This is a genomic window from Microbulbifer sp. THAF38 (assembly GCF_009363535.1).
Lineage (GTDB): Bacteria > Pseudomonadota > Gammaproteobacteria > Pseudomonadales > Cellvibrionaceae > Microbulbifer.
Map to the genome: position 1 here is coordinate 115,343 of NZ_CP045369.1, position 115,049 is coordinate 230,391.

Here is a 115,049-nt window from a genome sequence, read left to right on the forward strand (position 1 = left end):
ACAAAGACTCTCCTGATTTTCCGCTGGCCTCGAGGGGCAGGGAAAAGCTAGTGTCTGACAGTATAAATCTCAAGTGTGCTTAGCTGTGCAAACTATTCGCAGATCAGAAAATACAATGAGACGAGGGGCTCAGTCTGTTGCGGTTAGGGTAAGCCGACAATGTAAAGCTAATAGCATTTATGACGGTGCAAGATCTATTGATCTTTGAGCGTTGGATAGAGAATGTGAATTGCTTTTAGGTTAGTGATGCATTCTGAGAGCGGGCAAAATCTTCTAAGCAAAGACCAACCGGTTAAAAACGCCTAGAAATTCTCTAGTCGCCCATCCCCCATTTTTTACTCACATTTTTTGACCAATTAAAAAACTGGATGGTTTTGTATATAGTCTTAGCGGAAATGGTAATTCCGCTGTGTTCACTGAGTGACTAAAATCTTGCGTATTGTCATGAAAATTATTTTTTCTCAATTGCTCAGCAGTTTGCTTAAAAAAGCATCGCATTAGCCGATAAAAATTGGTTAATAATTCTCATTCTCTCCCTTCTAAATAAGTCTTTATGCGGCCTGGAAAAATAGTGCCAGAGTCGATTTAAAAAGCTTTCGTATTTCCTGTTGGCGCTGAAACTTTTCTGCTTCAATGCCGGCCCAATTCGATAAGTGGCGTAGAAAAATTCCACGAAAAATTAAAAGGGATTTTAAAAGCGCTTTTCTTGCCAAGCAGAAGTGAGAGAATAAAAATGCCTATTTGGGTCGACAAAACAATTCTGAACGTGACCGGCACACGTGTACGGCCAGTGCAGCAAGCGGTGCCCAACTACAATGGACACGTTGTTAAGGATTTCAGTCAGTGCTTCGATCCGGTAAAGGGGTTGATTACGGTTCACGAGGATACCTCTGGCGGCGTTTGCGAATCGCTCTCGGCTTTCTGGATGAAGTATCACTCCGAAGGCGGTAGCCTGTGGAACTGGTTATATCCCAATAACACCTTTGATGAGCGCCATCTTTTTCACGTGATGACCCTACAGCAGGCGGGTATGCACGATGACCAGGATAGAGTTACCGAGGCCTGGCTTGGGGTGCATAACCTGTATCCAGTCAGTCAAAATGTGTTTGGTGGTGCTTTCCCCAATGGGCGTGGAGGCAATACGATTCGCGGTATCAATAATCCACGTAGAGCCAATGGGCAAAGTGGTGTGTTTTCCCCCAATGCCTTGGCTCGGGAAATCATTCTGGACCAGACTGGCGGTGCGGGTTGCTATAAGAAAATCAGCCTGGATGGTACCTTCTCTGGCCATACTATGTCTGCTTGGGTAGCGCAGGACATCGCATTCTTCGATCCAAACTTCGGTGAGTTTTGGTTTGAATCCCGCGCCTCATTCTTTAATTGGTTTACTCAGTCTTTCTGGTATCAGTCCATGTATTCTGCGGGTCTGAGTGGCAGCTATGCTATTCGGTCTTATGCACGCAGGGGCTAACTAGCCACAAATATTGAGGGAGCCGCAGGTATGGTGGCTCCCGCAATGTATTTCACTTCCCGCTTCTGCTCTCACCCAATTTCTCATTCGCTCTCCCTCAAGTTGTGAAACCTTCCTGGTTCCAGGGTCACAGATAGCAATCTCGTCGAGTGTCACTCATGTTAAGGTTGACCGATCATTACGAATACACTTTTGAGTGCAACAAACTGAGCACTCGCGAACAGAATTAATGGAGAGTAGCGTGAAATCCGGCAAGGCCTTGGCAAAACACCTCAAGCGGGCATCTGGCTTTATCTTGGTCACTTGGGTACTGGCTCCCATATCCTGGGCCGCAACGGCAACCGAGCAACTGCAGGATGTGATCGAAGATCACTGGCAGTATCGTCTGCGCGAGGATCCAATTACTGCGGGACGTATGGGGGTGCCGGACTATAACCGCCAGTTGCCGGGGGTGACTGCTGAGGATAGAGCACGTCGGTTGAAGTCTGAACAGGAATTGCTACAGCGCTTGCAAACGATAGACGCTAGCGAGTTAGCGGATTCGGACAAGGTTAATCGGGAGTTGCTCACCTGGGTACTGGAAAATTCTATCGAGGCCAATCAGTTATTCTTGAAGCGTATACCGCTGAATACCTTCTCCAGTTTTTTCGGCACAGCCCTGGATGCGCACAGTGGCCTGGCGATGACCAGTGTCGCGGATTACGAGGATTATATCGCCCGTATCCGCGAGTTTGGCCGCTTCTTTGATGAGAATATTGCCAATATGCGCGAGGGTATTCGCACAGGTTTTGTTTTGCCCCAAATAGTGGTGCAAGGCATAGCCCCTACGGTGCGAGCCCAGGTTTATAAAGACCCAACCAAAAGCAGCTTGTATAAGCCCTTTACCGAGATGCCTGATGCAATTACTACTGAAGAGCAGCAGCGCCTGCGCAATGCCGGCAAAAAAGCCATTGGACAGGTAGCCATTCCGGCTTTTGACCGTGTAGCGGATTTTCTGGAGGGGGATTACCTAAAAGCCGCCAGCGAAACCCTTGGGGCCGAGCAAATACCTGGTGGTGAGGATTACTACCGCCACAACATCGGCTATTACGTCACCCTGGATATGGATCCAACGGAAATCCACCGCACAGGCCTTGCCGAAGTGAAGCGTATTCGTGCGGAAATGGAAGCGCTTATCAAAGAGTCTGGTTTTAAAGGCAGCTTTGAAGAATTTACCCATTTTCTTCGTACAGACCCCCAGTTTTATGCAAAAACCCCGGAAGAATTGCTAAAAGAGACTGCCTATATCTCTAAGCGAATCGACTATGTATTACCGGAGTTTTTTAATCTGCTGCCACGCACGCCCTATGGAGTGGTTCCGGTACCCAGCGAAATCGCACCCAACTACACCACCGCTTCCTATAATCCTGCCGCCATCGGTGGCACTCGTGGCGGAGCCTATTGGCTGAATACACACGGCCTGGATCAGCGCCCACTGTATGAGCTTCCTGCTTTAACCCTGCATGAGGCGGTGCCCGGTCACCACCTGCAAGGCGCCTTGTCCCAGGAGCTGGAGAATGTGCCGGACTTCCGCCGTGATCTTTATTTGAGTGCATTTGGTGAAGGATGGGCGCTTTACTCCGAGCGCCTGGGCAAGGAGATGGGCATATACACGACACCCTATGAGCACTTTGGTCGCCTAAGCTATGAAATGTGGCGCGCTGCGCGGTTGGTGATTGATACTGGTATTCACTCCCAGGGCTGGACTCGCCAGCAGGCGCTTGATTTCCTCTCCAGCAATACCTCCCTATCTCCCGCGAATGTACGCGCAGAAGTGGATCGTTATATTTCCTGGCCGGGCCAAGCCCTCTCCTACAAAATGGGGGAAATTAAGATTCGCCAACTGCGCGCACAGGCGGAAAAGGAGCTGGGAGATAAATTTGATCTGCGCGCCTTCCACGATGCACTGTTAAAAAATGGAGCCTTACCGCTTTCCATGTTGGAAGAGCAGATGCAGCGGTTTATTACAGAGCAGAAGGGCTCTTAAAGTATTGTTTTTACAATTCCGCTCTAAATTGTTAGAGCGGAATTGTAAGTAGAAGCTGACGCATCCCTAGCAAACTATTTATTCACGCGAAAAATCAGCTTGTTTTCAAGTAAAACCTATCCACCCCATAGCGTGGGCGTACTTTATTAGCATCCCGCTACACATAAAAACGACTACCCCTCTTAAATAGGCAGGGTTAATTTTAAAAAGGCAGTGTGACCCTATCCATGCACCTATGACTTGTCCAATCATCATTAGGGCGCCTATGACCCACACCACTTGTCCCGCAAGTAAAAATACCAATAATGAGGCTAAATTAGTGGCGAAGTTAAGAGGTTTTGCCATGGCGGTGGAGGTCAATAAATCTTGTCCACGGCAAGCAATACCAGATAAAGTAAAAAATGACCCAGTCCCAGGCCCGAACATACCATCATAGTATCCAATGAATGGAATTACCCCATATTGATATTTTCTGTTAGATAACTTGGGCTCATCATTATTCTGATTCATAGACGGAGAAATCAGAAAATAAATAGCAATAAATAACAGCACTACTGGAATAACAAAAGACAAAATTTCAGTGTTGATAAACTGAACAATTATTGTTCCAAACGCTGCTCCAATAAAGGCAGATAGCATTAATTTTTTAATCCCGTCCCAGCTTATTTTATTACTCCTAATCATCATATAGGTGGCTGTTGCTGTACCGATACTGCCTTGTAATTTATTAGTACCTAAGGCAGACAGTGGCGGTACACCACTTAGAATCAGGGCGGGAACTGTTATCAAACCGCCACCGCCCGCTAATGTATCGAGTAGACCGGCAATAACGGCAACCAAAAATAAAACAGATAACAGTTCCAGGGAATAGCTTGCGAACTCCAAATGAGTAACTCCTTTCGTCTGTAGCTAAGATTTCTCTTTCAATAACCTTCTTGTCATTTTAGCCGTCATTGTTTTTCTTCCACCATGTCAGGAAATTTTCCCCAATGGAGTGCTGGGGTAGGGAGTGAGAATTTTCTTCAATCCCCTGTTCTTTTTCCATTTCAGTGACTTTTTGGTTAGCTGTATTGAACCAAGCTTTGGGGTCTTTTGTTCCATGCTGTAGAGCATTGCCGTAGAGCGCGGCACTAAACCAGGTACGCTGGGAATCGTCGCTGCAACCAAAAGAGGTTCTATTATCGGCGGCGGAGGTGAATACGATACGATTTGGAGTGCTTAAAGGCTCAATCCATTGGCCGGAATAGCAGGCAGAAATCACTATCCACTGGTATTGTGCATTGAGGTTATCCAGCCATTTTTTTCCGTCGGCCACTGACAAGTCCATTAGAGGCATTTTACCCTCAGCGATTTTTAAATCGCCGTTGCGGGCACCGTGGCTAACAAGGTGTACAAACAATAGATCTTCTTGTGGGTCCAGTAATTGATCCAGGGCATTGAGACTTTCCTGAATACTGGTGCGCGTGGCGAGAGGAAAGCTGTAGCCGCCACCGTTGCTGAGACGTAACACGCGTTTCTCAATACCAAATGCCTCATCAAGGCGCTCTACTACCCAGTCCAATTCCCTGGCAAAAACCGGAGAGGTGCCATCACCACCAACTAGCAGTGTATATACATCTCGCACGCCAGGCCTCTGTGGTGCCAGTGAGTCAATAGCGTTTTGTAAGCGATTACTCTCACTATATAAGCGGGTTTCCGCCTGGGCGCTGGGCATATTCGCCTGTGCGCGCCAAGCTTCCTCACTGGGGTAATAAATATTTTCGGAGAAATAGCCAGATTGTTCGATAGTGGTTCCTTCGGCATCCGTACTAATTTGTACGCCTTCACCCTCAGCTTTCCCATAGCGGAATGTGGCATGGATAATAGTGCCGTCGGGCTGGGTTAGTTCACCTTCACCGGAGTAGGAGCCGTATTCGAAGCCGCCGTTATAACGATAGCCATCATTATCCGAGTAACTTCCTTTTATTAAATAACCGTTCTCAAATGTGCCCTGATAATGGCTGCCATCTTCAGTGGTTAACTTACCTTCGCCGTGAGGGTCATAAGCCAGAAACTCACCGCTATACACTTCACCGTCATTCCATTTTACTGTGCCTTTTTGCAGTTCTCCTTCACTGAAATGCCCCGACCATTCATTTTCGCTACAGGTATAGCGACCTTTTCCGTGTGGTTCACCATTGAGGAATTCACCTTTATAAGTACAGCCATCTGCTTCGGTAAGTAGTCCTTGACCACTAATGAGGCCATTGTGAAATTCCCCGCGATAATGATTGCCATTGGGCCATTGCAACTGGCCTCGGCCATGGAAAAAACCGTTTTGTAAGTCGCCTTTGTATATGGAACCATCTGGCAGGGCGGTGCCGCCTGCAAACTGTGTTGGCTCGCAGGCACTAAGAAGGAAAAAAAGCGGGGTTAGGTAAGCGTATCTCATTCCGTGATCCATCATTGGTGCTCTGGAGTGAGATTAACAAAATGGCACCAACAGGGCTCTAGGCTTTATGTAGTTGTTAGATGTAGTTGCTCGAACTTGAGCCCATATTTATCCAACAGCTGGCGTACCCGATGAGAATCGTTATTGGATTTTTTGGTGGCGCGACTCACCTGGAATAGTTTGCGACCGGCTTCTGCCATGGAATTGGATTCCTCACATACCCGGATTAGCCCAGCTAGTTTGATCTGCTCGTAGTAATCCATTTGTTCAATACTGCCGGGGCCCAGTAACGCTTCGATACGCGCAAAGGGTAGCGATGCTCCACTATTACTTGGGGTTTGCCATTTGAAGCGCAGTCGCTGGATTTCCTCCTCCACCACTTCAGTGGTGATGCGCCCACCATCGGCAAGAGTGCCCATACGTAGGATACTGGCATTAAGATCGCGGAAGTTAGCGGACCAGCTGGCCTCTGCTGAAAGGCCAAAGTTGAGGTACCTCTCCCGTGCCTCTTTATTGAAGCTCACCAAATGGCCGGACTTTCTGGAAAAAGCCTCCAGCTCAAAGTCGATATTGGGTTCCAGGTCTTCCATGCGCTCACGCAGGGAGGGTAGGCGGTAGGTCCATAAGTCGATACGAGCCAGCAGGTCTGCGCGAAACTTACCCTCGCGGCTGAGCTGCACAAGATCCCGGTTGGTACCGGCGATCAACTGGAAGTGACTGCTCACTTCTTTGTCTGAGCCGAAGGGCATAAAGCGCTTGTGCTCTATGGCTCGCAGCAGCATCGCTTGCTCGTCCAGTCCCAATTCACCGATTTCGTCCAGAAATAGCAGGCCCTTATCTGCCTCCATTAAAAGCCCAGGGCGGTGAGTGGTGGCGCCGGTAAAGGCACCTTTACGGTGGCCGAATAGGGCGGACATGGCATTCTCGCCGCGTAGGGTGGCGCAGTTTACCGCGACCAGGCCCCCTTCCAATTTTCCACGTTGCTTACGTAACTCATAGACACGCTGGGCCAGCTGCGATTTACCTGCTCCCGTCGGTCCTGTAATCAGAATGGGCGCGTCGGAGCGGATAGAGACCTGCTCCAACTGCTCGATCATCTGATTAAAGGCGAGATTATTCGTCTCAATGCCGCCTTTCAGGTAGGTGGTGCCCTCCTGGTGTTCTCGCTGGAAGCGTGAGGCAATCTGGTCGTACTTGGATAGATCCAAATCGATAATCTGGTACTGACCCGGCAGGTTACTGTTTTTGTGTGCAGGAGAAGTTTGCAGCAGGCGCCCAGGGAAATAACCGGCCTCTGTGAGCAGGTATAGGCAGATCTGGGCCACGTGGGTGCCAGTCGTGATATGTACCAGGTACTGCTCCCGGTCTGGCTTAAAAGCGTAATCGCGAGCGAAATCCAGCAGGTTGCTGTACACGCTCTCGAAATCCCAGGGGTCATTGAAGTTGATCCGGTGATGGACCACCTCTGTTTCAGGGGAAACACGTGCAATGTCCTCGGTGACCTGGTCTGCCAGGTTCTTCGAATGGTTGTCGAAAAGGAGTTCCAGCCGATCGATTAGCAGGTCATCGTGCTGGCACATGGAGATATTGGGCCGCCACTTATCCCAACGCTTGTCGCCTTTGCCGCGCCGATCCTTGGTGGTACCGAGAATACTGATAGCTACTGTTTTCATGCTATCTAAAATAATAAATAGCTATCAAAAAAGATAGATATTTATTGTTTTCAACTTAGTTAAGGTTTCCTTAGAAATCTACTTATGAAATTATTTTTCTTTTAAAAACAATGGCTTACATTATTTTCAGAAGTTTTTCCAAAAGTTGGCACCCAATTCGCTATATCAATGGCAAGAGAAACCCATGAAGTGATAACGCGGTTTCACGAGATTTCAGCGGTTTCATGAGATTTAAAAGGAGCGAGAGATGAAACCATTGCCGTATGAAGTGATGCAGGCAGGTGGGGTACCGATTAAGTCCTGGACCTTAGGTGTGCCCTTTGAAGAGGAAGCCAGGGCTCAGCTTAAAAATATTTCGCAGTTGCCTTTCATCCACAAGTGGGTGGCGGCAATGCCCGATGTACACCTGGGCAAAGGCGCCACCATTGGCAGTGTGGTACCCACCCTGGGCGCGGTAATCCCCGCAGCCGTGGGTGTGGATATTGGCTGCGGCATGATGGCGGTGCGCACTAGCCTCACGGCGGCACAGCTGCCAGATAACCTGGCGGGTGTACGCAGTGCCATTGAGCGCGCCGTACCCCACGGCCGCACTGGTCGGCACCGGGGCAGGGGTCGGGATAAGGGTGCCTGGGAGAATCCGCCAGATGATGCACTAGCCGGTTGGACGCCTTTGGCAGCACCGTTTGAGTTGCTGAAGGAGAAGCACCCAGTATTGAAAAATACCAATAATATCAATCACTTGGGGACTCTTGGCACCGGTAACCATTTTATTGAGATGTGCCTCGATGAGCACGGCAGTGTGTGGCTGATGTTGCATAGCGGTTCTCGTGGTGTGGGTAACCGTATTGGCACTTACTTTATTGAGAAGGCCAAGCGGGATATGGAGCGTTGGCATATGCATTTGCCGGATAGCGACTTGGCCTATTTCCCCGAGGGCACAGAGCATTTCGATGACTATGTGCAGGCGGTGGAATGGGCGCAGGAATTTGCTCGTATCAATCGGGAAGTCATGATGGCGCGTACTATCGGCGCGGTGAAGCAGGCACTGGGCATGGATTTTGAGGCGCGTATGGAGGCGGTTAACTGCCACCACAATTACATTTCCCGCGAGCACCACTACGGCAGGGATGTACTGGTAACCCGCAAGGGCGCTGTAAGGGCGCGTGTTGATGAAATGGGCATTATTCCCGGAAGTATGGGGGCCAAGTCTTTTATTGTGCGGGGGTTAGGAAACGAAGAAAGCTTCTGCAGTTGTAGCCATGGTGCCGGGCGGGTGATGTCCCGTACCAAGGCGAAAAAACTGGTATCCCTGGAAGAGCATCGCGCGGCTACTGTCGACGTGGAATGCCGTAAAGACGAAGGTGTGATCGACGAAACCCCATCGGCCTACAAACCTATTGAGAAGGTTATGGCAGCACAACAAGACCTGGTGGAAATCGTTTACACCCTCAAGCAGGTAGTCTGCGTCAAAGGATAGTCAGCGCTTGCCACGGATAAGGCCTTTAGTAGTGAGGAATGTCGGAAGTTATGCCCAAAGGGCAGGCTCTCCGCAAACAAGTTTGAATGTTTTGTTCCAGTCAGCGGAGCCGGTTCTGTATGCCGGCCTGGCACCACCGTCGTTGGCGGTAGGTGTACCCACTGGGGCAATCTTCAAACGCTAACTTTGTCGCTCAATTGGTAGAGCAACCGTTGAACCGGTTTGTTACAGGTTCAATTCCTGTCAAAGTCACGTCGCCTGGAAAGCGACTTTAAGGGAAGGCGAGAGCCTGGGGTTCGAGTCCCCACAAAGAAGCCCTCTTTGTTGAAATCTATTCGGGGCCCACTGTGTCTATGGCTTGGACTGTTGGATTTTGCATCAATGGTCAAACACAAAGGCACACCGGTGACAGTGTCGCCTTGCGTGGGTTTGCGTTGTGCGAGTGGATTACAGGATTTGCATTGATTCTATTTTAGCCAGGGATTTTGGTTGCGTTACCCGGGATGGGTGAATGAAGAATTTTGCAAAACCGCTGTAATTTGCTCCCACTGTGTACAAGCGTTGGGCCACCCTGTGATCGAGTGGGCCCCACCCAAAGGAATAAAAAAGATAAGAGATCGGAGAAATGAAGTCTCTCTTTAAAATATGGAAGATTGTCAATGTGGCTGATAACGAGCGAGCACTGCTGTTTCGCCGCAGTCGATTTGAAAGGGTGCTGCCACCAGGGCGCCACCGTATCTGGCTGCTTTCTGGTGATGTACGGGTGGAAACCTATGATATTACCGATGTGGTTTTTGATGCGATCAAGGCAAAGTTTCTACTGAATACTTATGGCGATTTGTTAGGTGAATATTTACAGTCCTACGAGCTGTCTGATCAACAAGTTGGACTTTTCTATCGGGATGGTCACCTGGTGGATATCCTTCCCCCTGGTAGTTACCGTGCCGTATGGAAAGGGGGGGAAGCGGTTCGTGTAGGTATTGTGGATATTTCCAGGGAATACACGATCGATGACAATGTACTGGGGCTCCTCGGTCGTGGTGCTTGCGCAAGCCAAATACGCATCGCTGCTCAAGCGGTAAGCTATAACGAAATTCCCGATGAGCATGTGGGCCTTTTAATTGTCAATGGAAAATTGGAGAAAGCGCTGCAGCCGGGTCGCTATGGATTTTGGAAATACAATCGCTCTATCGCAGTGAAATTGATGGATATGCGCCTGCAAACTATAGAAGTAAGTGGCCAGGAAATTCTAACCAAGGATAGAGTTAGCCTGCGCATTAACCTGAGTGGCAGTTTCAAGATTACAGATCCACAACGGGTGGCATTAAAACTCAGTGATTATAAACACCATATTTATCGTGAATTACAATTAAGTTTGCGCGAAGCGGTGGGTACCCAGACTCTGGATAGTTTATTGGCAGATAAAGATCGGCTGAATATTGTTATTGCAACGGGCATCCATAAAAAACTAGCGCATTACGGTATCGAGATTGTCAGTGTCGGAGTGAAAAATATTATCTTGCCTGGCGATATGAAGATGATTCTCAATCAGGTAGTGGAGGCACAGAAGGAGTCTGAAGCGAATTCAATAAAGCGCCATGAAGAGACTCAGGCTATGCGCTCCCTGCATAGCACTGCCAAGATGATGGATAATGATCCTACATTGCTGCGTCTAAAAGAATTGGAATCTTTAGAAAAGGTCAGTGCACGTATCGATAAAATATCGGTGTATGGTGGCCTGGATGGCGTGCTTAATGATCTGGTGAAACTGCGCTCAACTGCTTGATGAAAAAAATAACAGAATTATTTAATGGTAATGAAGGAGTCGATTAGTGATTGAAATAGACGGCGCCCAGGGGGAGGGCGGCGGACAGATATTACGGACCTCCCTCACTTTGTCCTTGTGCCAGGGAATACCGACTCGTATTAAAAACATCTGCGCAGGCCGAAAAAAATCTGGGTTTTTACGCTAGCATTTAACTTGTTTGCGAGCAGCAAAAACGATTAGCAATGCCGAAGTCACAGGCGAGAAGCTGGGTGCTGCAGAAGTGATGTTCATTCCGGGAAAGGTGTAATCTGGTGAATATCATTTACCGATTGGCTCAACCGGCGGCACCAGTTTGGTATTGCAAGCAGTTCTTTTGCCACTGTTAACTCGAATGGGTGCGGGAGTGGAATTGGGGCTACAGTATTCTGTCTTTCATCTTGCTGGTGGTGGTTCTTGGCGCGCACGTATCCAGCCTCTTATCTCGCTGTTGAAACTGGACCTGACTGAGAGGTGCGAATCACTGCGCTGTAAAGCCTTAGCGAGTTCCGTAAATATTCCGGCACATGTTGGTCAGCGTGAATTGGCTCAGATTAGTAAGCTTTGTGGTTGGCTGGATGAGCATTTATAGCGAATACAAGTGTCCTCCCAAGGGCCAGGTAATATCCTGTCGTTACGTTTGCATTTTGAACAGATAGCTAAAATTTTGACTCCATGGGGAAGCAAGGCGCAAATACTGAACGCGTTGCCCAGGAGCGATTGGGAAGATACATCGGTACTTAAAATCCGGTGTGCCGGTAGGTGAGCACTTGGCCGAACAATTAATACTACCCATGGCACTTGGTAGCGGTGGCTGTTTTAGTGCATTAAAACCTAGTTTGTACTTGCCAACCAATATTCAAGTGATTCAAAAACTAACTGGGACGAATGTTCGGCTGGAAAAGCTTGGTGAAGATCATTGGAAAGTTCTTGTTATAAATAATTAGGAAGTAAAAGCAATTGATACAGCAAGAATGAAGGAAAAATTCAGGTAAAGGACGAGCTGTTCGTTAGCTATGGTTGATTTATGTGTCTTTTCATAAATAAAAAATAGTTTAGTATATTGCCGCCTGATGGAAGAGGTGAAACTAATCATCTAGCGCATGGGATGTAATAACTTAAAGCTTTCTATACGAGAGTAGGCCTTACTCTTGGTTGAAAATGTAAGTAAAAGGAACTTATCTGAATGATGTCTAAGCTTTTAAAATTAACCGTTTCCGTAGCTGCCCTTATGGCTGCGGCATGTAGCGGCGGCGGCGGCGGCGGTGATGGTGAGGCCGGAGGTAGTGGTACGGCTGTTTCTGTAGCTAACCAAGCTCCTGTAGCAAGCTTTACCTTATCCTCACAGTCTGGGCTTTCGCCTGCAGTTGTTAAGTTTGATGCATCTACTTCAAGTGATACGGATGGCAGTATCACTAAGTACGAGTGGAATTTTGATGATGGTGAAGGTAGTGATGCTAGTGGAAAGGACGTTGAATATACTTTTTATGCATACGATGAGGTTGATAAAGAGTATACGATTCAGCTGACAGTTACGGATGATGATGGCGCTACTGCCACTTCTGAAATGACGTTTATTGCACTTAAAAATTTGCCGCCTGTTGCAAAGTTTACATACAACCAGCCAGATCCTAAATCAAGATTGGTATTGTTCGATGCATCGGAAAGCACTGATTCGGAAAGTACCGACCTGTTGTATAAGTGGGATTTTGGTGATGGTACAACAGGTGAAGGTATCCAGCCAGAACATGAATACCAAGAGTACGGTAATTACTCCGTCAGCTTAATTGTGGATGATCAGACCGGAAACACTAGTAAGCATGTCAGCAATCTATTAGTTAGTGATGGGCTGTTTAGTGCCTTTGGGCAGTTATCCTTAGCTCAAGGTGTTTTTGCGGATAGTGATACTAGTGATCCAAATACTGAGGATGTGCCCAATAATTCTATGAAGGAGGCGCAAGTAATTTCTGAAATCAGTGAGATTTCAGGTCTTGTATCTTCCCCGAAAAGGAATTCTTCGGGTGTTGAGTTGGATAGATATGACTTCTATGTTGCTACGTTGAAGAAAGACCAAGAAATTCTTCTTCATATGCAAGAGTGGGAAAATGGCAGTGCGGATATTGATCTTTATCTGATCAATGAATCAGGTTATTTAATAGCAGATTCAAGTGGTACTTCAGATACCGAGACCCTGAGGGTACCTGAAGATGGCATGTACTACTTGGCGGCCTATGCATATGCGGGAACATCGGCTTATCGATTGAGAGTGTTTTCTTCCCCTACTATAGATAGATCCAGTAATTCAATCAGGACCAGCGACAATTTTGTTGCAGGCCAACTTCTGGCTCGTTTAAAGCCCGAAGCTAAAACCTCTGATATGCAGATGTTGGCTTCTCTAGGGGCAATCAAGCGTAGCACTGGGACTGACCGGCCATTGTTACTAGATGCAAATCAGGCTGCAATCGGATTTGGTGGGGCAAAACCGGATGCAGCAGTTTTACATCTGAATAGCGCCGGGGTCCAGGTTTCTGCTGATAAGCAACGAAAATTGGAGACTATTCATGCCTTAAAGCGACTGCATGCAAGTGGCAAGTTTGAGTATGTAGAGTTAAATCGCATTCGTCAGCGTCAATCTGTCAATGATCCTCTCTACCCGAATATGTGGCACTATCCGCAAATTTCCTTATCGGGTGCATGGCGTACATCCACTGGTGCGGGCTCAATAGTCGCGGTATTAGATACAGGGATTTTATCGGCACATCCCGATATGCAGGATCAGTTAGTAGCTGGTTACGATATGATCAGTGACACTGGGATGGCGTTGGATGGTGACGGTATTGATCCCAATCCTGAAGACCCTGGGGATGCACCAGATGGCACTCATGACTCTTGGCATGGAACACATGTGGCCGGCACTATCGCTGCTGCTACGAACAATGCTATTGGTATTGCTGGCGTAGCCTATGATGCCAAGATTATGCCAGTGCGAGTGCTTGGTTATGGGGGAGGTAGTGATTACGACATTGCGCAAGGAATCTATTTCGCAGCTGGTCTTGCCAATGACTCGGGTACAGTTCCTGAGCGAAAAGCAGATGTAATCAATATGAGCCTGGGAGGATCGGGTCATTCCCAGGCCATGCAGGATGCGGTGAGCGCGGCTCGTGCAGCGGGTGTCATTGTGGTTGTAGCAGCTGGTAACTCCAGTGATGACGCTAGCAATTATTCACCGGCTAGCCTTGATGGTGTTATTACGGTGGCTGCCACACGGCAGGGCGGTGACCCGGCAGGCTACACTAATTATGGTCTCAATGTTGACTTGACCGCGCCTGGCGGTGACACCTTTGCTGATGGTGGTGTAATCAGCACTATTGGGAATGAGATTGGGAGTGGAGAAATTGAATTTATCTACGGGGGGATGCAAGGAACATCCATGGCCACTCCCCATGTAGCCGGTGTTGTTGCCCTGATGAAGGAGGCATGGAAATCCATGACTCCTGATGATTTCGATGAGTTAGTCTCAGATTTTAGGGTTTCCTACGGTGTTACGCCAAGCAATTTGTATGGCTATGGTCAGATTGATGCGGAGCTCGCTGTGGCCTCGGCAAAAGCACGTGCGACTGGTACTTTGCAAGCTGGACGCCTGTTTGTCGAGAATGGTCATCAACGTGAGTTGTGGACCAAAAAAGAATTGGAGGTAGAACTGCTGGCAGACCAGCCTGGTGTTTCAGTGGCTGAGATTATTTCATCTGAGCCTTGGATGAGTGTTACTTATTTGGGCGAGGAATCGAATGGGCTCGGAAGCTATCGAATCGCGGTGGACTCAAGTAACCTATCAGTTGGTCGTTATTCAGGTATCCTCAGCTTCACTGCCTCCACAGAAACTAGGTTTGATTTACGAGTATCCGTACAAATCATCGATAAAGAAGTGGATTCCAGTGACTATGCTGGTGCTATTTATGTCGAATTTATAAATCTTGAGACTGGTGAAGCTGTTGATCGTGTAACAGCAACTTTTGATTCGGAGCTGGGTGTTTACCATTACAAATCATCACCGCTGGATGCAACTTCGGAATATGGATTTGGTGTTATGGCTGGTACAGATGTTGATAATGATGGGATTATCTGCGAAGTCGATGAGCTATGCCACCGCTTAGAATCTGGTGATGGTTGGATACCGATAGTTAGCGGTTATTTCCATGAGGATGTGGAGGTTATGAATTTGGAGTTGAGGGCGTTAGATAGTCCCTTGGATAATCTGTAATATAAGCCTCTAAATTGAGCTTTGACTACTCCCAAACTTTTGGGTGGGGGTAGTCATACAGTCTGAATTAAAGTTCATAGTTGCTATTAGTTCAGTTTTATTTTGTCACTAATCCTTTGAGATAATTTTTCTTAACAAAAATTCACCCGCCTGATAGCCTAGCGTAGACTCTGAAAGCATATTGTCTTAACCAGCTATGACTACTAAGATGTACAGTATTTTCTATAGAGAAATTTTTAGTATAACCAGCAGTTCACCATAGGCGGCTGGTGATAGTATAAAGTTATTTTCTTGCCCATAGTAATACTTCAACCAAATTTAAAATTTTTGCTATTTTGAAAGGTAGAGTGCTGGATAATCAATAAGCTGTTTTAACGGTAGTGTAATTATAAGAATATGCCTAAGCCGACTTCAATATAATGCTGAAGAGTTTGTTTTATTGTAAAATTATAGTTGAAAAGAATAAGTTTTTAGATTTCATGTGATAACAGAAGACTTCCTGCACTTTAGCAGTTTTTTGTAAGGTTAAAAGCAAGCAAAATGGTTCAATAGCAGAAATTATTTTGACGGCTGTAATTAATTATCTGTAATTTTTTGCAGTAAAAATTATATAGATTGTTTATCTCTAATAAGTATTTGGGTGACCTCCGTTCCCACTTAAAAAGTCCTTAAGGCTACCAAAAAGGTAATAATCCCAGCCACTTTTACACATATCCCAACATTTCATTTCTGGGGATAGGCCAATATGGGTAAATGTAATTAGAGTTCCCTTATTCTCTTCAGAAAATTCGAATCGCAGAGTACTGCCCTTCCACTCCTCTGGGTTATCTACATTATCGGAAACCATATTGGATTCAGTGCATTCAAGCTCAATCAATTTCTCGGGCTTCAATATTTTGGCTTGAAAGACCCAGTAAGACTGCCCCTTAAAACCGGTTTTGGCGATGTCGCCCACCTTTAGGAAGGGTGCGCTTACCGGTGTCCACCACTGGGACATTTTTTCGGTTACCGCCTTGTAAGCATCTTCCCGGGAACTTGGGCTAAAAAATGATGTAGTGTAGTTGGACATCACCGCTTCCCCTAGGGTTGTCAGAACTGGGTCCGGAGGATAGGCAAAGAATACTATTTACCTTTCATCAGTAATCCAGAGATTTCACCTTTGGGGTCTAGTTTACTGTGCAGGTTGATGAAGACCTTCCCATCCATTAGTCCTTTTCGATAGGGCTCTTCCACCATCCATTTACCCATAATAAATCCACTGGTGCCCTCGGAGCATTTCTTTTCCAGTCCGTGTTTATCCTTATCGGTTTTAGTCTTGGGCCAGTCGGCAACCATGCCGGGGTTTGTTGGCATACCACAGATAGTTTGGATAATCGGACCGCTCGCTTTGCCTGGCTCACAAATAGGGGGCTCTTTGCCAGCACCGGCACACTGCATATGGAAATGCGACATGGCTACTCCACCGGGTGATAGATGGCTGTAACCAACCATAAAACTCAGCATGTGTGTCTGGTTATTGTAGGCGCCAATAAAGTAGCCACCCGCATCTTTAGGGGTTTGCGGGTTCACCTTTTTGCCGAGCATATTTTCGTTAGCGGTAGTCAGGTCGGCCTTGAAAATAGTAAATCGCTTGTCATCTCCCGCATCTGACCAGGCTTTCTCGCCAGAGCCATGTTTGGCAGTGGGTGAGTCTTTTTCTTTTTTATGGTGGTTATCTGCAGTGGTGAAAGTGGAATAGGCCAGCAAAAACATCGCCATTATTAAGTAAGCGATTTTGGGTAATGAACTGAGTCTCATAAATATCTCCTCTATATTGAATCGATCTTGTTATTACCAGCACGAGAAATTGGATGCCAGACGCTCAATAGTGAACTTATTTACTATGAAGATCCGTGTAGATCATGGGTGGCTGGCGATAAGTACTTGTAGCATATGTACTAGGTGTTAACCCTTTGGGGCCAATTTAGAAGACAGAATTTTTGTACTGGGTATGTTGGGGGACAAAGGAAATCCGCAGAGGATGGATGTTCAGACTGACAGGAAGCGAAGGGTAAGGGAGGAGGCAGACAGGAGGCAGCCGAGAAAATAGGAGTTATCGTAAAAAATTATTAACATGCATTTTCACTAAAATTAAAACACTGGATACAGGGATTGCTTATTCGTACCCAGTGACCTTGCTGTTGAGGTGGGGCGCTATCACCCCGCATCCCTCCAAACCAATTCCCGCTCTCGGGCATAAAGGGGGATAAAGTTAAACTGTACCTCTGTGCCCCCCTCCTCACGCCGCTGAATATTCAATTTGCCGTTCAGGTTACTGGCACGCTCCTGCATGATTGACATACCGAAGTGGTTGCGTTTTTCCGGTGCATTGCTGATACCGACGCCATTGTCGCGGATACGCACATTAAGCGATTGGTTTTTAGCCTGAATCAAGCTGATTTGCACCATATCTCCCTGGGAGTGGTATACGGCATTCTGGGTAGCTTCGCGCACCAGCTGCAGCAGATGGATTTCCTCGTGGGGAGTGAGTGGTACCTCATTGAGGTGATAGTCGAGCAGAATAGTGATCTGCGGGTGTTGCTCGCGATAGGCGAGGATGGATTGCTCGAGGATATTGCGTAGGCCGCCAGGGCCTATCTGCAGCCTGAAGGTGGTGAGAAGCTCGCGCAGCTGGCGATAGGAGGAGTCCAAGCCCTCTTTTAACTCGTGAATAATCTCCTTCACCTTGGATTTATTCACCTGCTCACTGCGATTGGCGTGACTGAGCCTAGTGACTTGGATTTTTAGGTAGGACAGGGATTGGGCCAGGGAGTCGTGCAGTTCCCGCGCGATGATTGCGCGCTCATCCAGAAGGGCAACGCGGCGTTCCTGGGCCTCCCGCTCGTTGATGGCGATGGCGGCGGTAACGCTGTCGGCGAATGTGGCCAGACGCTGCAACTGTTCCTCATCCAGATCCTTGCCTTGAGGCAAGGTGCAAGTCAGCACACCATAGTTGCGTTTATCCACTTCCAGGGGGAAGCGGTGGATGTGAAAGCTGCCCTCATCGGAGGGCCCACAGCTACTCACACAAATTCTGCATTCGTAGCTCTCACAGTGGTTATATCCTTTTCCCTCTACCAGGTGCTCGTAGGGTGCCTCGCCGTCCGGGGTCATAAGGCATAAGTCGAGGTTATCCAGATCTGCCATATTGGCAAACTCCTCTAACCACTTCCCCAGTTCAGTGCCGGCTAGAGGCCCCTCGCTGATACGTCGTGCCAGGCGGTACTGAAAGTCTAAGGCCTCATGGCTCTTTTGTAGCTGCTCAGTTTTCAGCTCTACGCGCTTGGCCAGCTGTTGATGGGTCGCATGGATTTCGTCGCTCATGTAGTTGATGGTGCGCGCAAGCACTCCAAGCTCATCCTCGCTATCGATTTCCAGGCGATGTTGATGGAAGTTGCCCTGGGCGATGCTCAGTGAACGGCTGGTAAGTTGTTTGAGAGGCAGTTCCACCGAGCGATGCAGAATATAAAGAGACAGATAGACAAGTACTACGATAGCGAACAGTGAGCCCAGCTGCACCAAGCGCAATAGGCTGATTTTTTCCTCGGCGATGGTTTGGTAGTCAAATACCAGGGTATCGACATCGCCGATAAAGGGCTCTAGGTAGGTGGCTAGCTGCAGGGAATCCATGGATAAGCGACCAGAGGCAATGGATTCCAGCAGTGGGCGAATCTCCCGCTCCCAGCTCACAATCACTTTGCGATAGTTACGTGCGGCACGTAAGTTGTCACTGGCGCTGAAGTCAGAAATGCTGAGGACCCGTGCTAGGCGCTTAGCGACCTCGTCGGCAAGATCAGCTGTTGCCTGTACATTACCGGAGGGGGCTGTGGCCGAGAGCCGATAACTCATAGCGCGCAGTGAGCCTGCAAGGTTTACCGCGGCAGCGTCGTTCTCGGCCGCATCGGAGATCACATAGGACGCTACCATGGAGCTTAGAGCCACCAGAACGGTGAGTAACATCAGTGTGCCGATGCGGTAAACAATAGACTGTCGGATTCGGTTCAGCATGTTGACTTCGCTTCTTCCCTGATTGGCTATTAATCTTAGCCACTGAATATCTTTCCTTGCTGTGCAACTTTGTGAGTCGCAGCGGGTAATAGTAAAGCCCTGTCAGTTTTCTACAATATCTAAATGCTGAGTACCTTGCTGTGCATGCTTTCAAGCTGCTTCATTGTTCATTTCTCATCCTTAGTGAAGAACGAGAAGCGAAAAAGATCACTATTACTATGTACATCAGGGTTTTGTGAAATAGTGCGAGCAGCAAGGCTGCCCATTAGAATATGAATATATCGAGGTGAGAATAATGCAATACCTCACCGAAAAATGCCGCAGCCAGATAACTAGCGACTACCTGCAAAACATGACCATGACCAAAATAATACAGCAGGGCTGAGACTGCAGTAAGCGTCTCAGCTTGCATGGCTGGATCTACGATATTCACAATAGCCTAATTCGATACCTGGGTATGAGGATGAATGATCGCTGCCTAGTACCGGGGATTTATCATGTATATGGTGAGGGGTAGAGGAGGAGTTGAGAATTTACCGTGTTTCTTAATTAGATAATTCTCAGTTCATTGAAGATTTATCAAGAGCTATTGGCAGCTTTCCACTGGCAATAAATAGTAATCATGGATATGGCCCATTCAGAATGGTTTGATTCTACCTTTAGTTATTCAATATTTTTATTGTCTGAAAATTTGTAGATAAATTGAAGTGGTATTTTTGATCCGGCACAGATACAAAGTCACTTGTTAATCTTTTCTATATAAGAGGCCGTAACCTAAACCACTGGTAGCTCCAAATAGGAGACCTACTGTAAGTACATGCTTTAGATAAATTAACCAACCCCAAAGCGTTGGATAGCCATTAACTGCTTTTATTACATCTATGCCGATTAAAGTACCTTCAACCTTACCAATGTGACTGCCATCAGGGTACGGCCAGTCATTAATTCCAGGATATAGAGAGCCAACAATTAAACCTAGACACATGCACTTGAATAGATTTAGCCCGAAGTATCTTTCTATGATTAATGCAAGTGGTACATAAATCATCAAGTGTACTAGTGATATAGGAATTGAAAAAATAAAAATAAATGCTGGGCCGGCTGAGTTTATTTTAGAAAATCCTAACGTACCGGCCATTAACGAAAGTACTATCGAAGGAATAAGGCTTGCAGCAATTATTGATGGTATATGTCGCACAGAGATTTGGTTTGAACTTACTAAAAAGGGGGAAGGAAAGAATACATTGCGCTCGGGACCGTATGAGGCATGGATGCTGATTACGAGCTTACAGGGATGTATTCACAGCGCGTCTTGAGCGCAATGTATTCTTTCCTTCTGACCCAGTAGTACGTCCAGAAATTATAGGCTATCATAGGGTGCCTAAGCTATGTAATTGATTGATGTGTCATATCCAGCTAGTACTTTCGCACCAAAGCGTCGCATGATGTTTAAATGCGTTAGTGTGGCTGTCTTCGCAAAGACCACAGCGCAGCGATTATTACCATTCCACAAAATCCTAAATATATTATTTTGCCGTTCAAATTTTCAATATCAACACACTGCCAGTTTTCACACTGACGGACTATAAAAACATTTCTCGGATCAATCCAGAAAATTATACTTGCCGTTATTGCGGAAAATAAAACTGGGTAGGATCTTACTTTGGGGACAACTTCGGCCAAGAATGCCGCAAGCCAGAAAGCGAACAGTGATGCCAAATATAACTTTAATTGGCTCTCACCAGAGAAAATCAAGCTAGTAATTGTGCTGAAAAAAGCACACAGCCCGATAAAGAATCTAAGTCCGCTTAATCTGGAAAGACCACCATCATCCTTGGTAAATTTATAGCCATATCTTTTCATAATCTATACTAGCGTACTCATCAGTAGCTTGACCACAATTGCCTTTAAATGGAGGTTTATATTTTATCTGTCTATCTCTGCAAATCTACTTTGGAGTTCAGCTAAACATTTGATTGCCTTGTTTCTAGTATTTTTTTGAATGGCATTGATAGAAACATATGCTATTCCAGCTACAGCTGTTTCATTTATCTTATCTAAAGGTAATGCGCCACATTGAGAAGGAAGGTGTTTCGCCACTGCATCGGGATATGCGTGGGTAACAATATCCGCATATTTTTGGAGATCTTGTGCTGACAAAGCAGATAATTTCAGAGAGGAAACTTCTTCAGATGTGTATACTAAACCAAATCGATTGAATGGTTTACCTTCGATATTGTTCGTATTTATTTTTCTCGCATGTTCAACAACTTCGGGGAAAGACCAAGATTCTGGTTCTAAAATTATCTTTTTGGCGTGTACGCCTTCTGTCATTGAGAATAACAAGCTCATAACCACAATTTTTGCATGTCTGTTCATTTTTCAAGCTCCGTATTAATCTCTAAGGTCAGGATATTGATGGTTAAACATTAACTTAATTACAATCCTATTAAAAAACTAGTCAATGCCTGATGTTGTTTTATTTAATTCTATGCAGAAGTCTTAGATCTATTCATAGGATTTGGGATTAATTTTTCTTTTGAACCTAAGAAATAGCTTAGCACTAATAAAAAAAATACAGGAACATTATCAACTTGAGGCATTAAAGAAGGTAGGCCATATAAAAACAGCATACATGCAATTATTCCCGCAAATATTGAAAATGTTAGACGAATAAATCCACAGGTGGCATATATCCAATTTCCAAAAGTATATTTTGTGGAAATTTGATAAATGTTTTCGATAATAGAAGTTATTCCTCCAAAACATGCGAATGCAATGGCGTATATAATTGTTGAAAGTTTTGGGTTAACATTCAATATTAATTTTGGTTGAAATAGGTAGACTGACAGAGCTAAGATAAATAAAGCAAAAGCCGGAATGAATGCGCCAAGCATATAATATAATCTTCTAGGTCCTCTATATTCTTTCTGTGCATCAGATTTTGTTTTTTCAAAAAGAGTTTTTGCCTCAGTTATATTTCCCCTAATTGCTATCAAAATAGCATTTGATGCACGGACCTTATATGAGGCATCCGCATTGACTTTATCTAAATATAATATTAACTCTCTGAACTTATCTTCAACGCACTGAAAATTCTTAGTTAACACTTCATCATATTCGTTAATAGTATCAAAAGTGATTTTAAAATGATGAAAGCCAGAATCTCCTTTCGACCCGAAAATAATAAATTCTTTTTCTCGAGCATAGATTTCAGTTATCGTGTAGTCTATTGTATCTTTTCTACCAACAAGATATTCAGACAGACTATTTTTATTTTCTTTCTTATCCATCTCTTCACGTAAATTACTGTTGCTTTTCTTTGGGGTACTTATTACACCACCCATACGATATCCTTTTATTAGAGCTTAAGCATTATTCAATAGTCTGTAGTTCACTGTTCTAGAACTGAATTCTAAGGAATCTATATCATACCATCTGTGAATACATCTCAATAATGTGAACTGTTTTTAGCCCGTGATATTTTTAGTTCAGAGAATAGGCCAGGAAATTTATCCACACTATCTTTCTACCGACAAGTAATACTGGAAACTGGTCGAACTCATTTTAACTACTCCAGCTTCCCAATAATATTGAATCTTTTCTTTCAATCGCCATGACCTATAGAGTATTCTTGCTTGATCTCCGGAAGGGTTATTTCTTCGTTTCGATTGCGTCAACTCTCCCAACTCCAAAAAGATTGTGCTTCCATGTACTTTCCAGACATAGAGAACTTTTCTTCTTGGAACTCTGCCAATTTTGCTATTGCCTGCTGCTCAGATACCGAGGCGATTACTTTTATTTACTTACTTAAAAAGTTGACACAGGAGTTTAAGCTTTGCCTATAAAGTATTGTTGATGTAGATAGAGGAAGTGAACTGTCTAGCTTTCAAGTCTTATTTAGTAGCTACTGGCTAAAATAACAACCCTACTAACTGAGCAACGGCTGTATAGAGAAAATACAGACCTAGTGTTCCATAAAAATTTGCTAATTCTGGAGCAATAAGGGCTGGAAAGGTCGCTACCAGCAAATATGAGATGAACCCACATAGCATCGCGATACTAAGTCTACATACTAAATAATTTGTTCTTCCCATATTAGATTTTAATTGTACTTCTCTCATAATGAAGCGGGTCAGACATTAAAAAGCTCTATGACAGACTGGGTAGATTTATTTTCTAATAATACATATGTAGTATAAGGTCAAAGCCTTTTATTGAAAATCTTACTCTTTCCATGTCTTCTGTATATTTGCCGAGGTTATTTCCATCAAGATCCCAGACATTTTCTTTGGCGAACCACGTATTTAATTCGTGATCATGACATTTGAACTGGCTTTGTGGGACTACCTTACCGTTTTTCATGGTTGGCCCAAAATTCCTACATTCTGTGCCCCACCTCCACCACTTTATATCTGGCATATTTACCATGCCTTCTCTGAGGGGAACGCCAAAAACTGTGATTTCGGACTCATAGTTTTTATAAATTATGTATCTAAAGCCCCACTTCCCTCCCGCCTCATAATTTACATCCCGAGTAAGTATTTCACCCGGCTCCAGGTCAGCTATATCAATACTAGGAGATAGTTCACCAGCATTTGCTGGAGGCTTTAGGGCACTGCCAAACATGCCAAGTATGAATCCGATTCCAATTAGAGAGACAGTAAGAAGGCTGAACCACAGTAATTTCTTGCGCTTTTCCATTTGATGTTCACAGCGTATAAAAAATTAACTTCACTAAAAATGATATCACTATCTTCTTCATTTAGTTAGCGCATATATCGTCAAGGTTTTGATTGTTCTGAAGATCATTAATACCCATAGACGCTGTCGTCTTGATGGGCTGATGGCGTTCATCATCTGGATAGATCGTGGCTGCGCGCGCTCTATCCTTCCTAGCTATGCCTATTGCTTATCGACTTCGTTTTCCCACTCTTCTTCATAGCCTAAGGCTTCAAGGTGTGCCGAAATGGAGTTCATTATTTTTTCGTTCCAAAATTCAGCTCCTTCATTCCATTGAAGCTTTACTCCGTTATTTTCGTCCTCAATTGATGCATCTACCATAGCCCAAAAGAAACGACAGATATGCTCGGCTTGAGACTTATTTAAAATAATGCCATTTTGAAGGAATTGCAGGCTAAGTTCATCATCTAACTTTTTCGCGTAGAATTCCGCGTATTCTTTTTCTTCAGGAAATTTATAAGTAATCATGGATAAGAAACAGATTCTAACCTTTGCGATAGCTAGCTATAAAATCAATCCTTAGATCTTACCGGATTTAAAGGTGGTCCAGAAGATTCAGCCTCTTCTATTTCTCGATTAACTAGAGCTACTATGTATAAGATTCATAATTTCTGCTGGTTCTTTAATCTATTTGACTTTATGGCTGTTTCAACCTCTTTAGCTTCTTTCAATATTTTAGATTTGTTTTTCTCAACAAACTTTCTAATATCTTCCTTGCTAATCTGGTTGTCTTTAATCGTCATTTTTTCGATCTCTCATACGGTCAATCTCAGTTGGATTTGTTTGTTTTCCCGATGGTTCTTCTATTGTTGTATCCTTTGATTTCTTTTTCACTTCTTCAGCATGTTTCTTCATCTTTGATCGAATCTTATTGATTCGGTCTTTCTCTTCTTGTGAGAATTTATAGCCACTCATAATTTTTTCATTCCGACTCTTTTTCCGTGGTAAATCTCAGGCGCTGAAAATCCTTGGCTTTCGTAGTAATCAATTGCACCTTTTACTGGGTCTAACACCCAAACCTCGTCAGCACTAATTAAGTTGGCATAAACCGTAGCTCCAAAAGATAATATTGGAAAGACACCTTCGCCCAAAGGATTTGGTCTTACCGGTGTGGATTCTATAAGATTCATTCTTACCTTTGTGCCATGCTTGGATGCAAAGCCATAACAAAGCCCACAAAGTTGATTCTCATACCAAACTGACATTTCATATCTTTTTGGCTTCTTCTGATATGCATTAAATTCTGGCTCCCAGTCCCAACTGGCTCTCGAAGATCTTAGATTTGCTCCTCTCATCTCTTTCCAAGAGTCAGCCAGTCTTGCTGTCTTCAAACTAATACCCTTTATTGATGACTGAGGCCATGATTCCTGTGTAATAGACCAAACCTCTTCTCTGAGCGCTTGGTAGTATCCAATAACAGAAGGGTAATTGTGAAAAGTTAAATCTTCCATAGTATTTCCTATACTTAATTCAAAATATTTCCACTATATTCAAAGAGCTATTTTCTCTTAGTTGGTAAGATGCCGCAAAGTTTGATCCAGTTTTTAGATTTACTCGGACAGTTCATGGTGCCCAAGGTGGCTGTTGTCGAAATTTGAACCATGGTTGTATACAGCACCAAGCTCTGCTGAAAACATAAGTAGAGTCAAAGCTGGGGCTTATGATTTTCAGCAGGAGCGTCCTGTTAAAGTGGATAACTATCCCTTCCACTGGTTCCTTCGAAAAAGCTTCCAATTACGATTAGAGATATTGCTTGGAAAATAGTCGTCCCAAGCGTTTGGTAAACATTTTGGTTGACGACGGTTTCTAATCTTTATTGGGATCTCTAGTTCATTTTCCAACGAAGCATAGTATTGCTTCATCTCGTTCATGGTTTTAGGGTGTCGAAAATACCCCATATGGATCTCCATTAGCTATGAGTTGCTAATGGAAACCAAACCCTCTTTTTAACAGTAGATTTCTATAGTTCATGCTTTCCTGCCAAAGAGCTTTAATAGTGTGCTCAACTGAAGCTGGATCATATCATTTGTCGACCAATGTCAAAATGGCAAACAACTATACTTAGAACCGATATATCAATCGGTAAGTTATCCAGTACAGGCGAAAAAACACCTGTGCAGAGATAGGAACAAGTGTACCGATTAAATGGAATTTTAAAGACTTTATGAAAACGGCATCGCGACTAAAGAGAGACAATCCTTCGTGTCTCACTGCAATACCCAGGCTATTGGGATATTTTCTATCGACACAAGAATGACACACGGAGTGGTGGTTTTATGATTAATTGCTTTTATTTCTCATGTGAAAGCGAATAAAGAATAACCACCTAAACCATCACTCTTATGGATAACGCAAATTATCTAAGCTAAGGAGCATAAAAATATAGGCACAAAAATGATCTTATTGGATTTTATTCAGTTTGTTTTAGTGTCAAAGCTGCGTAAAATCGATAGATATTTATTGGTATTTTGCCGGAATTGGGTGGCCTTTTGTAGGTCGATGACCAAAGACCAAAGGGATTCGAGAGAATCAAGACCTCTAAGAGTTTTCTAAAGAACCATCTTCTCAAAGGAGAACGGTAGCGTGACGTAAGAGACAGTAAAAGGCGCTGACCCAAGGTGCAGCAACACCAGGGGCCAGCTGACCAAATTGATAAACCACCTATCAAAATGGCTATATGGATCATACGCTAGAAACCCGCTCGTCTTCAATAAAGTGGAGTACATCCAGCGGCTTGGAGCGATTCCCCAAGCTCTGGGAGCGTTGTGTCTGCCTTTTCTTCTTCTATGCCTACCGTTCCCGCGCACCACCCCGTATTTCCTCACAACGTTACTTTCTCAGCCTTCCACCACGGAGGGTTTACCCATGGTTTGAGTATCAGTAGGAAATAAATATGTTGATCTTAAAGCGCCGGACTGGTGAAAACTTAAGGATTGGAACCAATGTTTCAGTCACAGTATTGGAAGTTAAGGGGAATCAGGTGAAGATTGGGATACGCGCTCCTAAATCTCTATCGGTTCACCGTGAGGAAATATATATACGTCTTCAGAAGGGGCTGGCTTCGGGTAAAAAAAATCGCTGAGGACTTTATTGCAGTCGTGGTCTTGTATACGGATCATAGTAAAAGAATTCCTTGATCTGAGTTTGGGGTAGCTAAAATTCCATGGAATTTAATCTATTAGAGCTAATAGATTAAATAAATTTCAGAATTTAATGAAGTTCATACTAAAGGACTTGTAATTACTTTAAGAAAATTATTTATACGATGTTAGTTAATTTGGTACTTATTATTTACTGGTTCGCAATAGGTTATACCTGATAAGCCATGGTATTTTTTAATACAATTTAAGTTTGTAAGAATTGTAGAATGTAAATTTTTTTATATGTTACTTTCTTGGCCCATTGTTGTTTAATTTACCATGCTTGTATTTTGATAAATTAAAGTTTGCGCACAACATAATACTGGTAAATTCTTGGAGTAAATTATTTGTGGTTATAAACCAGGAAGTATCAGAATTGGTAATTTAACAGGTTTTCCTATAGTGTTACTTGATGATGGGAGTATTATATTTTGTGAAAATATGACACCATTGTTTTTCTACTTTTAGTGCAATACTTTCTTTTGATTTAAAATTTATGGAATCTGTTAGGTTTCGTATTTAATGATTTTTTTACAGCTATAAATATACATGATTTTTTGATTTTCCATGCCTCTGACTAAATAATGGTAAATGTCAAGCAAATTATTGTTCCTTTAGTTTATAGAGTAGTTCTTTGTCTTTGGTGCAATTAATTTTTTGAGATACCTATTTCCAATATGAAGATAGGTGGTTAATTTCCATCACTATTAATCTGTAGGGGTTTAGCAGTAGTTATGTGTAAGGTCAAATAAATTGATTGTCATGACTTGTTTACACTAGACTGCAACTATAAGATATTGCATAGTTTCGTCAGATGCAGCGCCGCCGAGTAATAATATGAAGATCGATTCACTTACAATACAAAATTTTAAGTGCTTTGAGCATTTAGAGCTAAATTTTGACTCCAATTTTAATATATTAATTGGTGACAATGCGAGCGGAAAGACATCGATTCTTGATGCTGCTTCGTTTGTAGTTGGAACTTATTTTATCGGAGCTCGAAAAGCAACTAATGATAGCAAAATAGAGTTAAGACCACTTAAGTCTTCAGAGAAACGTCGCGTGCTTTCACCAACTGAAATTAACTATAAATTGCCATTCAATATTCAGACATCGATTACCCTTAATAATAAAGATTTTTTCTGGTCCAGAGGTACCGACAAAGTTTCCGGTGGTTCAACTACATACAAGGAGGCAGCAAGCTTCATTAATGAAGCTAAGTCATTGTGCAGCAATATGTTCAATGAATATGATGAAACTAATCTGCCTTTGATTGCATATTACGGTACTGAGCGACTTTTTAATGAGCGTTCTCAACGGAGTATAGAAAAGAAAGTAACTGCAAAGACTGATGGTTATGATAGTGCTCTTGATCCAAGAGCACTTGAGGAAAGGTTTATTTCTTGGTTTGCAAATGAAGAAGATGAGGTTCTGAAGTTTAATAAAGATAAGGGTCTATACAATGCTTTTGTGGAGGCTATAAGTATAATGGTCCCAGCTTGGCAAAAGATTCGCTTCAGTTGGGCTCATGATACTGTATTGGGTTTGATGGATGATGGAAACTGGACCTCTTTCGATATGCTGAGTAGTGGATATAAGAGTATTGTTCGATTGGCTGGAGATATTGCATATCGAGCAATAAAACTGAATCCTCACTTGGCAATTAGAGCCGTAAAAGATACTAAAGGGGTTGTGTTAATTGATGAAATTGATATGCATCTTCATCCATCTTGGCAGAAACAAGTTGTTAGTTTGCTAAAGCAGACATTTCCAAAAATTCAGTTTATAGTCACTTCCCATTCTCCATTTATTATTCAATCTGCGAAGAATCATGAATTGATAAAGTTTGGAGAAAATAGAGTCTACTCTATTTCTGAAAATGTGGCCTTAAAAGGACTTGAAGAAATTGTTGAAGATGAAATGGATGTTAAGAATCCTAGAAGAAGTGCAAAATATCAGAAATACTTAAATTTATCAGAAAAATATTTCTCACTTGTTAAAGGAGATAGACCAGTAAATGAAGAATCCATTGAAGATGTCAAGAACAAACTGGATGAAATTGAAATGGAATTTAGGGATGACCCTGTTTTAGTTGCTCTCTTGAAAGTAGAGCGTAAACTAGGGAAATTGTAATGAGACCTATAACCAAATCAAAATACAAACCATCTTCGTATATATTTGACCCTTACTCTAGCGCAAAAGATGAATTGATTTCAGCGCTCGGAAGTTATTGCAGCTATTGTGAACGACCAGGTTACTTTTCTGCGATAGATGTTGAGCATATCAGAGATAAAAATACGTATCCCAACCGTAAATTACTATGGCGTAATTTTTTACTTGGCTGCAAGAACTGTAATCCAATTAAGAGCACTAATAGTATTCTGAATATGTTTTTCCCAACTGTACACAACACTTTCAAGATTTTTATCTATGATAGACATGGAGGTGTGAGTGTTAACCAGGCAGTATTAGGGTCAGAAGTAGATGAAATAAAAGCTAAAAATCTTATCGAGTTAGTAGGTCTAGATCGAACTCCTGGGCACCCAAAATATAGCAACAAAGATAAAAGATGGAGTGAAAGAAAGGATGTCTACATGTTAGCGGAAAAGTACTTAGATAAATATCATCATGAGTTGATTGATCCAGACACAATCATTGACTTGGCCCTTGCTAAGGGCTTTTGGTCTATTTGGATGAGCGTTTTCGCAGATAAAGTGGAAATTGTTGATTTATTAGTAGAGCGCTTTACTGGAACCAAAATTTAGATTTGCATTATAATGAAACTGGGCATAACACCTCAAGAGGTGCGCTTTAACGGATGCCTATTAGTTGATTTGTTACACATTTCTAGAAGACTAATTATATATTCATTTTCCATTATGGAATTTAGTGAATTTACCTTTTCCGTTGCCCCTAAAAATGCAAATATCAACGCGATCGAAGCTACTATAGCTGGAAATAGATCATTGTTTGTATTAGTAAATGACAAAGCACTACCTAACCCAACAAAGGACATGAGCCATAATAATGTTGTGATGAAGTCACTTCGTTCCTTTAGATGCGAATTCGCTTGCTTTCTAGCAAGAATTTCAATTTCAACTTCCCGAGACATCGCAGGATCACTATTGATAGATTCTACCCAAGCGATTCCACTTGTGGCGATATTTCTGCGTATATCTTCTTGATTTGATTTGTAGACAATTGATCCAATTAATCTTGAAACAAATGCTCTTACAGTAAGTTGAAACTCCTTATTTAAGTTTCTTTGCTCTTGTAAATGTAAATCGATTATTTTCTTCAGTTTGCTCATGAGCTTTCCTGCGTGTAGGGTCACAAAGTATTGGTACTTTGAGCGTATTGTTGTTTATCATGTACAGTTTCGAGCCGAAAGAAAATTATTATATGAATTATATTTTCTATTGCATTAATTCAGATACGCCTCTAATAAAATGAAAAAAATAAATCATCAGGTTACCTAGGGATGGCACAAAATTTCTCTAGTAGATTTATCTGAGAAGTAATATAGCCTGTTATTTTTTGATTGGGGTTTGAATTGTAAGGAATCTTCAAGTCTGTGAATGGATCTCTCTGGCGCTATTAGATGCTTTTTGATCTTTGATGTTAATAATATAATAATTCATCAGGAAATGTTCAGTGTATATACTCAGCAAAATGAAAGTATAACAGATGATATCGCCTAAATTTCATTGCTGAGGCAGAGTACTCAATAAGACGTACTGGACCAGGATGTTCGTAACTAGGAACCACTATACCGAAAGATCTAACCTCAACCACTAGAAGAAAACAACGCCGCCACCGCCAACAAAGTAGCCACCCAAATCCCACAAAGAATCTTCCAAAACAAAGAGGCATCCCCTTTTTCAGTAGGATCTTCCCTTAAGTAATCCGGGTTGGGATTAGCGAGGTCGCGCATAAACTCTGTAAGCGTGGAATAGCGCTGTTCCAGGTCGATACTGCATCCGCGTTCCAGGGCGCGGTCGAACCAGATGGGGACTACGGGATTAAACTGGCTGGCGGTGCGGTAGCGCAGGCGTTCGAAGTCGGCATGGGCGCGGCAGTTCTCGATTTCCTCTCCGTAGGGCAGTTCGCCGGTAAACATTTCGTAGGCAATAGTGGCGAGGGCATAGATATCGCCGCGAATACCGCTGTTGTGCCCGAGGATATAGTGGGGGTCGGAATAGCTGGCGGTGCCCAGTGCTTCCGGGTGCTTCTGGGTGTTCTAGGGGCGGAAAATCTCGGCACTGCCGGCCACATAGACTGAGTCGAAGTCGATAATTTTTACCCGCCCGTCGCCGTCGATCATGATATTGGCCGGGCGCAAATTCTGGTGAATGGTTTCCTGATCGTGGAAGGCCTGTAGCCCGGTGGCAATCTCCTTAAGGAGTCGAAATGCCTCCGCCGGTTTGGGAAAGCGGTTATTGGTGATCCACTGCTCCAGGATGCTGCCCTGTACATACTCCATCAGGTAATAGAGCACGGTGCGCGGGCGGGTCTGGCGGTGCAGGCACACCACTTGGGGACTGCGAATAGGCCTATCCACTCCTCCTGAATAAAGCGGTCGATATAGTGGATATCGTCCTCGTAATTTACCGAGGGGGTTTTCATTACCAGGATTTCGCCGGTAGCACTGTCGCGCACCAGGTACAGTTGGCTGCGCTGGGAGGAGAACAGCTCCCGTTCCACCTGGTAGCCATCCAATACCATGCCCGGTTCCAACTCTGGCGGAAAGGGTAGGCGGGTAAGCTGGCGGCTGTAGTCGTCCAGGGTGGTTTGTGGCAATGCTTTTACCTTAACCACTAATGCGGAGAGGTTATAGTCACTGCCGTTTTCCTCGGCGAGGCGCACCAGGGTTTCCGCAGTTTCCTGTTCGCTTGTTTGTGTATCTGCCAGCAGCTCGCGCAGCAAGTCCTGCTTGATAAAGTCGTGCACGCCGTCGCTGGTAATTAGCAGCACATCGTCCTTAGCCAGGCTGAGCTGGCCGTAATCCACTTGCAAGCCGGTCTTCACTAGACGCAAAGCTTCAAGGGTTTCCAGTAAGAAAAGGGGCGCATCTTCCTGGTGTTACAGATAAAAGACTGGCTGGGGCGAGAGTGGATACGACCAATTTACGTAGGGCATAGCGTTCATAGTGGTGTTATTCGAATTCTTTGTGCCTAAAGACACACGTTATAGACGAAGTCGCTAGCTGGTGAAAACTCGTCACTATCTAAGTGCACTGATGCAGATCAAGATGCGGCGTGATGAGCTCTATTACCATTGTGTCTTCGGCAGTTTTATCGAGTTTTTACTGGCCGGCCTAATGACTACCTGACGGTGTACGAAGTATTTGCTCAGGGGGCGATGGCGCTGACACCACGGTTTGTGACCTTGTCCAGTTCACCGCGTGCTTTAGAGTGCTGCTGGCCCTGACCGCTATGCCTTTTATTGGTGCCAGTATGACGATTCAAGGGGTGGAACGGGATGTGCATCTAAGGACGGTGTCAGTATCGAGCCAGTAACGAATAAAACTGAGGTAGGCATTGAGTTGTTTACCCTGAGGTTACTGGTGTTGGTGATTGGTGTCGCACAGGATTCAGTGAATATTCAGAATTCGGCGTTTATGTTGCTCTGCGGTGTGCAGTAAGTTTGTCTGTAGGTAATGAACCTGGCAATTCTGATGGAGCACTCTCAACAGTGTTTGACTTCGCCGGCAAAATAATTTTTTGCATGAGGATGCGAGTCACTTTGCGGCTTTGCCTGCTAGGTAGTGCCAACTACCAATCTAGAATTCTGTGTGTGTAGGCGGGCAGGAAGTATTATTTTTTCTACTGAAAAAAACTGTGGTTTCAACCACGCCTGAAAAATTGTAATTTGTCTCTGTTCACTCCGTTGTTACTAAGGAAAAACGTAATGACCATTTCCAGATTTCCAAAAATTTTCGGTACTCTACTGTTGGGGGCCTGTAGCACTGTCGCATTGCAGGCTGCTGCACAGGAGGGTGAAAATGCCACTCTTGCCGATGCCCTGAAATCCGGTGAGGCGCACTTAAATCTCCGCTATCGCGTAGAGATTGTCGACCAGGAAGATTTTGATCAGGATGGCATTAATGGGGATGCTACAGCATCTACTCTGAGAACTCGCCTTAACTGGCTAAGTGGTAGTTACCATGGCTTTAGTGGTTTTCTAGAGTTGGATGATGTTACTGCTGTTGGCAATGACAATTACAACTCCACCGTCAACGATAAAACCAATTATCCGGTGGTTGCTGATCCGGATGGTACCGAGGTTAACCAGGCCTACGTTCGCTATAACGGTGTGAACTCTGTAATTACTGCTGGTCGCCAGCGCATCAATCTGGATAACCAGCGCTTCGTCGGTGGGGTTGGCTGGAGACAGAATGAGCAGACCTACGATGGTGTGCGCTACCAGTATGGCAGTGCTGACAGCCTGCAGCTGGACTACAGCTACATTTACAATGTGAACCGTATTTTCGGTGAGGACAGCGCGAACGCCGAATTTGAAGGCAATATTCAATTACTGCACGCCAGTTATCCGCTGGTCGAGGGGCATAAGATTAGCGGCTTTGCCTATAACCTCGACCTGGAAAATGCCAAGAGTAATTCAAGCCATACTTACGGTGTGGATTACGAAGGAGATTTTGGCCTGTTGAATGCCAACCTGAGCTATGCACGTCAGAGCGATACGGGTGATAACCAACAAGACTACAGCGCAAACTATTACCTGGCAGAACTGGGTGCGGAAAAGGGACTGCTAAGTGCTAAAGTCGGTTATGAAGTACTGGGTTCTGATAACGGCGTTGGTTTCAAAACTCCACTGGCCACACTGCATAAGTTTCAGGGTTATACCGATCAATTCCTGGCGACTCCTGCTGATGGTATTGAGGACCTGTATGCCTCAGCTGCCGTAAAAGTCGCTGGAGGCAAGCTGAATATGGTCTACCATAACTTCGATGCAAACGAAAACTCAACGGATTATGGTCATGAATGGAATGTGAGCTATGGCCGTAATCTCACTGAAGATATTTCTTTGTTAGTTAAGTACGCTTCCTACCAAGCGCATCAGTACAAACTGGATACCGACAAGTTTTGGTTGATGGTGAGCGCTAACTTCTAAGGTTGGCCTGAAACAAGCTGCCTTATAAATATTGATAAACCCCGGCATTGGCCGGGGTTTTGCTTTTTATATGGCTAATTTTTTGTAAGCACTTTCATCGCGTTTTCGAATTTTCTTTAATTTATAGTTTCGACCTTTCTTTTGCATTATTTAGGTGCAAATAAAAAAAGAATGAGCTTTTTTGCTTCATCACAGGGCGTGCATATTTTATTCGAGCATAAATTTAATACCCTGTTACACTGGCATCCGTTTAAACACCGAGTACCGCAATCTAAACAGCAATACCTAATGGTACTTCTGCATGGTTTCGGCACCGTGGCTGTAATAGCCACCAGGGTTGGGTAGGAAACTGCACAGCCTCCCGACATTGGAAAGGCGTTTAATGTTACAAGACAATTTTGGTCGTAGGTTTTACTACCTGCGTCTGTCCGTGACGGATATTTGCAATTACCGTTGCAACTACTGCCTGCCCGAAGGTATTGGTTGCGACCGTTCCCTGATGGGTGAAAATCCTCTCTCAGTCGCTGAAGTGGGCACTCTTGTGCGCGCTTTCGCCTCTTTGGGTACGGAGAAAGTGCGCCTCACCGGCGGCGAGCCGTCCCTGCGTAAAGACCTGGTGTCGCTGCTCGAAGCGGTGCGGGCCAGTGACAAGATTCGCCGCATTGCTATCACCACCAACGGTTACCGCCTGCCGAGCCAGATTGACGACTGGCACCGTGCCGGGCTGAACCAGGTGAATGTCAGTATCGACAGCCTCGATCCGGCTCAATTCCACCATATCACCGGCCACAACCGTCTCGATAAAGCCCTCGTGGGGCTGGATCGTGCCCTGGCCCTGGGAATCGATACCAAAGTCAATGCAGTGCTGCTGCGCCAATACAACCTGGCCGAGCTGGATAATTTTCTCGCCTGGATTCGGGAAACCCCGGTGACCCTGCGCTTTATCGAGTTAATGCGCACCGGCGATAACCGCGAGTTTTTCGCCAGTAATCATGTCTCCGGCAATGATATTGAATCCCTGTTATTGCGCGATGGTTGGCAGCAGGTCGCTCGCGCTCGCGATGCCGGCCCGGCGCGGGAGTATTTTCACCCGGATTACGCCGGCCGTATCGGCTTGATTACCCCTTACGGCAAAGACTTTTGCGCAAGCTGCAACCGCCTGCGGGTATCGGCCCAAGGCAAGCTGCACCTGTGCCTGTTCGCCGATCAGGGCTTTGATATGCGCGAGATAATCGCCGCTGGCGATAGTGACGCATTGGCGGCACATATCCGCGAGTTGATTGTCGATAAGACCGCTGGCCACCAGCTGCACGAAGGTTTTACCGGCGCCACCCGCAACCTGGCGATGCTGGGGGGCTAGGTTTATGGCCAGGACTTTCGTTGGCAAATCGACAATCGGCGTGGTGCTAGCCGGCGGCCGCTCCAGCCGGATGGGCCGCGATAAGGCACTGCTAGCCCACCCCCAACGGGGCAATTTTTTGCAGCATGCCGAGGCATTGCTGAGTGAGCTTCCACTGGAAAAAGTTGTCACCAGCGGCGCCCGCCCCGGAGCGATTGAAGACCTGGTGCCAGAGCGTGGCCCACTGGGTGGCCTTTATTCGGTAGCCCTGGCAACCGGTGCCGATGCGGCCCTGGTGATTCCGGTAGATATGCCCCTGCTCGGGCGGGAGCACCTCGCAGAGTTATTGGCCGAGGGGCAGGCAAATGGCCGGCCCTGTTATTTTGAAAACTTCTTTTTTCCCCTGTGGCTGCCATTAAATGGCGACTGCCTGGATTATTTGCGCCGCGCCGTTGAGGGCAGTGCGCGCAATTCTGTCGGCGCGCTGCTGCGTCACCTGGGGGCCAAATCCATACCCATAAAAAGTGCTGGCGATTGGCATCGCAATATCAATACGCCGGCAGATTATCTCGGCTTGAGTACGCCGGATAAAACTCCAGAAAACAGTTTTTTGAGAGACCACTGATTATGTCCGCACACGCTAGCAAAGAATTTGTACCGCTCAATATCGCGGTACTTACCGTATCCGATACCCGCAACGAGCAGACTGATACCTCTGGCCAGTACCTGGTGGAAGCCCTCAAAACTGCCGGCCATCAGCTCGCAGATAAGCGCATAACCCCGGACGATGTTTACCAGATGCGCGCGGTGGTCTCCGCCTGGATTGCCGATCCGAAAGTGCAGGTGGTATTGGTGACCGGTGGTACCGGTTTTACCGATCGCGACTCCACGCCAGAGGCCCTGAGCCCGCTGTTTGATAAAACCGTCGACGGCTTTGGCGAGCTGTTCCGCCATATTTCCCTGGGGGATATCGGCAGCTCCACCGTGCAATCCCGCGCGCTCGCCGGCCTGGCGAATCGCACACTGATCTGTTGTGTGCCCGGCTCCACCGGAGCCTGCCGCACGGCTTGGGAAGGCATATTGCTGGAGCAGCTGGATGCCCGCCATAAGCCCTGCAATTTTATCCCCCATGTGCGCTTTACCAGCGCGCCCTGCGAGAGCCGGGGGTAATTTGTGAGCCAGTTAACCCACTTAAACCAGCGCGGCGAAGCCAGCATGGTGGATGTTACCGAGAAGCACATCACTGACCGCAGCGCCCTGGCCGAGAGCAGTATCAGTATGAGTGCAGAGGCTTTTGCACTGCTGAGCCAAGGGGCGCACAAAAAAGGTGACGTGCTTTCTGTAGCTCGTATCGCCGGCATCCAGGCCGCCAAGAAAACCTCGGATTTAATTCCCCTGTGCCATCCACTGGCGTTGACCAAAGTCGCGGTGGATTTCGAATTACAGCCGGAAGAACACAGTGTGCATATCACCGCTTTCTGCCGCCTTGCCGGGCGCACTGGCGTAGAGATGGAAGCGTTAACCGCGGCTTCGGTAGCGGCGCTGACCATTTACGATATGTGCAAAGCCGTGGACCCGGCGATGGAAATCGGCCCGACCCGCCTGTTACAAAAAACCGGCGGTAAGCTCGGCCACTGGCGCGGCGACGCCGCGGACAAGGCGTAAAAATTTCAGAGGTGTAAAGCGATGGTAAAGGTTCTGTTTTTCGCGCGTCTGCGCCAGCAATTGGGCATGGGCGAGATGATCCTGGAGGACTTTTCCGGCAGTCTCAGCGAGTTGCGTAAAACCCTATGTGAGCAGCACCCGGATTGGAGCCCACACCTGCAAAGAGACGATATCCGTATGGCCTTGAACCAGGAGCTGGCAGAAACCGGAGCCCAGGTGGAGGCCGGTGATGAAGTTGCATTTTTCCCGCCGGTTACCGGCGGCTAGTGGTGCCAATATGACAGCCGTTGATCGTATCGAAGTCTGTGAAACGCCCCTCGATGTAGCGGCTGAATATACTGCGCTACAAGGCAACAGTGCCGATGGTGCCTGCGCCCTGTTTGTGGGGTCGGTGCGGGACTTCAATGCGGGTAGTGATGTCTGTGGCCTGGCTCTGGAACACTATCCGGGCATGACTGAAAAAAGCCTGCAACGGATTATCAATGATGCCCGCGATCGCTGGTCTCTGGGGCGTGTGACTATCGTCCACCGTGTTGGCCCCATGCAGATCAACGACGAGATTGTTTTTGTCGGTGTTACCAGCCCCCACCGTCAAGCTGCCTTCGCCGCCTGCCAATACATCATGGATCGCCTCAAAACTGAGGCGCCTTTCTGGAAGCGCGAAGCGGTTGCGGATGAGCCTGGTAAGCCTTCAGAGCGCTGGGTTGAAGCTCGGGCCAGCGATGCTGCGGAGATGGAAAAGTGGTCCGCCGGCTGAGCCTGCTGCTATCCGCTTTACTGGTGGCTATCGCGCTACCGGTAAATGCGGATAACTGCACCTTGCGGGTGGCGGTAGCGGCCAGTTTCCGCCCGGCACTGGAAGAGGTACTGCCGGAATTTGAGCGTCGCCATGCCTGTGTGGTGCAAATCAGCAGTGGCAGCTCCGGGGTGCTCTACCAACAAATAGCGCACCGCGCGCCCTTCGATTTATTCCTGTCTGCCGATCGCGAGCGACCCGAACTGTTGGAAAAGCAGGGTGGGGCACTGGCCAACAGTCGTAAGACTTACGCCCTGGGTTTACTGGCTCTCTGGCACCCAAAATCGGAATTGAATATCGAGCAGTTACTGCAAACCTGGCCTGATAAAATTGTACTAGCCGATCCCAAAGTAGCGCCCTTCGGCAGTGCCGCACGGCAAGCGCTGCAGAGCCTGGGCTTGTGGAAGAAAAAACAAACTCAATTAGCCCGGGCCCACAATGCAGGCCAAACCTATTTAATGTTGGATTCAGGCAATGCCCGGCTGGGATTTGTCGCCGCCAGCCAGATGCAAGCAGCCGGCCGCGATAACTACTGGTTGCTGCCGCAGCATTTGTATAAACCCATTGAGCAGCAGCTGCTGATTCCCATCCAGAGTCGCCGGCCTAAAGAGGCGCAGTCCCTCGCTGACTATTTGCGTTCAGCGGAAGTGCAGGTGCAACTACAGCACTTGGGTTACGGTGTTTTACCGACTCAATATCAAAGTAGAGATGGAGGGAGTGGCTTATGAATATCGCCGCTGCCGACTGGCAGGCCCTGTGGCTAACTTTAAAATTGGCCGGCTCAACTACCTTGCTCCTGTTTATTATCGGGGTGCCCCTGGCCTGGAAATTGAGTCAATGGCAGAGCCGCTGGCGCCATGGCATAGAGGTATTAATTACCCTGCCGCTGGTACTGCCACCCACGGTGTTGGGTTTTTATTTACTGCTTTTATTTTCCCCTAACTACGCCCCCGGGCAGTGGCTGTCACAACTTTTTGATGGCCCTTTGGTGTTTTCCTTTACCGGCCTGGTATTTGCGTCAGTAATTTATTCCCTGCCGTTTATGGTGCAGCCGCTGTTGGCCGCGTTTAATGCCAATGGCCAGCGCTTGACCCAGGCTGCCGCAGCACTGGGTATACCGCCCTGGGCGGCATTGTTAAAAGTTCTTTTGCCGGCGAGTCGCGCCGCTATTGTGAGTGCCTGCGCTTTAACCTTTGCCCATACCCTCGGTGAGTTCGGGGTAGTGCTGATGATTGGTGGCGCTATTCCCGGTGAGACCCAGGTGGTTTCTATCGCTCTTTATCAGCATGTGGAGGCGATGGAATACGGTGCGGCGCACCGGCTGGCTTTGATGTTGATGGGAATTACTACGGTACTGCTACTCGCTGCCCGTTGGCTGGGACATAGTTTGGCCCCGCGCGGATTAAACAGTGAGCGCGCTAAACCGGTAATGGGGGTGCTGGGCTAATGGAAATCACCTCACCCCTATTCGGTACTACGTCTACCACTTCTGATTCCACCGGATTGAGTGTTGCAGGGCTGGTGACTCCGCTTAACGCAGCAACTCCCTGGCAGTTAGAGCTGCCAGCCTCTGGAATTTTTGGCCTTACCGGTCCCTCCGGCAGTGGCAAGAGCACATTACTGGCTGCTTTGGCTGGCCAACGCCATTGCCGTGGCAATATCACTTTTGCCAATACGGTTTGGCAGCGCGGACGCCGCGCCCTGGCTACTCACAAAAGAACGCTTTCTTTGGGCTTTCAGGATAGCCGCTTGTTTGCCGGCCAGTCGGTGGCAGATAACCTGGCACTGGCCCGCCGTTACAGCCGCAGGCCACTGCCCGAGGAAGAGTGTGGTCGGCTGCTAGAGGCTTTTGGTATTGAACCGCTGCTACATCAGCCGGTGGAGTTACTCTCTGGTGGAGAAGCCCAGCGAGTGGCTGTATTGCGCCAGCTTTTTAACAACGCGCCGCTGCAATTATTTGATGAGCCACTATCAGCGGTTGACCGCGCCCAGGTACTGCGGCGCCTATTGCCGACCCTACGGGATTTCTGGGTTCGATATCCGGCGCTGGTAATCTGGACCAGTCACGACTTTGATGAAATCCAGCTGCTAGCCCAGCGCTGTTTATGGATGGATTCTGCCAATTTGTCCGCGCCACTTCCTTTACCTGAAGTTGCTCAGCGCCTGGATAGCCACGGCCTAAGGGATAGCTGCCGCAGCCGGATTGAAGCGCGAGTGGAATCTCTAAATGATGGTCTGCTGACTTTGAATTTAGGGGGGATTTCCATCTTTGCAGATAGGGTGACAGGCCATTATCGAAAAGGCGATACCGCCGCTTTTCTGCTGGAAGCTGGAGATATCAGCCTCAGTGTAGAGAAGCCAGGCCTGTCCAGTATCCTCAATTGCCTGCCGGTAACTTTAGTTGCTAAACAAAAGCTCGTGGATGGCCGCATTCGCCTGCAATTAACCGCTGCAAAGCAGGTATTTTATGCCGATATTTCCCACCTATCTTACGAGCGTTTGCAGCTGTATATAGGTGGACCTTACTTTGCCCAGTTTAAGGCCGGCAGTCTTGCAGGTTTGTAATCCCCGCCCTGAAATAGCCAATACATTAGGAACAAAAAAGGGGAGGTAAAACCTCCCCGTATCAATGGAATCCTGTGAGAAAAATCGAATTATGGGTTATAAAATTCGCCGTTCTTGCGCAGGTAGAACCAGTAATTAATTACCAGGCAAACCGCATAGAAAATGGCCATGCCCGCCAGTGCATATTCAGGCGTGGTCGCCTTGATCTGTTCGCCGAAGACTTTGGGAATGTAGAAGGCTCCGTAGGCGGCAACTGCTGAAGTCCATCCCAATACCGGGCCTGCCTGCTCTTTCGGGAACACCATGGCGATGGTGCGGAAGGTAGAACCATTGCCAATACCGGTGGCAGCAAACAACAGTAGGAACAACAGGAAGAAGGGCAGGAAGAATTCTTCTGGAGTGGCGGAGGCATAGGCGGCTTTCATGTAGTAGGCCACCCCCAGGGCGCTTCCCACCATTACCGCGGCACAGATCTGGGTCACCAGGGCGCCACCGATACGATCGGCAATCCAACCACCTACTGGGCGAATTAGTGCACCAATAAATGGGCCCATCCAGGCATACATTAGGGCACTGGGACCATTGCTATTGATGGTATCGTGGGTCATGACCCCACCCACCATCACGTGGCTGTAGCCGAAGATAACTTTAATGGCCAGCGGGAAGGCAGCGGCGAAACCGATAAAACTGCCGAAGGTCATGGTGTAAATAACACTCATCACCCAGGTATGTTTGTTGTTGAAGATGCGATATTGGCGTTGCAGGCTGGTTCTGATGGCACCCGGCAGGAGTTTCAGGCCGAATACCGTAGCGGCAATAACCAGCACCAACACAATTTCTTTGGGCACACCCCAACCGGAGCCGTTGGCGGCTTCGGGCAATAACAACCACAGGCCGATCACCGCGGTAAACAGGCCGATACTCAGCATTAAGGTCATTTTTGCCATAGCGCCGAGGGTGCTGCCCACATCTGGGCTCACTTCTTCCGTGCGCAGGTTGTTCATACCGAACCAACCTAATAGGGCCAGCGGAAGCAGGAACAGTAGCCACACAAAGCCGGCGTTTTGAATCCATGTTTCGGAGCCCGCCGGCACCTTGCCGATCAGTGAGCCGGAGCCGCTCACCAGTATCATGGGATCGCCGCCAGCAGCGCCGAAGGCACCGAAGGTCATAAATAGCGGTACCAGGATCTGCATAGTGGTAACACCGAAGTTGCCCAGGCCTGCATTCAGGCCAAGCGCCAACCCCTGCTTTTCCTTGGGAAAAAAGAAACTGATATTGGACATGGAAGAGGCGAAGTTACCACCGCCGATACCAGACAGCAGCGCCAGCAATTGGAATACCCACAGTGGAGTCTCCTTGCTCTGCAGGGCGATACCAGTGCCGAGGGCGGGGATCATCAACAGGGCTGTGGTAAATACAATGGTGTTGCGCCCACCGAACAATCGAATAAAGAAACTACTGGGTATTCGAAGGGTAGCGCCAGTGAGGCCGGCGATGGCCATTAGGGTAAACAGATCGGCTTTGGCAATGGGGAAGCCAAGGTTGAGCATTTGAACGGTAATAATGCCCCAGTAGAGCCACACGGCGAAACCACACAAAAGACTGGGTATAGAAATCCATAGATTGCGGTTTGCGATTTTTTTGCCCTGGGACTGCCAGAAGCGGCTGTCCTCTGGGGTCCACTCATAAATATCAGACACGGCGGCCATATCCTCCTATCAATGTTCCTTGCAGCCACTATGGGCCGCGGCCTCAGCGCACTCAATCACCATCAGTAAGTAATCCCTTTGCGCCGTGTACAGTGCATTTACCTCCAAGGGAGTAAGCGCAGGCTGTGGGCGCTATGGTAAAGTCATTGGCACCGTTTAATACAGACTGAATCACTAAAGCAGGATATTGCATGACCCCATCTGCTACGGTAATGATGGTTGACGACCACCCGCTGTTTCGCAAAGGTCTCAAGCAGCTGTTTGCCATGGAGCCCGGTTTGGAATTAGTGGCGGAGGCCAGTAGTGGCGAGGAAGCTCTGCAACAGGCCAAACTGCACGAGCCGGATCTGATCTTGCTGGATTTAAATATGCGCGGCATGGATGGGCTCGATACCTTGCGGGCGATGCGCGCCGCTGATATTTCCTCACGAATCATTATTCTCACGGTATCCGATAACAACGCTGACGTGGTGTCCTGTATTCGTGCCGGAGCGGATGGCTACCTGCTCAAGGATATGGAGCCGGAGGATATTCTCGATCAGGTGATACAGGCGACCCATGGCAAGCTCGCCATCAGCCAGCGCTTGACCGAAGTGCTAGCCTCAGCCCTACGCAAGCCGGACACCTCCGGAGCGGATACTTTATCCACTCTCACCAGCCGTGAATTTCAGATACTGCAGCTAATTGCCGATGGCCTCAGCAACAAATTGATTGCCCGCGAGTTGGATATCAGCGACGCAACAGTGAAAGTCCACGTTAAACATTTATTGAAGAAATTAGGGATGCGCTCGCGCGTGGAGGCTGCCGTTTGGATGGTCAATCAAAAGCGCCCGGAATCCCTGGAGCGGGTTCACTAACAAAGCTATCCCGATAGCAAACGAATGAAGTGAGAGAGTTGTCCATGCCCACCATCGATTCTTGCAGCACGCCCGGCCTAATGCCCATAGAAAGCGCTCGGGAAAAACTGCTGCAATCACTGAGTCCGGTTCATGGTACTGAGACGCTACCGCTGGCCCAGGCCTCTGGCCGAGTTTTGGCCGAGTCGGTGTCCTCCAGCGTAGATCTACCTCCCTGTGACAATTCTGCGATGGATGGCTATGCCCTGCGCTTTGCAGACTTGGCTAGCGGCTTGCCACTGGAGTTGATTGGCAAGTCCTTCGCCGGTGCGCCCTTCGAAGGTGTGGTGAACCCGGGAACCTGTGTGCGGATTATGACTGGAGCACCGCTTCCCGTTGGGGCCGACACTGTAGTTATGCAGGAGCATGTCGAAGCCCAGGCGGAATCTATCCGTATCACCCGTGAAGTGCGCAAAGGCGAACATATCCGCCGCCGCGGCGAAGATGTGGCCGAGGGTGCAACCCTGCTGCAAGCGGGAGAGCCCGTCAGCGTTGCCCATATTGCCCTGCTTGCCGCCGCCGGTGTTGCCACGGTTTCGGTAGTGCGCAAGCCTGTGATCGCACTCTTCTCCACTGGCGATGAACTGCGTCAGCCCGGCGAAGCCCTGGGCAAGGGCGATATCTACGATAGCAACCGCATCGCTCTATTGGCTGCCCTGGAACAGATGGACCTGGACGTTTTGGATTTGGGCATATTGCCTGATAACAAACAGGCCATCACCAATGCCTTGCAACGCGCCTCCCAAGAGGCCGATGCCATTATTACTTCCGGTGGCGTTTCCGTAGGTGAAGCGGATTACACCCGTGAAGTATTGGAAGAATTGGGAGAGATTGGCTTCTGGAAAGTAGCGATGAAGCCAGGCAAACCTTTCGCTTTTGGTTTCCTACAGGAAACTCCCTTCTTTGGCCTACCCGGCAATCCGGTTTCCGCTTTGGTTACTTTTTACCAGCTGGCCGTGCCGGCCCTGAGTGTGATGAAAGGCGATCAGTGGACTGGCCCGCAGACCTTACAGGCAAAACTGCTAAAACCCCTAAAGAAAAAGCCCGGTCGTACCGATTTCCAGCGGGGCGTTTATCGCACTGATGAGAATGGAACCTTGGTGGTGGAGCCGGTTGGCACCCAAGGGAGCCATATCCTTACCGGTTTGGCTGCTGCTAACTGCTTTATCGTTTTGGCGCGGAATAGCGGTAATGTAGAGGCTGGGGAACAGGTGGAGATTGAGCCATTGAGGGTGCCGTTGGGGTCGGGCTGCTAATAGACTTTTTTGGCTGGCCGCAGCCGATATTTGTCTATCTAAGAAAGTTTGTCTGAAGCTGATGTAATCAGAGAGGATTAGCTTCGCCCTTTGGGCTCGCTGCTCTGCGGCAGCTTTGCTGCCTCCGAGTCGAACCTGAGTTCGAACGAAGCCTGGGAGTGAGCCATATACAAAGAAGCCCGCATAACCCGCATAAAAGGGTGGTGTACGTGAGGATTAGCTTCGCCCTTTGGGCTCGCTGCTCTGCGGCAGCTTTGCTGCCTCCGAGTCGAACCTGAGTTCGAACAAAGCCTGGGAGTGAGCCATATACAAAGAAGCCCGCAAAAGCGGGTAGTGTGCGTGAGGATGAGCTTCGCCCTTTGGGCTCGCTGCTCTCCGGCAGCTTTGCTGCCTCCGAGTCGAACCTGAGTTCGAACGAAGCCTGGGAGTGAGCCATATACAAGAAAGCCCGCATAAGCGGGCTTTCTTGTATATGGCCCGCCCGAGAGGATTCGAACCTCTGACCTTCGCCTCCGGAGGGCGACGCTCTATCCAGCTGAGCTACGGGCGGTTTTGGCTATCTGTGCCAATGGGAGGCGGATTATACAGAAGGGTGGGGGCGGGTGAAAGGACTTATGGCGCTTCTACACAGGCTTTGGCAGGGGGCGGCACAGTGCTTATAATGCGCGGCGTGGAAGTTTGCGGCAGTAAATCGATAGTCTACGGGCCAACTCACTTCGGCCCTTTGGGGGAATAGCATGAAGAGCATTTTGGGTATTGTGGCGGCACTGGCCGTCAGTGCGGCTGCGGCAGTGGCCCAGTCTGTTGATCAGGACATTGAACAGCGTATCGCTCCGGCGGGTGAGACCTGTATGAAGGGCGAGGAGTGTGCGGCGGCAGTAGCGGCTGCTCCGGAAGCTGCCAGTGGCGGCGCCCGCAGTGGTGAAGATATCTACAATAAGAGTTGTACTACCTGTCACGCGGCGGGTATAGCGGGTGCGCCTAAGTTTGGTGATGCCGCTGCCTGGGCACCGCGTATTGCCAAGGGCATGGACACTCTTTACACCAATGCCATCAATGGTATCAATGCCATGCCGCCTAAGGGCTTATGTATGGATTGTAGCGATGACGAAGTGAAGGCTGCGGTTAATTATATGGTGGATAACAGTAAGTAAGCTGTTTCACTATTGGAAAAAGGCCGCTTATTGAGTGGCCTTTTTTATTTTGGATATCTGTTTTTGCTGGTACGGCAATATTTGAAAATATTTAATCAAAAAGAGATTAATCAAACATACTCAACAAAGACCCCAAAGTTTCCTCCCCCTTCGCCTGATTCTGCTCCGGCGTCGCCTTGCCAAACCCTTCCAGCAACACATCCTCTTCCGGCAGCTCGTCGATAAAGCGGCTGGGCGTGGTGTCCTGGGTTTCGCCAAACTGTTTGCGCTTGCCCGCCAGGGTCATGGTGAGGGTGCGTTGGGCGCGGGTAATGCCTACGTAAGTGAGGCGGCGCTCCTCTTCGATATTGTCGTCTTCGATACTGTTGCGGTGGGGAAGTAAGTTCTCTTCCATACCGATCATAAATACGTGGGGGAATTCCAAGCCTTTGGCGGCGTGTAGGGTCATCAGGCTGACCTTATCGGTGGCTTCCTCTTCTTCCTGGCGCTCGAGCATATCCCGCAGGATCAGTTTGGAGATCGCCTGCTCCAGGCGGATATCCTGCTCCAGCTCATCGTCGGTGCCCTCCATAATCTTGTTGAGGCTCTCCAGCAGCCAGAACACATTCTCCATGCGCTTCTCGGCCACCTTCTCGCTGCTGGCATTTTGCGAGAGCCAGCCTGCGTAGTCGATATCTTCCAGCATTTCACGCAAGGCGCCATTGGCGGTGGTATCGCGACAGTTGCGCTGTACCCCTTCGAGCCACAGGGCAAAGCGATTTAGGCGCTCGTAGCCCTGCTCGTTGATATGCTCCTTAAAGCCCAATTCCGAGCAGGCTTTGAACATGGAAATCTCGCGGCCCTTGGCGTAGTTGCCCAGGGCTTCCAGGCTGCTGGTACCTATTTGGCGACGCGGGGTATTGATAATGCGCAGGAATGCGTTGTCATCATCCGGATTCACCAACAGGCGCAGGTAGGCCATCACATCCTTGATTTCAGCGCGGGCGAAGAAGGAAGTACCGCCGGACATCTGGTAGGGAACCTGATGCTCCTGCAATTTCATTTCGATCAGGCGCGCCTGGTGGTTGCCGCGATAGAGCACGGCAAAATCCATAAACTTGCAGCCGCGACGGCTCTTTTGCAGAAAAATCTCGTTGGCGACCCGCTCCGCTTCCTCGTTTTCATTGGCCACCTTGAGCACGCGGATCTCCTCACCCAGGCCGCGATCGGACCACAATGCTTTGTCGAATTCGTGAGGATTGTGGGCGATCAGGTGGTTGGCCACTTTCAGTATGCGGCTGGTGGAGCGGTAGTTCTGCTCCAGTTTGATCAGGCGAAGGTTGGGGAAGTCGGTCTTCAGCGCACTCATATTTTCCGGGCGCGCGCCGCGCCAGGCATAGATAGACTGGTCATCGTCTCCCACCACTGTGAGGCCGCCGCGCCCGCCCACCAGCAGCTTCACCAGCAGGTACTGGGAGTTGTTGGTGTCCTGATATTCGTCCACCAGCAGGTAGCGAATCTTCTTGCGCCAGCGTTGCAGCAACTCCGGGTCTTTGTCGAACAGCTGTACCGGCAGCAGGATCAGGTCGTCGAAGTCGACGGCATTGTAGGCCTTGAGGGCTTCACAGTAGCGATCGTAGGCAACCGCGATGGCCTGCTCACCGGGGCTCTGTGCCTGCTCCAGGGCGCGGCGCGGGGTGAGCATATCGTTCTTCCAATTGGAGATCTGGTTCTGTACCCGATCCAACAGGTCTGTATCCAGGTCGCCATCCCTGAGCATCAGCTCCTTGATCAGGGCGCGGGCGTCTTCCGCATCGAAGATAGAGAAACCGGGCTTAAAGCCGGCGGCGCGGTATTCCTTACGCAGGATATTCAGCCCAAGGTTATGAAAGGTGGATACGGTGAGACCGTGACTTGCCTTGGAGCGCTTTCCATCCGGGCCCGCCAGCAGTTTGCTGACCCGCTCTTTCATCTCCCGTGCCGCCTTGTTGGTGAAGGTGAGGGCGGCGATATTGCGCGCGGCGTAGCCACACTGCTCGATCAGGTAGGCGATCTTGCGGGTGATTACGCTGGTCTTGCCGGAGCCGGCACCGGCCAGTACCAGGCAGGGGCCATCGACATACTTCACGGCTTCGGATTGGCGGGGATTGAGCTGGGTCATAGATGGGGCTGCATCTTCGCGTCGCGGAAAAGCGGGAGATTCTAGCAGTCTTGGCTCGAATCATCCCAGTACCAGTGCGAACCACCGGCCACACGTATACTTTGCCCTTGGGATTGGCTATAACTGCGCCTTATTCCCTGCTTGTGTAACCCCATGCAACAACCCATCGCCGGCTACCACCTGGATGAAGAGGATCACTGGGTGGCGGAGCTCGCCTGTGGTCATTTCCAACATGTACGCCACAATCCCCCCTGGACCAACCGGCCCTGGGTAATCACTGAGCAAGGGCGCGAGTCCATGCTGGGATTCCAGCTCAATTGCAAGAAATGCGATGAGGGTGCACCGCCCGATACGCTCGAAAAGGTTGTATAGCCATGACAAAACTCTGGGTCGATGCCGACGCCTGTCCGGTCGCCATCAAGGAAATCCTGTTTCGCGCCGCTGAGCGCACAGCCACAGAACTGACATTGGTGGCCAACCAAGCGGTACGGGTGCCGCCGTCGCGCTATATCCGCTCCGTGCAAGTGACAGCCGGTTTTGATGTGGCGGATAACGAGATAGTGCAGCGCTGCGAGGCGGGGGACCTGATTATCACCAGCGATATCCCACTGGCAGCAGAGGTGATCGACAAGGGTGCTGAAGCCCTTAACCCCCGTGGGGAGCGCTATACCAAAGCCAATATCCGCGCGCGTCTAAATATGCGGGACTTTATGGATACCCTGCGCTCCAGCGGCGTGCATACCGGCGGACCACCGGCCCTTAGCCAGGCGGACCGCAAAGCTTTTGCCGATCAGTTAGATCGATGGCTGGCAAAGAGTCGAAAGTAGTTTTAGGGGGAATTGCCATGGAGAATTTGAGGCTGAAGCCAATGGAAGAGTGGCAATTCCCAACACTGATGTCCTGGCTACCTGATAGGGAGCTGTGCCAACAGTGGGGAGGCCCCGATTTCAGGTTTCCGTTCGAGCGGAGATCCTTTTTGGAGGATTGCCGTTGGCCGGAGTTGTCCAGTTATGCACTTCAGGACAGCAGCGGCGATGTGCTGGCTTTCGGGCAGTATTACCAACATTTGGGTCGCTGCCACCTAAGCCGATTAATTGTCTCCCCTAATCATCGCGGAGCCGGCTTAGGGCGTGCGCTGGTAGTACAGCTTGCACAAACAGGAGCTAGAGCTCTGGATGCGATCGAGTGCTCTTTATTTGTCTTGCGTACTAATCTAGCGGCACGGACTCTCTACCAGAAATTGGGCTTTGAGGGAGCTGCTTATCCAGGGCAGCGAAAATGGTTGGATCAGTGCGATTTTATGGTCGCACCGTCTAAAGGTTTTCAGCAGAAACAAAATATTGAATAGCGAATATTCCATGCCTGAATTAATACAACCCATGACCGAACGCTTACAACTGCGCCAGTGGCGAGAGGAAGATAAGCCTGTATTCGCCGAAATGAATGCCGACCCCAAGGTGATGGAGTTTTTCCCCTCATTGCTGACGCGACAGCAGAGTGACGCCGGTGTGGATCGCAGTATTACGCATATTGAGAAGTACGGCTGGGGCTTTTGGGCCTTGGAGCTAAGAGAGACCAAAGAGTTTCTCGGATTTGTTGGCATGAAAAATGTGACTGAAGATTTGCCCTTCGCACCGGCAGTAGAGATTGGCTGGCGCTTGGCCTTCCCTTATTGGGGGAAGGGCTATGCCAGTGAAGCTGCAAAAGCATCTTTGGATGTAGCTTTTAATACCTTGAATCTCAGTGAGGTCGTTTCTTTTACTGCACTACAAAACCTTCGTTCCCAGCGGGTGATGGAGCGGCTGGGTATGCGGCGGGATTCTCTCGTCTTTGAACATCCACTGGTCCCCAGCGAAAGCCATCTGCAGCGGCACTGCCTTTATCGCTTAAGTGCCGATGATTGGAAAAAATCTTGATGTGATTCGCTTCAGTTAGCTCGGGAACCATTACTTTTTCTTGGGTTCGGATAGGTGGGTAAATATAAGGTTTACCCCCTCACCAACAATAACCAAGCAAATATAGCCCCGCCTTTAATTTTAGGTGAGGGCAGGGAGTTCTCGCTATGGGCTTTCTTAAACCGGCCTTTATAACGGCAACTGGTTTTCTGCTAGCGACTTTGCATATCGGCGTGTCCGCCGAACCTCTACTTAAAGTCAGTAAACGCCCAGATGGATCAACGCTTTATTGGTCTTTAGAGCAACCATCGGCTAACGGGAAATATGGCTTGTTCCTGATAGCCCAGGGATCTGGCTGCCTACCTGCTGTTAAAAATACTACTATTCAACAGGCTAAAGAGATGGCGGCAGGATATGCTGTTTTGCTGGTAGAAAAATATGGTGTAACTCACTCTGACAGCCCGGAAGAGCAATTAAAAGATTGTTCAAAAGCGTATGTAACTAACCACACCGTTGAGCAGCGTGCGGTAGATGTAGAGCAAATTGTTGAGGAGCTGCGCGGGGCTGATTGGTGGAATGGCAAGCTGGTCTTGTTCGGCGGTTCCGAGGGTGGTGATCTTGTTGCACGACTGGCGCCGAGGCTAAATCCCGATGCGGCAGTGGTCTTTTCAAGTGGATTGGGGGAGTCCTTTGCTCAAGTGCTAAAGAGTTTGGTTCCGCCCCACGTAGCTAAAGAGGTAGATGCCAAACTCGCCTATGCCCGAGCTAACCCAGAAAGCGCGGAAATCTGGGGTGGAAACTCTATGCGCTGGTGGGCCGATGTCGTCGATCGGGTACCGGTCAACGATTTATTGAACAGCCATGCCCCCGTATTATTGATCCAGGGTACAGAAGATAAATCTGCCCCGGTCAGTTCCGGCCGAGTTGCGCGAGATGCCTATGCATCAGCCGGACGTTGTGAGCTGACTTATTGGGAATACCCCGGTTACGATCACTATATGACAGATAGGGATGGCGTAAATCACCGGGGAGAAGTCTTCAAAAGAATTGCTGGATGGATTAATAAGACTGCACTAAATGGGGCTCCCGGGTGTATCTCTGGTGCCGGTAAAAGTTGAGACTGATCAATGAATATAAGAATCCAATTAGCCGCAGTAGTAATGGCAGCTTATTCTAGTTTTTCGGCAGCGGAAAACTTTGCTGTCTTACCACAACTGGAAACCTACAAGGTACCAGAGTCCTGGCGTCAGCCAGTAGCGCCTCTAAAGATTGCAGGTAACACGTGGCAAATAGGTACTGAGGGAATTACCTCACTGTTATTAAAAGGCAGTGAAGGCTCGATTCTAATTGATGGTGGCATGGAGCAGACCGCTGAGCATTTATTGGAGAATATGCGCAGATTGGGAGTCGCTCCCTCGGATCTCAAATTAATCTTGCACAGTCAGGCCCATGCAGACCACGTAGGTTCCTTAGCTGAGCTAAAACGCGCGACTGGCGCTCAGGTAGTAACCAATGCCGAATCAGCAGTGTTAATGGCTCGCGGTGGTGCCAATGATATTCACTTTGCCGACGAACTTTTATATCCGCCAATAAAGGCGGATCGTATTCTGCATGATGGCGAGCAAGTGGTTCTAGGGGATTTGCGTCTACGCGTACATTTTATCCCAGGCCATACACCGGGAAGTATGGCCTGGACCTGGGAAGATGCAGTTGATGGTAAAGCTACAGGCATCGCTTATGTGGATAGCCTGACGGCTCCCGGTTATCAGTTGATTAATAATCCGCGTTATCCAAATATTTTGCAAGATTTTCGTAAAAGCTTTGAGCGAGTGCGTAACTTACCTTGTGATTTGCTCATTACACCTCATGCAGGTGCCAGTGGTTGGGTATTTAAAGGTAATATTGAGCGAGATTCAGTCATCGACTGCAAAGAATATGCTGATAAGGCTGAGCAAGATTTAAAATTAGTGCAATTGGAGTAATAGTGAATAGTTAGTTGTCTATTACTATTGATATCTAAGGTATATGATTAAAGTAGAGCGTTTTTCTAATTTATATTCTGCTGAAGTTTTGCAAATTTCCCTTCCTCCAGATCAACTGAGATATGTATGTACCCCAAAAAGCTTTATGGCCGATCATTGTGAGACAACGCATCTCTATCTGATTAAATCGGAGGGAGTTGTTATCGGTTATTTTAAGGCGGACCTGGCTTACTTCAAATCCTATTCTTTTTGTCCAGAAGATGGGCTCGGTATGCGTGCTTTTGCGATTGATAAGAGTTGTCAGGGGAGAGGACTTGGAGTTTTGTCGGTTCAATCGATCGTAGAATACTTGACGCAAGAGTATAGATACCACTCTAGTGTATATTTGACTGTAAATTGCAATAATTTAAAAGCTATTCGTTGCTATAAAAAGTGCGGTTTTCTGGATACAGGAGACCTATATTTTGGTGGTGCTGCGGGACCTCAGCATGTTATGAGAATAAGTCTCCAATAGATTTCGTGTTTGGTAGCTGGTAGTTTCGAAGTATTTTACGATGATCAAAAAAAAGCTGAAAAAGAATATTGGTGATCACTGGAAAGGGAATTTTTTTGCACTAGGACTTGTAGGAGTATTGTCTACAGTGGCTGTTCCTCAAGCATATTGTGCAAATTCCTTCGCTATTGAAGGTGGTAAGTGGTTTGATGGGACGAACTTTAAACAGGCTACTTGGTTTGTTGATGAGGATGGTTCCTTGACTAAGGCACGACCACAAAAAGTTGATTATACCATTGATGCTAGTGGAAAATTTGTGGTGCCTCCTTATGGGGAGGGGCACAATCACAACTTGCAGAACCCTTGGGCTATTAAGAATTTTGGGCCTCTACAGGTTAGCTCTGGGGTGTTTTACAGTGTGCAAATGTGCAGTTTTGGGGAGGAAGTCAAGGCACGGTTCAACAGTACGGAAACGATGGATGTTTTATTTGCTTCAGACTGCATGACCGCCTCGGATGGTCATCCGATCGCCCATTATTTTAAAGATCGATCAAACCCTACTGAGGAAGAGGTTCAGGAGGGGAGAGATGGACTATTGATCATAGACAGTTTGATAGATCTTTATCGTGTGTGGCCTGGTATCCAAGAAAAATCGCCAAGATTTCTCAAAATTGTTCTTGTTGGCAGTGAAAAGTTTGAGGAGCGCTACGGAGACAAAAAATACCTTGGAGTCAATGGTCTCAATCCGGAACTGGTGCCGAATATAGTAGAACGTGCTCACCAATCTGGAATTCCAGTCGTGGCACATGTGGACACTGCCTACGATGCTATGGTTGCTATTAGGGCTGGTGTTGATGTACTGGGCCATTTACCAGGTTACCGAATCGCAAGAAATGAAGGTTTCGATAGTCAGGATTATGTGTTAAGCGATGCTGTCATTGCCGAAGCGGTCGAGCATGGAACCAAGTTAATCGCTACAGCTAGTGTGCCTTTAGGGCACTATTATTCCGAGAAAGAATTATCAGAAATCCAGGCGATTCAGAGAGACAACCTCAATCGTTTACGTAAAGCGGGGGTCCCCTTATTAATGGGGAGTGACAATTTTTCTGGTACGGTGCTCCGTGAAATTCGTTACCTGGATACCCTGGATATCGCACCGAGAGAGGCATTGTTGAAATCTCTAACTATGGATACGCCAAAGTGGATGTTTCCAGAACGCCGCTTAGGCTTTTTTGCCGAAGGTGCAGAGGGTAGCTTCTTAGTGCTGGAAGGTAATCCCCTTAAGGATCTTGGTTTTCTCGATAAGATTTATATTGGTGTGAAACAGGGGCATATATTAACTAGTTCCTCGAAGCATTAGTCAGCCATTGATCTTCCTGGCTAAGCCTGAACAGCATTGAATGTCCCCGGCGAAAAACCAAGTCGGGGTGTACTATATATATTTACTCATCCCTTCCTAGTTTTAATGCAATTTTTCCAATAGGCGATGTACCTTTGGCACAAGATAGAGATACATTAGTGGGACCAAAATGACGGTCATTATTAGCGCTTTTAAACCAATTGCAATTTGCAATTCCAGTGTCTGCATCCCCAGAAGTAATAGAGTAACAATGGGGTAAACCAATGCCCAGATGCACAGGGCGTGTACTATCGGTCCCTTCATTTGTTCAGTTCCTCCATGAATTTGGAGATTGTCTTAAAATACCCAGGCAAAATTTTCTGTAAAAATTGTTTTCCACTCTTGGTAAGTGCTACACATTTTGCCCTACCATCGCTGGAATCTATTTTCATAGCGATAAGCTCATCTTCCACCATGCTTTTCAAGGTTCGTGTCATTACCGGCCGGGAAACATCGATACGCTCTGCGATTTCAGAAGCCAATAAATTGTCTCTGTATGGCTCCCGGTCGATAACAATCATCACTAAGAAGCGCAGCTGGGAGGTTCCGTGCTCAGTAAAATAGCTCTCCAGCTCCCGTAATAACAGGCTTGCATCCCGCATCATGGTAAGTGCGCATTGAACGGCACCGGGATCTTTTACGGAAAATCGTTTGGCATATCCTTCAACCATTTGTTGCGAGGGAAGTTCTTTGAGAAAAAACATTAGACCAGTCTCTCTAGTTTATTGATCTCCACCGGCTCTTTCAGCCACTCTTTATAGGCTTCGAATATCGGAGCGATATAGGGCATGGTGTAATGCTTTTCTAAGTCTTCCTGGCTGCGCCACTCCTCGTATAAAAATAGGCATTTCCCATCCTCGTGCACTGCGAACTGGAGGCAGCCCTCCTCTTCGAGGGTGTTTGGCACTATGGATAAGATGGCCTGCTTGGCTTGCGCAAAGAATTCTGTCTTGGGGAAAATTCTGGCAATAATGAATAGGTGATTATTCATAAGGTTAATTCAGCGGCGTATATTGTAGTTATCATGATAACTATAATTTTTGACCTGTCAAATACCAGTGCAATACACAGTTGATGACGTTTTAAAATGAGAGTCCACTCAGGTGGTAAATTCGAGATTTAGAGGGCGTAAAGAGCTTTTAATGTGTTTGAACACTTGCCTGGCGCCTGTCTAGATTCCGGTAAGCCAACGCTTCGGCAATTTGTGCCGTACCAATTCTTTCCTGTTTAGCGAGGTCCGCCAGAGTACGCGCGACTTTAAGCACTCGATGGTAACTGCGTGCGGAAAGCCCAAGTTTTTCTACTGACTGTCGCAGTAGCAGTTTTTCGGTATCTCCCAGTGCGCAATGGTTTTCCAGCGGTGCCCCTTTTAACAGACTGTTGATCGTCCCTTGCCGCTGCAACTGCTGTTGGCGGGCGTTACAGACTCGCTCCCGCACTCTTTCAGATGACTCTCCGGGAGGAGAATCCTGCAGTTGCACCGCGCTCATTGTCCCCACTTCCACCTGCATATCAATGCGATCCAATAGTGGACCTGACAGTTTGTTGCGGTAGCGGTCTATCTGGTCCGGGGTGCAGCGGCAGCGCGGTTCCCCCAGATAACCACAGGGGCAGGGGTTCATGGCAGCCACCAGCTGGAAGTGGGCGGGGAAGGTGACTTGCGCTCTGGCGCGGGAAATACGCACCTCGCCATTCTCCAGTGGTTCGCGCAGTATCTCCAAAGCATGGCGGGGAAACTCTGGCATTTCATCTAGAAATAAGACGCCGCGGTGAGCCAGGGAAATTTCTCCTGGGCGTGGGGTGCTGCCGCCGCCGACCAGGGCAGTCGGGGAGGCGCTGTGGTGCGGTGCGCGGAATGGCCTGTGACTTTGGTGGGGTAAGCCGGCGCTGGAGTATACGGCGGCGACTTCTAAAGATTCACGGCTGGTCAGTGGCGGCAATATGCCTGGCAGGCGGCTGGCCAGCATGGTTTTGCCTGTACCCGGTGGTCCGTAGAACAGTAGGTTGTGGCCTCCTGCTGCAGCGACTTCCAATGCGCGCCTCGCTTTGAGCTGGCCGCGAACATCGGCGAGGTCCGCAGCCTGAGTAATCACTTGCTCCGTTCGCACTTCCCCGCGTGGTAGTTTCTCCCTGCCGTGCAGTTCTGCACACACCCCAAGTAGTGAGTTTGCGCTAGCGATTTCGCTACCGGCCAGGGCAGCTTCGCTACTATTTTCGTTGGGTACTATCAATAGACGCTCGGCGGCGGCACTGGCGATAGCTGCTGGGAGTGCGCCGCTGACTTGGCGTATTCCGCCGGTAAGGGCGAGCTCTCCAATAAATTCGTAGCTTTCCAGAGGCTCAATGGGAACTTGGCCAGAGGCAGCGAGTATGCCGATAGCGATAGCGAGGTCGTAGCGCCCGCCCTCTTTGGGTAGATCGGCGGGGGCCAGATTAACGGTGATACGCCGCTGAGGGAATTCAAAATGACTGTTGATCAGGGCACTGCGCACCCGGTCACGGCTTTCGCGTACGGCGGCTTCGGGCAGGCCGACGATATGGAAGGCGGGGAGCCCGTTGGCCAAGTGGGTCTCAACGGTGACCAGTGGGGCGTTAACACCCAACTGTGCCCGGGTGTAGGTAACTGACAGGCTCACATTTTCATCCTTGATGCGGCGGCTTGTGGGGAGACTAGTCCTCGGGTTTGCGCTCTCTCTGTGCGAGGGCCTGCTCCAGTATTTCCACCTTATCTTCCAGGCGGGCCAGTTTTTCCCTGGTGCGTCTCAGTATCTCCACTTGGGTATCGAACTCGCGCTGGGAGACCAGCGGCAATTTATCCAGTGAAACCTCCAGGGCACTGCGCAGGTCATTAGTGACTACTGTGCCCTGCTGTTGCAGTTCTTTTAAGAGTTGTTGCAGTTTGTCCGCAGCCACGGGCAACTCCTTACTGTTTAAAACTTATCTATTGGCACAGGATTGTAACTCACACCCTATAGCCACAAAAGCTGACTCTTTGTGCACTATTCTGAACTCTGCCTCTGCAAGATTCCCCATTTCTGTGCGCGCGATGACAAACAGTTCCATCTTGGTGCGCGAGACTTTGCGGGCTCTTTGTTCGTATTTATTCCGGTTGTCTGATTTTCCGTTAACTTATTGATTTTATTGAATATTGCTGTATTGGCATCAAGTCTGCAGTGAAAGGGTAGGTGTGCCATTTACGATCACTGGGAGTCTGGGAAAGTAGCGGTTCACAAGACGCAAGAGACCCTCTGTCATACCCGACAGTGCAGGACCGATTGCAGGCGGCGCCATTACAGCTCTTGAAATACAGCCTACAGAAATTTAGGAGAAATAAAGTGGAAGTTAAAAAGCATAAAATTGCCACTATTTTCGCTGGCGCTTTACTGGCGTTGGGCACTGCCAATCTATCGAATGCTGAAGAAAATACCTCTTCCAGTGGCTCTCAGGAAGAGGGCATCAGTTTTAGCGCCAACCTGGGTATGGTTTCAGATTATCGTTTCCGGGGTATCTCACAAAAGGATAGAAATCCCGCAATTCAGGGTGGTCTAGATCTGGATTTTGGCAACGGTTTCTATGTCGGCACCTGGGCCTCACAGGTGGACTTTGATTATGAAGTTGATGAGACCGATTACGAGCAGGATTTTTACGGCGGTTTCTCCGCGGATATCAATGACTCTATTAGTTACGACGTTGGCTATATCTATTACGCCTATCACGGCAGTGACCAAGATGAAGATTACTGGGAAGTTTATAGCAACCTCAGCATTAAAGATCTGACCCTAGGATTTGCGTACTCACCCGATTATTGGGCGCAGAGCGATGAATTTTATTACACCTTTGCGGAATACAGTTTCTCACTGCCTGCAGAGCTGAGTCTGGATTTACATGTTGGTTACAATATTTTCAAGGAGGATGAGTTTCTTTATGAGGAAGATAACTATATCGATTACTCCGCAACGCTCAGTAGAGATTTCGGTGGGTTGAACTTGAGTGCTGCATATGTTGGAACTAATTTGAGCAAAAAAGAGTGCTTTGATTATGACTGGTGTGAGCCCTCGCTGGTAGTTGGTGCTACCTACACTTGGTAATCCATTCGCCCGCGATAATTTGCGGGCATGTTTTTTGGGGGAGTCCATGAAATTAATTACCGCAATTATCAAACCTTTTAAGTTGGATGCCGTGCGCGATGCCCTCAGAGAAGTGGGTGTGAATGGCGTTACCGTTACAGAAGTGAAAGGTTTTGGCCGGCAAAAAGGCCATACCGAATTGTATCGGGGTGCTGAATATGTAGTGGATTTTTTGCCGAAAACTATGCTGCAAATCGCCGTAGAGGATTCCCAGTTAGACAAGGTGTTGGAAACGCTGGGCACCAGTGCACACAGCGGAAAAATTGGCGATGGAAAAATATTTGTTGCCAACCTGGAGCAGGTAGTGCGGATAAGAACCGGTGAAACCGGCAGGGATGCCATCTGAAACGATAGCAACCAAACATAATTTTAACAATATCCAGACTTGTACGGAGAGAAACATGGAAAACCAGATATTTCAATTGCAGTATGCAATTGATACTTTTTATTTCCTCGTAATGGGTGCACTGGTCATGTGGATGGCCGCGGGTTTCGCGATGCTGGAAGCCGGCCTGGTGCGCTCTAAAAACACCACAGAAATCCTCACCAAGAATGTCGCGTTGTTTGCGATAGCGTGCATCATGTATCTGCTTACCGGATACGCCATTATGTACGATGGCAGCTGGATGCTTTCTGGTATAGAGGCATTTAGCCTCAATACGGTACTGGCAGATTCCTCCAGTAATGGATTTGAGGGCGATTCCGTTTATTCGGTTGCTTCTGACTTTTTCTTCCAGGTCGTGTTTGTTGCCACCGCCATGTCCATCGTGTCCGGTGCCGTGGCCGAGCGTATGAAGCTGTGGAGCTTCCTCGCTTTTGCGGTGGTATTGACCGGCTTTATCTACCCGCTGGAAGGCTCCTGGACTTGGGGTAGCCAAAAAGTTTTTGGTCTCTATAGCCTGGGTGATCTCGGTTTCTCTGACTTTGCCGGCTCCGGTATCGTACATATGGCCGGTGCGGCTGCCGCCTTGGCGGGTGTGCTATTACTGGGCGCGCGCAAAGGCAAATACGGCCCCAACGGCCAGGTCTACGCGATTCCCGGTGCCAATCTGCCGCTGGCGACCCTCGGTACCTTTATCCTGTGGATGGGCTGGTTCGGTTTTAATGGTGGTTCCGTATTAAAGCTGGGCGATGCAGCCAGTGCGCACTCAGTCGCCATGGTATTTGTGAATACCAATACTGCCGCTGCCGGTGGCGCTATCGCCGCGCTGATTACCGCTCGTTTACTCTTCGGCAAGGCCGATCTCACGATGCTGCTCAATGGTGCCCTGGCGGGCTTGGTGGCAATCACTGCGGAGCCGTCCACGCCGACCGCGCTGCAGGCGACTGTGTTCGGTATGTTTGCCGGTATCCTGGTGGTCTTCTCCATCATCACCCTGGATAAACTCAAAATCGATGACCCGGTCGGCGCTATTTCCGTTCACGGTGTTGTCGGTCTGCTTGGTCTGCTGCTGGTGCCCCTCACCAATGAGGAATCCACCCTTGTGGGCCAGCTGGTTGGAGCGCTAACCATCTTTATCTGGGTTTTTGTAAGCTCCCTGGCGGTTTGGTATCTGCTCAAGCTGGTAACCGGTATCCGCGTCAGTGAAGACGAAGAGATGGAGGGTGTTGACTTGGCCGAGTGTGGAATGGAAGCTTACCCGGAATTTATGAGCAAATAGCCGCTCTATAATGGCGTCGCCCCGAAATTGGGGCGATCGCCGGTTTGATGTTCCCGCAAAGAAGATAAACCAGGGGAAAGACACAAGATGAAATTAATAACGGCCGTAGTGAAGCCCTTCAAACTGGACGATGTGCGCACTGCCCTTTCCGAAGTCGGCGTCCAGGGAATGACGGTGACGGAAGTGAAAGGCTTTGGTCGCCAGAAGGGGCATACCGAACTCTATCGCGGTGCAGAGTATGTGGTGGACTTTCTGCCTAAGGTCAAATTGGAGCTGGCCGTCGATGACAGCATGGTCGATGCGGCTGTTGAGGCCATCACCAAGGCGGCACAGACCGGAAAAATCGGCGACGGCAAAATCTTTATTACCGCATTGGAAGAAGTGATACGTATCCGTACCGGCGAAACCGGTAGCGAAGCGGTATAACAATTGCCGTCTAATTTGGGTATTTTGTTTAATGATATCCAAGCGTTTTAAGCCCCGTAAGGGGCTTTAGCTTTTGCCCGCCCTCTTAAACTTGATCATGAACGCCTCCAACGAGTGGGTTTCTCCACTTCTGGCGCTTAAATCCCCATAACAAACTGCAATATCCCCCCGATTTTCTCCCAACAAAAAACTCTACGGGCTCCGGTGCCTGCAGCTGGCAGCGTGGTTAGTCAGTGCCTATATATTAATCGCCGCTTTTAATGCGGTAGGTGATTGTCACCCCGGTGGCTTTCAATTCCATTGACGCCGCGGGAAGGGGCGGCACAGAGGTACTCCCTCTGTAACAGGAGTAAGGGTTACAGGGTTTTGCTATGAAAGATGGTTATGAAGATCAGGGTAAGAACGCTCGCAATAAGGAAAGCGAAGAATTTGCCGAAGAGCGCTCCATTACCTCCCGTGAACGCGCCAGAAGCCAGCTGAGTTCCGATGTCGAGGAATTCTTAGCCAGTGGTGGGGCAATTAGTGAAGTTGATCCAGATGTCACCGCCGATCCCCCGCGCAAACCGCAACCTAAATACGGTAGTCGCCCTATTTAGCGTCCCTCAACTTTGCCGCCCCTGATATCAGGTTGGCGGCAAGATCTCTTCTCAAAGAAATCCTTATAGGCCTGAGCATATCGACTTGGCAGAGGCGCTGACCGCTCTCATGGGTTCAGCAGCCTGGGCAACAGGCGCTCCAGCACTTCGCCAATGTAAGAGAGAAACAGGGTGCCGAGGCTGGAGCGATAGTATTGTGGATCGGTTGATCCAACTGCCAGCATGCCCAGCTGGTTACCCAGTGGGATCACTGCGGCAGAGGCAACCTCCTGCCAGTTTTCACCAAATAGATACTCTTTCTCACCGGGGCGCAAAATTCCGCAGATTGGCCGGCCATTGCGCAATATTGCGCCAATGGCTGTTTCCGCGCTGGATAGCGTGCTGGTGCGTACTTCCCCGAGCCTGTCGGTTGGAATTGCGAGTGGCCCAAACAGGGTCAGGCTGGTGAATTCCACAGCGAAGTCGTTGGAAAAACTGCTGTAGAGAGCCTCAGTGGCCTCACCGATGGTCTGTGCTTCCAACAGGGCGAGGATGAGTCGGCGGCTGTTGAAAAACAGCTGGTCGTTGTCGCGGGCATTGTGTAGCAACTGGTCGAGGCGCTGGCGCATCTCGATATTGCGTTCGCGCAGCAGGTTGGTGTGATGTGTCATCAGCGACACGGTCTTGCCGTTTTCTCGCGGTAGTTTGATGGTCTCGAGCAGATCCATGCGCTCGACAAAAAACTCAGGATTTTGCATTAGGTAGCGAGCTACCTGGCGCGCGAGCAACTTGTCATCGCGCTGGGTTTCCCTGTGGTTGCCGGCGACAATCTCATCAGAAGTTTGATTGGCGTCTTTGTGTTCCATCATATTCTGTTCACATTGGCGCAGACGCGTGGTGAACCCTGTGCTCTATTGGAGGTGAGGCTCGCCCGCGCGCGAAGTTATTTAAATAATGATTTGCCCGTGGAAAACCGTAGTCGCGGGCCCGGTCATAGTAACTGGCTGACCCGGCCCACTCCAGTGGATCGTCAGGGGCCCGCCGGGAAGGCGGACTTCTACCTGGTCATCCACCAAGTTGCGCAGGCGGGCATACACCATGGCTGCGCAGGCACCGGTGCCACAGGCACGAGTCTCGCCTACGCCGCGCTCAAATACGCGTAGCTGCGCCTGGGTGCGGGAGTCAATTTGCAGGAAGCCCACGTTGACTTTCTGGGGGAAGCGGGGATGTGCCTCGATTGAGGGGCCGAGGGACTCTACCGGAGCGCTGTGAATATCGTCGACCAGAAGTACCGCGTGTGGGTTGCCCATGGAGATGGCGCCGATGGTGTAGGTCTCGTCATGAGCTTCCAGTGGGTAGCTATCCGCGCGACGATCGGCATTGAAAGGTATTTTCTCCGGCTCTAAAACTGGAGCGCCCATATCGACACTGACTTGGTCGTTATCGAGTACACGCAGGTGCAGCATTCCCCCAGCGGTCTCGACCGTGAGCCGCTTTTTCCCTGTCAGGCGGCGCTCGCGCACGAAGCGGGCGAAGCAGCGCGCACCATTGCCGCAGTTCTCCACCTCGCTACCATCGGCATTGAAGATCCGATAGCGAAAGTCCGCGTCAGGCCCCCGTGGCGGCTCTGCCAGTAGTACCTGATCGCAGCCGATGCCTAGACGCCGATTGGCGATTCGGCGAATTTTATCCGGGGACAACTTGAGTCTCTGGCTGATGCCATCGAGCATCACAAAGTCATTGCCGAGTCCGTGCATCTTGCTGAATTTAACGCGCATTCCATTTCTCTATAAGACTGATTGAGCCGGCCATCCAAGGGCTGCTCGCCACCGGTGACGCCGCTATTGTTGGCGCCCCGGTATTCTTTTGGGTGGTAATTAAGGGGAAGGATGACACAAACCGTCACACCTTTTCAGGCACGGGGGTCTCACCCCGAACCAGGTCGTCAAAGGTTTCCCGCGTGCGCACCAGGTAGCTATTCTCCCCATCCACCAGTACTTCCGCTGCGCGTGGGCGGCTATTGTAGTTGGAACTCATGGTGAAGCCGTAGGCGCCTGCAGACAACATGGCCAGCAGCTGCCCTTCGCGAAGGGCCAGAGCGCGATTTTTGCCGAGAAAATCCCCGGTTTCGCAAACGGGACCCACGATATCCCAGAGCGTGTCCTCACCGTCGCCCGGTGTGACTGGCACTATGTCCTGCCAGGCCTGGTAAAGGGCGGGGCGCAGGTTGTCGTTCATGGCCGCATCGACAATAGCGAAGTTGTGTCCTTCAGTGTGCTTCAAGTACTCAACCCGGGTTAATAAAACGCCGCCGTTGGCAGCAATCGAACGACCCGGTTCCAGTATCAGTCCCAGCTGGCGTTCGCCGATTCGCTCCAGAACTGCTTGCAGATAGTCTGCAACCACTGGGGGTTCTTCACCCCGGTAACGGACCCCGAGGCCGCCACCCAGGTCCAGGTGTTCCAGTTGGATTCCCTCAGAGGCGAGGGTGTCCACCAGTGCCAACAGGCGGTCGAGGGCATCGAGAAAGGGTGCCACTTCGGTAAGCTGGGAGCCGATATGGCAATCTACTCCGGTCACTCTCAGGTGCGGCGAGCGCGCTGCGTATAAATACACATCCAGGACACTATTGATCGCGATGCCGAATTTGTTTTCCTTGAGGCCGGTGGAAATATAGGGATGGGTTTGCGCATCCACGTCCGGGTTGACCCGCAGCGAGATTGGGGCGACAGCCTCGCATTCCGCTGCCACCTGCTCAAGACGGCGCATTTCGGCTTCCGACTCGATATTGAAGCAGTGCACCCCCACTTCCAAACCGCGGCGCATCTCCTCTGCAGTTTTGCCCACACCGGAAAATACAATTCGCGAGGGGGCTCCTCCTGCCAGCAATACCCTCTCAAGTTCTCCCCCCGAGACGATATCAAAACCAGCGCCGAGCTGGGCCAAAAGAGACAGGATACCGAGATTGCTGTTGGCCTTCACCGCATAGCAGATCAGGCCCGGATGGCCGCCCAGTGCCTCGGCATAGGCTTGATATTGGCGCTCGAAGTGGGCGCGGCTATAGACATAGGTGGGGGTTCCGAAACGCTCGGCGACCTCTTCCAGTGATACCTGTTCCGCCCACAGGCTGCCTTGGCGATAACTGAACTCACTCATTTCTGCGGTGCTTGCTCCTCTGGGTAGCCCTCTTCCGGGTAGTCTTCCGGCTCAGGGTAATCTTCAGGTTGCGAATAGTCGTCCGGTTCGGAATATCCCTCCGGCACAACAACTTCCCCTGCAGGGGCAAGTACAGGCTCATCCGGCTCCACCGCAGTGCTGCTGGTAGGCACCGTCGTGGGTGGGCCAGTGGTGATAGCTGGCGCGGGTTCGGCCGGCGCCTGGGGCAGGTACAGCGGTCCCTTCTGGCCGCAGCCGCTGAGGAGTGCAGACGCACTCAGCAGGGCGTAAAGGGGGAGGAGCATTTTTTTCGGCATGGGTGACATCCTGCACTCGGGCTTTAGAGCGGTGTTCGGCAAAAGCCTGATAGTATAGCGAGCCAATAGATTGAACACAGCAGACGGTAACAGAAGTAATAAAAGATGAGCCAGACGGAATATGAAGCGGCCATTGAGCACACACTGATGGCGATTGAGGATGCCCTGGACAATTGCGACTGGGATATCGATTACGAGCGCAGCGGTGCGGTGCTCACCCTGACATTGGAGGATAACGGCAGCCAGGTAATTCTCTCCCGGCAGTCTGCCAATCAGGAGCTCTGGGTCGCCGCCAAGTCGGGCGGTTACCACCTGGCTTTTACCGCGCCCGGCTGGAAGTGCAGCACCACTGAGGAAAATCTGCCTACCCTGCTCAATCGCGTGTTGACAGAGCAGCAGGGGGAGCCGGTCGATCTGGGATTATCATAGTAATCCCGGTTTACTGATCGGCCGAACCCCAGGCGCCCGGATGCAAAAAACCGGGCGCTTTGCCCTGCTGGAACTCGTTCTCAGTGGCGTTCTTCGATTTGCGCCCGCGCTCGCGCACAGGCGCTGCGAACCTGATCGGGAGCGGTACCGCCGATATGGTTGCGGGCGGCTACCGAGCCCTCCAGGGTCAGCACTTCAAAGACATCCTCGCCGATATCCGTGGAGAATTGTTGTAGCTGCTCCAGGCTCAGTTCCGCCAGGTCTTTCTGCTGTTCAATGGCAAAGGAAACCGACTGGCCGACGATCTCGTGGGCATCGCGGAAAGCAATGCCTTTGCGCACTAGGTAGTCCGCCAGGTCGGTGGCAGTGGAGAAACCCTTGGCGGCTGCCGCTAGCATATTTTCTTTTTTTGCCTTGAGTGCGGGCACCATATCTGCAAAGGCGCGCAGGCAGTCCAGTGCGGTGTCGGCGGCGTCGAACAAAGGCTCTTTATCTTCCTGATTATCTTTGTTGTAGGCCAGCGGTTGGCTCTTCATCAGGGTCAGAAGTGCAATCAGGTGGCCGTTCACACGGCCGGTTTTGCCACGCACCAGTTCGGGCACATCCGGGTTTTTTTTCTGCGGCATGATAGAAGAGCCGGTGCAGAAACGGTCCGGCAGGTCGATAAAGTCGAACTGGCTGGAGGTCCAGAGCACCAACTCTTCGCTGGCGCGGGACAAATGGGTGAGTAGCAGGGCGGCGAAGGCGCAGAATTCAATAGCGAAATCCCGGTCGCTCACCGAGTCCAGGGAATTTTCGGTCGGGGCATCGAAGCCCAGCAGTTCGGCAGTGCGCGCGCGGTCGATTGGGTAGCTGGTGCCCGCCAGGGCTGCGGCACCCAGGGGCGAGCGATTGACCCGTTTGCGGCAATCCATCAGGCGTTCAAAATCCCTGCTGAGCATGGCATTCCAGGCCAGCAGGTGGTGGCCGAAGGTAACCGGTTGCGCGCTCTGCAGGTGGGTAAAGCCGGGCATAATGGTATCGGCTTCGCGTTCGGCCAGGTCTACCAACCCGGTTTGCAGCCGCGTTAATTCGGCTCCGATTAAATCGATGCGGCCGCGCAGCCACAGGCGGATATCGGTAGCGACCTGATCGTTGCGGGAGCGGCCAGTGTGCAGTTTTTTACCGGTGGCACCGATGCGCTCGGTCAGGCGTGCCTCGATATTCATGTGCACATCTTCCAGCTGCACCGACCAGGGAAAATTACCCGCCTCAATCTCCGCAGCGATCTCTTTCAGGCCATCGGCAATCTGGTGATACTCATCACCGCTCAATACTCCCACCTCGGATAGCATCTGTGCATGAGCGAGGGAACCCTGGATATCTTCCAGCGCCATGCGCTGATCGAAGGTGACTGAGGCAGTGAATCGCTCTACGAAGGCGTCGGTGGCTTCGCTGAAGCGGCCGCCCCAGAGTTTGGCGGCGGGATTAGTGGCGGAGTCGGGTTTGTCGTTGCTCATGGTTTTCCTGGCTGCAGTGAGGTTAAAGGCCGGGGAGCTTGGTGGTATCGTGCGCTTTGAATACAGGGACAATCAAGAATAACAACTGCATGTCACTTCCCAGGCCGCCGGGCATTATATCGCAGAAAATTCGAAAAACTGACATCAATAACAAGGATTCTGCGCTTGCTGGGCAGGTGCCTTTCCTGCCGGATTTGTGCAGTGTTACCGCACTGGCTGTACTGGTATTGATGGGGGAACTACTGGCGCTGGTGCTGGTACTCGCCTTGGATGGGCTGCGCGACTTCAGTTGGCAGCGTCTTGGCTTGGTGTCCCTGGTGATTCAGTGGGTGATATTGCCCTGCGCCGCCGTGCTTTGCCGACTGCGCCCCTATCTAGCCAAATTACCCCACAAACATGCCGGCGCTATCAGCTTTATTGCGGTGTTGGGCGTGCTTGGGTTGGTAATGGGGGGGCAGCGCTATGTGCGTGCTCAATTGCTGCAGGCAGATTTCGACTGGTGGGGCCTGGCCAGCGACTGCCTGCTGGGGGCTATCTGCGCCGGGGTGGTATTGCGCTACGCCTATTTACAGCAGCAGCTGTACAACCAGCAACAGGCGGAGCTGGGTGCGCGTATTGAGGCGTTGCAGTCGCGCATACGGCCGCATTTTTTGTTTAACAGCATGAATAGCCTGGCCAGCCTGATCGCGGTAGACCCGGACCGCGCTGAGCGTCTGGTGGAAGATTTGTGCGTGTTGTTTCGGGCCAGCCTGGCCGACCCAAAGCTGGTGCCGCTGTCGCAGGAAATACAATTGTCCCAACGCTACCTGGAGATTGAGGCCCTGCGCTTGGGCGAGCGTTTGCAGCAGCAATGGCAGCAACAGGGTGCTCTGGAGGATATACAGGTACCCAGTATGTTGTTGCAGCCCCTACTTGAAAATGCCGTTCTGCACGGTGTGGCTCAGCTGCGTGAGGGCGGAACAATTAAAGTGGCCGCAAAAACCGAAGACGGCGCATTGCGTATTGATATTGAAAACCCACTTCCGGCGGAAACTGTGCGTTCCACCAGGGAAAGCAACGGTATGGCGGTGGAGAATATTCGCCAGCGCCTTGCGGCCTATTACGGTGATCGCTTCAGGTTTACCGCCGGTCGGGTGAATGGCCACTACAGGGTAAACCTACAACTACCCTTATTTCCCCGGGAAGTGGTTCAGCGTGAAACAAAACCAGCCATAAATTCCAGTAGAGACACTGAGGTGATGGAGTGACCCAGTTGCGAGTTTTGATCGTCGATGATGAACCCCTGGCCCGCGCGCGCCTGCAGCGGCAGTTGCCTACAATCGAAAACTGCATTCCGGTAGGTGAGGCGGCGGATATTGATTCCGCACTGATACAGGTGCAGATACTGGACCCGGATCTGGTATTGCTCGACATAGAAATGCCCGGCGGCAGTGGCTTGGAATTGGCCCAGCAACTTTCCACCCGCGAGTGCCCACCAGCGATAATTTTTTGTACCGCTCACGATGAGTTCGCCCTGCCGGCTTTCGCTACTGCTGCAGTGGGTTATCTGCTCAAGCCGGTTAGTGTTGAACAGCTGAGCCAAGCGCTGGTAAAGGTGCAGCGCCTCAATAAACCCCAACAAAAGCTTGTCAATAGTGACGAGAAGGATCCTGGTCGCAGCCGTATCAAAGCGGTGAGCCGTATGGGGGTGGAGCTGCTGGAAGTGGACAGCATTCGCTGTTTGGTTGCCGACAGCAAATATGTGGTGGCCCATCACCCTGGTGGCGAGACGATCCTTGATGAGTCATTAAAAGAGTTGGAAAGCGAATTTGGTGATCGCTTTGTACGAGTACATCGCAGTGCATTGGTGGCAGTAGCGTTTATTACAGGCCTACGTAGAGATGGAGCGAATTATCGGGTGGAGCTAGAGGGGGTAACGCAGGCACCACTGGTAAGCCGGCGTATGCTGTCTTCGGTTAAATCGCTGATTACCGAGATATGTTGAGTATTTATCTTTTCCCTGGTGAAAATAACGAAAAAAAGCGGGCAAAATGCCCGCTTTTTTTCTTACAGTATTAATTGCATAAACCTGGGGGATTAAGGGTTAGTAAAGCTGCGGTCCACCATCGCCGTACTCAGAGTCATTTTGCAAACTCAACTCACCGGCGGCGCTATTCAAATACTCTGCATCGGATTCCGATTTGAGCTTGATCATCAGGCGCAAGTCGTTGGCGGAGTCGGCGTGGGCGAGGGCGTCCTCGTAAGTAATTTCGCCGCGATCGTAGAGTTCGTACAGGGCCTGGTCGAAGGTCTGCATGCCCTGTTCGCCGGAGCGTTTCATCAACTCCTTCATCTTGTGCACCTGGCCTTTGCGCACTAGGTCTGACATCAGCGGTGTATTGATCATAATTTCCAGACAGGCGCGGCGGCCGTCGCCATCCGGTGTTGGCACCAGCTGCTGGGCGACCATGGCCTTAAGGTTCAGGGATAGATCCATAAACAGCTGTTGGTGACGGTCTGCCGGGAAGAAGTGAATGATCCGGTCGAGGGCCTGGTTGGCATTGTTGGCGTGCAGTGTACACAGGCACAGGTGACCGGTCTCGGCGAAGGCAATGGCGTGTTCCATCGTCTCGCGAGAGCGCACCTCACCAATCAGAATGACATCCGGCGCCTGACGCAGGGTGTTCTTCAGAGCGATTTCGAAGGAGTCGGTGTCCAGACCCACTTCGCGCTGGGTCACAATACAGCCGCGATGCTGGTGAATAAATTCGATCGGGTCCTCAATGGTGATGATATGACCCTTGGTGTTCTCATTGCGGTGACCGATCATCGAGGCCAGGGAGGTGGATTTACCGGTACCGGTGGCGCCCACAAAAATGATCAGCCCGCGCTTGGTCATGGCCAGATCTTTGAGTACATCCGGCAGGCCGAGGCCGTCAATGGTGGGGATTTTTGTTTCGATGCGTCGCAGCACCATACCCACCAAGTTGCGCTGGAAGAAAGCCGACACCCGGAAACGACCTACGTTGCGCACTGCGATGGCGAAGTTTAATTCCTTTTTTTCGGCGAACTCACGACGCTGTTTCTCATTCATGGTGCCCACCACCAGCTCGCGTGCCTTTTCTGGAGTGAGTGCACTGCTGCTGCAAGGCACCACGCGGCCGTGCAGTTTGATGGAAGGCGGTACACCGGCGGTGATAAACAGATCCGATGCACCTTTCTCTACCACCAGCTGTAGGAGTCTTTCTATATCCATGATTGTTACCGCGTATTATTTTTTGACTGAAGAAGGGCCGGTAATGCTTAGAAGTTTTCCGGCATCTTGGCTTTTTCCCGCGCGACTTCGCGGCTGACGATACGGCGAGCCACCAAGTCTTCCAGGCACTGGTCCATGGTCTGCATACCGACGCTGGCACCGGTCTGGATGGCGGAGTACATCTGCGCGATTTTGTCTTCGCGGATCAGGTTGCGGATTGCCGGGGTGCCGCGCATGATTTCGTGGGCGGCGACACGGCCACCGCCGTTTTTCTTCAGCAGTGTCTGCGAGATTACCGCCTGCAGGGATTCCGATAGCATGGAACGCACCATGGCTTTTTCCTGCGCCGGGAACACATCCACCACCCGGTCGATAGTTTTGGCGGCGGAGGTGGTGTGCAGGGTGCCGAATACCAAGTGGCCGGTTTCCGCTGCGGTCAATGCCAGGCGAATAGTTTCCAGGTCACGCATCTCACCCACCAGAATGATATCCGGGTCTTCACGCAGGGCCGAGCGCAATGCTTCTGCGAAGCCGTGGGTATCTCTATGCACTTCGCGCTGGTTCACCAGGCATTTTTTGGATTCGTGCACGAATTCGATGGGATCCTCAATGGTGAGGATATGCTCGTATTTGTTGTCGTTGATATAGTCCATCATCGCGGCGAGGGTGGTGGACTTACCAGAGCCGGTGGGCCCTGTGACCAAGACCAGGCCGCGCGGAGTATCGGAGATCTGTTTGAAAACTTGGCCCATGCCCAGATCCTCCATGGTTAAAACCCTGGAGGGAATGGTCCGAAATACTGCACCGGCACCGCGATTGTGGTTAAAGGCGTTCACACGAAAGCGCGCTACACCGGGCACCTCGAAAGAGAAGTCGGTCTCGAGAAATTCTTCGTAGTCCTTGCGTTGCTTGTCGTTCATGATCTCGTAGATCAGGCCGTGCACCTGCTTGTGTTCCATGGCCGGCAGGTTGATACGGCGCACATCGCCATCCACACGGATCATCGGCGGCAGGCCTGCGGAGAGGTGCAGGTCCGAAGCGTTTTGTTTGGCGCTGAAGGCGAGGAGTTCAGTGATATCCATACTGCTACCTTATGGTTCTTGTTTGGGCTCAGGTAAAATCGCCACTCATTTCGGTAAGGGCCTCAGTATATGCGCAAAGCGACAATCGTCGAAAACCTGAATGCAGTAGGTGAGCGGATTGTGACCTGCTGCAACAACTGCGATCGCGATCCTGCAGAAATCACTCTGCTGGCGGTTTCCAAAACCCGCCCGGCGGAGGATTTGCGCATCGCTTATGCGGCCGGCCAGCGTCACTTTGGCGAAAACTATTTGCAGGAAGCCCTGGAAAAACAGGATGCCTTACAAGATCTGGATATCCACTGGCATTTTATCGGGCCCTTGCAGTCGAATAAGTCTCGCGCAGTAGCCGAGCGCTTTGATTGGATGCATACGGTGGATCGTCTGAAGATCGCCCAGCGTCTGTCATCCCAGCGACCAGCTAACTTGGCTCCCCTCAATATTTGCCTGCAGGTCAAAATCGATAATGAGCAGAGCAAGTCTGGCATAGCCCCACAGGATTTGGAGACACTGGCGCGGGAAGTGGTGCAATTGCCCGGGCTGCGCCTGCGCGGTTTGATGGCGATTCCTGCGGCTCGCCAAAACGTACAAGAACAGTACGAGCCTTTTGCTGAGATGGCGCGCTTGCTGCAGTCTCTGCAAGAGTTATTTCCCGATGAGGCGCTGGATACACTTTCTATGGGGATGTCTGCCGATATGGAAGCGGCGATTGCCTGCGGCGCGACCATTGTGCGCATCGGCACAGATATTTTTGGCGCACGCAATTACTCTGAGTGAAAGATCCTATTTTTTACCCGAGTGCTTGCCCGAAGTTCTGGGGCTATGTTCGTGGGGAAAGTGTAAGAGACCAATGAAACGCTCAGGGACACTCGAGGTGATATTGCTGGGGTTGACGCTATGCGCAGTGATTTCCCTGTCTATCGCGCACACCCTGCTGGTGACCTGGATGGCCTTGGAGTGGTTGGCTTTTCTTTGTCTGCTTTCCTTTGCGCTACCTAAGGTCACTTTAATCACCAATTTTCTAGACCGCACCATCTCCCAGGCCCTGTGGCCTGAGAGCCGGCACTGGCTGTGGATGCTGGCCATAGCGCTCAACCTGATCGCAGTTGTGGAAACATTGAGATTGAAGCCTTAAAAAAATAAACGGCCCTAAGGCCGCTTATTAAACATTACGATTTAGAAGAGCCTTTGGCACTACTCAACTAAAGTCAGTTTTTCCTTCTGTGTTTCGTCGAGCAAGTGTTCGGCAAAAAACAGCGCGGTAGCCTGGGTGAAGACATCATTGTTCTCCTTTTTACGGTAGCCGTGCCCCTCATTTAACGCATTCATATACCAAACCTGATTGCCGTTTTCTCGCAGTGCCGTCACGATCTGTTCCGCTTCTGTGACGGGGACGCGGGGGTCGTTTTGACCCTGCACCACAAACATGGGTACCTGGATTTTTTCCACATGGTTATTGGGGCTGATGCCTTCCAGGAATTCGCGCATCTGCGGATCGCGTTCGTCACCGTATTCCACGCGGCGCAGGTCCCGGCGATAACTCTTGGTATTGGTGAGGAAGGTGACGAAATTGGAGATGCCGACAATATCCACGGCTGCTTTTAGGCGATCCGAATAGTGGACGCTGCTGGCCAATACCATATAGCCGCCGTAGCTACCGCCGAAGACGGCGACCCGCTTGGCATCCAGGTCCGGCTGAGTGGCGATCCAGTCCAGTAACGCGCCAATATCTTTCACAGAATCTTCACGCTTGTAGCCGTTATCCATGGCCAGATAACTTTTCCCGTAACCGGCGGAACCGCGCACATTAGGCGCTATTACCGCGGCCCCCAACTTCTTCAACCACAGTTGGTATTTGCTGGAAAACAATGGGCGGTATTGAGCTTCGGGGCCGCCGTGAATAGAGATGATGACCGGCACAGGCGACTTTATATCGCGGGGCTTGTAGACGAAGGCGGGAATCTTGCGCGGCTCGCCGTTTACCTGATCGAAAGTAGGGTAGTGCACCAGCTCGGGCTCGATAAACTGCTCGGTATCCAGGCCACCCACTTCGCTGAAGGTCCAACGGGTGAGGTCTCCACTGGATAGAGGCTGGCGGCCCAGCTCCAGTACAAAGGTATCGGTGGGGGTTTTGGGGGTGTTCAGTGATAATGCCAGTCTATCGCCACTGGGATTAAATTCGGTTGCGCCGATCACGCCGATAGGCAGTGAGTCCACTTTGCGATAGCGATCATTGCGCGGGTTGTACAGGTACAGGGCAGACATACCATTTTCATTCGCCACAAAAGCGCCGCGGCGGCCGTCTTCACTAAGGACAAAGCTACTGATATCCCAGGGAATATCAGCGGTAATGACCTTCTCATTACCACTGGCCAGGTCTTTGCGGATCAGCTGGGTAAATTCGCCATTTTTATCGCTAACCAGGTATATGGAGCGGTCGTCGTAGCTGAAGCCGGCGGGAAAGTTGCGAGAATCCTTTTCATCATCACCGGAGAGCAATGTTATTTCGCCGCTATCCAGTTCCAATAAGTGAACCTTGGAACGGGTGGAGGAAACATATTGCAGAACCAGCAGCTGGCTGCCGGATTGAGAGAAGTCAGTGGGCCCCCACCAGCTGCCATCCTCCGATTTTAGAATCAGGCGATCTTCATCTTTGCCGCCGTCGAAAGTGGTTAGCCAGATATCGTTGGCTCTGCCGTCGCGACGAGTGCTCTGGTAAGCGAGGGCCGAGCCCTGTTTATTCCAAAGAATGACGCCATTGCGCGATTCGCCGTCGCTGAGCATTTTGCTCTTACCGCTGGCGCTGTCGAACAGGAAAACCTGCGCATACTCGTTGCCGCCGGCATCCATGGTGTAAGCCAGCTGCCGATGCTGGGGGCGGGTAAGCACCTCCCCGATAGGTTCATCAAAAAAAGTCAGTTGTCGACGGGTACCGCCGGGGCGCTCTACCTTGTGCAGCTGGTCCACTTCCCCAAAACGGGTACTGATATACATACCGCTGCCTTCCATATCCCAGCCACGGAAACTGGCTGAGCGTACGTTCTGGTAGCGGTCGAGTTCTTCCACCAGGTTCGCTGGGATTGGGGGAATGTCCTGTAACTGCAGTTGGCCATTGTTCTCGGTGCGGGTCTCCACCCCATGGGCAACAGTAGCCGCACTGAGCATTGCGGCGGTCACCAAATAGCGCCATTTCAACATAGTGTTCTCCTTGGCTAGCGCGCTGGGGCGCGCGTCTCTTGTTATTGGAATTGAGCGACCACATATTATCGGAATCCCTCCGGGGTATAACAGCCTGTAAACTCACAGAGAATGAGGCGAACACTCGCCGAGGTAACCCAAGTGACTGCAACAAATCCCAGAATTGTTTTTATTGGCGGTGCCGGCAATATGGCCGGTGCGGTAATCGGTGGCCTGCTGGCGGCGGGATATCCGGCGGATAGGATTGTGGCTACCGGGCGCGACCTCCTGAAACTCGAGGCTTTTGCTAAGCGTCATGGCGTGGTGGCGCACGATGATAATATTGCCGCGATTGATGAAGCCGATGTGATTGTTCTGTCGGTAAAGCCCCAGGTGATGCGCGATCTGTGCATGGATTTGCGCCCCCACCTGAAAGGACGTAAACCGCTGATTATTACTCTGGCCGCAGGTATCCCCCTGGCCGCTTACCAGCGTTGGCTGGGGGAGCATCTGCCGATTGTGCGAGCTATGCCCAATACACCGGCTCTAGTGCAGAGTGGGGTAACTGGGTTGTTTGCCGATGAGGCGGTAACTGCGGAGCACCGCGCCATTACTGAGCGCATAGTCAACGCAGTGGGTATCTCTCTGTGGGTGGATAAGGAAGAGGGAATCGACCAGGTGATCGCTGTAGCGGGGTCGGCGCCGGCGTATTTCTTTCAGTTTATGGAGGCGATGATCGACGCCTCCGCGGCCAGTGGCTTTGCCCGCGCCGACGCCGAGCGCCTCGTGTTGCAAACTGCACTGGGCGCCGCCAAACTGGCCATGACCAGTGATGTCGATGTAGCCCAGTTGAAGCGCAATGTGATGTCGCCGGGTGGTACCACCGAGCGCGCTGTGCAGCGCTTTGAGCAGGGCGGCCTGCCGCAGTTAGTGGCCGATGCCATGCGTGATTGTGCCGAGCGCGCTGCAGAGATGGCTCGCGAACTGGACCAATAAACTAATCAACACAATAAATGGTGCAGGCTGCGCCGCGAGTTAATCACTCTTTAGGGATTTTCAATGACAAGTACCTTTAGCAACATCGGCGTTTTCCTGGTGGCTACCCTGGGTATCCTCTACCTGTTTGCAGTGTTGATGCGATTCTTGCTGCAGTTGGCCCGTGCGGATTTCTATAACCCGATTTCCCAGGGCATTGTGAAGGTCACCAACCCACTGCTACTGCCTCTGCGCAAAGTGGTTCCGGGTCTTTTCGGTGTGGATATGGCTTCGGTGGTACTCGCCCTGCTTGTCGGGCTGGTAATGATTTTGGTTTGCGGTGCGTTTGCCGGTTTTGGCTTGTTCAATCCCCTGAGCGCACTGCTTTGGTCTCTGATCGGCTGTGTGGCTACCGTGATTGCGGTGGTGTTTGTGGGCATGTTGATCTCTATCGTGTTCAGCTGGATTGCTCCGCAAAGCAGCCACCCGGCGCTGATGCTATTGCGCCAGCTGCTGGAGCCCTTCTGCGCACCGATACGCCGCCTGATCCCACCTCTGGGGGTGATCGATATCAGCCCTATCTTCGTGTTTATCCTGCTCACGGTGGCGGATAAGTTACTACTGGGCTTTGCCGGTATGGCCAATATGCCGCGCTTCGTATACAGCCTCTTCTGGCATATCCCCGGTTTTTAAATCGGTGACTGTGCGCTTTTCTTCCACCACGCGCACTGGATCGCATCTGGCGCAGTGTTAGACTTTTATACTAACGATTACCGGCCCGTCTCTACTTTGAGTAGCCTGGGCCGGTAGCCTGCAGAGTATAAATAACAAGAACACTGTGAAATGGAAGACGCACTCCTACGCCAACATATCTCTGAATACGACCGCTGGAAGAAGAACCTGGATCGGCAGTTCGCCCAGTTCAGTCAGTGGTTACAGCAACATTTCCCCAACTCTGCCGGCGCCTGCCAGGTTGTGCAGCAGGCCCGAGCGCTACTGACTGACGATCAGTTCACTCTGGTATTTGTGGGCGAGTTTTCCCGCGGCAAAACCGAGCTGATCAACGCACTGTTGGCGCAGACCTACGGCCAGCGTCTGTTGCCCTCGAAGCCCGGTCGCACCACCATGTGCCCGACGGAGATCTTTAGCGATGGCGGAGAGCGCGCCAGCCTGCGCCTGTTGCCTATAGAGACCCTGGCGACCAATACCAGCCTCGAGAGCTTCCGGCGAATTCCGCAGAAGTGGGTCACGCACGAGTTCGACGCCAACAACCCCGAGGCGACCCGCGAAGCGCTGTTGAAGGTGGCCGCCACCAAGTCGGTATTGCCGGAGGAGGCCGCCCGTTATGGCTTCGATCGCCGTCACCTGGATGACAAAGGCAATTTGGTAGAAATTCCCGCCTGGCGGTACGCATTGATCTGCCTGCCACACCCACTTCTGGATCAGGGGCTGCGGATTATTGATACACCGGGGCTCAACGCCTTGGGCAATGAGCCGGAGTTGACTCTCAGCACGCTGCCCGGTGCCCAGGCCGTGGCATTCCTGCTGGCCGCCGATGCCGGTGTCAGCGGCACCGATATGAATATGTGGGAGACTCACTTGGCTCCCCTGCGCGAACATCGCGGCACCGCGGTTATGGCGCTGCTGAATAAGATGGATGTGCTCTGGGATGACCCAGACGAAGATGCGCAACAACTGCTGCGGCGCATGCGCTCCCAGGTTGCCAAGTTGCTGTCCCTTCCGCAGGAAAGTGTCGCCGGGGTCTCGGCAAAAATGGCACTGCTGGCGCGCCAGCAGCAGGATATCGAATTACTGCGTAAGAGCTGTTTTACCGATTTTGAGAAGCTGCTGGTTCAGCGTTTGCTGGAGCACCGTCAAAAAGTGGCGGAACACCGTTCGCTGCACCAAGCCCTGACCTTGATGGCGGATACCCGCGATTTGCTCAAGCGCCGTCTCAATAGCGGCCGTGCGGCGCTGATGCATTTGCAGCGCAATAGTGCCAGCACCGAAGAACAATTGGCCGAGCTGGATCAGCTGCAGCAGACTGTGCGCGAACAGCACAAACTCTGCCATCAAGAGTTGCTCACCCTAAAATCCAGTCAGCGTATGCTGATGCGGCAGAGCACTTCGCTGCTAGCGCCTATAACTTTGCAGCAGTTACAACTATTGATCGATGAAACCAGTAAAGCGCTGCATAAACGCTGGACACCAATGGGACTCGCCAAGGCTATAGACACCTTTATGGAGGGTGTCGATTGCCAGCTTGCCAATCTAGAGCGGGAAGTGGATCAGGCCAACCGTCTGCTGGATGCGATTTTTGAGCGCTCCAGCCTGAAGAAGGTGGACAGTGTCGAACAATACTTCACCATTCGCCAATTCCGTATGACCCTGCGCGGCCTGCACCGCCAAGCGGCCCAGTTGCGGCGCTCTCCGCAGCTTTTGCTGGCGCGGCGCAATCGTTTGAGTGAGCGCTTTATCACTACACTGGCCAGCGAGGTAGGGCGTCTCTATACAGAGATGGGCAAGGCGGCGGAAAACTGGCTGGAGCAGGCCCTGGAGCCACTCAAGCAGCATACCCAATATCAAAAACACCTGCTGAACCGCCACTTGATCAAGCTGACCGAGTTAAAGCAGAAGACGCGAAGCCGGCACACGGATTTGCGCACTCTTGAGGATGAAGTACTGCGCAATGACCGGGCCCTGTCGGGGCTGGAGGATTTGCTGCGCCACAACACCTCGGCGCCACAGCCTTTGGCACCGGCGCCTCGCGCGCACAATGTCACCCCGCTGAAACCGGCCCTCACGACTTAAGATCCTCGCTGGCGGTTGGCAATTGTCATAAGTTGCAGCACTCTCGTACACTTGCTGCAGAGGCAATAGCCGACCGCCAAATAACCCACAGAAATTATTACTTTGTCCACGGAAAACCCCAGCGCCTCCCGCGAGGCACTAAAGACCGCTGAAGAGGGCTCTGTAGGTCTTGTAACAGCAAAGAGCCACAAGTTTTGTGAACCTCTGCAGTTGGCCTGCGGGCGTGTTTTACAGGACTACACCCTGGTCTATGAAACCTATGGCGAATTGAATGTCGATAAAACCAATGCGGTATTGATTTGCCATGCGCTATCCGGTCACCACCATGCCGCAGGCAGGCACAGCCCCGAGGACAAGCGCCCAGGGTGGTGGGACCACTATATCGGTCCCGGTAAGCCCATCGACACTAATAGATTTTTCGTGGTGGCGGTCAATAACCTCGGCGGCTGCCACGGCTCCACCGGCCCTATTTCTATCAATCCGGCTACGGGTAAACCCTGGGGCCCGGATTTTCCCTCTTTGCGGGTGCGCGACTGGGTGCACAGCCAAGCCCGCCTGGCAGATGCGCTTGGTATAGAGCAGTGGGCTGCGGTAATTGGTGGCAGTCTGGGGGGGATGCAGGCGATGCGCTGGTCTTTGGAGTACCCGGAGCGTTTGCGCCACTGTGTAGTGATTGCTTCGGCGATGAAACTCTCGGCGCAGAATATCGCTTTCAATGAGACCGCACGCCAGGCGATAACCTCGGACCCGGATTTCTGTGCAGGGCGCTACCTTGAGGAAGGTAAACTGCCCCGCGGAGGCCTGGCTGTCGCGCGTATGATAGGTCACATTACCTATCTTTCCGACGATGGTTTGGCGCATAAATTTGGTCGCGAACTGCGCTCCGGCAGTTTTCAGCAGGGTACCGACGAGGAAGTTGAATTCCAGATCCAGAGCTATTTACGCTACCAGGGTGATAGTTTTTCCAGCAGTTTTGATCCCAATACCTACGTCCTTATGACTCGCGCGCTGGATTATTTCGACCTCTCACGGGAGTATAACGACGATCCGGTAGCTGCCTTTTCCCATGCGCGCTGTCGCTTTTTATTGATTTCCTTTACCTCGGACTGGCGCTTTGCCCCCAGCCGCTCGCGGGAAATTGCCGATGCGTTAATGCACGCCAATCGAGCGGTGAGTTATGCAGAAATAGAGTCCGCCATGGGGCACGATGCCTTCCTGTTGCCAAATAAGCGCTATGAGGGTGTCTTTCGTGCCTACATGCAACGTGTGGCGGTGGAGCACGAAGCAGGGCAGCCAGTATGCGTATAGATCTCAATGTAATTCAGGAATGGATAGCGCCCGCAAGCCGGGTTCTCGACCTGGGCTGTGGTGATGGCGAATTGCTGCAGCAGCTTCAACAGAACAAAAATGTTGTGGGTTATGGTCTGGAGATAGATCCAGAGCAGATACACCGTTGTGTGCAGCGTGGCGTTAATGTGGTTGAGCAAAACCTGGATGCGGGGCTGACCAATTTTGCCGATGCCAGTTTCGATACTGTGGTGATGACCCAGGCCCTGCAAACTCTGAGTCACCCGCATCTGGTGGTGGGTGAAATGTTACGGGTTGGGCGCGACTGTATTATCACCTTCCCCAACTTTGGCCAGTGGAAGGCCCGCTGGCACTTGGCTTTTTCCGGGCGTATGCCGGTATCCGATCTATTACCATTCGAGTGGTATGACACACCTAATATTCACTTTTGTACTTTCAGGGACTTTGAGGTGCTGTGCCGGCAGAACGATTGGACTATTTTGCACCGCCAGGTAGTATCTGAGTCGAAATTAGGGGTGGCCTTTAAAGACTTTTTGCCAAATTTATTCGGTGAGACCGCGATATACCACCTGACTCGCTAAACTAATATCTGCGCCAAGTTTTTGTTCCGGGTCTCTGGGGCAAACTGCTGATAGGGGTGGTTATCGCTCTGGTCAAACAGCCGGGTCTGCCCGGTTATTCAGTTGAAAGGCGCCCATAACAATTGGAGGTGACCCGTGAACCGCATCGTTAATGTCGCTGCCGCTCTGGCGCTATTCTTTCTGGCCGCTGGTGCCATGGCACAACAGGCCCGCGTTATTAAGAATTACGAGGACTTCGGAGATTACCGGGTGATTTTCTCGGTGTTCAACAGCGACTTTATCCAGCCCGACATCGCCCAGCAGTACCAGCTGGTGAGGGCTAAAGACCGCGCTTACGTCAATGTCTCTGTGGTGAAAAAAGATGGTGGTACCAAGGGCCTCAGCGCGGAGATGTCCGGCAATGCGACAAATCTGATTCAGCAGTCGCGACCGCTGAAGTTTAAAGAAATCCGCGAGGGCGATGCGGTCTACTACCTGGCGCCCTTGCGCTATGAGAATGAGGAGACCCTCACGTTCAACGTGGATGTGACCCTACCCAATGGCAAGAAAGAGACGATTTCCTTTCGCCGCAAACTCTAGCGGCTGTTGCGAGTGATCTGAGTGAGTGACCCCCTCTAGTTTTTACGGCTGCCAGCGGCGCCATCAGAGGGGGATCTCTTTTAAATTGAATCCTTTGCGGGCCCAGAGCCCGTTTTTTATTTGATACGACATGTTAAAAAGAATTGTTCTAGCCAGCGGCAACGCCGGCAAATTGCGCGAGTTTTCCCAACTCTTCAACAGCTGGGATATTGAGGTTCTGCCCCAATCTGAGCTCGGCGTTAGCGACGCGGAGGAGACCGGGCTCAGCTTCATTGAAAATGCTTTGATCAAGGCGCGCCATGCCAGCCGGATCAGTGGCCTTCCTGCGTTGGCCGATGACTCTGGATTGGCGGTGGATGCGCTCGGTGGTGCGCCGGGTATCTATTCGGCGCGATATTCCGGCGAGGGGGCCACGGATGCACGCAATAACAGCAAACTGCTTGAGGCTTTAAATGGCGTTGAAGAGGCGCGCCGTAGCGCCAGCTTCCATTGTGCCCTGGCCTTTGTTCGCAGTTTCGATGATCCCGTCCCCCTGGTGTGCAGCGCTCAGTGGCGCGGCCGAATACTCGACAAGCCCGCCGGTGAACAGGGCTTCGGCTACGATCCGCTGTTCTTCGTGGATAGCGAGGGTATGACTTCTGCGCAGATGCCGAGAGAGCTGAAAAACCGTATCAGCCACCGCGCCCAGGCAGTGGCGGCGTTTGAATCTATGTGGCGTGAAATGATGTTGGGTGCCCACCTTGCCAAATAGTAACTGCGGTCTGCAGTTGCCGCCACTCAGCCTCTACGTGCATATCCCCTGGTGTGTGCGCAAATGTCCCTACTGTGACTTCAATTCCCATCAGGCCTCTAGGGATCACACGGATACGGAATATGCTCTACCGCAGGCGGACTATGTGGCACAGTTGCGCCGTGATTTGATCAGCCAGCTGCCTTGGGTACAGGGGCGCAAGCTCCAGTCTATTTTCTTTGGTGGTGGTACCCCGAGCCTGTTCTCTCCAGAGGCGATCGGCCAAATCCTTGCGATGGCCGAGGAGTTGGTGGGTTTCAGCGAAAATATTGAAATTACCCTGGAGGCAAACCCAGGCACTTTCGAGCAGGCAAAGTTCACCGGCTATCGAGCTGCAGGGGTCAACCGACTTTCGATTGGTGTGCAGAGTTTTGACAATAGCCAGTTGCACAACCTGGGCCGTATCCACAGTGGCGAAGAGGCCAGTGGGGCCCTACGGATGGCACGGCGGGCCGGCTTCGACAATATCAACCTCGATCTCATGCACGGTCTACCCGGGCAGACTGAAGCCGAGGCACTGGAGGACCTTCAGCGCGCAGTCTCCCTGGCGCCGGAGCATATCTCCTGGTATCAATTGACCATTGAACCCAATACGGCGTTCTACAGCGCCCCTCCCTCGACACCGGGATCACAGCTGATTGCCAGTATGCAGAGCCAAGGTCGCGAATTCCTGGCTTCGGAGGGATATTTTCGCTATGAGGTGTCCGCCTATAGTGGCAGGGGTTTGGAGTCGCGCCACAACCTCAACTATTGGGGCTTTGGCGATTATCTGGGCATCGGTGCGGGGGCCCACGGCAAGGTCAGTTTGCCTGCAGAGGGCCGGATACTGCGCAGTCGACGCACGCGCACTCCAAGAGATTACTTATCGATCGGGCTCCAGGGGGAAGAGCTGCTACACCGGGCACTGTCTGAACCCCATACTGATCCGATCGAAGCCAGCGATATGCCCCTGGAATTCCTGATGAACGCCCTTCGCCTGGTGGAGGGCGTTCCGGTGGGTACTTTTGAGCGCTATACCGGCCTATCATTGGAGGTCTTAGAGCGTCACTGGTCGGGCCTGATGGCCATGGACCTAGTACAGCCACTGGAAACGCGCATCGCTGCCAGCACTTTTGGATTTGACTATCTTGATGAGATTCTACAGCGCTTTTTGGAACAGGCCTGATGTCGAGCCGGGCTTGAAAACGGGATTGATGCCCCAAACTCTGGGCTGACCGGCGCAGTACAGCTGTATTCCCACAGCCGGCATCGTGAGATGATGCGCCCGCGGTGTCCCCGCATCGAGTAACTAAAGAACAGGAAAGCAATATGAGCGAGCACGCAATCATCAACGTAACCGACGCTGAGTTCGAAGCTGAGGTCCTCAAAGCTGAAGGCCCAGTGCTGGTGGACTTTTGGGCGCAATGGTGCGGCCCGTGCAAAATGATCGCTCCGGTCCTGGAAGACCTCGCGGGTCACTATGGCGAAAAGCTGAAAATCGTCAAAGTTGACGTGGATGCCAACAAGGAAACCCCGGCGAAGTACAATGTGCGCGGTATTCCCACCCTGTTGCTGTTTAAAGGTGGCAATGTGGAAGGTACCAAGGTTGGCGCCCTGTCTCGCGCTCAGCTAACCGAGTTTATCGACAGCCAGCTGTAATCCCGGTTAATTCATCCTGCAAAGGAGGCAAATTTCTTTGCAGGATGAGAAACAGCCGTTATACTGGCTGTAATTCTGTAATAGTTCAGTCAGCTGAGAATCCAGTGAAGACCAGCTGAAGAAAACGCCCCCCCATAGGTCCCTGACCATTCCCGGCGTATTTATTCCTCGAATTGAGCTTAATTGAGACGGCTTTCCCCGTAGCGTTTAACGCTGGAAAGCTAAAGCCAATGAGTATTACGCTATTGAAAGGCATGGAGTCCTGGAGTACCGGGCAAATAGACGAGCAAATCTCTGATTTTCAAAACCCCTCCTCAAATTATTTCCGGCGTGTCCGCGCCAATGACAACAGAAACCTTAATAAGCAATTGGTATGAATCTCTCCGAATTAAAAACCAAACCCATTGAAGAGTTGATTGAAATAGCCAAAGGCATGGGCCTGGAAAACCTGGCTCGGTCGCGTAAACAGGATATTATTTTCAATATTCTCAAACGCCACGCCAAAAGCGGTGAAGATATTTACGGTGACGGCGTATTGGAAATCCTTCAAGATGGTTTTGGATTTTTGCGTTCCGCTGATTCCTCCTATCTCGCAGGTCCGGACGATATCTATGTTTCTCCCAGCCAGATTCGTCGATTTAATTTGCGCACGGGTGACTCAATTTCCGGAAAAATTCGCCCGCCAAAAGAGGGTGAGAGATATTTCGCTCTATTAAAGGTTAACGAAATTAATTTCGATAAACCGGAAAATGCCCGCAATAAGATTCTTTTCGAAAACCTCACCCCGCTTTTTCCCAACGATCGCTTAACTCTGGAATGTGGCAATGGCTCTTCCGAAGACCTGATCGGCCGTATTATCGACTTGGTTGCACCTATCGGTAAGGGGCAGCGGGGATTGATTGTGGCGCCGCCAAAAGCCGGTAAAACGATTATGTTGCAGAATATGGCCCAGGCTATTACGCGCAACAATCCGGAATGCCACCTTATTGTCTTGCTGATCGATGAACGCCCGGAAGAGGTTACCGAAATGCAGCGCTCGGTGCGCGGCGAAGTAGTTGCCTCCACATTTGACGAGCCGCCGGCACGCCATGTTCAGGTTGCTGAAATGGTTATCGAAAAAGCCAAGCGCCTGGTAGAGCACAAGAAAGATGTGGTGATCCTGCTTGACTCTATCACCCGCCTGGCTCGTGCTTACAACACCACGGTGCCCAGTTCCGGTAAGGTTTTGACCGGTGGTGTGGATGCCCACGCTCTCGAAAGGCCCAAGCGTTTCTTCGGTGCCGCCCGAAATATTGAAGAAGGCGGAAGTCTGTCTATTATTGCTACTGCACTGATCGATACCGGTTCGAAGATGGACGAAGTGATTTTCGAGGAATTTAAAGGCACGGGTAATATGGAGTTGCAGCTGGATCGTAAGATCGCTGAAAAACGTGTTTACCCGGCAATTAATGTACGACGCTCAGGAACCCGCCGTGAAGAGCTGCTGATGCCTGAGGGTGAGCTACAGCGGGTATGGATCTTGCGCAAGCTGCTACACGATATGGAAGATGTAGCCTCGACCGAGTTCCTAGTGGACAAGTTGAAAGATTTCAAGACAAATGACGAATTCTTCTTGTCCATGAAACGGAAATAATTTTTTTATATAAAAGGCGCCTACATCGGCGCCTTTTATATTCAGATTCGTACAAATTGATTATTTGCGCGAATTAAAGTTGAAAAGGCGAGCTATAAGGCATATAAAGTTCCACATCGTGGCGCTGGGTATGAGATTTATAGTAAGCGCCCGACAGAATTGACCCAGGGGTAACACCCTAAAAGGGTCAATCTCAAATGGATAATCTGGTGGAGCTGGTTATTCATTTGTGACTGCACGACAGCCCACACATCTAGTGAGAACCTTTTGTGAATATCTATATCGGAAATCTGGCCTACGCGGTAACCTCTGACGACCTGCACGAAGCTTTCGGCGCATTCGGAGAGATCTCTCGGGCTACTGTAATTACTGACCGTGAGACTGGCCGCTCTAAGGGCTTCGGTTTCGTAGAAATGCCTAACGACGACGAAGCGCGCAAAGCGATCGAAGAGATGAACGACCAGCCTCTGTCTGGCCGTAACATCCGCGTGAACGAAGCTAAGCCTCGCGAAGATCGTCCGCGTCGCCCCCGCTTCTAAGCTAGGGCTAGCTTAAGATTTTTTCGGCCCGCTGCTAATAGTTTGCGGGCCGTTTCTTCCCCTCTTATTTTTAGCACCCTTCTTCAGGGGGCCATTCCCTATTTTGTAATTTCTGTTTTACACTGCGCGTTGGATTTTTCTTCTCGACCGGCAGACCATGAAATACAAAGACCTGCGTGATTTTATCCAGTTATTGGAAAAGCGCGGCCAACTCAAGCGGATCAAATTCCCAGTAGATCCCAAATTGGAAATGACGGAAATCTCTGATCGCGTATTGCGCTCGGGGGGGCCGGCATTGCTATTTGAAAATCCCATAGGCTTCGATACCCCGGTACTGGCCAATCTGTTTGGTACTACCGAGCGAGTAGCGCTGGGGATGGGGCGTGAGCATATTGATGAATTGCGCGAGGTAGGCGAGCTGCTCGCTTTTCTCAAGGAGCCACAGCCGCCAGAAAATTTACGCGATGCCTGGGAAAAACTGCCGGTTTTCAAGCAGGTGCTCAATATGGGGCCCAAGGTGGTCAAGGGAGCAGCCTGTCAACAGGTCGTCCTGGATAAAGCTCAGGTAGACCTCACCAAACTGCCCATCCAAACCTGCTGGCCGGGAGATGCTGCTCCCCTGGTGACCTGGCCTCTAGTGATTACCCGTGGCCCTGAGAAAAAGCGGCAAAATTTGGGCATTTATCGCATGCAGTTGATCGGCAAAAATCGCCTCATCATGCGCTGGCTCAGCCATCGGGGTGGCGCTCTGGACTACCGCGATTGGTGCCAGAAGCACCCTGGGGAGCCCTACCCAGTGGCTGTTGCACTCGGTGCAGATCCGGCAACTATATTGGGAGCCGTTACCCCAGTCCCGGATACCCTCTCTGAATATGCCTTTGCCGGTCTGTTACGAGGCGATAAAACCGAAGTGACAGGGGCCCTGCTCAGTGATCTACAGGTTCCAGCCAGTGCTGAATATGTGTTGGAAGGTTTTATCTATCCCGATGATATGGCCGATGAAGGCCCCTATGGAGATCACACAGGTTATTACAATGAGGTGGATAGCTTCCCGGTGTTTACCGTAGAGAAAATTACCCATCGTAAAAAACCTATTTATCACAGCACTTACACAGGACGTCCGCCGGATGAACCGGCAATCCTGGGGGAGGCGCTCAATGAAGTATTTGTGCCCATTTTACAAAAGCAATTTCCAGAAATTGTCGATTTCTATTTGCCGCCCGAAGGCTGCTCTTACCGGCTCGCTGTTGTGACCATGAAGAAGCAGTATCCCGGCCATGCCAAGCGGGTGATGATGGGAGTCTGGTCTTTCCTGCGTCAGTTTATGTATACCAAATTTGTTATCGTCACCGATGATGACGTCAATGCAAGGGATTGGAAAGATGTTATCTGGGCCATGACCACCCGTATGGACCCTGCGCGTGATACGGTAATGGTGGAAAATACCCCAATTGATTATCTGGATTTTGCCTCGCCGGTCTCTGGATTGGGTTCGAAGATTGGTTTTGATGCCACCAATAAATGGCAGGGAGAAACCAATAGAGAGTGGGGAAATCCTATCGAGAAAGACCCTCGGGTGGTCCAAAAGGTCGATGAAATCTGGTCCAAGCTGGGTCTGGAATAATTACTGTCCCAGCACTTTATTTTAATTGCTCTCCTATAGAGCGCCCCGAGAGGCGCTCTGGTTTATGATTTCCTGCATTAACCATTTTCTCCTATTTCCGCATCTATAGATAAGGTTGATGACGTCGAATTCCGGTATCGGCTTTATTACAGTCTTTGATTGATTTTGAGGGAGAGTTAAATGAGAGTATTTTTTGCCGTCGGCCTAATCATTGTTGGCGCTTTTGGATTTTGGGCTATATTGCCAAGTCAGCAGGAGAAAAGCGCCGAAATTTCCAATATAGAAGAATTCATACCCGCAATTATGAGAGAGGCAGCCATTCCTGGTATGGCCGTCTCAAGAATAAAGGACGGTAGGCTTGTTTTTCAGCAAGTCTATGGAATGGCGGACGTAGAAGCTGGTAAGGCAGTTACCCTGGATACCCCTTTTAATATTGCATCGATAGTATTGTAGACCCCAGTGATTTCCTACTGGCACTCTTTCATAACCGTGACAGGTCTGTAGCGAAGTTCTTGTCTGACGCAATGTATCAGGAAATGTTTCGTTTACAGTTGTGCAAGTCGGTTTCTGATTCCCAGCGCTTTTTTTGGAGAGATTGCAATGGACTTATTGGGCATATGGGATCAGACCTGGGGGTTTTTACCGCTTTGTATTTTGAGCCAAATCGTAGGGATGGCTTTATTATCCTGATGAATCGTGACGTGGATAGTAAATCTGCCGGTGCGATGAGGCGTATCACCAAACGCTTAATGCAATTATAATAATTATGAATTGTAGAGGATATTCCAGTGGTGAATCTGATTTCTCTGAAATTCTACAGATGACTTTTTGAGATGATTTCAAGGGTTCTGGAGAATATCAATATCTATTTTTTAGGAAACGGAGTACCTATTATGATTAGAGTAAAAAAAGCTTTTATTAATTGTTTTTCAATTACCTTATGCTGTTTTTCGTTGGCAGTGAATGCAGGGGATCTCAATCTGACGAGTGGGGAAGTATTCGAGCGAATAAAATCACTTCAAGGAGATTGGAAAAAAGCAGGAGACACTGCCGGGAATTTCCATATTAACTTTTCTCAGACGGCTAGAGATACCGTTATGGTGGAGAATTGGTTGTATAAAGGGGAATCTCATTCACTGACTATTTACCATATGGATAAAGGCCACTTATTGGCAACCCACTATTGTCCTCAGGGAAACCAGCCTCGTTTGCAGCTTACCTCAAGTGATGAGAGTGGGCAGATTGAGTTTTCTTTTAAGGATGCTACTAACCTTGAGGGCTTAGAAGAGGACCATCAGCATAGCTTGGCTTTCGAATGGTTAGAGGATGACAAGATCCTTCGCACAGAGAGCTATATGGAAAATGGAGAAATAAAGCCCTCAAGCATACGCCTAGTACGCAAATAAGCTGTCAAATCTATATTTTCTGTATATCAATCTGCCCTACTCGGGATTAAAGCTGGCAATGATTTTCCTGTCAGCTTTTTTTGTGGCTAACTCAACGAGATGTAGCTTAAGTAGTATGATGTAATGTCATCTATACTTCGATGCTATGTTGCCGGTTAATTAAGCAAAAAGTCAAAAAATTAACATTAGGCGACATTTTTATTTGGTTCTAAACGGCCGATATACATTTTGCATCGTGTTGGCCTTGGGGATTAGGCCAAATAACTACAATATGAGGGAGGGGTGAAAAATGGAGTTGATTCTTTTTGTAATCATTATGGTAGCGGTTTTGGTTCTGCCATTAAAGATGGCTGCTGCCATGATGGGGGCAAGAAATACTGGGGTTTTTCACTGTCTGTTTGCACTTTTACTGGCGTTGATTGTACAGCGGATTGTGGGTGGGATGCTGCCCGGTGTCAGTGATAGTGCTGGGATTCTTTTGACTATTCCATTGGCAGCAATCGCTTACATGTTGGTACTGGGAACAGGGTTTTTGAAAGGGATTATTATTGCCATTCTGCAGGGGGTTATCACTTTTTTAGCCATGTTACTTTTTGCCGGTATGTTTGCAAATATCTAATCTTCCCGGTCGCCGTGTTTCTGATTTATCTGGATCAGGTACTGCTTAGTGAGTTTTGTTCGAGAGCTCTTCCTGTACCTGATCCGTGTCATTTGTCTCGACTGTAGAGGCCTTTCCTTAAGTTTGCCCTCCTGTATTTCAGCTTCAAGCCTAAGCGTGCGAGTTGGGAATTACTCGTGCAAGTCTAAAGAAGACTCTTTGTACAAAGGGTTTAGCTGTAGTTTGTTAAAATATTCTTACCCTGCTTTTGTACTGGTGTGGGTGAAGCCGGATTAATAGCTGGCTTTCAAGGGTTGAATGAATTGGAGCTTTACAGGTCTTCTTCATTCAGGAATTGGCTCAAGGCCTTGAAATAATCATTGAAAGCTTCGAACTGTGGCAAGTGCCCGACACCATCGAGCTCTATGAGCTTCGTATCGGGAATCATGGCGGCTGTTTTTTTACCCAACAGATCGTAACGCCCCAGATTTTTTTTGATAGGCTCGGCGGCGCGGGCGCGGCCAATCGCGGTGCGATCCCGAGTACCGATAATCAGGAGGGTGGGTACTTTCAGGTCTTCAAACTCATACAAAACCGGTTGAGTAAATACCATTTCTGAGGTGAGGGCATCAATCTTGGCTATATGGTTAGAGTCTGGACCCAGAGTCCATCCCGCCTGGATATCCAGTAGTGGGTTGTAGGATTCCTGCCATTTCCCATCAAAATAGGCCCTGGACATGTAGTTCTTAATCCCTTCCGGCGTCTGTGCCTGCTCCCTGAGTATCGCCTTTTCCAGTGGCTCATAGGGCACGAGGCGTTTCCAATCCTCCAGACCGATAGGGTTAATCAAAACGAGCTTCTCTACCATCTCTGGGTACAAAAGAGAGAAGCGTGTCGCCAGCATGCCCCCCATGGAATGGCCAACCACAGATACTCGATCCACTTTCAGTTTATTGAGTAGTGCTTTGGTATCTGCGGCCATACCGTGAAGGTTGTACTGCATTAATGGTTTATCCGATTTGCCGAAGCCGATTTGGTCCGGTGCAATCACCCGGTAACCCTGCTCCGTGAGTGCGACGATGCTGTCTTTCCAGTAGGCGGCGGAAAAATTCTTGCCATGTAGAAGTAACACTGTGCCCCTGGCAGGTGCCGATGTGCCTGAGGGAACATCCATATAAGCCATAGTGGCAGGTTGCCCTAATTTGGAAAGCCCCAAAGTCTTAACTGGATAGGGATACTCGTAGCCGCTCAGCAACTCATCCTGTGGCTGAATAGGAGGAACAGCGGCTAGCGTAAATTTCGATAAGAGAATCGAAAAGATGATGGTGATAGCTGAGAGGCACTGTTGTGGCGTTGTCATGGAGCAAGCTTCAAAACGGATGCGGAAGCTCACTATGGGCCAAAGAGTGTTAAGGGGAAAGGGCCCAGGCTATCTGGGCCACAAGAAAACCAATTAGGCATGCACTCCTAGCAGGGGTTTGTCCTGGCTAGGCATGGGTACAGGAGGTAGGTCTGGAACTGCTTGTAATAGTCCCTCCTCAAAGAGGCGCGCGGCCTTGTCTTTTTCACCGAGAGCCTGGAAAAGTCGCGCCAATTCTGCAGAAGTTGCAGGATCCTGGCGCAGTAACAGGCTTTTCTCGAAATACTGTTGTGCTTTGCCCCACAGCTCATTGCGCATGCTCAGGCGTCCGAGGCAGGTGAGTAGGTCGGCGCTCTCGCCGTACTCCTTGAACCAGCCCTCTGCGGCGGAGAGCTGTGCAGCGGCATCTGCTCCTGTGAGACGGCCATACAGGCTGGCCAGCTTGGGAGCCCACTCGCGGTTAAGCAACCAACGCAAGTGCTTCTCTGCTTCGACATCATCGCCACTGTGATGCAAGAGGCGAGCGTAAAGGCTGCGGAGCTCTACATTGCGCTGCCAGCGGCCATTCAGGCCGTGCCAGATACTGTGTAGTTTCTCTCTATCGTTGCGATTGGCGGCTTCGTTGAGTTGATGTTCGTAGACTTCTCGCTCCAGTTTTTGCAGGTCTTCCTCGGGCATATTGGCATTCTTTTCCAGCTCAGGGAGCAGCTCTCTCAAGCTGCTCCAGTCACCCAGAGAGTAGTAGGCCTGTTTGAGCATTTGCAGCAGGGCCGGATGTTTGGGCTCCAACTGTTTAGCGCGCTTGAGACTGGCGATACACTGTTCGTAGTGCTTGTCCTGCAGCTGCATGCGGGCCTGGCTCAAGGCCACTGCCAGGCGAGTGTCTTCCCCACAGGCTTCAGCTTTTGCCAGTAACTCGTTAGCTTCCTCGCGAAACCCCAGTTCGTGAGCACTGCGTGCGGCGGCCAGGTAATTAATCAGCGGCGCTTCTGAGCGTGGTGCGCTTTTCAGGAGTTGCCGACGCGCTCGAGACCAGTTGCCCTCCATAAATTCCACTAGACCACTGGTGAGGCGTCGGCGTGCGACTCTTTGGCGGCCGAAGCGCAGGCGGTCGACACTGCCACGTACAGCGCGAAACAGGCTGCGGGCTATCCAGGTGAGAACAAATATGGCGAGTAACAGGGCGACAAGTGCGACTATCGCGAACCAAAGGTTCATCTCATACCCTTTGTTCAACTCGCCGCCGAAGCCGATCACCAGGTACCCCGGATAATTTTGGTTGATCTGCGGCAGCAGAGCGCCGAGCAGTAGCAGGGCAACCGCAGCAAAAAGCACTTTCCTCACTGGGTGATCTCCTCCGCCGTACCGGCATCATGCCCGGAGGCTTTGTGAAGCCGCTCGATGTAATTGTAAAGGGCGACCTGCGAGGCATTTAAGTCTGGCATTTGGGCTTGAATGGGCTGTTCACTGAGTTCTGCCAATTGTTGTGCCAGTGCGTTGCGCTGGGCATTGGCAGTGCCATAGGTCAGGAGCAATTCGCGGGCGCTCTCCAAAGCGTCTTTGTAAACGGTAGAGTCGCCGCGCAACAGGGCCAGCTGTGCCTGTTCCATGTTGAGACGCAAAGTTTGGCGAAAGCGGGTTTCGCTTTGTGGGGAGAGCATTACTGGGTTGATATCGCCGTCGATGGGGCGAACAGAGTCGCGCAGGAAGGCGGTAAAGTGCTGCCAACTGCGCTCCCACGGGGATTGGTTTTCCTGAGTGGGCTCTGCTTTTGTTTCCCCCTTCTGAGGCTGGGCCATATCAAACTGTGGTTGGATTGAGGCGTGAATCAACTGTTCTTCCAGGGCGCGCAGGCGCAAGTAGAGCCCCTCCCGGTCGACATTTTCCACCAGTTTTAGAGCGGTAATATCCCGTGCCAGTTGCTGGCGTACTCCGTACAGGTCGGGAAGGTTTACCTGGCGCAAAATAGTATCGACCTTTTCGACTAGACCCAGGGCGGCGCGGCTATTGTCTTCCAGCATCAGGCGCTGATTGGCCATACGCAACAAATAGTCGGCCTCGGCCAGCTGCCAATCCTCGCGGCTCACGTTTCCCAGCTCGCTGAGGCGGTTGCCCTGTGCGGTGAGACTGCGCTGCATGCCCGCTAGCTGTTGCTGCAGCTGTGCAATAGTGCGGGTTTGCAACTGAATTTGATTGCGTAGAGCGGTATCTGCCTGCTGAAGTTGATCCAATTGCTGGCTCTGAGCGGAGGGTGCTGGAACTTCTGCTTGCTGGGGTTCTACAGGAGGGCGGGACTCAGCTGTCGGTTGTGGGACTGTCGAAGTAGTTGGGGAAGTTTCTTGTACGGCTTGGCTAGTGGTATCTGGCCTTGCTGAAATGTTTGATGTTGTGGCTTCGCTTTGAGGCTCAGTTCTCTCGGTGGAGACAGTCTGTTTGGTGGGGAAGAAGTTCAGCTGAGTGATGCGATTACGCAGCTGGGGCCAGCTGTACCAGGCAAAAGCGATCAGGGCGATGAGCAAAAGGATAAAGACCAGCCACCACCAGTGGCCGCCGCTTTTTTTAGGCATCGCCTCCATAGAAGTCTTATCATTTTTGCCCTGTGCTGCCTTGGCAAAATTACTCTTGCTCTCCCCCTTGGCCAGTGTATCGGAGGTGAGTTCCTTCGCCGGGGAGGCGGAGTTATCCTTGGGTTTTTCGTTGGTCATGGGCATGGAGTGCAGCTGGTTATTGTCGTCGGATTATAGCGAGTGGCGCCGACCATAATAGCGCCGGTGGCTTCGTTTTGAGATTTTTAACCCAACCGGGCCGGGAATTCGAGAGTAATTCAGCCTAGCGCCTTGAGTAATGCTTCTAGCATAGCGCTGTCTCCGGCATTCAGGGCGGTGTAGGCATGAGTAAAGCCCAATGCCCGGGCCTGTTCCGCCACTCGCGCACTGGGGCAGATAAGGGCGGCCTGCAGTAGCCGCTCGCAATTTGAGCGCTCAATGCAGGTGTGCAGGTTCGCAAGTGTCTCGCCGCTGTGCACAGTGATGGCGTCCGGGGCAAAAGCATACTGGGCCAAATCTGCCGGGGCGTTTGTGGGTAGACACCTGCGGTAGAGCTCACAGTAGTCCACACGCGCACCGCGAGCGCGCAGTGTGTCACCAATCAGAGTACGCCCACCTGCGCCGCGAAAAATCAGCACCCGTTGCTCGGAAATCTCTTGAAGAGCGGGCTGGGCGAGAAGGTCTTCAGAATTCATATGCTCGCCACCGTGTTCGCAGGAAATACCACGCGCCAACAGAGCCTTCGCTGTAGCCGCGCCAATGGCAAAATAGCGCGGCCCCTGGGGTATCTGAGGCCAGTAATCTTCCAGCCAGTCGACGGCGTAGCGCACCGCATTCTGGGAGACGAAAATGGCAAAATCCACTTGGTCGAAATCGAGAATGCGTTTTTTAATAGCCTGCTGAGCAGTCCCCTCAGTGAGGGGGGCGATCGCCAACATGGGAATACTGTCAACCGTCGCGCCCTCGGCACACAACAGCGCGTCCCAGGTGTCGGCTTGGTGTGCAGGGCGAGTAGTCAATATTCGCTTGTTGTGCAGGCTTTTGGCCATATCGATCTGCCCTAGGCTCAAATCGCGGCAAGGATTTTTTCGGCACCCTGTTCCAGCAACTGTTCCGCGAGTTGAATTCCCAGTGCTTCGCCATCCTCTGCCGCACCGCGGATTTCGGCGCGGATCATGGTGGTACCATCGGGGCTGCCGACCAGGCCGCGCAACCACAGATTGTCGCCTTCCAGCTCGGCGTAGCAGCCGATAGGAACCTGGCAACCGCCGTTAAGGCGCTTGACCAGCGCCCGTTCGGCACTGAGACGTGCGGCGGTTTCACGGCAGTGCAGGGGTTGTAACAGGGCTTCCAGCTCGCTGTCCTTGCGGGCTTCGATGCCGACGGCGCCCTGGCCTCCGGCGGGTAGCAATACCGTGGAAGGTAAAAAGCTGCGGATGCGCTCGCGCATTTCCAGGCGCAGCAGGCCGGCGGCTGCAAGAATAATGGCGTCGTATTCTCCCGCGTCCAGTTTGGCAAGGCGGGTGTTCACGTTGCCGCGCAGGAACTTGACTTCAAGATCGGGGCGGTGGGCAAGAAGCTGGCACTGGCGGCGCAGACTCGAGGTGCCTACCACCGCGCCCTGGGGCAGCTCTTCAAAACTGGCAAACTGGTTGCTAACGAAGGCATCGCGCGGATCTTCGCGCTCACAAATTACCGGTAGGTAGAGGCCCTCGGGAAATTCCATCGGCACATCTTTCATGGAATGCACGGCGATATCCGCACGCCCTTCCAGCATGGCCACTTCCAACTCTTTCACAAAGAGCCCTTTGCCGCCCACCTTGGTCAGGGGAATATCCAGCACCCGGTCGCCCCGGCTAGTCATTGGTAGCAGTTCCACCTGTAATTCGGGGTGCTCCTGCTGAAGGCGGTCCTTGACGAAATTGGCCTGCCAGAGGGCCAGGGCGCTTTCGCGGGTGGCGATACGGATACGGGAAATGGGCATAGGGTTCGGTCACTCGGTTGTATGGGCGGACAATTCTATCAGAGCCCTGGCAGCTGTGGCTCAGATTGCACTGGCAACGGGAGCGGGTATCAGGGGCGCGCGCGCAGCCAGTCCTCGAGGATGATGCGCGCGGCGATGGAATCCACGGGGTTATCGGCATAGTTACCCCGGTGGCCGCGCTCCGCAGCCTCTTCCTTTGCCGCGCGGGTGCTGAGGCGTTCATCGATCATTTCCACTGGCAACCCGGTGCGTCCGTGCAGGCGCTGACCGAATTTTCGGGCACGTGCGCCGAATTCGCTTTCACTACCGTCCATATTCAGCGGTAGGCCCACGAGCAAATAATGCGGCCGCCATTCATCGATCAGTTGCTGCACCGTGTTCCAGTCCGGCTTGCCGTCCTTTGCTGGCAGCGGCGGTAGCTCTTTGGCGCTGGCGGTCAGACTCTGACCATAGGCGAGGCCGATGGAACGAGTGCCAAAATCGAAGGCGAGGGCGGTAATGGGTTTGCTCATCAGGGGAAACATCCGGTTCTGGGAAATCAATCTCGGAGCGGATGATAACCGGGATGGGCTAAGCGTGTCCGGCCTGAGAGCCAAGCCCGGAAAGGTCGATGCCGTGGCGTGCTGCGGCGCTCTGCCAGCGTTTTTCCACAGGGGTGGCAAAAAGAATTTCGGGTTCCGCCGGCAGTGTCAGCCAGGCGTTTTCCGCCAACTCCTGCTCCAGCTGCCCCGGCCCCCAGCCGGAGTAGCCCAGGGCCAGCAATACATCGTCGGGGCCGTGCCCGGAGGCGAGGGATTCGAGAATATCCCTGGATGCGGTGAGGCTGATCTCCATATTGATCTCGGTGGTTGAGTCGAACTGCACGCCGGCACCATGCAGAACAAAGCCCTGTTCCGGGGAGATTGGGCCGCCTAACAGGACGGCTTCACCACCCCGCTGGCTGGAATCCTGTAGCGATAGCTGCTCGAAAACTTCTCTCCAGTGCACCTTACTGGGGGCGTTGATCACAATGCCCATAGCCCCTTCCTGGCTGTGCTCAACAATCAGGGCGATGCTGTGCTTGAAGCGCGGGTCCTCCATACCGGGCATGGCCAGTAGGAATTGGCCGCGCAAGCTGCCGAGGGTCAGGTCGTTGTCAATGTTCGAGTTGGGCATAGCTGGATTCTAGGTCGCTTGCGTGCAAGGCAAGTTTAGCCGCGCTCGGGCAACTCACCTGCGGTAGTGGAGAACCCGGTCATTTCAAAACGCCAGGTACGAATGATTTCGAGACGGTCGGCCTCTTTGCGAATCTCCGCAGGGAAAGGTGCGAAGGGCGCTGCCAGGCGCACAATCTGTTGGGCGGCATCGTCGAGGATACGCTCACCGGAAGAATTCAGGATGATTACCTCCTCCACGGCGCCTGTGGGCAGTAGACGCACCATCATACGCAGGCTACCGGTGATTTTTTGTTGCAGTGCTTCCTCGGGGAAGTTGTCACTGCCCACGGCCTCAACTTTCTGGCGCCAATCGTGCAGATAGGCGGCATCCGCTGAGGCCTTGGTTGCGACAGAGGTAAGCCTGCGCACCCGCGGGCGCTGGGCGATAGTCTGGCGGATCTTGTCCAGGCGTGCCTGTAGGCTGGCAATTTTAGGATTGGTCTTGGCCAAGTCATTGGGCGCATCGCCGCGTTTCTCATCGGAAAGCTTTTCTTCGGCGGGCAGTTCTGGAGCCTGCAGAGGGCTGTTGCCGATGGTAGTAATCAACTGACGTCGTTGGTCAGCGGGCCGTGCAGCCTGTTGTTGCGGCAGCGGATTGACATCGTGAATTTGCGTATCGGCAAATTCGGCGCGGCGGTTGCTGGATAATTCTTTTGGGGTATCCGCCGTGCCGCTGGCCTGTTGGTTGTGTTGAGCCAGGTAGTCGGCATCCTCCGGCGCTTGTGGGGAATTATATTGGGACAGGGTGACTTCCAGGGTTGGTGCTGCCTGTCGTCCTTCTGGTGTAGCAAAAGCCACGCCAAAAATCAGAAGCGCGTGAATGGCGCCAGCGAGAAACAGCGAAAAGGCAAAACGCTCGCGCTGCTCCGCAGTACTTGGCGTCGTATTGGCGGTGGAATTCATTGTCTATTATCAGTTACTGCTTTTTTATCGCCGAGCGTTACGCTCGGCTTCCCACCCGGCCCGTTCACTGGCAAACAGCCCTGGGAGTCGTTCGAGTTAAGGGCGAAGTTTAACGCTTTTGTGCCAAGCGGTGTGTGATGGCGCTCATTAGTCGCGCACCGATATAGGTGTCGTAGGCCGCATCAATCTCGCGCACACACGTTGGGCTGGTGACATTGATTTCCGTAAGGTAATCACCGATGACATCCAGGCCTACGAACAAGAGCCCTTTTTCTTTTAATGTGGGGGCGACCTGCTCCACGATCCATCGATCGCGATCCGTCAGTGGCCGTGCCTCGCCGCGACCACCGGCGGCTAAGTTGCCGCGTGTTTCGCCCGCCTCGGGAATTCTGGCCAGGCAATAGGGCACCGCCACACCATCGACTACCAAAATTCGCTTGTCACCATCTTTGATTTCGGGAATGTAACGCTGCGCCATAATCTGTTGGCGACCGTGTTGAGTGAGCATTTCCAGAATGGCCCCTAAATTGGCGCCGTCGGGTTTGCAGTGAAAAATACCAGCGCCGCCCATGCCGTCCAAAGGTTTGAAAATGACATCGCGGTGAGTTTTGTGGAATTCACGCAGGCGTTGCATATCCTTGCTCACCAAAACAGGCGGGCAGCATTGCGGAAAAGTGGTCGCGAAAATTTTCTCATTACAGTCGCGCAGGGACTGCGGTTTGTTAACTACCAGGGCGCCTTCACGCTCGGCCGCCTCAAGGATGTAAGTGGAATAAATGTACTCATTGTCGAAAGGTGGGTCGACACGCATCAAAATTGTATCGAGTTCACCCAAGGGCATCTCTGTGGCTTCCTCGAGGCTGAACCAGCGCTCGGGATCGTCAAAAACCTTAAGAGGTCTGCCCCTGCCAATGGCACGGCCATTGTCCAAATACAGGTCGCTTTGCTCAAAATAAAACAGCTGGAAACCGCTGTCTTGTGCGGCCTGTAACAGTGCAAGTGTCGTATCTTTCTTAAAATTGATCTGGGCGATGGGGTCCATCACCACACCGAGGGAATAATTCATCTGAGCTTCCGTAGTTGAAGGGATATTTAATCCCACGCCGCGGTGGTTGTGGCTGTTTGAATAGTTGCCACTGCCAACTTGTTGGGTGGATAAGGTAAGAGCAGCTTCGTTGAGGTGCAACTTTATTAGTTGTGTCGGCTGGGTTTGGGGGTAAAGTGGTGATTATTTGAACCACAAAGTCGACGGCGCTTCCGCGCGGCTAGATTCACCTGGGGTTCTGTGATAAAAGTTCCACCCAGTGTGCGATCTTGGCAAAGTGAGACACCCAGGCCCCGCAAGCGGCTCAAAAAAGGGTGCAGATAAAAATTTTCGCGTGCCCGAAAATAAGTAAACAGGGGATTCAAAAAAGACTATGGAGCTTAACTGGGAAAGTCTGACTGTAATGGTGATTGACGACAGTAAGACAATTCGCCGCACCGCCGAGACCTTGCTACAAAAAGCGGGTTGCACAGTCGTCACCGCGACAGATGGTTTTGATGCGCTGGCGAAAATCGCGGACTCCCGTCCCGATGTTATTTTTGTCGATATCATGATGCCGCGCCTGGATGGCTACCAGACCTGTGCGCTGATTAAGAACAACAGCGAATTCCGCTCCACCCCGGTAGTTATGTTGTCGAGCAAGGATGGTTTGTTCGATAAAGCAAAAGGCCGTGTTGTTGGCTGTGATCAATACCTAACTAAACCGTTTAGTAAAAGCGAACTGCTGGGTGCAATTTCCGCCCATGCAAAACCGCATCACGCAGCCTGAGTGATCACTAACAAAAAATAAGGTTCTTATTTGGAACCACTATCTTCGCTTTTTGGCGGGGAAGATGATTTAACAGACGCACCTCTCATCCCATCTGCCTGGGAAGGGAGGTTCTGTAGTCTGGCAGTGCATTGGCAGTAAGTGCAGACTTGGCACATGCCATCAAAGATAAATACAACAAATCGCCAAGCACTGTCACTTGTAGCGCAGTTGCCAATTAGAAGAAGTCATGGGGGAAATGATGGCAAGAGTACTAATAGTAGATGACTCTCCTACCGAAACACACAAGCTGACCACAATACTCGAAAAAAATGGCCATGCCGTAATTACCGCGCCCAACGGCGAAAACGGTGTGGATGTTGCGCGCACTCAACGCCCAGACCTGATTTTGATGGATATTGTGATGCCCGGGCTGAATGGTTTCCAAGCCACTCGCCAGTTGAGCAAGGATGGCAACACCGCCGGGATACCGATCATTATGGTGACCACCAAGGATCAGGACACTGACCGGGTGTGGGGGATGCGCCAGGGCGCCAAAGCTTATCTCACCAAGCCCGTCGATGAGGGCAAATTGTTGAAAGCCATCGAGGAGGTGTTGGCCTGAAGGCCAGCTGCTCAACGTGCAGTCACAAACACCCTATCTAGCACTTGTTGATATCGCTCGGCGAGCCAAAGCGCAGGCCACAGGCCTGCCCGGCCGTCGAGAAATCAAACCCTACTGGACCGGAATCGGTTTTTCTCTACTCGACCACAATTTTGTCGCCTCGATGGATGATGTTGTGGAATTGCTCGAAGTGCCGCAACACACTTTTATCCCTGGCGTACAGCCTTGGGTAAAAGGCGTTTCCAATGTACGCGGCCGCCTGTTACCCCTGATTGATCTCGCAGCCTTTTATGGAGGCCACCTCACGGGCCCACGCCAACAGCGCAGGGTTCTGGTGTTAGAGCGGGAAAAAACTTACGTGGGGTTGATTGTCGACAGGTTGCACGGAATGCAGCATTTGGCATTTGAATATGCCCATGAAGCACCGACAGATTTGATTGAGCCGTTTGCGCCCATGGTGCATGGCCAGTTTATTTTACAAAAGGACCGGTGGTTGGTGTTCGACATGCGGGCTCTGCTCAAAGACCCTCATTTTATGGATGCTGCTGTTCGCTGAGGTCCGATTGGATTTTTCGACATCTCACAATGAGATGCTGGGGGGACCCACAAGCGGTGCAGGGATGTCCGCACTGGCTGAGGGCCATTGTCATTAAAGCGTTAAATATTAAGTGGTATTAAACCGGCCTCTTGCTTGGGCCCGCTAGGAGTAAATTATGAAAACAGGCTCCCAGAGTTCCTTTTCCGCGTTTCGCAGTAACCCTGCCGCGCTGGGTTTGGGTCTGCTGGTACTCGCCGTACTGGCGGGGCTGATTGTCAGTATCTATTTGGTACAGACCCGCAGTGATCGCGATAAGGAGTACCTGCAGCAGGTAGCAGAACTGCGTGCACTTTCTTACCAGCTGGTTTCCTATGCACCGGCGGCGACTTCCGGTGATGATGAAGCATTTGCCGAACTGGAAAAAGTTTCCGGACAGATGGCCAGTGCCTGGAATCAGCTGCAGGGGATGGATAAAGGCAGCCGCAGGGCGCTGGACGCTGAACTGGCCACTTACGGTACCGTTTGGCGCAAGCTGCGCGAGCAGGTCGATACCATTATCAGCAACAAGGAAACCATCGTCTTCCTTAACGATATTGCCTCCACGTTGAGTGACTCCCTGCCGGAACTGCAGGCCGAGCACAACAACATCGTGGAAATTCTGCTGGCCAATAACGCACCGGCCAATCAGGTAGAGCAGGCCCAGCTACAAGTTTGGCGGGCAGAGCGAATCGGCCGAAACATCGACAAGATGCTGCAGGGTGGTGACGATGCGGAAGCCGCGGCAGATCAGTTTAATACTGATGCCAGCCTCTTCGGTAAAGTGGTAGATGGCATGAAGAGCGGTGATGTGGTGATGGGAATTTCCCGCATTACCGATGAGGAAGCGCGCCGCTCACTGGATGAAATTACTGAATTGTTTGGGTTCGTAAGCACCTCTGTAAGAGATATCTTCGAAGCGACTCCCGCACTGTTTGCCTCGCGCCAGGCCACCAACGGTATTATCGCCTCCTCGCCGCAACTGCTTGAGGCCCTGAGCACCCTGAACGACCGTATTGTGAACCTGGCCGATGAGCGCCAGCCCAACAATATGACCATTTCTATTTTGGCCGCAGGGTTTGTGCTGTTGATTTTTGCCATGATGGGAATGGCCTTCTCCGGTACCCGCCGCAGCCTGATGGAAGAAGCCGATACCAACGAGCGCAACCAGCAGGCGATTATGCAGCTGCTGGATGAGCTGGCCGACCTCGCCGACGGTGACTTGACGACCTCGGCAACGGTAACCGAGGCCTTTACCGGTGCGATTGCGGACTCTATCAACTTCACCATCGACCAGCTGCGCGTGCTGGTATCTCGAATCAACGGTGCAGCACAGGAAGTATCCGGCCTGTCCCAAGAAACCCAGCAGACAGCCCTGCATCTGGCCGAGGCCTCAGAACACCAGGCTCAGGAGATTGCCGGGGCCTCCGCCGCGGTGAACGAGATGGCGGTCACCATTGACCAGGTATCTGCCAACGCCTCCGAGTCCGCGCAGGTTGCCGAACGCTCGGTACAGATTGCCAGCAATGGTTCCAAGGTGGTGCAAAACACCATCAAGGGCATGGACAATATCCGCGAGCAGATTCAGGATACCTCCAAGCGAATCAAGCGCCTGGGTGAATCCTCCCAGGAGATTGGCGATATCGTGAGCTTGATTAACGACATTGCCGACCAGACCAACATTCTCGCATTGAACGCCGCTATTCAGGCGAGCATGGCCGGTGATGCCGGCCGCGGCTTCGCCGTGGTTGCGGACGAGGTACAGCGACTGGCGGAACGCTCGGCCGCTGCGACCAAGCAGATTGAAGGCCTGGTGAAAGCGATTCAGTCTGACACCAACGAAGCGGTGATTTCCATGGAGCAGACCACCACTGAGGTGGTGCGCGGTGCCCGCTTGGCACAGGACGCTGGTGTCGCCCTGGAGGAGATTGAAAACGTATCCAGCAACCTGGCCTCGTTGATCCAAAACATCTCCAACGCCGCTCGTCAGCAGGCCTCTTCTGCCGGTCATATTTCCAACACCATGAACGTGATTCAGGAAATTACTTCGCAGACCTCTGCCGGTACCCAGGCTACTGCCCAGTCCATTGGTAACCTGGCACAAACCGCCAGCGCGCTGCGTGAATCCGTTGCCGGCTTCAAACTGCCGCAGGAGGAGAGCGTGGAAACCAATAGTGAGATGTACGACGTGGAGTTGCCGGAGATGGATACGGACACTTTCACGCTCGACAGTGAGGAAAGCAATTCCTTGGAGTCCCGCGAAGACCGGGCTCTGGCCTAACCCACAAAATAAAGCCCGGCGCCCTTGCTGGCTGCCGGGTGGAGAGGGCGCACGGAACACTTCCGCAAGACCGCGAACCCTGGCTCGCGCCGGGTAGAGCGCCTGCATAGAGAAAGAATTATTGGGGACTTGGCGTGAGTCACGACAATCCGAACTTCATGGCCCTGGACTGGCTGATAGGTGAAATTAACGAGACCCTGGCGCAGGCGCGTCAATTTCTCGAGACTTTTGCCTCGGACCCGCAAGCCGGCGAGACCCTGCTGCAGAACAGTTTGTCCCTGGTGCACCAGGTACACGGCAGCCTGCATATGGCGCAGCTCAATGGTGCGGCGATGCTGGCCGAAGAAATGGAGCAGTTGCTTCAGTCGCTGGCCGGCGGCACTGTAGAAAATACCGATGAAACGCGCGAATTTATGATGCGCGCCCTGCTGGAGCTGCCTCTCTATTTGGAGAAGGTGTCATTCCAGCGCAGGGATAATGCGGTATTGTTGCTGCCACTCCTCAACGATTTGCGTGCGGTGCGCCGCGAGCGCCTGATTACCGAGGGCGCACTCTTCTCTCCAGATCTCTCCTCATTGAGTCGCATCGCCGGTAAGCGCCAGCCCTTGACGGCGGACAATGCACGCCTGCAGGAACTGGTAGGCAAGCTGCGCAAAATGTACCACGTAGCCGCAGCGGGTTTGATCCGCGATGTGAACAGTGGCGAGAGCCTTTCCTACCTAGTAAAGATTATCGAAAAACTGCAACTGCTCTATAGCGGTAGCCGTCGTCAATCCCTATGGGAAGTCCTGCTGGGTATCCTGGAAGCTCTGGCTGAACATCGCATCACTGTGCAGCCTGCATTGCGTCATCTGCTGCGCCGTATCGACGTTGAGTTCCGTTTATTGCAGGGCCGTGGCGCCAGGGTATTGGATGCCGAGCTGGATGCAGATTTCCTTTGCAACCTGCTGTTCTACGTTTATTTGGCCGGCCCAAATGGCAATCGCTGCCAGGGGCTTTACCAACGCTTTGCACTGGATAAGGCGGTGCCGGGCACTCCCAGACCGGATACTGAAGACGTCCTGGCGATGGGGCCAGAAGCACTGGGCACTGCCATAACTGCACTGCGAGAAGAGCTGCAACTGGTGCGCGAGGCGCTGGAACCCGGCGGCGCTGCCTCCGAGCAGCCCCCTCTCAATGAGACCGCAACCATAGCCAAGCGGATCGCGGATACGCTCGGTGTTTTGGGGCTCGAGGCGCCGCGAGGCCGTGCCCGGGGCATTTATGAATGCCTGCGCGATGCCTCGCGCGGTAGCGATGTCGATGAGTATCTGATGCGCGCCGCAGGCGAACTGGTACAACTCGATTCGGCCCTGGCGGCTACTGTCGATCGCAATAAGCGCGGTGACGATGACCAGCCGATTATGGGGGATGCCACAGATTCAGTGTTGCGCGAAGCGCGCCTGGGCTTGGAGGCGGTAAAAGAGGCGGTCATGGAGTATGTGGCCAGCCATTGGGATATCAGCTATTTGAGCCGCGTACCCCAGCGACTGCAAGAGGTTTGCGGCGGACTGGAGATGGTGGGCTACCAGCGTGCGAGCAAAATCATTGCCGCCTGCAACAGCTATATCAGCGACGCCCTGATGGAGCGGGCAGAGCAGCCGGAGTGGCGCATGCTCGATACCCTGGCCGATGCGATTACCAGTGTTGAGTACTATCTGGAGCGCCGTGTCGAGGGCTTGGATGATACCGAAATGCTGCTGGCTTTGGCCGAAGACAGTATCGCGAATCTCGGTATCTCCTTTGTCGGTGAAGAAACTGATGACCCAGTAGAAGAGACAGAGCCCGCTCGCGAAAATATGGCGGACGAAGAGGGCAGCGATGCCCTGGAGTTATTGACACCTGAGGTTTTCGAAACCACAGACTCCGACGAGAGTGACGAAAGTAAAGCGATAGAGCGACCCTCCACCGTTATCCCCGAGCAAATCGAGACGGAGCCTGCGACGGCTCCAATCGTTGATTCGCCAGCAGAAGCTCAGGGGTTGGAGTTAGGGGGAGCTCCTGTTTCAGAAGCGTCCGTTAGCGAAGAAAATCGCAACAATGAGGACAACTGGTTCTCGCCGACTGAAGAGCCTGTTGAACCTGAGCCCATCACCGAGGCCCCGGTAATAGCGGCTGAGGACTTTGTTTCGGCAGTGCCGGCGGATGAGCGTGAAGATGCGCTGCTGCCAGCCGATGCTGAGCTGTTTGAGGAGACTGGCTCGACCACAGAACCGGTTGAGAGCGAGCCTCAGCAGTTAGTCGAGGACAGTGAGAGTTTGATCGATGATGAGATCATCGAAATTTTCCTCGAGGAGGCCAGCGAAGTACTCGCCCATATCGGCAATTACTTCCCGGAATGGGCTGCCAATTTTGCCAACACCGATGCCCTGGTGGAGTTCCGCCGCGGCTTCCACACCCTGAAAGGTTCCGGCCGCATGGTCGAGGCGCTGGATATTGGCGAGCTGGCCTGGGCAGTGGAAAACATGCTCAATCGGGTGATCGATGACAGCATTAAGCCTGAACGCGCCCATGTGCTGTTGATTGAGCGGGTCTACCAGAAGCTGCCATCGATGATTGAGGCATTCCGTCTCCGCCAGGGTGACCCGGATAAGCCCCTCACACTTCAATTGCAGGCCTGGGCGGAGCAGCTCAGCCAGGGGCACATCCCCTCGGAACTGCTGGCCCAAGATACAAATACAGCCCCCGCGGCAACGGTTGATGAAGCGGAGTGTAACGATGAGCGGGCGCAGCTGTGGGAAATTTTTGCCCAGGAGGCTGAAACTCACCTAAGCGTTGTCGATGGCTACCTCGCGGATATGCGCGCAGCAGCCCCGGTTTACGGCGTACCCAGCGATCCCCTGCACCGTGCCCTGCATACCCTGAAGGGCTCCGCCCATATGGCGGAGGTCAAGGTGGTGGCCGAGATGATGGCACCTCTGGAGCGCTTCGCCAAAGAGCTGCGTATTTACCAGGTGCCCATCGATGCGGATATCTTCGATCTGATAGGCGATGGCGCTAGTTACGTGCGCCAGGTTTTGGCTCAGATCCGCGCTGAAGCACCCATCGTGGTCGAGAGAGCGGAGCAATTCCTCGCCCGCATTGCCGAGTTACAGGAACGCTCTGTGGGTCACCTGATCCGCGAGCGCGAAGCGAATGAGCCCAGAGCCGTAGATCCGCAACTTCTTGAAGTGTTGATGGCTGACGGTATGCGTGTCCTGCTGGATGCGGACCAGATGCTCAGCCAGTGGCGTTCAAATCCCGCCGATAAATCCAAGGTCAGTGAAGTTGCGGAAGAGCTCAATGTTCTGCAGGAGGCGGCCAGTCGCGCCCAGCTACCAACCCTGGCAGAGCTGGCACAGTTGCTGTTGGAAGTTTATCGCAAGGTATTGGCCGGTCAGTTAGAGGAAGAGCCGGCCTTGTGGGCTTCCCTTGAGCAGGGACACAACGAGCTACTGGACCTGGTCGATGCGGTCGCCGCTGCCCAGGATCTGCCCGAGGTTAGCGAGGCGGTAGAGGAAGCATTACGCTATCTGGCAGAAGGCGAACTGAGAGAAGAAGCGTACGAGGAAGATTACGACCTGAGCGAACTGGGTATTGAGGCACAACCCCTCGACTCGGTAGGTACAGAGGCTGCGGTGGTAGGCACTGTGGTAGAGGAGCAAACGGATTCCACCGATGAGGTGCAAGCTCCCGCAGCGGAACTGGAAACCGTATTTGAATCTGCTTCTGAAGCGGATGCGGAACCTCTGTTGGACGTCGAGATAGAGCTTTCACACTCAACTGAGCTGGAAAGCGTTGATGCCCCAGTGGCAGCGGCAGCAGAAAAGAGTCGTGAGGAGCCTGAGGAAGTCTCGTCCGAGCCGGCCCTGGATGATTTATATGAGGCACTGTTTGAGCTGACTGAATCCAGTGCGGCCAATGCAGATGAGGCTGGCACACCTGCCCAGAGTGCTATAGAGCCTAGCCAAGAAGTTTGGGATTCCTCTCTTGGCATCCCCGATGTTGACAAGCCTGCACCGCAAGCGGGTCCTTTAGAGCAGCAGCGTCTGCTGGCGGAAATCGATCCCGATGTGGTCGATGTGTTTATGGAAGAGGCCGGCGATCTAACCGATGAGCTGGAGGAGTTGATTCAGGCCTGGGAAGATACCCCTGAGAGCGCCGAGCATGCTGAGGCGCTCAAACGGGTGCTGCATACTTTCAAGGGCGGCGCCCGTATGGCCGGCTTAATGGGCCTCGGTGAAGTAGCGCACCGCTTTGAAACCGCGATTGAGGGCATGCGCGGTATTGTGAAGCCCTCGGCGCAATTCTTTACTGATGCGCACTCTACTCATGACCGAATTGCCGATGGCGTGGAAACGGTGCGCGCCTGGATGGCGGGCGAGCAGTTGGAGGCTTTTGTCCAGCTTATCAGCACAGACTGGGCTGATGGCCAGGCGTCAATAAATAATGCGTTTGAAACCGTCTCTCAAGAGCTACCAGGTGAGGATCTCCCCAGCGCTGAGGCTGCATTGGAAGCTTTCTCTGATGAATCCCATGGCGAAGCTGGCGAAGGGGAATTATTGCCCGTTACCGGCGGTGAGGGTCTTGCCCCAGAGTTAAGGCCAGAGCCCACCGAATTACTGCCAGAGGCTGTGCAAACGGCAAATGCTGGCAATGTTCTGCCATTTATCCGCAAGCCCGGAGGGGTGGAAAATGAAGTGTCCGCGCCCACCAGGAACCAACCTCAGGAAATGGTGCGGGTTGCAGCGGAGCTGCTGGAAGAGCTGGTAAACCTCGCAGGTGAGACCGCTATTTCCCGTGGCCGCCTCGAAGAGCAGATGAGTGAGTTTGGTCTGGCGCTCGATGAGATGGACTCGACCCTGTTGCGTCTTAACGAACAGTTGCGCCGTTTGGATCGCGAAACCGAAGCACAAATCCTGTTCCGCCAGGAGCAGCTGGCCGAACAGGATGGTGATTTTGATCCGCTGGAGATGGATCGCTACTCCTCTATTCAGCAGCTGTCTCGCTCCTTGCTGGAGTCCACTTCTGACTTGATGGAGCTGCGCTCCACCCTGGATAACAAGGCCCGCGATACCGAGACGCTGTTGTTGCAGCAGTCTCGTGTCAACACAGAGTTGCAAGAGGGGCTAATGCGCAGTCGCATGGTGCCCTTCTCACGCTTGGTGCCCAGATTGCGCCGTATTGTGCGCCAGGTGAGTGCCGAGCTAGGTAAGCAGGTGGAGTTGGTGTTCTCCAACGTGGAGGGCGAACTGGACCGGTCCATGCTGGAGCGCATGGTGGCACCTCTGGAGCATATGCTGCGCAATGCGGTTGACCACGGCATTGAAATGCCCGATCTACGTCGCGCGGCGGGTAAGGCCGAGCGCGGGCGTATCGATGTAGCCCTGGCCCGCGAAGGCAGTGAGGTGGTACTGACTATTCGCGACGACGGAGCCGGGGTGAACCTGATCCGTGTGCGGGAAAAGGCGGTAGAAAATGGCCTGATGCGCGCGGATGCGGAGCTTTCCAATAACGAAATCCTGCAGTTTATCCTGCAGGCGGGGTTCACCACTGCGGAAAAAGTAACCCAAATTTCCGGCCGCGGCGTGGGTATGGATGTGGTTTCCGCCGAGCTGAAACAGATCGGCGGCAGCGTGCATATCAACTCCGAGGCCGGTGCAGGAACGGAATTTGTCGTGCGCCTGCCGTTTACCGTGTCGGTAAACCGCGCCCTGATGGTGAAGATAGGCGAGGACTTGTTCGCTCTGCCACTCAATACCATCGAAGGTATAGTGCGCCTCAGCCCCTTTGAGCTGGAACACTACTACCGCTCAAGTGATGCCCGCTTTGAGTATGCCGGCGAGCTATATGAGGTGAACTACTTCGGCACCCTGCTGAAGTCTGGCGCCCAGCCGAAACTCAGTGTCGATGATATGCAGTTACCGGTATTGCTGGTGCGCTCCGAAGGCCACGCTATGGCCCTGCAGGTGGATGCTATCCGCGGCAGCCGAGAAATTGTTGTGAAGAGCCTGGGCCCACAGTTTGCCGGGGTGCAGGGAGTTTCCGGAGCCACCGTTACTGGTGATGGCAGCGTGGTGGTAATTCTCGATGCCCATGCTCTGTTACGTCGCCAGGCTACTCAGTTGGCGCGCCCGGATATGCCGCAGCTGCAATTACAAGCAGAACAACAGCCCGAGCCGGAAGCGCGCCAGCAGACCGTTATGGTGGTGGACGATTCTGTTACCGTACGCAAGGTGACCACACGCTTCCTGGAGCGCGAGGGTTACTTGGTAAGTACCGCCAAAGATGGTCAGGATGCGGTGATCCAGTTGCAGGATAAGGTTCCGGATCTCATTCTGCTGGATATTGAGATGCCGCGTATGGACGGTTTTGAGGTAGCGCGCCATATCCGCTCAAGTAGTCGTCTGCGCGATATTCCTATTGTGATGATCACCTCCCGTACTGGCAGTAAGCACCGCGATCACGCTATGTCCCTTGGCGTCAATCACTACCTTGGTAAACCTTACCAGGAGGATGTATTGCTCGAGGCGATTCGCGAATATGCCGGTACCTCGGCCGTTGGCAGCTGAGCGGCTAAGAAATGAGAGTCTATATGCAAGAGGTGGGCAATGAGTGAAGTTGAAGCGCTGCCACTAGATGTTCCTCAGGAGGTGAGCAGCCTGCTGTTGCCATTACAACAGGGGCAGATGTTGGTGCCTGTAGAGAGCTTGTCCGAGGTGATTGCCATGCAGGTACCCATGGCTGTGCACGATGTGCCCGAGTGGTACCTCGGAGATCTGGTTTGGCGTGAGCAGCGGTTGCCGCTGTTGTCCTTTGATGTAATGCGCGGAGAGGCGCTTGGTGGTGCTTCCGAGAGCGCTCGTATCGCGGTGCTCAGCAGTGGTAACCCCGATGGAGACCTTCCATATTTTGCCCTTGTACTACAGGGAACACCGCGCCTTGTGCGGGTGACGCCAGATGAACTGGCGCTTCGCGAGCAGCCTCTGAATCCTGGAGAGTTGATGCACGTGGCGCTTTCTGGTGAAGAGGCTGTTATCCCGGATTTGCAGGGGTTGGAGCGTGCTTGCATCAGGTACCGAGAGCCGGATTAATGACAATGATGAAGTCGCAGGAAGTAGGCAGGTCTTTGGTAGAAAAAACAATAAGAAAATGACAGATAAAAAAAGGGGCCTATGGGCCCCTTTTTTTATCTGTCCACCCGCTCATTGAGCGGGCTTTGCGGCAGAAATAGTGGATTTCAGAATAACTCTTCCGGTGGAGGCTCGCTCGGCTGATCGCGGCCGGGCATATCCCTATCTTCATCGGTGTATCTAGAGCGGTAGGGGTTGTAGGCTTCACGCCCAGGTACCCTGTTGGCACGGAATATTTCAAACATACCGCCATAGGAGGTGCGCAGACCGTTCTTGGGATTGATACGCACGGTCATTATGCCGTCCGGTTGGGGCAAGTGCCTCTCGGGCAACCCCTCCAGGGCTACGCTCATAAAATCTATCCAGATAGGTAGCGCCGCAGAGCCACCGTATTCATTTTTGCCCAGCTCGCCATAGGAGTCGAAACCCACCCAAGCACTGGTGGCCAGGTAGGGGCTGTAGCCCGAGAACCAAGCATCGCGAGGGCCATTGGTGGTACCCGTTTTGCCAGCGATATCGCCGCGCTTCATGGCGAGGGCGCGGCGCCCTGTTCCCTTCTTAATCACATCCTTGAGGATGGAATCCATGATGTATGCGGTCTCAGGCGACATGGCGCGCGGTGCCAGGGGGCGCGCCTGTGATTTGGATGAATCCAGTGGGCCTACAGGGAGAACTTTTAGCTCCGGGGGCTCTTTACCTTGGTCTGGCCCCTCTTCTCCCGGCTGTATTGCCGCCAGGTCCAGAGGTTCCTCATTGTTGAAGCCACGGGGCTCGCTGCCGGGTTCAGGGCAGTCATTGCACACGGTGAGGGGCAGGGCCTGGTAGAGGGTTTCTCCATTTACATCCAGCACTCTATCTACCAGGTAGGGCTCCACCCGATAGCCGCCATTGGCGAAGGCGGCGTAACCGCGCACCATTTCCAATGGAGTTAGAGCGGAACTGCCCAGGGCTATGGTTAGGTTCCGCGCGAGTTTGCTGCGGTCAAAGCCGAAGCCCTCGACAAAACCGAGGGCGTAGTCGAGCCCCAGTGCCTGCAGCAGTCGAATAGAGACCATATTGCGCGATTTATACAAAGCCATACGCAAGCGGGTGGGGCCGAGGAAAGTACCGCCGTCGTTCTCTGGGCGCCAAACATCTTGAAGGTTGGTTTCCTCGAAGATGATCGGCGCATCGTTGATTACACTGGCAGCGGTATAGCCACGCTCGATGGCCGAAGCATAGATAAACGGCTTGAAGCTGGAACCCGGCTGCCGCGCCGCCTGGGTGACCCGGTTGAAGTGGCTCTGGCGAAAATCGTAGCCACCCACCAGGGCGCGTATAGCGCCGTCTTGGGGATCGATAGAGACGAGGGCGCCCTGGGCAGAGGGCACCTGGGTTAGCTCCCACTCCTCAGAAATTTGCGGCTCTTGAGGGCTGGAACTGGTTCCCTCGGGGTCGGCAAATGGATCCGGTTGTGGGCTGTCTTCCAAGGCGCTGACAAGCTGGGCGGAATCACCTGCGTTGGCAGGTTCTTGCTGGCTTCCGATTACCTCCGTGTGTTTGACCTCAATACGGCGCAGGCGCACCACATCGCCAGGTGCAAACATCTTCTCTGCGGATTGCAAGCGGGGCCCCCGGGAACTCTCGGTGACATAAGGGCGAATAGAGCTCAGTCCATTTTCCCAAGGGACTTCCACAACACGGCGGTCGCGAAGCTGCACCTGTAGAAGCTTGGGTTCCACAGCGGTGACCACTCCCGGCTCGAGCCCGCCGAGCACCGGAATTTCGTTAAGAAGGTCTATTAACTGGTCGCTATCGTGCAATAGTTCCGGAGGTAGACGCTGCTCAGGGCCGCGATAACCGTGGCGTGCATCGTAGGTCTCAAGACCGTGTTGCAGCGCCTTGCGAGCCTGGTCCTGGAGGCGGCTGTTGATCGTGGTGATGACTTGGTAGCCATCGGTATAGGCACTGTCGCCAAACAGATCGACCGCTTCCTTGCGGGCCATTTCGGCGATATAGGGAGCATCCAGATCCAAATCGCGGCTGTGGTAACTGGCGGTTACCGGAGCGGTAATGGAATGCTTGTACTCATCTTGGTCGATATAGCCCAGATCGAGCATGCGCTTCAGGATCCAGTTGCGCCGCACCAGGGCTCGAGTAGGGTTGGCAATGGGGTTGAAAGTGGAGGGGGCCTTAGGCAGTCCAGCCATCATCGCCCATTGCGCCATACTCAGGTCTTTGATATCGCGACCGTAGTAAACATGCGCAGCTGCCTGGAAACCATAGGCGCGGTTGCCCAGGAAAATTTTGTTGATATAGAGTTCCAGAATCTCATCTTTGCTGAGTTCACGCTCGATCTGCAGCGATAATAGGATCTCATTGAATTTGCGGATAAAGCGCTGTTCACGGCTAAGGAAGAAGTTACGCGCTACCTGCATGGTCAATGTGCTGCCGCCGGACTGGATGGAACCGGTCTGCACCAATTGCGATGCTGCGCGCATCAGACCCTTAATCGAGACCCCACTATGTGAGTAGAAGCTCGCATCCTCAGCCGCCAGGATTGCCTTGATAAACGGCTCTGGCGTTTGCTCTATGGTGATGGGGTTGCGGCGCTTCTCCCCAAATTCACCAATCAGTTTCATGTCCTGTGAGTAGACTCTTAATGGGGTCTGTAAGCGAATATCGCGCAGGCTTTCGACTGAGGGCAGCCCGGGTTTCAAATAGAGGTAAATGCTGGCGAAAACCATGGCTGTGCCAGCTGTTCCGGCGAGGCAGAGCCAGAGCAGTGCTAGTAGACGATTTCGGGCTTTTACTGTCATGAAACTGCTTCTGTGTACTTCATTTGTGTGATTCGGTGAATAATTATACGAATATTGTGCGCTATTACCTATGCAAATGCTGGTTGAAGCGGTAATTTAAAGTGCTATAACATCAAACTTTCATAACCCACGGAAAAGATAAGAAAAATGGGGATTTTCCCTTTTCTGGATAAAGGCCCGAAGGCCATGTTGGGACTGGATATTAGCTCGACCGCAGTAAAGTTGCTGGAGCTAAGTCGCAATGGCGATAAATATCGAGTCGAAAGTTACGCCGTGGAACCTCTGCCGCCGAATGCGGTTGTGGACAAGAACATCAATGATATTGGTGCCACGGCGGAAGCGATCCGCAAAGTCGTGCGCCGTTCCAAGACTCGCCTGCGCCGCGCAGCTGTAGCCGTATCCGGCTCCGCGGTGATCACCAAAACCCTGGAAATGCCCGCTGACCTCTCTGATGAAGATTTGGAAGCGCGTATTGCCCTGGAAGCGGACCAATACATTCCCTATCCACTTGAAGAAGTGAGCCTTGATTTTGAAGTGCAGGGACCTTCTGAGAAGGGTGATGATCAGGTGGAAGTGCTGCTGGCAGCGTGCCGTAGCGAAAACATCGAGCAACGGGTTTCAGCCCTCGGTGAGGCCGAGCTGGAGGCCGGGGTCGTCGATGTTGAAGCCTATGCCATTGAGCGCACTTACACTTTGCTGGAGGGTCAGTTTCCTCCCCAAGAGCAGTTGGTTGTTGCGGTAGTGGATATCGGTGCGACCATGAGTGCTTTGTCCGTATTGGTAGATGGCAAAACGGTTTATACCCGTGAACAGCTGTTCGGTGGTCGCCAGCTCACCGATGAGATACAGCGGCGCTATGGCCTCTCCGCCGAAGAGGCATCTCTGGCGAAGCATCAGGGTGGCAGTGGTCTACCAGATGACTACTTTGCTGAGGTATTGGAACCGTTCCGCGATGCAGTCATTCAACAAGTCACCCGTGCACTGCAGTTCTTTTATTCTTCGACTTCCTACAGCGATGTGGATTACATATTGCTCAGCGGTGGTGTTGCCGCTATGGAAGGGCTTTCTGATCTGGTGGGTGAAAAACTGGGGAAACCCACAGTGGTCGCCAACCCATTCTTCGCCATGGGCACGTCTTCGCGAGTGAATAAGCAAATGCTTGCCAAAGAGGCTCCGGGACTGATGATCGCCACAGGGCTCGCCATGCGGGAAAAGGAGTACTGAGATGGCCAAGATTAACTTACTCCCCTGGCGACAGGAATATCGTGCGCAGAAGCAGAAAGAATTTCAGCAAGTATTAGTATTGGTAATTATTGCTGCAGCGGCATCGGTTTTTTTGTGGATGAAAACTGTCGATCGACAGGTTGCACTACAAGATGAGCGCAATCAGATATTGCAGGTCAAGATTAACGCGCTCAATAAACAGGTGAGCGAAATTAAGGACCTGAAAAAGCGCCGCCAGGAATTGATTGATCGGATGCGGGTTATCCAGGAGCTCCAAGGAAACCGTCCTCTGGCTGTGCGTTATTTTGATGAGCTGGTACAGGCAACACCAGAAGGGCTTTGGTTGACCTCTTTAGAGCGTAAAGGAAATCGCCTCAGTGTGTCTGGAATCGCTGAGTCAAATAATCGCGTTTCCTCCTTTATGCGCAACCTGGATCAGTCGGATTGGTATGAATCTCCTAATCTCACCGATGTCACTGCAAGCCCTGCTTTTGGTGAGCAGGCCAGTGCATTTCAGCTCACTGTGGATTTAAGTGGGCGAAAGAGTAAAGCTGAAGATCAGGGCGTGGCCAACTAAAGGAAATAAAAATGGCATTGGCGGATACGCTGAAGCAGCTTCAAGAGCTGGATGTTAATGATATAGATTTTAGTCGTGTGGGGGTTTGGCCCCTCGCAGGGCGCTTAACTTTATTAGTATTAGTCGTGGCTGTCTTAGTTGGAGCGGGCTATTACGCATGGGTTGGAGATCTTTACGATAAGCTCGAGTTTGCTACTAATAAAGAGCAGGAACTATTCGTTCAGTTTGAAAAGAAACAATTTGAGGCTGCCAACCTAGATGCTTATCGCGTTCAGCTTGTTGAAATGGAGGAAACTTTTGGTGCTTTATTAAAGCAGTTGCCAAAAGATACCGAAGTTCCAGGTTTACTTGAGGATATCGATGAATATGGGCGAGGCAGCGGTTTAACGATCGAAAAAGTAGAGCTGGAAAAAGAGCTGGTTGGTGAGTTCTACGTGGAGCTGCCAATCAAAATCCAAGTTCAGGGTGGATATCACGAGTTTGGATCGTTTATTAGTGGTATCGCAGGTATGCCAAGGATTGTGACATTGCATGATTTCACTATCTCAAGCAATCGAGATGGTGCTGGCTTACTTAACATGTTAATTAACGCAAAGACCTATCGCTATAAAGATCAGGGAGAAGAGGGATGAAAAGGTGTCTTTTCCCAGTGAGTTTTTTGCTAATTTCTGGGTGTAGCCTAAATACCGACCATAGTGACCTGTACGAGAAAATGGCAGGGGTAGAAAGAAGGCCAAAGGGTCAGATAGAACCAATACCTACTTTTACTCCTTATAGCCCATATGTGTATAGCGCAACAGCAATGCGAAGTCCATTTGCCAGGCCTGTATTGGAATCGGAGCAGCGTCTAGTCGGGCGTAGACTTGATATTGCTCCAGATATGAACCGTCAGCGAGAATTATTAGAGCGTATTAATTTTGATGCTTTATCCATGGTAGGAACTCTGTCGAGAGATGGTCAGCTTTGGGCCCTGATAGATGATGGTGAAGGCGGTATCCACAGGGTTACTGTAGGTAATTATTTGGGGAAAAATCATGGGCGAGTTGTGAATGCGACAAGCTCACAACTTGATGTACTGGAAATTGTTCCGGATGGAACTGGTGGCTGGATTGAGAGGCCGCGAGCACTGACGTTGGAAGAGAAGGGCAACGGATAATGATTAACAAGCAGTTCGCTAAGTGTTTGGCGCCGTTTCAGCTTTTGCTGCTCGCCGTATTACTGGTTCCTGTGACTCTACAAGCTCAGGTTAATCAACTGAATGATATACAGTTTTCCGAGCTGCCAGGTAGCCGGATTCAGTTGCGTTTGACTTTCGAGGAAGAGCCCCCAGAGCCCACCGGGTATACCATTGAGCAGCCGGCTCGAATCGTGATGGACTTTGCCGGTGTCGAAAGTGCTTTACCTCAAAAGAAATACTCACTGGGAATTGGTGCTGCTCGCAGCGCAGTGGTGGTTACCAGCGAGGGTCGAACCCGTTTAATTGTTAATCTCGACCAGCTGCCTGTGTACACAAGTGAGCGGATGGGAAATCAGCTCGTGATGGAGATTGGTGAAGATGTTGTTGCAAAGACAGATTCTTCCAAAGCGACCACCCACGACACTGGCTTAAACCTAGGTGGAAATAAGCAATTCAGTACTTCCGGGGTTACTGAAGTTAACGGTGTTGATTTTCGTCGCGGAGAAGAAGGGGAAGGTAAAGTTATCGTCAGTCTTTCTGATCCGGCGGTAAATATTGATGTTGAACGCACCAATGGCAAGATCTATTTGACCTTTCTAGGTGCAGAATTGCCTCAATCACTTCGCCAGCGCCTTGATGTGACCGATTTTGCGACCCCAGTAAATGCGATTACGGTTGATACCGATGGTCGAAATACCGTAATTGCTGTTGATCCTGCAGATACAGAATATGATTATCTCGCTTATCAAGCGGATAACCAGTACGTGCTGAGTGTCAAGCCCCTATCGGCAGCGGAAATCCGTGAGAAGGCAAAAGAGTTTCAATTCACCGGGAAAAAACTCTCTTTAAATTTCCAAGATATTGAAGTTCGCTCAGTACTGCAGATTATTGCCGACTTTACTGATCTTAATTTGGTAGCCAGCGATACTGTTCAGGGGCGAATCACATTACGCCTTGATGGTGTGCCCTGGGATCAGGCATTGACCCTTATTCTTAAGGCCAAGGGCTTGGATAAGCGCCAGGAAGGTAGCGTCATTATGGTGGCGCCGGCAGCTGAAATCGCCGAGCGTGAGCGTCAGGAGTTAGAAACTCGTAAACAACTCGAAGAGCTGGCACCTCTGCGAACTGAATATATTGCGGTTCGCTATGCCGATGCTGGAGAACTATTCAGTTTATTTTCTGGGAAAGGCAGCGATGG

The 115,049-nt window shown here is 51.1% G+C and carries 113 protein-coding genes, 1 tRNA gene, 1 pseudogene and 1 riboswitch (2 of these 116 running past the window's edge); of the genes and pseudogenes, 69 read left to right on the forward strand and 46 right to left on the reverse strand.

The features are described from left to right. Positions 1-2 carry a 2-nt sliver of a carbon-nitrogen hydrolase family protein gene (locus FIU95_RS00505; RefSeq protein WP_152450467.1) on the reverse strand. The gene continues 856 nt to the left of window position 1, outside the view, so only 2 of the gene's 858 nt are visible here; its start codon straddles the left edge of the window (only 2 of its three bases are visible, at positions 1-2); its stop codon lies beyond the left edge, outside the window. Positions 3-733: 731 nt separating this feature from the next. Here FIU95_RS00505 and FIU95_RS00510 point away from each other — a divergent pair. Next, positions 734-1,471: a YopT-type cysteine protease domain-containing protein gene (locus tag FIU95_RS00510; protein ID WP_152450469.1), complete on the forward strand. Its 738-nt coding sequence runs from the start codon at positions 734-736 to the stop codon at positions 1,469-1,471. Positions 1,472-1,712: 241 nt separating this feature from the next. After that, the gene (locus FIU95_RS00515) at positions 1,713-3,497 is read left to right on the forward strand and encodes a DUF885 family protein (protein ID WP_152450471.1); all 1,785 of its coding nucleotides are present in this window, start codon (positions 1,713-1,715) and stop codon (positions 3,495-3,497) included. A 105-nt stretch (positions 3,498-3,602) separates the two neighbouring features. Here the strand turns inward: FIU95_RS00515 and FIU95_RS00520 are convergent, their stop codons facing one another. The 3 genes from FIU95_RS00520 to rtcR form a co-directional block, all read right to left on the reverse strand. Further along, entirely contained in the window at positions 3,603-4,382 is a 780-nt protein-coding gene (locus FIU95_RS00520; protein WP_152450473.1) for a TSUP family transporter, read from the reverse strand. A gap of 58 nt (positions 4,383-4,440) precedes the next feature. Next, positions 4,441-5,928, reverse strand: a complete 1,488-nt coding sequence (locus tag FIU95_RS00525; protein WP_253868779.1) for a C13 family peptidase — start codon at positions 5,926-5,928, stop codon at positions 4,441-4,443. A 65-nt stretch (positions 5,929-5,993) separates the two neighbouring features. Next, positions 5,994-7,601: an RNA repair transcriptional activator RtcR gene (gene rtcR, locus FIU95_RS00530; RefSeq protein ID WP_152450477.1), complete on the reverse strand. Its 1,608-nt coding sequence runs from the start codon at positions 7,599-7,601 to the stop codon at positions 5,994-5,996. 247 nt (positions 7,602-7,848) lie between these two features. Here rtcR and FIU95_RS00535 point away from each other — a divergent pair, with 247 nt between their 5' ends. The 6 genes and pseudogenes from FIU95_RS00535 (at position 7,849) to FIU95_RS00565 (ending at position 15,143) form a co-directional block, all read left to right on the forward strand. Further along, positions 7,849-9,078: an RtcB family protein gene (locus FIU95_RS00535; protein WP_152450479.1), complete on the forward strand. Its 1,230-nt coding sequence runs from the start codon at positions 7,849-7,851 to the stop codon at positions 9,076-9,078. A 625-nt stretch (positions 9,079-9,703) separates the two neighbouring features. Then, entirely contained in the window at positions 9,704-10,864 is a 1,161-nt protein-coding gene (locus FIU95_RS00540; protein ID WP_152450481.1) for a slipin family protein, read from the forward strand. A gap of 46 nt (positions 10,865-10,910) precedes the next feature. Further along, positions 10,911-11,153: pseudogene (locus FIU95_RS21650) on the forward strand (RNA 3'-terminal phosphate cyclase). 66 nt (positions 11,154-11,219) lie between these two features. Beyond that, on the forward strand, positions 11,220-11,474 hold the full coding sequence (locus FIU95_RS00555) for a hypothetical protein (RefSeq protein ID WP_152450489.1): 255 nt from the start codon (positions 11,220-11,222) through the stop codon (positions 11,472-11,474). Positions 11,475-11,652: 178 nt separating this feature from the next. Continuing rightward, on the forward strand, positions 11,653-11,829 hold the full coding sequence (locus FIU95_RS00560; protein WP_152450491.1) for an RNA 3'-terminal phosphate cyclase: 177 nt from the start codon (positions 11,653-11,655) through the stop codon (positions 11,827-11,829). A gap of 239 nt (positions 11,830-12,068) precedes the next feature. Continuing rightward, complete coding sequence (locus FIU95_RS00565) at positions 12,069-15,143, forward strand: S8 family serine peptidase (protein WP_152450494.1); 3,075 nt, start codon at positions 12,069-12,071, stop codon at positions 15,141-15,143. A gap of 625 nt (positions 15,144-15,768) precedes the next feature. Here FIU95_RS00565 and FIU95_RS00570 read toward each other — a convergent pair. The 12 genes from FIU95_RS00570 to FIU95_RS00620 all read right to left on the reverse strand — a co-directional run bounded on the left by FIU95_RS00570 (position 15,769) and on the right by FIU95_RS00620 (position 25,384). Beyond that, entirely contained in the window at positions 15,769-16,212 is a 444-nt protein-coding gene (locus tag FIU95_RS00570) for an SRPBCC domain-containing protein (protein WP_152450496.1), read from the reverse strand. A 53-nt stretch (positions 16,213-16,265) separates the two neighbouring features. After that, on the reverse strand, positions 16,266-16,940 hold the full coding sequence (locus FIU95_RS00575; RefSeq protein ID WP_152450499.1) for a CHRD domain-containing protein: 675 nt from the start codon (positions 16,938-16,940) through the stop codon (positions 16,266-16,268). A 399-nt stretch (positions 16,941-17,339) separates the two neighbouring features. Next, complete coding sequence (locus FIU95_RS00580; protein ID WP_152450502.1) at positions 17,340-19,190, reverse strand: histidine kinase; 1,851 nt, start codon at positions 19,188-19,190, stop codon at positions 17,340-17,342. Between the two features lie 745 nt (positions 19,191-19,935). After that, entirely contained in the window at positions 19,936-20,328 is a 393-nt protein-coding gene (locus FIU95_RS00585) for a hypothetical protein (protein WP_152450504.1), read from the reverse strand. Between the two features lie 320 nt (positions 20,329-20,648). Beyond that, positions 20,649-21,053 carry a hypothetical protein gene (locus FIU95_RS00590; protein ID WP_152450507.1) on the reverse strand — a complete coding sequence of 135 codons (405 nt, stop codon included), beginning with the start codon at positions 21,051-21,053 and terminating at the stop codon, positions 20,649-20,651. A gap of 63 nt (positions 21,054-21,116) precedes the next feature. After that, on the reverse strand, positions 21,117-21,569 hold the full coding sequence (locus FIU95_RS00595; protein WP_152450509.1) for a hypothetical protein: 453 nt from the start codon (positions 21,567-21,569) through the stop codon (positions 21,117-21,119). A 110-nt stretch (positions 21,570-21,679) separates the two neighbouring features. Then, on the reverse strand, positions 21,680-22,537 hold the full coding sequence (locus FIU95_RS00600; RefSeq protein ID WP_152450511.1) for a hypothetical protein: 858 nt from the start codon (positions 22,535-22,537) through the stop codon (positions 21,680-21,682). An 832-nt stretch (positions 22,538-23,369) separates the two neighbouring features. Then, entirely contained in the window at positions 23,370-23,894 is a 525-nt protein-coding gene (locus tag FIU95_RS00605) for a hypothetical protein (protein ID WP_152450513.1), read from the reverse strand. A gap of 201 nt (positions 23,895-24,095) precedes the next feature. Next, positions 24,096-24,401: a hypothetical protein gene (locus tag FIU95_RS00610; RefSeq protein ID WP_152450515.1), complete on the reverse strand. Its 306-nt coding sequence runs from the start codon at positions 24,399-24,401 to the stop codon at positions 24,096-24,098. Between the two features lie 134 nt (positions 24,402-24,535). Beyond that, positions 24,536-24,676: a hypothetical protein gene (locus FIU95_RS21040; protein ID WP_172975288.1), complete on the reverse strand. Its 141-nt coding sequence runs from the start codon at positions 24,674-24,676 to the stop codon at positions 24,536-24,538. Beyond that, positions 24,666-24,848 (reverse strand): hypothetical protein, encoded by a 183-nt coding sequence (locus tag FIU95_RS00615; RefSeq protein ID WP_152450517.1) that lies wholly within the window; start codon positions 24,846-24,848, stop codon positions 24,666-24,668. The genes FIU95_RS21040 and FIU95_RS00615 overlap by 11 nt, the downstream gene beginning before the upstream one ends. Beyond that, positions 24,845-25,384, reverse strand: coding sequence for a hypothetical protein (locus FIU95_RS00620; protein ID WP_152450519.1), 540 nt, complete (start codon positions 25,382-25,384; stop codon positions 24,845-24,847). Before FIU95_RS00620 ends, FIU95_RS00615 begins: the two co-directional genes overlap by 4 nt. A 1,442-nt stretch (positions 25,385-26,826) precedes the next feature. Between FIU95_RS00620 and csrA the strand changes: the two genes are divergently transcribed. The 3 genes from csrA (at position 26,827) to FIU95_RS00635 (ending at position 29,838) form a co-directional block, all read left to right on the forward strand. After that, positions 26,827-27,015: a carbon storage regulator CsrA gene (gene csrA, locus FIU95_RS00625; protein ID WP_152450521.1), complete on the forward strand. Its 189-nt coding sequence runs from the start codon at positions 26,827-26,829 to the stop codon at positions 27,013-27,015. An 895-nt stretch (positions 27,016-27,910) separates the two neighbouring features. Then, on the forward strand, positions 27,911-29,206 hold the full coding sequence (locus FIU95_RS00630) for an AAA family ATPase (RefSeq protein ID WP_152450523.1): 1,296 nt from the start codon (positions 27,911-27,913) through the stop codon (positions 29,204-29,206). Continuing rightward, on the forward strand, positions 29,206-29,838 hold the full coding sequence (locus FIU95_RS00635) for an HNH endonuclease (RefSeq protein ID WP_152450525.1): 633 nt from the start codon (positions 29,206-29,208) through the stop codon (positions 29,836-29,838). Before FIU95_RS00630 ends, FIU95_RS00635 begins: the two co-directional genes overlap by 1 nt. A 32-nt stretch (positions 29,839-29,870) precedes the next feature. Here FIU95_RS00635 and FIU95_RS00640 read toward each other — a convergent pair whose 3' ends face one another. The 4 genes from FIU95_RS00640 to FIU95_RS21050 form a co-directional block, all read right to left on the reverse strand. Next, complete coding sequence (locus tag FIU95_RS00640) at positions 29,871-30,383, reverse strand: hypothetical protein (RefSeq protein ID WP_152450527.1); 513 nt, start codon at positions 30,381-30,383, stop codon at positions 29,871-29,873. A gap of 477 nt (positions 30,384-30,860) precedes the next feature. Then, entirely contained in the window at positions 30,861-31,193 is a 333-nt protein-coding gene (locus FIU95_RS00645) for a hypothetical protein (RefSeq protein ID WP_152450529.1), read from the reverse strand. 120 nt (positions 31,194-31,313) lie between these two features. Next, on the reverse strand, positions 31,314-31,607 hold the full coding sequence (locus FIU95_RS21045; protein WP_172975289.1) for a protein kinase: 294 nt from the start codon (positions 31,605-31,607) through the stop codon (positions 31,314-31,316). Further along, complete coding sequence (locus FIU95_RS21050; protein ID WP_172975290.1) at positions 31,556-32,110, reverse strand: PP2C family serine/threonine-protein phosphatase; 555 nt, start codon at positions 32,108-32,110, stop codon at positions 31,556-31,558. The genes FIU95_RS21045 and FIU95_RS21050 overlap by 52 nt, the downstream gene beginning before the upstream one ends. A gap of 873 nt (positions 32,111-32,983) precedes the next feature. Here FIU95_RS21050 and FIU95_RS00655 point away from each other — a divergent pair. The 10 genes from FIU95_RS00655 to FIU95_RS00700 all read left to right on the forward strand — a co-directional run bounded on the left by FIU95_RS00655 (position 32,984) and on the right by FIU95_RS00700 (position 40,572). After that, on the forward strand, positions 32,984-34,207 hold the full coding sequence (locus FIU95_RS00655) for an alginate export family protein (protein ID WP_152450533.1): 1,224 nt from the start codon (positions 32,984-32,986) through the stop codon (positions 34,205-34,207). Positions 34,208-34,450: 243 nt separating this feature from the next. After that, a riboswitch (molybdenum cofactor riboswitch) is annotated at positions 34,451-34,601 on the forward strand. Next, positions 34,590-35,567 carry a GTP 3',8-cyclase MoaA gene (moaA, locus tag FIU95_RS00660; RefSeq protein ID WP_152450535.1) on the forward strand — a complete coding sequence of 326 codons (978 nt, stop codon included), beginning with the start codon at positions 34,590-34,592 and terminating at the stop codon, positions 35,565-35,567. (Overlaps the previous riboswitch by 12 nt.) Positions 35,568-35,571: 4 nt before the next feature. Beyond that, the gene (locus FIU95_RS00665) at positions 35,572-36,171 is read left to right on the forward strand and encodes a molybdenum cofactor guanylyltransferase (protein ID WP_152450537.1); all 600 of its coding nucleotides are present in this window, start codon (positions 35,572-35,574) and stop codon (positions 36,169-36,171) included. Between the two features lie 2 nt (positions 36,172-36,173). Beyond that, on the forward strand, positions 36,174-36,716 hold the full coding sequence (gene moaB, locus FIU95_RS00670; RefSeq protein ID WP_152450539.1) for a molybdenum cofactor biosynthesis protein B: 543 nt from the start codon (positions 36,174-36,176) through the stop codon (positions 36,714-36,716). A 3-nt stretch (positions 36,717-36,719) separates the two neighbouring features. Then, positions 36,720-37,211, forward strand: coding sequence for a cyclic pyranopterin monophosphate synthase MoaC (gene moaC, locus FIU95_RS00675; RefSeq protein ID WP_152450541.1), 492 nt, complete (start codon positions 36,720-36,722; stop codon positions 37,209-37,211). 21 nt (positions 37,212-37,232) lie between these two features. Next, positions 37,233-37,478, forward strand: a complete 246-nt coding sequence (gene moaD, locus FIU95_RS00680) for a molybdopterin converting factor subunit 1 (protein ID WP_152450543.1) — start codon at positions 37,233-37,235, stop codon at positions 37,476-37,478. A gap of 10 nt (positions 37,479-37,488) precedes the next feature. Further along, on the forward strand, positions 37,489-37,968 hold the full coding sequence (gene moaE, locus FIU95_RS00685) for a molybdopterin synthase catalytic subunit MoaE (protein ID WP_152456019.1): 480 nt from the start codon (positions 37,489-37,491) through the stop codon (positions 37,966-37,968). Continuing rightward, complete coding sequence (gene modA, locus FIU95_RS00690) at positions 37,953-38,735, forward strand: molybdate ABC transporter substrate-binding protein (RefSeq protein ID WP_152450545.1); 783 nt, start codon at positions 37,953-37,955, stop codon at positions 38,733-38,735. The genes moaE and modA overlap by 16 nt, the downstream gene beginning before the upstream one ends. Further along, the gene (gene modB / locus FIU95_RS00695) at positions 38,732-39,454 is read left to right on the forward strand and encodes a molybdate ABC transporter permease subunit (protein WP_152450548.1); all 723 of its coding nucleotides are present in this window, start codon (positions 38,732-38,734) and stop codon (positions 39,452-39,454) included. The genes modA and modB overlap by 4 nt, the downstream gene beginning before the upstream one ends. Further along, positions 39,454-40,572 carry an ATP-binding cassette domain-containing protein gene (locus FIU95_RS00700; RefSeq protein ID WP_152450550.1) on the forward strand — a complete coding sequence of 373 codons (1,119 nt, stop codon included), beginning with the start codon at positions 39,454-39,456 and terminating at the stop codon, positions 40,570-40,572. Before modB ends, FIU95_RS00700 begins: the two co-directional genes overlap by 1 nt. Positions 40,573-40,661: 89 nt before the next feature. Here the strand turns inward: FIU95_RS00700 and FIU95_RS00705 are convergent, their stop codons facing one another. Then, positions 40,662-42,275 (reverse strand): MFS transporter, encoded by a 1,614-nt coding sequence (locus tag FIU95_RS00705; protein WP_152450552.1) that lies wholly within the window; start codon positions 42,273-42,275, stop codon positions 40,662-40,664. 200 nt (positions 42,276-42,475) lie between these two features. Between FIU95_RS00705 and narL the strand changes: the two genes are divergently transcribed. Together narL and moeA are read left to right on the forward strand one after the other, a co-directional pair. Continuing rightward, positions 42,476-43,141 carry a two-component system response regulator NarL gene (gene narL, locus FIU95_RS00710; protein ID WP_152450554.1) on the forward strand — a complete coding sequence of 222 codons (666 nt, stop codon included), beginning with the start codon at positions 42,476-42,478 and terminating at the stop codon, positions 43,139-43,141. Positions 43,142-43,185: 44 nt separating this feature from the next. After that, positions 43,186-44,436, forward strand: coding sequence for a molybdopterin molybdotransferase MoeA (moeA, locus tag FIU95_RS00715; RefSeq protein ID WP_152450556.1), 1,251 nt, complete (start codon positions 43,186-43,188; stop codon positions 44,434-44,436). A gap of 473 nt (positions 44,437-44,909) precedes the next feature. Here the strand turns inward: moeA and FIU95_RS00720 are convergent. Continuing rightward, positions 44,910-44,986, reverse strand: a tRNA-Arg gene (locus tag FIU95_RS00720). A gap of 187 nt (positions 44,987-45,173) precedes the next feature. Here FIU95_RS00720 and FIU95_RS00725 point away from each other — a divergent pair. Then, entirely contained in the window at positions 45,174-45,590 is a 417-nt protein-coding gene (locus FIU95_RS00725) for a cytochrome c5 family protein (protein ID WP_152450558.1), read from the forward strand. A 106-nt stretch (positions 45,591-45,696) separates the two neighbouring features. Here FIU95_RS00725 and rep read toward each other — a convergent pair whose 3' ends face one another. Next, positions 45,697-47,730, reverse strand: coding sequence for a DNA helicase Rep (rep, locus tag FIU95_RS00730; RefSeq protein ID WP_152450560.1), 2,034 nt, complete (start codon positions 47,728-47,730; stop codon positions 45,697-45,699). A 153-nt stretch (positions 47,731-47,883) separates the two neighbouring features. Here rep and FIU95_RS00735 point away from each other — a divergent pair, with 153 nt between their 5' ends. The 8 genes from FIU95_RS00735 (at position 47,884) to FIU95_RS00770 (ending at position 53,460) form a co-directional block, all read left to right on the forward strand. Further along, entirely contained in the window at positions 47,884-48,102 is a 219-nt protein-coding gene (locus FIU95_RS00735) for a DUF3565 domain-containing protein (protein WP_152450563.1), read from the forward strand. 2 nt (positions 48,103-48,104) lie between these two features. Further along, the gene (locus tag FIU95_RS00740) at positions 48,105-48,557 is read left to right on the forward strand and encodes a YaiI/YqxD family protein (protein ID WP_152450565.1); all 453 of its coding nucleotides are present in this window, start codon (positions 48,105-48,107) and stop codon (positions 48,555-48,557) included. A gap of 17 nt (positions 48,558-48,574) precedes the next feature. Then, positions 48,575-49,078, forward strand: a complete 504-nt coding sequence (locus tag FIU95_RS00745) for a GNAT family N-acetyltransferase (RefSeq protein WP_172975291.1) — start codon at positions 48,575-48,577, stop codon at positions 49,076-49,078. Between the two features lie 10 nt (positions 49,079-49,088). After that, the gene (locus FIU95_RS00750) at positions 49,089-49,646 is read left to right on the forward strand and encodes a GNAT family N-acetyltransferase (protein WP_152450569.1); all 558 of its coding nucleotides are present in this window, start codon (positions 49,089-49,091) and stop codon (positions 49,644-49,646) included. A 146-nt stretch (positions 49,647-49,792) separates the two neighbouring features. Next, positions 49,793-50,743 (forward strand): S9 family peptidase, encoded by a 951-nt coding sequence (locus FIU95_RS00755; protein WP_152450571.1) that lies wholly within the window; start codon positions 49,793-49,795, stop codon positions 50,741-50,743. 42 nt (positions 50,744-50,785) lie between these two features. After that, complete coding sequence (gene bla, locus FIU95_RS00760) at positions 50,786-51,607, forward strand: subclass B3 metallo-beta-lactamase (protein WP_371416957.1); 822 nt, start codon at positions 50,786-50,788, stop codon at positions 51,605-51,607. 43 nt (positions 51,608-51,650) lie between these two features. Then, on the forward strand, positions 51,651-52,121 hold the full coding sequence (locus FIU95_RS00765; RefSeq protein ID WP_152450574.1) for a GNAT family N-acetyltransferase: 471 nt from the start codon (positions 51,651-51,653) through the stop codon (positions 52,119-52,121). Positions 52,122-52,161: 40 nt separating this feature from the next. After that, positions 52,162-53,460 (forward strand): amidohydrolase family protein, encoded by a 1,299-nt coding sequence (locus FIU95_RS00770; RefSeq protein ID WP_152450576.1) that lies wholly within the window; start codon positions 52,162-52,164, stop codon positions 53,458-53,460. A gap of 102 nt (positions 53,461-53,562) precedes the next feature. On the opposite strand, the gene FIU95_RS00775 is transcribed toward FIU95_RS00770, so the two are convergent. From FIU95_RS00775 to FIU95_RS00795, 5 genes are all read right to left on the reverse strand, one after another. Continuing rightward, positions 53,563-53,763 (reverse strand): hypothetical protein, encoded by a 201-nt coding sequence (locus FIU95_RS00775; protein ID WP_152450578.1) that lies wholly within the window; start codon positions 53,761-53,763, stop codon positions 53,563-53,565. Next, positions 53,760-54,203 (reverse strand): MarR family winged helix-turn-helix transcriptional regulator, encoded by a 444-nt coding sequence (locus FIU95_RS00780; RefSeq protein WP_152450580.1) that lies wholly within the window; start codon positions 54,201-54,203, stop codon positions 53,760-53,762. Before FIU95_RS00780 ends, FIU95_RS00775 begins: the two co-directional genes overlap by 4 nt. Beyond that, positions 54,203-54,490, reverse strand: a complete 288-nt coding sequence (locus tag FIU95_RS00785) for a putative quinol monooxygenase (RefSeq protein WP_152450582.1) — start codon at positions 54,488-54,490, stop codon at positions 54,203-54,205. Before FIU95_RS00785 ends, FIU95_RS00780 begins: the two co-directional genes overlap by 1 nt. A gap of 148 nt (positions 54,491-54,638) precedes the next feature. Beyond that, positions 54,639-56,135 carry a YifB family Mg chelatase-like AAA ATPase gene (locus FIU95_RS00790; RefSeq protein WP_152450584.1) on the reverse strand — a complete coding sequence of 499 codons (1,497 nt, stop codon included), beginning with the start codon at positions 56,133-56,135 and terminating at the stop codon, positions 54,639-54,641. Between the two features lie 34 nt (positions 56,136-56,169). Then, positions 56,170-56,412, reverse strand: a complete 243-nt coding sequence (locus tag FIU95_RS00795) for an accessory factor UbiK family protein (RefSeq protein WP_152450586.1) — start codon at positions 56,410-56,412, stop codon at positions 56,170-56,172. A 422-nt stretch (positions 56,413-56,834) separates the two neighbouring features. Between FIU95_RS00795 and FIU95_RS00800 the strand changes: the two genes are divergently transcribed. The 5 genes from FIU95_RS00800 to FIU95_RS00820 all read left to right on the forward strand — a co-directional run bounded on the left by FIU95_RS00800 (position 56,835) and on the right by FIU95_RS00820 (position 60,309). After that, positions 56,835-57,587 carry a TorF family putative porin gene (locus FIU95_RS00800; RefSeq protein WP_152450588.1) on the forward strand — a complete coding sequence of 251 codons (753 nt, stop codon included), beginning with the start codon at positions 56,835-56,837 and terminating at the stop codon, positions 57,585-57,587. A 46-nt stretch (positions 57,588-57,633) separates the two neighbouring features. Further along, positions 57,634-57,972 (forward strand): P-II family nitrogen regulator, encoded by a 339-nt coding sequence (locus tag FIU95_RS00805; protein ID WP_152450590.1) that lies wholly within the window; start codon positions 57,634-57,636, stop codon positions 57,970-57,972. 55 nt (positions 57,973-58,027) lie between these two features. Then, a complete protein-coding gene (locus FIU95_RS00810) occupies positions 58,028-59,287 on the forward strand; it encodes an ammonium transporter (RefSeq protein ID WP_152450592.1) in 1,260 nt (419 codons plus the stop codon). 87 nt (positions 59,288-59,374) lie between these two features. Beyond that, a complete protein-coding gene (locus FIU95_RS00815) occupies positions 59,375-59,713 on the forward strand; it encodes a P-II family nitrogen regulator (protein WP_152450594.1) in 339 nt (112 codons plus the stop codon). 371 nt (positions 59,714-60,084) lie between these two features. Next, positions 60,085-60,309 (forward strand): hypothetical protein, encoded by a 225-nt coding sequence (locus FIU95_RS00820; protein ID WP_152450596.1) that lies wholly within the window; start codon positions 60,085-60,087, stop codon positions 60,307-60,309. Positions 60,310-60,416: 107 nt separating this feature from the next. Here FIU95_RS00820 and FIU95_RS00825 read toward each other — a convergent pair whose 3' ends face one another. The 4 genes from FIU95_RS00825 to FIU95_RS00840 all read right to left on the reverse strand — a co-directional run bounded on the left by FIU95_RS00825 (position 60,417) and on the right by FIU95_RS00840 (position 63,761). Further along, positions 60,417-61,157, reverse strand: coding sequence for a DUF484 family protein (locus FIU95_RS00825; protein ID WP_152450598.1), 741 nt, complete (start codon positions 61,155-61,157; stop codon positions 60,417-60,419). A gap of 78 nt (positions 61,158-61,235) precedes the next feature. Continuing rightward, positions 61,236-62,066, reverse strand: coding sequence for a diaminopimelate epimerase (gene dapF / locus FIU95_RS00830; RefSeq protein WP_152450600.1), 831 nt, complete (start codon positions 62,064-62,066; stop codon positions 61,236-61,238). Positions 62,067-62,190: 124 nt separating this feature from the next. Next, on the reverse strand, positions 62,191-63,444 hold the full coding sequence (gene lysA, locus FIU95_RS00835; protein ID WP_152450602.1) for a diaminopimelate decarboxylase: 1,254 nt from the start codon (positions 63,442-63,444) through the stop codon (positions 62,191-62,193). Continuing rightward, positions 63,441-63,761 (reverse strand): lipoprotein, encoded by a 321-nt coding sequence (locus FIU95_RS00840; protein ID WP_172975292.1) that lies wholly within the window; start codon positions 63,759-63,761, stop codon positions 63,441-63,443. The genes lysA and FIU95_RS00840 overlap by 4 nt, the downstream gene beginning before the upstream one ends. A 105-nt stretch (positions 63,762-63,866) precedes the next feature. On the opposite strand from FIU95_RS00840, the gene cyaY reads away from it, so the two are divergent. Continuing rightward, a complete protein-coding gene (cyaY, locus tag FIU95_RS00845) occupies positions 63,867-64,190 on the forward strand; it encodes an iron donor protein CyaY (protein WP_152450603.1) in 324 nt (107 codons plus the stop codon). Between the two features lie 80 nt (positions 64,191-64,270). Here cyaY and argH read toward each other — a convergent pair whose 3' ends face one another. Next, positions 64,271-65,689: an argininosuccinate lyase gene (argH, locus tag FIU95_RS00850; protein ID WP_152450605.1), complete on the reverse strand. Its 1,419-nt coding sequence runs from the start codon at positions 65,687-65,689 to the stop codon at positions 64,271-64,273. Between the two features lie 89 nt (positions 65,690-65,778). On the opposite strand from argH, the gene FIU95_RS00855 reads away from it, so the two are divergent. Further along, complete coding sequence (locus tag FIU95_RS00855) at positions 65,779-66,936, forward strand: sensor histidine kinase (protein WP_152450607.1); 1,158 nt, start codon at positions 65,779-65,781, stop codon at positions 66,934-66,936. After that, the gene (locus tag FIU95_RS00860; RefSeq protein WP_152450609.1) at positions 66,933-67,673 is read left to right on the forward strand and encodes a LytTR family DNA-binding domain-containing protein; all 741 of its coding nucleotides are present in this window, start codon (positions 66,933-66,935) and stop codon (positions 67,671-67,673) included. The genes FIU95_RS00855 and FIU95_RS00860 overlap by 4 nt, the downstream gene beginning before the upstream one ends. A gap of 99 nt (positions 67,674-67,772) precedes the next feature. On the opposite strand, the gene FIU95_RS00865 is transcribed toward FIU95_RS00860, so the two are convergent. Together FIU95_RS00865 and FIU95_RS00870 are read right to left on the reverse strand one after the other, a co-directional pair. Further along, on the reverse strand, positions 67,773-68,924 hold the full coding sequence (locus FIU95_RS00865; RefSeq protein ID WP_152450611.1) for a PilT/PilU family type 4a pilus ATPase: 1,152 nt from the start codon (positions 68,922-68,924) through the stop codon (positions 67,773-67,775). Between the two features lie 47 nt (positions 68,925-68,971). Next, positions 68,972-70,006 carry a type IV pilus twitching motility protein PilT gene (locus FIU95_RS00870; protein WP_152450613.1) on the reverse strand — a complete coding sequence of 345 codons (1,035 nt, stop codon included), beginning with the start codon at positions 70,004-70,006 and terminating at the stop codon, positions 68,972-68,974. Between the two features lie 69 nt (positions 70,007-70,075). Between FIU95_RS00870 and FIU95_RS00875 the strand changes: the two genes are divergently transcribed. Both FIU95_RS00875 and FIU95_RS00880 read left to right on the forward strand, forming a co-directional pair. Further along, positions 70,076-70,780, forward strand: coding sequence for a YggS family pyridoxal phosphate-dependent enzyme (locus tag FIU95_RS00875; RefSeq protein WP_152450615.1), 705 nt, complete (start codon positions 70,076-70,078; stop codon positions 70,778-70,780). 73 nt (positions 70,781-70,853) lie between these two features. Next, positions 70,854-71,138, forward strand: coding sequence for a hypothetical protein (locus FIU95_RS00880; RefSeq protein ID WP_152450617.1), 285 nt, complete (start codon positions 70,854-70,856; stop codon positions 71,136-71,138). Between the two features lie 59 nt (positions 71,139-71,197). Here the strand turns inward: FIU95_RS00880 and FIU95_RS00885 are convergent, their stop codons facing one another. Then, the gene (locus FIU95_RS00885; protein WP_152450619.1) at positions 71,198-73,201 is read right to left on the reverse strand and encodes an alpha/beta fold hydrolase; all 2,004 of its coding nucleotides are present in this window, start codon (positions 73,199-73,201) and stop codon (positions 71,198-71,200) included. A 141-nt stretch (positions 73,202-73,342) separates the two neighbouring features. Between FIU95_RS00885 and proC the strand changes: the two genes are divergently transcribed. From proC to FIU95_RS00965, 16 genes are all read left to right on the forward strand, one after another. Continuing rightward, positions 73,343-74,176 carry a pyrroline-5-carboxylate reductase gene (proC, locus tag FIU95_RS00890; RefSeq protein WP_253868782.1) on the forward strand — a complete coding sequence of 278 codons (834 nt, stop codon included), beginning with the start codon at positions 73,343-73,345 and terminating at the stop codon, positions 74,174-74,176. 63 nt (positions 74,177-74,239) lie between these two features. Further along, on the forward strand, positions 74,240-74,848 hold the full coding sequence (locus FIU95_RS00895) for a YggT family protein (protein WP_152450623.1): 609 nt from the start codon (positions 74,240-74,242) through the stop codon (positions 74,846-74,848). Between the two features lie 150 nt (positions 74,849-74,998). Then, positions 74,999-76,966 (forward strand): dynamin family protein, encoded by a 1,968-nt coding sequence (locus tag FIU95_RS00900; protein ID WP_152450625.1) that lies wholly within the window; start codon positions 74,999-75,001, stop codon positions 76,964-76,966. Positions 76,967-77,068: 102 nt separating this feature from the next. Continuing rightward, complete coding sequence (locus tag FIU95_RS00905) at positions 77,069-78,274, forward strand: homoserine O-acetyltransferase (RefSeq protein ID WP_152450627.1); 1,206 nt, start codon at positions 77,069-77,071, stop codon at positions 78,272-78,274. Next, positions 78,265-78,855: a methionine biosynthesis protein MetW gene (metW, locus tag FIU95_RS00910; protein ID WP_152450629.1), complete on the forward strand. Its 591-nt coding sequence runs from the start codon at positions 78,265-78,267 to the stop codon at positions 78,853-78,855. Before FIU95_RS00905 ends, metW begins: the two co-directional genes overlap by 10 nt. 135 nt (positions 78,856-78,990) lie before the next feature. Further along, positions 78,991-79,434: a DUF4426 domain-containing protein gene (locus FIU95_RS00915; protein WP_152450631.1), complete on the forward strand. Its 444-nt coding sequence runs from the start codon at positions 78,991-78,993 to the stop codon at positions 79,432-79,434. A 130-nt stretch (positions 79,435-79,564) separates the two neighbouring features. Continuing rightward, complete coding sequence (gene rdgB, locus FIU95_RS00920) at positions 79,565-80,185, forward strand: RdgB/HAM1 family non-canonical purine NTP pyrophosphatase (RefSeq protein ID WP_152450633.1); 621 nt, start codon at positions 79,565-79,567, stop codon at positions 80,183-80,185. After that, positions 80,175-81,389, forward strand: coding sequence for a radical SAM family heme chaperone HemW (gene hemW / locus FIU95_RS00925; protein ID WP_216646288.1), 1,215 nt, complete (start codon positions 80,175-80,177; stop codon positions 81,387-81,389). Before rdgB ends, hemW begins: the two co-directional genes overlap by 11 nt. A gap of 143 nt (positions 81,390-81,532) precedes the next feature. Next, a complete protein-coding gene (trxA, locus tag FIU95_RS00930) occupies positions 81,533-81,862 on the forward strand; it encodes a thioredoxin TrxA (RefSeq protein WP_152450637.1) in 330 nt (109 codons plus the stop codon). Between the two features lie 373 nt (positions 81,863-82,235). Then, entirely contained in the window at positions 82,236-83,495 is a 1,260-nt protein-coding gene (rho, locus tag FIU95_RS00935) for a transcription termination factor Rho (RefSeq protein WP_108731406.1), read from the forward strand. A 269-nt stretch (positions 83,496-83,764) separates the two neighbouring features. Further along, positions 83,765-84,034: an RNA-binding protein gene (locus tag FIU95_RS00940; protein WP_020413665.1), complete on the forward strand. Its 270-nt coding sequence runs from the start codon at positions 83,765-83,767 to the stop codon at positions 84,032-84,034. A 157-nt stretch (positions 84,035-84,191) separates the two neighbouring features. Further along, complete coding sequence (gene ubiD, locus FIU95_RS00945; protein WP_152450639.1) at positions 84,192-85,658, forward strand: 4-hydroxy-3-polyprenylbenzoate decarboxylase; 1,467 nt, start codon at positions 84,192-84,194, stop codon at positions 85,656-85,658. A 180-nt stretch (positions 85,659-85,838) separates the two neighbouring features. Continuing rightward, entirely contained in the window at positions 85,839-86,111 is a 273-nt protein-coding gene (locus FIU95_RS00950; protein ID WP_152450641.1) for a serine hydrolase, read from the forward strand. 59 nt (positions 86,112-86,170) lie between these two features. Further along, positions 86,171-86,419, forward strand: coding sequence for a hypothetical protein (locus tag FIU95_RS00955; protein ID WP_152450643.1), 249 nt, complete (start codon positions 86,171-86,173; stop codon positions 86,417-86,419). Positions 86,420-86,551: 132 nt separating this feature from the next. After that, positions 86,552-87,064 (forward strand): hypothetical protein, encoded by a 513-nt coding sequence (locus FIU95_RS00960; RefSeq protein ID WP_152450645.1) that lies wholly within the window; start codon positions 86,552-86,554, stop codon positions 87,062-87,064. A 289-nt stretch (positions 87,065-87,353) separates the two neighbouring features. Further along, positions 87,354-87,683, forward strand: a complete 330-nt coding sequence (locus FIU95_RS00965) for a hypothetical protein (protein WP_152450647.1) — start codon at positions 87,354-87,356, stop codon at positions 87,681-87,683. Between the two features lie 310 nt (positions 87,684-87,993). Here the strand turns inward: FIU95_RS00965 and FIU95_RS00970 are convergent, their stop codons facing one another. From FIU95_RS00970 to gshB, 9 genes are all read right to left on the reverse strand, one after another. Then, complete coding sequence (locus FIU95_RS00970; protein ID WP_152450649.1) at positions 87,994-89,022, reverse strand: alpha/beta fold hydrolase; 1,029 nt, start codon at positions 89,020-89,022, stop codon at positions 87,994-87,996. Positions 89,023-89,115: 93 nt separating this feature from the next. Then, complete coding sequence (locus FIU95_RS00975; protein ID WP_152450651.1) at positions 89,116-90,366, reverse strand: heme biosynthesis HemY N-terminal domain-containing protein; 1,251 nt, start codon at positions 90,364-90,366, stop codon at positions 89,116-89,118. Then, complete coding sequence (locus FIU95_RS00980; RefSeq protein WP_152450653.1) at positions 90,363-91,733, reverse strand: uroporphyrinogen-III C-methyltransferase; 1,371 nt, start codon at positions 91,731-91,733, stop codon at positions 90,363-90,365. Before FIU95_RS00980 ends, FIU95_RS00975 begins: the two co-directional genes overlap by 4 nt. Before the next feature lie 113 nt (positions 91,734-91,846). Beyond that, positions 91,847-92,617 (reverse strand): uroporphyrinogen-III synthase, encoded by a 771-nt coding sequence (locus FIU95_RS00985; protein WP_152450655.1) that lies wholly within the window; start codon positions 92,615-92,617, stop codon positions 91,847-91,849. Positions 92,618-92,634: 17 nt separating this feature from the next. Next, entirely contained in the window at positions 92,635-93,552 is a 918-nt protein-coding gene (gene hemC, locus FIU95_RS00990; protein WP_152450657.1) for a hydroxymethylbilane synthase, read from the reverse strand. Positions 93,553-93,641: 89 nt separating this feature from the next. After that, a complete protein-coding gene (gene ruvX / locus FIU95_RS00995; RefSeq protein WP_152450659.1) occupies positions 93,642-94,064 on the reverse strand; it encodes a Holliday junction resolvase RuvX in 423 nt (140 codons plus the stop codon). A gap of 58 nt (positions 94,065-94,122) precedes the next feature. Next, positions 94,123-94,707, reverse strand: a complete 585-nt coding sequence (locus FIU95_RS01000; RefSeq protein ID WP_152450661.1) for a YqgE/AlgH family protein — start codon at positions 94,705-94,707, stop codon at positions 94,123-94,125. Between the two features lie 35 nt (positions 94,708-94,742). After that, a complete protein-coding gene (locus tag FIU95_RS01005; RefSeq protein WP_152450663.1) occupies positions 94,743-95,651 on the reverse strand; it encodes an energy transducer TonB in 909 nt (302 codons plus the stop codon). A 109-nt stretch (positions 95,652-95,760) separates the two neighbouring features. Further along, on the reverse strand, positions 95,761-96,717 hold the full coding sequence (gshB, locus tag FIU95_RS01010) for a glutathione synthase (protein ID WP_152450665.1): 957 nt from the start codon (positions 96,715-96,717) through the stop codon (positions 95,761-95,763). A 352-nt stretch (positions 96,718-97,069) separates the two neighbouring features. Between gshB and pilG the strand changes: the two genes are divergently transcribed. From pilG to FIU95_RS01040, 6 genes are all read left to right on the forward strand, one after another. After that, positions 97,070-97,465, forward strand: a complete 396-nt coding sequence (pilG, locus tag FIU95_RS01015; RefSeq protein ID WP_020413651.1) for a twitching motility response regulator PilG — start codon at positions 97,070-97,072, stop codon at positions 97,463-97,465. A gap of 241 nt (positions 97,466-97,706) precedes the next feature. After that, complete coding sequence (gene pilH / locus FIU95_RS01020) at positions 97,707-98,069, forward strand: twitching motility response regulator PilH (RefSeq protein WP_152456023.1); 363 nt, start codon at positions 97,707-97,709, stop codon at positions 98,067-98,069. A 16-nt stretch (positions 98,070-98,085) separates the two neighbouring features. Next, a complete protein-coding gene (locus tag FIU95_RS01025; RefSeq protein ID WP_152450667.1) occupies positions 98,086-98,625 on the forward strand; it encodes a chemotaxis protein CheW in 540 nt (179 codons plus the stop codon). Positions 98,626-98,782: 157 nt separating this feature from the next. Next, the gene (locus FIU95_RS01030) at positions 98,783-100,924 is read left to right on the forward strand and encodes a methyl-accepting chemotaxis protein (protein ID WP_152450669.1); all 2,142 of its coding nucleotides are present in this window, start codon (positions 98,783-98,785) and stop codon (positions 100,922-100,924) included. Positions 100,925-101,082: 158 nt separating this feature from the next. Further along, positions 101,083-107,514 (forward strand): Hpt domain-containing protein, encoded by a 6,432-nt coding sequence (locus FIU95_RS01035; RefSeq protein WP_152456025.1) that lies wholly within the window; start codon positions 101,083-101,085, stop codon positions 107,512-107,514. 39 nt (positions 107,515-107,553) lie between these two features. After that, entirely contained in the window at positions 107,554-108,036 is a 483-nt protein-coding gene (locus FIU95_RS01040) for a chemotaxis protein CheW (RefSeq protein WP_152450671.1), read from the forward strand. 146 nt (positions 108,037-108,182) lie between these two features. Here the strand turns inward: FIU95_RS01040 and FIU95_RS01045 are convergent, their stop codons facing one another. Beyond that, complete coding sequence (locus FIU95_RS01045) at positions 108,183-110,873, reverse strand: penicillin-binding protein 1A (protein WP_152450673.1); 2,691 nt, start codon at positions 110,871-110,873, stop codon at positions 108,183-108,185. Between the two features lie 147 nt (positions 110,874-111,020). Here FIU95_RS01045 and FIU95_RS01050 point away from each other — a divergent pair, with 147 nt between their 5' ends. The 5 genes in view from FIU95_RS01050 to pilQ are tightly spaced (at most 11 nt apart) and all read left to right on the forward strand, a layout consistent with a single transcriptional unit that may run on beyond the window. After that, positions 111,021-112,097, forward strand: a complete 1,077-nt coding sequence (locus FIU95_RS01050) for a pilus assembly protein PilM (RefSeq protein WP_152450675.1) — start codon at positions 111,021-111,023, stop codon at positions 112,095-112,097. A 1-nt stretch (position 112,098) separates the two neighbouring features. Further along, complete coding sequence (locus tag FIU95_RS01055; RefSeq protein WP_152450677.1) at positions 112,099-112,674, forward strand: PilN domain-containing protein; 576 nt, start codon at positions 112,099-112,101, stop codon at positions 112,672-112,674. Between the two features lie 11 nt (positions 112,675-112,685). Further along, entirely contained in the window at positions 112,686-113,306 is a 621-nt protein-coding gene (locus tag FIU95_RS01060; protein WP_152450679.1) for a type 4a pilus biogenesis protein PilO, read from the forward strand. Then, positions 113,303-113,830, forward strand: a complete 528-nt coding sequence (locus FIU95_RS01065) for a pilus assembly protein PilP (RefSeq protein WP_152450681.1) — start codon at positions 113,303-113,305, stop codon at positions 113,828-113,830. Before FIU95_RS01060 ends, FIU95_RS01065 begins: the two co-directional genes overlap by 4 nt. Next, positions 113,830-115,049, forward strand: partial view of a type IV pilus secretin PilQ gene (gene pilQ / locus FIU95_RS01070; RefSeq protein ID WP_152450683.1) — the 5' portion only. Its footprint extends 970 nt past the window's final position; only the first 1,220 of its 2,190 coding nucleotides appear in the window; the start codon lies at positions 113,830-113,832; its stop codon lies beyond the right edge, outside the window. Before FIU95_RS01065 ends, pilQ begins: the two co-directional genes overlap by 1 nt.

Coding starts and splice junctions, on each gene's coding strand:
- FIU95_RS00575 (WP_152450499.1), bottom strand. CDS start 16,940: ATGAGACTCAGTTCATTACCCAAAATCGCTTACTTAATAATGGCGATG.
- FIU95_RS00780 (WP_152450580.1), bottom strand. CDS start 54,203: ATGTTTTTTCTCAAAGAACTTCCCTCGCAACAAATGGTTGAAGGATAT.
- ruvX (WP_152450659.1), bottom strand. CDS start 94,064: ATGAGCAAACCCATTACCGCCCTCGCCTTCGATTTTGGCACTCGTTCC.
- FIU95_RS00965 (WP_152450647.1), top strand. CDS start 87,354: ATGGAGTTGATTCTTTTTGTAATCATTATGGTAGCGGTTTTGGTTCTG.
- FIU95_RS00750 (WP_152450569.1), top strand. CDS start 49,089: ATGCCTGAATTAATACAACCCATGACCGAACGCTTACAACTGCGCCAG.
- FIU95_RS00590 (WP_152450507.1), bottom strand. CDS start 21,053: ATGAAAAGATATGGCTATAAATTTACCAAGGATGATGGTGGTCTTTCC.
- hemC (WP_152450657.1), bottom strand. CDS start 93,552: ATGCCCATTTCCCGTATCCGTATCGCCACCCGCGAAAGCGCCCTGGCC.
- FIU95_RS01005 (WP_152450663.1), bottom strand. CDS start 95,651: ATGAATTCCACCGCCAATACGACGCCAAGTACTGCGGAGCAGCGCGAG.
- FIU95_RS00875 (WP_152450615.1), top strand. CDS start 70,076: ATGCGCAAAGCGACAATCGTCGAAAACCTGAATGCAGTAGGTGAGCGG.
- FIU95_RS01045 (WP_152450673.1), bottom strand. CDS start 110,873: ATGACAGTAAAAGCCCGAAATCGTCTACTAGCACTGCTCTGGCTCTGC.
- FIU95_RS00745 (WP_172975291.1), top strand. CDS start 48,575: ATGGAGAATTTGAGGCTGAAGCCAATGGAAGAGTGGCAATTCCCAACA.
- FIU95_RS00580 (WP_152450502.1), bottom strand. CDS start 19,190: ATGCTGAACCGAATCCGACAGTCTATTGTTTACCGCATCGGCACACTG.
- FIU95_RS00895 (WP_152450623.1), top strand. CDS start 74,240: ATGACAAGTACCTTTAGCAACATCGGCGTTTTCCTGGTGGCTACCCTG.
- bla (WP_371416957.1), top strand. CDS start 50,786: ATGGCAGCTTATTCTAGTTTTTCGGCAGCGGAAAACTTTGCTGTCTTA.
- FIU95_RS00865 (WP_152450611.1), bottom strand. CDS start 68,924: ATGGATATAGAAAGACTCCTACAGCTGGTGGTAGAGAAAGGTGCATCG.
- FIU95_RS01050 (WP_152450675.1), top strand. CDS start 111,021: ATGGGGATTTTCCCTTTTCTGGATAAAGGCCCGAAGGCCATGTTGGGA.
- gshB (WP_152450665.1), bottom strand. CDS start 96,717: ATGAATTATTCCCTCGGTGTGGTGATGGACCCCATCGCCCAGATCAAT.
- csrA (WP_152450521.1), top strand. CDS start 26,827: ATGTTGATCTTAAAGCGCCGGACTGGTGAAAACTTAAGGATTGGAACC.
- FIU95_RS00570 (WP_152450496.1), bottom strand. CDS start 16,212: ATGTCCAACTACACTACATCATTTTTTAGCCCAAGTTCCCGGGAAGAT.
- FIU95_RS01055 (WP_152450677.1), top strand. CDS start 112,099: ATGGCCAAGATTAACTTACTCCCCTGGCGACAGGAATATCGTGCGCAG.
- FIU95_RS00870 (WP_152450613.1), bottom strand. CDS start 70,006: ATGGATATCACTGAACTCCTCGCCTTCAGCGCCAAACAAAACGCTTCG.
- moeA (WP_152450556.1), top strand. CDS start 43,186: ATGCCCACCATCGATTCTTGCAGCACGCCCGGCCTAATGCCCATAGAA.
- FIU95_RS21040 (WP_172975288.1), bottom strand. CDS start 24,676: ATGACGATTAAAGACAACCAGATTAGCAAGGAAGATATTAGAAAGTTT.
- FIU95_RS00765 (WP_152450574.1), top strand. CDS start 51,651: ATGATTAAAGTAGAGCGTTTTTCTAATTTATATTCTGCTGAAGTTTTG.
- FIU95_RS00805 (WP_152450590.1), top strand. CDS start 57,634: ATGAAATTAATTACCGCAATTATCAAACCTTTTAAGTTGGATGCCGTG.
- FIU95_RS00825 (WP_152450598.1), bottom strand. CDS start 61,157: ATGATGGAACACAAAGACGCCAATCAAACTTCTGATGAGATTGTCGCC.
- FIU95_RS00900 (WP_152450625.1), top strand. CDS start 74,999: ATGGAAGACGCACTCCTACGCCAACATATCTCTGAATACGACCGCTGG.
- rdgB (WP_152450633.1), top strand. CDS start 79,565: ATGTTAAAAAGAATTGTTCTAGCCAGCGGCAACGCCGGCAAATTGCGC.
- FIU95_RS00605 (WP_152450513.1), bottom strand. CDS start 23,894: ATGGAAAAGCGCAAGAAATTACTGTGGTTCAGCCTTCTTACTGTCTCT.
- FIU95_RS00815 (WP_152450594.1), top strand. CDS start 59,375: ATGAAATTAATAACGGCCGTAGTGAAGCCCTTCAAACTGGACGATGTG.
- FIU95_RS00755 (WP_152450571.1), top strand. CDS start 49,793: ATGGGCTTTCTTAAACCGGCCTTTATAACGGCAACTGGTTTTCTGCTA.
- FIU95_RS00600 (WP_152450511.1), bottom strand. CDS start 22,537: ATGGGTGGTGTAATAAGTACCCCAAAGAAAAGCAACAGTAATTTACGT.
- FIU95_RS00985 (WP_152450655.1), bottom strand. CDS start 92,617: ATGGCCAAAAGCCTGCACAACAAGCGAATATTGACTACTCGCCCTGCA.
- narL (WP_152450554.1), top strand. CDS start 42,476: ATGACCCCATCTGCTACGGTAATGATGGTTGACGACCACCCGCTGTTT.
- ubiD (WP_152450639.1), top strand. CDS start 84,192: ATGAAATACAAAGACCTGCGTGATTTTATCCAGTTATTGGAAAAGCGC.
- moaE (WP_152456019.1), top strand. CDS start 37,489: ATGACAGCCGTTGATCGTATCGAAGTCTGTGAAACGCCCCTCGATGTA.
- FIU95_RS00665 (WP_152450537.1), top strand. CDS start 35,572: ATGGCCAGGACTTTCGTTGGCAAATCGACAATCGGCGTGGTGCTAGCC.
- FIU95_RS00645 (WP_152450529.1), bottom strand. CDS start 31,193: ATGTTTACCGGCGAACTGCCCTACGGAGAGGAAATCGAGAACTGCCGC.
- FIU95_RS00595 (WP_152450509.1), bottom strand. CDS start 21,569: ATGAACAGACATGCAAAAATTGTGGTTATGAGCTTGTTATTCTCAATG.
- pilG (WP_020413651.1), top strand. CDS start 97,070: ATGGAGCTTAACTGGGAAAGTCTGACTGTAATGGTGATTGACGACAGT.
- FIU95_RS00880 (WP_152450617.1), top strand. CDS start 70,854: ATGAAACGCTCAGGGACACTCGAGGTGATATTGCTGGGGTTGACGCTA.
- moaB (WP_152450539.1), top strand. CDS start 36,174: ATGTCCGCACACGCTAGCAAAGAATTTGTACCGCTCAATATCGCGGTA.
- FIU95_RS00525 (WP_253868779.1), bottom strand. CDS start 5,928: ATGAGATACGCTTACCTAACCCCGCTTTTTTTCCTTCTTAGTGCCTGC.
- FIU95_RS00785 (WP_152450582.1), bottom strand. CDS start 54,490: ATGAATAATCACCTATTCATTATTGCCAGAATTTTCCCCAAGACAGAA.
- pilH (WP_152456023.1), top strand. CDS start 97,707: ATGGCAAGAGTACTAATAGTAGATGACTCTCCTACCGAAACACACAAG.
- trxA (WP_152450637.1), top strand. CDS start 81,533: ATGAGCGAGCACGCAATCATCAACGTAACCGACGCTGAGTTCGAAGCT.
- moaD (WP_152450543.1), top strand. CDS start 37,233: ATGGTAAAGGTTCTGTTTTTCGCGCGTCTGCGCCAGCAATTGGGCATG.
- FIU95_RS01040 (WP_152450671.1), top strand. CDS start 107,554: ATGAGTGAAGTTGAAGCGCTGCCACTAGATGTTCCTCAGGAGGTGAGC.
- FIU95_RS00700 (WP_152450550.1), top strand. CDS start 39,454: ATGGAAATCACCTCACCCCTATTCGGTACTACGTCTACCACTTCTGAT.
- FIU95_RS00740 (WP_152450565.1), top strand. CDS start 48,105: ATGACAAAACTCTGGGTCGATGCCGACGCCTGTCCGGTCGCCATCAAG.
- FIU95_RS00725 (WP_152450558.1), top strand. CDS start 45,174: ATGAAGAGCATTTTGGGTATTGTGGCGGCACTGGCCGTCAGTGCGGCT.
- cyaY (WP_152450603.1), top strand. CDS start 63,867: ATGAGCCAGACGGAATATGAAGCGGCCATTGAGCACACACTGATGGCG.
- FIU95_RS00820 (WP_152450596.1), top strand. CDS start 60,085: ATGAAAGATGGTTATGAAGATCAGGGTAAGAACGCTCGCAATAAGGAA.
- FIU95_RS01065 (WP_152450681.1), top strand. CDS start 113,303: ATGAAAAGGTGTCTTTTCCCAGTGAGTTTTTTGCTAATTTCTGGGTGT.
- FIU95_RS01000 (WP_152450661.1), bottom strand. CDS start 94,707: ATGCCCAACTCGAACATTGACAACGACCTGACCCTCGGCAGCTTGCGC.
- FIU95_RS00640 (WP_152450527.1), bottom strand. CDS start 30,383: ATGAGCAAACTGAAGAAAATAATCGATTTACATTTACAAGAGCAAAGA.
- FIU95_RS00635 (WP_152450525.1), top strand. CDS start 29,206: ATGAGACCTATAACCAAATCAAAATACAAACCATCTTCGTATATATTT.
- FIU95_RS00535 (WP_152450479.1), top strand. CDS start 7,849: ATGAAACCATTGCCGTATGAAGTGATGCAGGCAGGTGGGGTACCGATT.
- FIU95_RS00950 (WP_152450641.1), top strand. CDS start 85,839: ATGAGAGTATTTTTTGCCGTCGGCCTAATCATTGTTGGCGCTTTTGGA.
- FIU95_RS00565 (WP_152450494.1), top strand. CDS start 12,069: ATGATGTCTAAGCTTTTAAAATTAACCGTTTCCGTAGCTGCCCTTATG.
- FIU95_RS00970 (WP_152450649.1), bottom strand. CDS start 89,022: ATGACAACGCCACAACAGTGCCTCTCAGCTATCACCATCATCTTTTCG.
- FIU95_RS00610 (WP_152450515.1), bottom strand. CDS start 24,401: ATGATTACTTATAAATTTCCTGAAGAAAAAGAATACGCGGAATTCTAC.
- metW (WP_152450629.1), top strand. CDS start 78,265: ATGCGTATAGATCTCAATGTAATTCAGGAATGGATAGCGCCCGCAAGC.
- FIU95_RS00855 (WP_152450607.1), top strand. CDS start 65,779: ATGTCACTTCCCAGGCCGCCGGGCATTATATCGCAGAAAATTCGAAAA.
- moaA (WP_152450535.1), top strand. CDS start 34,590: ATGTTACAAGACAATTTTGGTCGTAGGTTTTACTACCTGCGTCTGTCC.
- FIU95_RS00510 (WP_152450469.1), top strand. CDS start 734: ATGCCTATTTGGGTCGACAAAACAATTCTGAACGTGACCGGCACACGT.
- FIU95_RS00960 (WP_152450645.1), top strand. CDS start 86,552: ATGATTAGAGTAAAAAAAGCTTTTATTAATTGTTTTTCAATTACCTTA.
- dapF (WP_152450600.1), bottom strand. CDS start 62,066: ATGCGCGTTAAATTCAGCAAGATGCACGGACTCGGCAATGACTTTGTG.
- FIU95_RS00540 (WP_152450481.1), top strand. CDS start 9,704: ATGAAGTCTCTCTTTAAAATATGGAAGATTGTCAATGTGGCTGATAAC.
- FIU95_RS00840 (WP_172975292.1), bottom strand. CDS start 63,761: ATGCCGAAAAAAATGCTCCTCCCCCTTTACGCCCTGCTGAGTGCGTCT.
- FIU95_RS00810 (WP_152450592.1), top strand. CDS start 58,028: ATGGAAAACCAGATATTTCAATTGCAGTATGCAATTGATACTTTTTAT.
- argH (WP_152450605.1), bottom strand. CDS start 65,689: ATGAGCAACGACAAACCCGACTCCGCCACTAATCCCGCCGCCAAACTC.
- rep (WP_152450560.1), bottom strand. CDS start 47,730: ATGACCCAGCTCAATCCCCGCCAATCCGAAGCCGTGAAGTATGTCGAT.
- FIU95_RS01030 (WP_152450669.1), top strand. CDS start 98,783: ATGAAAACAGGCTCCCAGAGTTCCTTTTCCGCGTTTCGCAGTAACCCT.
- rho (WP_108731406.1), top strand. CDS start 82,236: ATGAATCTCTCCGAATTAAAAACCAAACCCATTGAAGAGTTGATTGAA.
- FIU95_RS01060 (WP_152450679.1), top strand. CDS start 112,686: ATGGCATTGGCGGATACGCTGAAGCAGCTTCAAGAGCTGGATGTTAAT.
- FIU95_RS00585 (WP_152450504.1), bottom strand. CDS start 20,328: ATGGCCGGTACGTTAGGATTTTCTAAAATAAACTCAGCCGGCCCAGCA.
- FIU95_RS00775 (WP_152450578.1), bottom strand. CDS start 53,763: ATGAAGGGACCGATAGTACACGCCCTGTGCATCTGGGCATTGGTTTAC.
- lysA (WP_152450602.1), bottom strand. CDS start 63,444: ATGAGTGAGTTCAGTTATCGCCAAGGCAGCCTGTGGGCGGAACAGGTA.
- FIU95_RS00620 (WP_152450519.1), bottom strand. CDS start 25,384: ATGGAAGATTTAACTTTTCACAATTACCCTTCTGTTATTGGATACTAC.
- FIU95_RS01035 (WP_152456025.1), top strand. CDS start 101,083: ATGGCCCTGGACTGGCTGATAGGTGAAATTAACGAGACCCTGGCGCAG.
- FIU95_RS00770 (WP_152450576.1), top strand. CDS start 52,162: ATGATCAAAAAAAAGCTGAAAAAGAATATTGGTGATCACTGGAAAGGG.
- FIU95_RS00615 (WP_152450517.1), bottom strand. CDS start 24,848: ATGAGTGGCTATAAATTCTCACAAGAAGAGAAAGACCGAATCAATAAG.
- FIU95_RS00980 (WP_152450653.1), bottom strand. CDS start 91,733: ATGCCCATGACCAACGAAAAACCCAAGGATAACTCCGCCTCCCCGGCG.
- rtcR (WP_152450477.1), bottom strand. CDS start 7,601: ATGAAAACAGTAGCTATCAGTATTCTCGGTACCACCAAGGATCGGCGC.
- FIU95_RS00885 (WP_152450619.1), bottom strand. CDS start 73,201: ATGTTGAAATGGCGCTATTTGGTGACCGCCGCAATGCTCAGTGCGGCT.
- FIU95_RS00630 (WP_152450523.1), top strand. CDS start 27,911: ATGAAGATCGATTCACTTACAATACAAAATTTTAAGTGCTTTGAGCAT.
- modB (WP_152450548.1), top strand. CDS start 38,732: ATGAATATCGCCGCTGCCGACTGGCAGGCCCTGTGGCTAACTTTAAAA.
- FIU95_RS00735 (WP_152450563.1), top strand. CDS start 47,884: ATGCAACAACCCATCGCCGGCTACCACCTGGATGAAGAGGATCACTGG.
- FIU95_RS00655 (WP_152450533.1), top strand. CDS start 32,984: ATGACCATTTCCAGATTTCCAAAAATTTTCGGTACTCTACTGTTGGGG.